109 protein-coding genes (2 of these 109 only partly in view) are annotated in these 115,343 nt (G+C 64.5%); 49 read left to right on the top strand and 60 right to left on the bottom strand.

The annotated features are described in order from the left end of the window. Positions 1–68 carry the 3' end of a M50 family metallopeptidase gene (locus CH305_RS06685; protein WP_032405193.1) on the top strand. Its footprint begins 637 nt before the window's first position, so only the last 68 of its 705 coding nucleotides appear in the window; its start codon lies beyond the left edge, outside the window; the stop codon is at positions 66–68. Between the two features lie 7 nt (positions 69–75). Here CH305_RS06685 and CH305_RS06680 read toward each other — a convergent pair whose 3' ends face one another. Continuing rightward, positions 76–558, bottom strand: a complete 483-nt coding sequence (locus CH305_RS06680; RefSeq protein WP_179278208.1) for a YdeI/OmpD-associated family protein — start codon at positions 556–558, stop codon at positions 76–78. Positions 559–688: 130 nt separating this feature from the next. Between CH305_RS06680 and CH305_RS06675 the strand changes: the two genes are divergently transcribed. After that, positions 689–1,651 (top strand): SMI1/KNR4 family protein, encoded by a 963-nt coding sequence (locus CH305_RS06675; protein WP_094703178.1) that lies wholly within the window; start codon positions 689–691, stop codon positions 1,649–1,651. Between the two features lie 8 nt (positions 1,652–1,659). On the opposite strand, the gene CH305_RS06670 is transcribed toward CH305_RS06675, so the two are convergent. Further along, positions 1,660–3,063, bottom strand: coding sequence for a GntP family permease (locus CH305_RS06670; protein ID WP_094703177.1), 1,404 nt, complete (start codon positions 3,061–3,063; stop codon positions 1,660–1,662). A 137-nt stretch (positions 3,064–3,200) separates the two neighbouring features. Between CH305_RS06670 and CH305_RS06665 the strand changes: the two genes are divergently transcribed. The 6 genes from CH305_RS06665 to CH305_RS06640 all read left to right on the top strand — a co-directional run bounded on the left by CH305_RS06665 (position 3,201) and on the right by CH305_RS06640 (position 8,208). Next, positions 3,201–4,157: a lysophospholipid acyltransferase family protein gene (locus CH305_RS06665; RefSeq protein ID WP_094703221.1), complete on the top strand. Its 957-nt coding sequence runs from the start codon at positions 3,201–3,203 to the stop codon at positions 4,155–4,157. Between the two features lie 96 nt (positions 4,158–4,253). Beyond that, entirely contained in the window at positions 4,254–5,249 is a 996-nt protein-coding gene (locus CH305_RS06660) for an ABC transporter ATP-binding protein (protein ID WP_094703176.1), read from the top strand. Continuing rightward, positions 5,246–6,001, top strand: coding sequence for an ABC transporter permease (locus tag CH305_RS06655; protein WP_094703175.1), 756 nt, complete (start codon positions 5,246–5,248; stop codon positions 5,999–6,001). Before CH305_RS06660 ends, CH305_RS06655 begins: the two co-directional genes overlap by 4 nt. Positions 6,002–6,103: 102 nt before the next feature. Then, positions 6,104–6,589: a hypothetical protein gene (locus CH305_RS06650; RefSeq protein ID WP_094703174.1), complete on the top strand. Its 486-nt coding sequence runs from the start codon at positions 6,104–6,106 to the stop codon at positions 6,587–6,589. A 57-nt stretch (positions 6,590–6,646) separates the two neighbouring features. After that, positions 6,647–7,381, top strand: coding sequence for a 1-acyl-sn-glycerol-3-phosphate acyltransferase (locus CH305_RS06645; RefSeq protein WP_032405199.1), 735 nt, complete (start codon positions 6,647–6,649; stop codon positions 7,379–7,381). Positions 7,382–7,449: 68 nt separating this feature from the next. Next, complete coding sequence (locus tag CH305_RS06640) at positions 7,450–8,208, top strand: SDR family oxidoreductase (RefSeq protein ID WP_032396725.1); 759 nt, start codon at positions 7,450–7,452, stop codon at positions 8,206–8,208. A gap of 77 nt (positions 8,209–8,285) precedes the next feature. Here the strand turns inward: CH305_RS06640 and CH305_RS06635 are convergent, their stop codons facing one another. The 5 genes from CH305_RS06635 to CH305_RS06615 form a co-directional block, all read right to left on the bottom strand. Continuing rightward, the gene (locus CH305_RS06635; protein ID WP_256983576.1) at positions 8,286–9,248 is read right to left on the bottom strand and encodes an SDR family oxidoreductase; all 963 of its coding nucleotides are present in this window, start codon (positions 9,246–9,248) and stop codon (positions 8,286–8,288) included. An 84-nt stretch (positions 9,249–9,332) separates the two neighbouring features. Beyond that, entirely contained in the window at positions 9,333–10,127 is a 795-nt protein-coding gene (locus CH305_RS06630; RefSeq protein ID WP_094703219.1) for an SDR family NAD(P)-dependent oxidoreductase, read from the bottom strand. A 115-nt stretch (positions 10,128–10,242) separates the two neighbouring features. After that, on the bottom strand, positions 10,243–11,091 hold the full coding sequence (locus CH305_RS06625; protein ID WP_278190041.1) for a 3-hydroxybutyryl-CoA dehydrogenase: 849 nt from the start codon (positions 11,089–11,091) through the stop codon (positions 10,243–10,245). A gap of 5 nt (positions 11,092–11,096) precedes the next feature. Continuing rightward, complete coding sequence (locus tag CH305_RS06620; RefSeq protein WP_032378347.1) at positions 11,097–12,254, bottom strand: acyl-CoA dehydrogenase; 1,158 nt, start codon at positions 12,252–12,254, stop codon at positions 11,097–11,099. A 148-nt stretch (positions 12,255–12,402) separates the two neighbouring features. Beyond that, positions 12,403–13,050, bottom strand: a complete 648-nt coding sequence (locus CH305_RS06615) for a TetR family transcriptional regulator (RefSeq protein WP_032377491.1) — start codon at positions 13,048–13,050, stop codon at positions 12,403–12,405. A gap of 115 nt (positions 13,051–13,165) precedes the next feature. Between CH305_RS06615 and CH305_RS06610 the strand changes: the two genes are divergently transcribed. The 3 genes from CH305_RS06610 to CH305_RS06600 all read left to right on the top strand — a co-directional run bounded on the left by CH305_RS06610 (position 13,166) and on the right by CH305_RS06600 (position 16,775). Beyond that, on the top strand, positions 13,166–13,510 hold the full coding sequence (locus CH305_RS06610; protein WP_032405201.1) for a helix-turn-helix transcriptional regulator: 345 nt from the start codon (positions 13,166–13,168) through the stop codon (positions 13,508–13,510). Positions 13,511–13,618: 108 nt separating this feature from the next. Continuing rightward, entirely contained in the window at positions 13,619–15,316 is a 1,698-nt protein-coding gene (locus tag CH305_RS06605) for a SulP family inorganic anion transporter (protein ID WP_094703173.1), read from the top strand. Between the two features lie 40 nt (positions 15,317–15,356). Further along, positions 15,357–16,775, top strand: a complete 1,419-nt coding sequence (locus CH305_RS06600; RefSeq protein WP_094703172.1) for a xylulokinase — start codon at positions 15,357–15,359, stop codon at positions 16,773–16,775. Between the two features lie 52 nt (positions 16,776–16,827). Here CH305_RS06600 and CH305_RS06595 read toward each other — a convergent pair whose 3' ends face one another. The 7 genes from CH305_RS06595 to CH305_RS06565 are packed head-to-tail and all read right to left on the bottom strand — an operon-like array spanning position 16,828 to position 24,192. Further along, positions 16,828–17,901, bottom strand: coding sequence for an SDR family oxidoreductase (locus CH305_RS06595; RefSeq protein WP_094703171.1), 1,074 nt, complete (start codon positions 17,899–17,901; stop codon positions 16,828–16,830). A gap of 46 nt (positions 17,902–17,947) precedes the next feature. After that, positions 17,948–18,685, bottom strand: coding sequence for a sulfite exporter TauE/SafE family protein (locus CH305_RS06590; protein ID WP_094703170.1), 738 nt, complete (start codon positions 18,683–18,685; stop codon positions 17,948–17,950). Then, complete coding sequence (locus tag CH305_RS06585; protein WP_094703169.1) at positions 18,685–19,680, bottom strand: ABC transporter ATP-binding protein; 996 nt, start codon at positions 19,678–19,680, stop codon at positions 18,685–18,687. The genes CH305_RS06590 and CH305_RS06585 overlap by 1 nt, the downstream gene beginning before the upstream one ends. Further along, positions 19,673–20,692: an ABC transporter ATP-binding protein gene (locus tag CH305_RS06580; RefSeq protein WP_094703168.1), complete on the bottom strand. Its 1,020-nt coding sequence runs from the start codon at positions 20,690–20,692 to the stop codon at positions 19,673–19,675. The genes CH305_RS06585 and CH305_RS06580 overlap by 8 nt, the downstream gene beginning before the upstream one ends. Then, complete coding sequence (locus CH305_RS06575; RefSeq protein ID WP_094703167.1) at positions 20,689–21,675, bottom strand: ABC transporter permease; 987 nt, start codon at positions 21,673–21,675, stop codon at positions 20,689–20,691. The genes CH305_RS06580 and CH305_RS06575 overlap by 4 nt, the downstream gene beginning before the upstream one ends. Before the next feature lie 8 nt (positions 21,676–21,683). Further along, positions 21,684–22,613: an ABC transporter permease gene (locus CH305_RS06570; protein WP_037196062.1), complete on the bottom strand. Its 930-nt coding sequence runs from the start codon at positions 22,611–22,613 to the stop codon at positions 21,684–21,686. A 1-nt stretch (position 22,614) separates the two neighbouring features. Continuing rightward, a complete protein-coding gene (locus CH305_RS06565) occupies positions 22,615–24,192 on the bottom strand; it encodes an ABC transporter substrate-binding protein (RefSeq protein WP_094703166.1) in 1,578 nt (525 codons plus the stop codon). Between the two features lie 338 nt (positions 24,193–24,530). Between CH305_RS06565 and CH305_RS06560 the strand changes: the two genes are divergently transcribed. Both CH305_RS06560 and CH305_RS06555 read left to right on the top strand, forming a co-directional pair. Next, positions 24,531–25,526 carry a 2-hydroxyacid dehydrogenase gene (locus CH305_RS06560; protein ID WP_179278207.1) on the top strand — a complete coding sequence of 332 codons (996 nt, stop codon included), beginning with the start codon at positions 24,531–24,533 and terminating at the stop codon, positions 25,524–25,526. Further along, positions 25,523–25,918: a universal stress protein gene (locus CH305_RS06555; protein ID WP_094703165.1), complete on the top strand. Its 396-nt coding sequence runs from the start codon at positions 25,523–25,525 to the stop codon at positions 25,916–25,918. The genes CH305_RS06560 and CH305_RS06555 overlap by 4 nt, the downstream gene beginning before the upstream one ends. A 3-nt stretch (positions 25,919–25,921) precedes the next feature. Here the strand turns inward: CH305_RS06555 and CH305_RS06550 are convergent, their stop codons facing one another. Beyond that, positions 25,922–26,815: a LysR substrate-binding domain-containing protein gene (locus tag CH305_RS06550; RefSeq protein ID WP_032405210.1), complete on the bottom strand. Its 894-nt coding sequence runs from the start codon at positions 26,813–26,815 to the stop codon at positions 25,922–25,924. Positions 26,816–26,985: 170 nt separating this feature from the next. Here CH305_RS06550 and CH305_RS06545 point away from each other — a divergent pair, with 170 nt between their 5' ends. After that, positions 26,986–28,494, top strand: a complete 1,509-nt coding sequence (locus CH305_RS06545; protein ID WP_094703164.1) for a SulP family inorganic anion transporter — start codon at positions 26,986–26,988, stop codon at positions 28,492–28,494. 34 nt (positions 28,495–28,528) lie between these two features. Next, positions 28,529–28,936: a MerR family transcriptional regulator gene (locus CH305_RS06540; RefSeq protein WP_094703163.1), complete on the top strand. Its 408-nt coding sequence runs from the start codon at positions 28,529–28,531 to the stop codon at positions 28,934–28,936. An 8-nt stretch (positions 28,937–28,944) separates the two neighbouring features. Here the strand turns inward: CH305_RS06540 and CH305_RS06535 are convergent, their stop codons facing one another. The 3 genes from CH305_RS06535 to CH305_RS06525 all read right to left on the bottom strand — a co-directional run bounded on the left by CH305_RS06535 (position 28,945) and on the right by CH305_RS06525 (position 32,559). Continuing rightward, complete coding sequence (locus tag CH305_RS06535; RefSeq protein WP_094703162.1) at positions 28,945–30,201, bottom strand: lipase family protein; 1,257 nt, start codon at positions 30,199–30,201, stop codon at positions 28,945–28,947. Between the two features lie 120 nt (positions 30,202–30,321). Beyond that, a complete protein-coding gene (locus CH305_RS06530) occupies positions 30,322–32,031 on the bottom strand; it encodes a ribonuclease J (RefSeq protein ID WP_256983574.1) in 1,710 nt (569 codons plus the stop codon). Positions 32,032–32,172: 141 nt separating this feature from the next. Continuing rightward, a complete protein-coding gene (locus CH305_RS06525) occupies positions 32,173–32,559 on the bottom strand; it encodes a cupin domain-containing protein (RefSeq protein ID WP_094703161.1) in 387 nt (128 codons plus the stop codon). Positions 32,560–32,682: 123 nt separating this feature from the next. Here CH305_RS06525 and CH305_RS06520 point away from each other — a divergent pair, with 123 nt between their 5' ends. From CH305_RS06520 to CH305_RS06510, 3 genes are read left to right on the top strand one after another with little or no spacing between them, the layout of a single operon-like run. Next, entirely contained in the window at positions 32,683–34,221 is a 1,539-nt protein-coding gene (locus CH305_RS06520; RefSeq protein ID WP_256983573.1) for an NAD(P)/FAD-dependent oxidoreductase, read from the top strand. Continuing rightward, positions 34,218–35,063, top strand: coding sequence for an SDR family NAD(P)-dependent oxidoreductase (locus tag CH305_RS06515; protein WP_094703160.1), 846 nt, complete (start codon positions 34,218–34,220; stop codon positions 35,061–35,063). Before CH305_RS06520 ends, CH305_RS06515 begins: the two co-directional genes overlap by 4 nt. Continuing rightward, entirely contained in the window at positions 35,060–35,725 is a 666-nt protein-coding gene (locus tag CH305_RS06510; protein ID WP_094703159.1) for a TetR/AcrR family transcriptional regulator, read from the top strand. Before CH305_RS06515 ends, CH305_RS06510 begins: the two co-directional genes overlap by 4 nt. Here the strand turns inward: CH305_RS06510 and CH305_RS06505 are convergent. The 5 genes from CH305_RS06505 to CH305_RS06485 are packed head-to-tail and all read right to left on the bottom strand — an operon-like array spanning position 35,718 to position 38,944. Continuing rightward, positions 35,718–35,942: a ferredoxin gene (locus tag CH305_RS06505; RefSeq protein ID WP_094703158.1), complete on the bottom strand. Its 225-nt coding sequence runs from the start codon at positions 35,940–35,942 to the stop codon at positions 35,718–35,720. The two genes, CH305_RS06510 and CH305_RS06505, sit on opposite strands and share 8 nt — an antisense overlap. Beyond that, positions 35,939–37,153 carry an NADH-ubiquinone oxidoreductase-F iron-sulfur binding region domain-containing protein gene (locus CH305_RS06500; protein WP_094703157.1) on the bottom strand — a complete coding sequence of 405 codons (1,215 nt, stop codon included), beginning with the start codon at positions 37,151–37,153 and terminating at the stop codon, positions 35,939–35,941. The genes CH305_RS06505 and CH305_RS06500 overlap by 4 nt, the downstream gene beginning before the upstream one ends. Beyond that, positions 37,150–37,707, bottom strand: a complete 558-nt coding sequence (locus CH305_RS06495) for a ferric reductase-like transmembrane domain-containing protein (RefSeq protein ID WP_094703156.1) — start codon at positions 37,705–37,707, stop codon at positions 37,150–37,152. The genes CH305_RS06500 and CH305_RS06495 overlap by 4 nt, the downstream gene beginning before the upstream one ends. Further along, positions 37,704–38,645: an FAD:protein FMN transferase gene (locus CH305_RS06490; RefSeq protein ID WP_094703155.1), complete on the bottom strand. Its 942-nt coding sequence runs from the start codon at positions 38,643–38,645 to the stop codon at positions 37,704–37,706. Before CH305_RS06490 ends, CH305_RS06495 begins: the two co-directional genes overlap by 4 nt. Beyond that, positions 38,642–38,944, bottom strand: a complete 303-nt coding sequence (locus CH305_RS06485; RefSeq protein ID WP_143545258.1) for a hypothetical protein — start codon at positions 38,942–38,944, stop codon at positions 38,642–38,644. The genes CH305_RS06490 and CH305_RS06485 overlap by 4 nt, the downstream gene beginning before the upstream one ends. 112 nt (positions 38,945–39,056) lie before the next feature. Here CH305_RS06485 and CH305_RS06480 point away from each other — a divergent pair, with 112 nt between their 5' ends. Together CH305_RS06480 and CH305_RS06475 are read left to right on the top strand one after the other, a co-directional pair. Continuing rightward, positions 39,057–39,731 (top strand): response regulator transcription factor, encoded by a 675-nt coding sequence (locus CH305_RS06480; RefSeq protein WP_094703153.1) that lies wholly within the window; start codon positions 39,057–39,059, stop codon positions 39,729–39,731. Position 39,732: 1 nt separating this feature from the next. Continuing rightward, positions 39,733–41,121, top strand: a complete 1,389-nt coding sequence (locus CH305_RS06475) for an ATP-binding protein (protein WP_094703215.1) — start codon at positions 39,733–39,735, stop codon at positions 41,119–41,121. A 9-nt stretch (positions 41,122–41,130) separates the two neighbouring features. Here the strand turns inward: CH305_RS06475 and CH305_RS06470 are convergent, their stop codons facing one another. Beyond that, the gene (locus CH305_RS06470) at positions 41,131–42,090 is read right to left on the bottom strand and encodes an alpha/beta hydrolase (protein WP_256983571.1); all 960 of its coding nucleotides are present in this window, start codon (positions 42,088–42,090) and stop codon (positions 41,131–41,133) included. A 48-nt stretch (positions 42,091–42,138) separates the two neighbouring features. On the opposite strand from CH305_RS06470, the gene CH305_RS06465 reads away from it, so the two are divergent. Further along, a complete protein-coding gene (locus tag CH305_RS06465) occupies positions 42,139–42,687 on the top strand; it encodes a TetR/AcrR family transcriptional regulator (RefSeq protein WP_094703152.1) in 549 nt (182 codons plus the stop codon). Between the two features lies 1 nt (position 42,688). On the opposite strand, the gene CH305_RS06460 is transcribed toward CH305_RS06465, so the two are convergent. The 4 genes from CH305_RS06460 to CH305_RS06445 are packed head-to-tail and all read right to left on the bottom strand — an operon-like array spanning position 42,689 to position 47,510. Then, complete coding sequence (locus tag CH305_RS06460; protein ID WP_052077899.1) at positions 42,689–43,636, bottom strand: GGDEF domain-containing protein; 948 nt, start codon at positions 43,634–43,636, stop codon at positions 42,689–42,691. 49 nt (positions 43,637–43,685) lie between these two features. Further along, positions 43,686–44,954, bottom strand: coding sequence for a glucarate dehydratase family protein (locus CH305_RS06455; protein ID WP_373454537.1), 1,269 nt, complete (start codon positions 44,952–44,954; stop codon positions 43,686–43,688). Beyond that, the gene (locus CH305_RS06450; protein ID WP_094703150.1) at positions 44,954–45,880 is read right to left on the bottom strand and encodes a 5-dehydro-4-deoxyglucarate dehydratase; all 927 of its coding nucleotides are present in this window, start codon (positions 45,878–45,880) and stop codon (positions 44,954–44,956) included. Before CH305_RS06450 ends, CH305_RS06455 begins: the two co-directional genes overlap by 1 nt. 31 nt (positions 45,881–45,911) lie before the next feature. After that, positions 45,912–47,510 carry an aldehyde dehydrogenase (NADP(+)) gene (locus tag CH305_RS06445; RefSeq protein ID WP_094703149.1) on the bottom strand — a complete coding sequence of 533 codons (1,599 nt, stop codon included), beginning with the start codon at positions 47,508–47,510 and terminating at the stop codon, positions 45,912–45,914. Between the two features lie 342 nt (positions 47,511–47,852). On the opposite strand from CH305_RS06445, the gene CH305_RS06440 reads away from it, so the two are divergent. The 4 genes from CH305_RS06440 to CH305_RS06425 all read left to right on the top strand — a co-directional run bounded on the left by CH305_RS06440 (position 47,853) and on the right by CH305_RS06425 (position 52,815). Then, a complete protein-coding gene (locus tag CH305_RS06440) occupies positions 47,853–49,196 on the top strand; it encodes an MFS transporter (RefSeq protein WP_032405227.1) in 1,344 nt (447 codons plus the stop codon). 32 nt (positions 49,197–49,228) lie between these two features. Continuing rightward, positions 49,229–50,575: an enolase C-terminal domain-like protein gene (locus tag CH305_RS06435; RefSeq protein WP_094703148.1), complete on the top strand. Its 1,347-nt coding sequence runs from the start codon at positions 49,229–49,231 to the stop codon at positions 50,573–50,575. A gap of 14 nt (positions 50,576–50,589) precedes the next feature. Next, a complete protein-coding gene (locus tag CH305_RS06430; protein ID WP_170944633.1) occupies positions 50,590–51,543 on the top strand; it encodes a 2-hydroxyacid dehydrogenase in 954 nt (317 codons plus the stop codon). Between the two features lie 72 nt (positions 51,544–51,615). Continuing rightward, positions 51,616–52,815 carry a mandelate racemase/muconate lactonizing enzyme family protein gene (locus CH305_RS06425; protein WP_094703146.1) on the top strand — a complete coding sequence of 400 codons (1,200 nt, stop codon included), beginning with the start codon at positions 51,616–51,618 and terminating at the stop codon, positions 52,813–52,815. 76 nt (positions 52,816–52,891) lie between these two features. On the opposite strand, the gene CH305_RS06420 is transcribed toward CH305_RS06425, so the two are convergent. From CH305_RS06420 to CH305_RS06395, 6 genes are all read right to left on the bottom strand, one after another. Next, positions 52,892–53,707, bottom strand: coding sequence for an IclR family transcriptional regulator (locus tag CH305_RS06420; protein WP_230592631.1), 816 nt, complete (start codon positions 53,705–53,707; stop codon positions 52,892–52,894). Positions 53,708–53,752: 45 nt separating this feature from the next. Further along, on the bottom strand, positions 53,753–54,913 hold the full coding sequence (locus tag CH305_RS06415; RefSeq protein ID WP_032405232.1) for an enolase C-terminal domain-like protein: 1,161 nt from the start codon (positions 54,911–54,913) through the stop codon (positions 53,753–53,755). A gap of 13 nt (positions 54,914–54,926) precedes the next feature. Continuing rightward, positions 54,927–56,249, bottom strand: a complete 1,323-nt coding sequence (locus CH305_RS06410) for a sugar ABC transporter substrate-binding protein (RefSeq protein ID WP_256983570.1) — start codon at positions 56,247–56,249, stop codon at positions 54,927–54,929. 26 nt (positions 56,250–56,275) lie between these two features. Further along, positions 56,276–57,157, bottom strand: a complete 882-nt coding sequence (locus CH305_RS06405) for a carbohydrate ABC transporter permease (RefSeq protein WP_032405233.1) — start codon at positions 57,155–57,157, stop codon at positions 56,276–56,278. A gap of 5 nt (positions 57,158–57,162) precedes the next feature. Beyond that, the gene (locus CH305_RS06400; protein ID WP_032377519.1) at positions 57,163–58,113 is read right to left on the bottom strand and encodes a carbohydrate ABC transporter permease; all 951 of its coding nucleotides are present in this window, start codon (positions 58,111–58,113) and stop codon (positions 57,163–57,165) included. Between the two features lie 185 nt (positions 58,114–58,298). Beyond that, positions 58,299–59,315: a dienelactone hydrolase family protein gene (locus CH305_RS06395; RefSeq protein ID WP_094703144.1), complete on the bottom strand. Its 1,017-nt coding sequence runs from the start codon at positions 59,313–59,315 to the stop codon at positions 58,299–58,301. Positions 59,316–59,368: 53 nt separating this feature from the next. On the opposite strand from CH305_RS06395, the gene CH305_RS06390 reads away from it, so the two are divergent. After that, the gene (locus CH305_RS06390) at positions 59,369–60,538 is read left to right on the top strand and encodes a hypothetical protein (RefSeq protein WP_256983569.1); all 1,170 of its coding nucleotides are present in this window, start codon (positions 59,369–59,371) and stop codon (positions 60,536–60,538) included. 83 nt (positions 60,539–60,621) lie between these two features. On the opposite strand, the gene CH305_RS06385 is transcribed toward CH305_RS06390, so the two are convergent. Further along, complete coding sequence (locus CH305_RS06385; RefSeq protein WP_032405236.1) at positions 60,622–61,446, bottom strand: NAD(P)-dependent oxidoreductase; 825 nt, start codon at positions 61,444–61,446, stop codon at positions 60,622–60,624. 148 nt (positions 61,447–61,594) lie between these two features. On the opposite strand from CH305_RS06385, the gene CH305_RS06380 reads away from it, so the two are divergent. The 3 genes from CH305_RS06380 (at position 61,595) to CH305_RS06365 (ending at position 64,931) form a co-directional block, all read left to right on the top strand. Then, a complete protein-coding gene (locus CH305_RS06380; protein WP_032378355.1) occupies positions 61,595–62,674 on the top strand; it encodes an ABC transporter ATP-binding protein in 1,080 nt (359 codons plus the stop codon). A 285-nt stretch (positions 62,675–62,959) separates the two neighbouring features. After that, positions 62,960–64,273 carry a TrkH family potassium uptake protein gene (locus tag CH305_RS06370; RefSeq protein WP_094703142.1) on the top strand — a complete coding sequence of 438 codons (1,314 nt, stop codon included), beginning with the start codon at positions 62,960–62,962 and terminating at the stop codon, positions 64,271–64,273. Next, entirely contained in the window at positions 64,266–64,931 is a 666-nt protein-coding gene (locus CH305_RS06365) for a TrkA family potassium uptake protein (RefSeq protein WP_032377524.1), read from the top strand. The genes CH305_RS06370 and CH305_RS06365 overlap by 8 nt, the downstream gene beginning before the upstream one ends. On the opposite strand, the gene CH305_RS06360 is transcribed toward CH305_RS06365, so the two are convergent. Together CH305_RS06360 and CH305_RS06355 are read right to left on the bottom strand one after the other, a co-directional pair. Then, entirely contained in the window at positions 64,915–66,390 is a 1,476-nt protein-coding gene (locus CH305_RS06360; protein ID WP_037147356.1) for a mannitol dehydrogenase family protein, read from the bottom strand. The genes CH305_RS06365 and CH305_RS06360 overlap by 17 nt on opposite strands. Further along, positions 66,387–67,412 carry an NAD(P)-dependent alcohol dehydrogenase gene (locus CH305_RS06355; RefSeq protein ID WP_094703213.1) on the bottom strand — a complete coding sequence of 342 codons (1,026 nt, stop codon included), beginning with the start codon at positions 67,410–67,412 and terminating at the stop codon, positions 66,387–66,389. The genes CH305_RS06360 and CH305_RS06355 overlap by 4 nt, the downstream gene beginning before the upstream one ends. 116 nt (positions 67,413–67,528) lie before the next feature. Between CH305_RS06355 and CH305_RS06350 the strand changes: the two genes are divergently transcribed. Genes CH305_RS06350 through CH305_RS06330 form a run of 5 tightly spaced genes read left to right on the top strand, consistent with a single transcriptional unit; the run spans position 67,529 to position 72,837 of the window. Continuing rightward, positions 67,529–68,554 (top strand): sugar-binding transcriptional regulator, encoded by a 1,026-nt coding sequence (locus CH305_RS06350; RefSeq protein WP_094703141.1) that lies wholly within the window; start codon positions 67,529–67,531, stop codon positions 68,552–68,554. Between the two features lie 14 nt (positions 68,555–68,568). Next, the gene (locus CH305_RS06345; RefSeq protein ID WP_094703140.1) at positions 68,569–69,903 is read left to right on the top strand and encodes a sugar ABC transporter substrate-binding protein; all 1,335 of its coding nucleotides are present in this window, start codon (positions 68,569–68,571) and stop codon (positions 69,901–69,903) included. Continuing rightward, a complete protein-coding gene (locus CH305_RS06340; protein WP_032405242.1) occupies positions 69,900–70,850 on the top strand; it encodes a carbohydrate ABC transporter permease in 951 nt (316 codons plus the stop codon). Before CH305_RS06345 ends, CH305_RS06340 begins: the two co-directional genes overlap by 4 nt. Then, on the top strand, positions 70,850–71,719 hold the full coding sequence (locus tag CH305_RS06335) for a carbohydrate ABC transporter permease (RefSeq protein ID WP_037171082.1): 870 nt from the start codon (positions 70,850–70,852) through the stop codon (positions 71,717–71,719). The genes CH305_RS06340 and CH305_RS06335 overlap by 1 nt, the downstream gene beginning before the upstream one ends. An 11-nt stretch (positions 71,720–71,730) precedes the next feature. Then, positions 71,731–72,837 carry an ABC transporter ATP-binding protein gene (locus CH305_RS06330; RefSeq protein WP_032374789.1) on the top strand — a complete coding sequence of 369 codons (1,107 nt, stop codon included), beginning with the start codon at positions 71,731–71,733 and terminating at the stop codon, positions 72,835–72,837. Here CH305_RS06330 and CH305_RS06325 read toward each other — a convergent pair. Next, positions 72,834–73,307, bottom strand: a complete 474-nt coding sequence (locus CH305_RS06325) for a DUF3995 domain-containing protein (RefSeq protein WP_218828574.1) — start codon at positions 73,305–73,307, stop codon at positions 72,834–72,836. The two genes, CH305_RS06330 and CH305_RS06325, sit on opposite strands and share 4 nt — an antisense overlap. Positions 73,308–73,411: 104 nt before the next feature. Between CH305_RS06325 and CH305_RS06320 the strand changes: the two genes are divergently transcribed. Beyond that, positions 73,412–75,100 (top strand): AMP-binding protein, encoded by a 1,689-nt coding sequence (locus CH305_RS06320; protein WP_094703211.1) that lies wholly within the window; start codon positions 73,412–73,414, stop codon positions 75,098–75,100. A 2-nt stretch (positions 75,101–75,102) separates the two neighbouring features. Here CH305_RS06320 and CH305_RS06315 read toward each other — a convergent pair whose 3' ends face one another. From CH305_RS06315 to CH305_RS06305, 3 genes are all read right to left on the bottom strand, one after another. Beyond that, positions 75,103–75,915: an alpha/beta fold hydrolase gene (locus tag CH305_RS06315; protein WP_373454536.1), complete on the bottom strand. Its 813-nt coding sequence runs from the start codon at positions 75,913–75,915 to the stop codon at positions 75,103–75,105. Positions 75,916–75,952: 37 nt separating this feature from the next. Beyond that, positions 75,953–77,554: an ABC-F family ATP-binding cassette domain-containing protein gene (locus tag CH305_RS06310; protein WP_094703138.1), complete on the bottom strand. Its 1,602-nt coding sequence runs from the start codon at positions 77,552–77,554 to the stop codon at positions 75,953–75,955. Between the two features lie 133 nt (positions 77,555–77,687). Further along, a complete protein-coding gene (locus tag CH305_RS06305; RefSeq protein ID WP_037147341.1) occupies positions 77,688–78,233 on the bottom strand; it encodes a hypothetical protein in 546 nt (181 codons plus the stop codon). Positions 78,234–78,322: 89 nt separating this feature from the next. On the opposite strand from CH305_RS06305, the gene CH305_RS06300 reads away from it, so the two are divergent. The 3 genes from CH305_RS06300 (at position 78,323) to CH305_RS06290 (ending at position 82,686) form a co-directional block, all read left to right on the top strand. Next, positions 78,323–80,152, top strand: coding sequence for a penicillin-binding transpeptidase domain-containing protein (locus CH305_RS06300; protein ID WP_094703137.1), 1,830 nt, complete (start codon positions 78,323–78,325; stop codon positions 80,150–80,152). A gap of 94 nt (positions 80,153–80,246) precedes the next feature. Further along, positions 80,247–81,908 carry an NTF2-like N-terminal transpeptidase domain-containing protein gene (locus tag CH305_RS06295; protein WP_179278211.1) on the top strand — a complete coding sequence of 554 codons (1,662 nt, stop codon included), beginning with the start codon at positions 80,247–80,249 and terminating at the stop codon, positions 81,906–81,908. 31 nt (positions 81,909–81,939) lie between these two features. Further along, positions 81,940–82,686 carry a sulfite exporter TauE/SafE family protein gene (locus CH305_RS06290; RefSeq protein WP_032405248.1) on the top strand — a complete coding sequence of 249 codons (747 nt, stop codon included), beginning with the start codon at positions 81,940–81,942 and terminating at the stop codon, positions 82,684–82,686. 26 nt (positions 82,687–82,712) lie between these two features. Here the strand turns inward: CH305_RS06290 and CH305_RS06285 are convergent, their stop codons facing one another. The 14 genes from CH305_RS06285 to CH305_RS06220 form a co-directional block, all read right to left on the bottom strand. Further along, the gene (locus tag CH305_RS06285; protein ID WP_032405249.1) at positions 82,713–83,399 is read right to left on the bottom strand and encodes a TetR/AcrR family transcriptional regulator; all 687 of its coding nucleotides are present in this window, start codon (positions 83,397–83,399) and stop codon (positions 82,713–82,715) included. Then, a complete protein-coding gene (locus CH305_RS06280) occupies positions 83,396–84,307 on the bottom strand; it encodes a fumarylacetoacetate hydrolase family protein (RefSeq protein WP_094608697.1) in 912 nt (303 codons plus the stop codon). Before CH305_RS06280 ends, CH305_RS06285 begins: the two co-directional genes overlap by 4 nt. Before the next feature lie 125 nt (positions 84,308–84,432). Further along, positions 84,433–85,749 (bottom strand): NAD(P)-binding domain-containing protein, encoded by a 1,317-nt coding sequence (locus CH305_RS06275; protein ID WP_094703136.1) that lies wholly within the window; start codon positions 85,747–85,749, stop codon positions 84,433–84,435. Then, complete coding sequence (locus CH305_RS06270; RefSeq protein WP_094703135.1) at positions 85,746–86,801, bottom strand: ArsO family NAD(P)H-dependent flavin-containing monooxygenase; 1,056 nt, start codon at positions 86,799–86,801, stop codon at positions 85,746–85,748. Before CH305_RS06270 ends, CH305_RS06275 begins: the two co-directional genes overlap by 4 nt. A gap of 5 nt (positions 86,802–86,806) precedes the next feature. After that, positions 86,807–87,226, bottom strand: coding sequence for a low molecular weight phosphatase family protein (locus CH305_RS06265; RefSeq protein ID WP_094703134.1), 420 nt, complete (start codon positions 87,224–87,226; stop codon positions 86,807–86,809). After that, entirely contained in the window at positions 87,226–88,314 is a 1,089-nt protein-coding gene (arsB, locus tag CH305_RS06260) for an ACR3 family arsenite efflux transporter (protein ID WP_094703133.1), read from the bottom strand. The genes CH305_RS06265 and arsB overlap by 1 nt, the downstream gene beginning before the upstream one ends. After that, on the bottom strand, positions 88,311–88,676 hold the full coding sequence (locus CH305_RS06255) for a helix-turn-helix transcriptional regulator (protein WP_094703132.1): 366 nt from the start codon (positions 88,674–88,676) through the stop codon (positions 88,311–88,313). The genes arsB and CH305_RS06255 overlap by 4 nt, the downstream gene beginning before the upstream one ends. A 31-nt stretch (positions 88,677–88,707) precedes the next feature. Beyond that, positions 88,708–89,949 carry an APC family permease gene (locus CH305_RS06250; protein ID WP_094703131.1) on the bottom strand — a complete coding sequence of 414 codons (1,242 nt, stop codon included), beginning with the start codon at positions 89,947–89,949 and terminating at the stop codon, positions 88,708–88,710. An 81-nt stretch (positions 89,950–90,030) separates the two neighbouring features. Beyond that, positions 90,031–91,128, bottom strand: coding sequence for a serine hydrolase (locus CH305_RS06245; RefSeq protein ID WP_218828573.1), 1,098 nt, complete (start codon positions 91,126–91,128; stop codon positions 90,031–90,033). A gap of 42 nt (positions 91,129–91,170) precedes the next feature. After that, positions 91,171–92,505, bottom strand: a complete 1,335-nt coding sequence (nhaA, locus tag CH305_RS06240; RefSeq protein ID WP_094703208.1) for a Na+/H+ antiporter NhaA — start codon at positions 92,503–92,505, stop codon at positions 91,171–91,173. A gap of 150 nt (positions 92,506–92,655) precedes the next feature. After that, complete coding sequence (locus CH305_RS06235) at positions 92,656–93,030, bottom strand: DUF3054 domain-containing protein (protein ID WP_094703130.1); 375 nt, start codon at positions 93,028–93,030, stop codon at positions 92,656–92,658. Positions 93,031–93,188: 158 nt separating this feature from the next. Next, a complete protein-coding gene (locus CH305_RS06230; protein WP_094703129.1) occupies positions 93,189–93,740 on the bottom strand; it encodes a YceI family protein in 552 nt (183 codons plus the stop codon). A 109-nt stretch (positions 93,741–93,849) separates the two neighbouring features. Further along, positions 93,850–94,980: a YbhN family protein gene (locus CH305_RS06225; RefSeq protein WP_094703128.1), complete on the bottom strand. Its 1,131-nt coding sequence runs from the start codon at positions 94,978–94,980 to the stop codon at positions 93,850–93,852. 9 nt (positions 94,981–94,989) lie between these two features. Further along, positions 94,990–96,465 carry an adenylate/guanylate cyclase domain-containing protein gene (locus tag CH305_RS06220; protein WP_032378364.1) on the bottom strand — a complete coding sequence of 492 codons (1,476 nt, stop codon included), beginning with the start codon at positions 96,463–96,465 and terminating at the stop codon, positions 94,990–94,992. A gap of 73 nt (positions 96,466–96,538) precedes the next feature. Between CH305_RS06220 and CH305_RS06215 the strand changes: the two genes are divergently transcribed. The 4 genes from CH305_RS06215 to CH305_RS06200 are packed head-to-tail and all read left to right on the top strand — an operon-like array spanning position 96,539 to position 99,854. Next, the gene (locus tag CH305_RS06215) at positions 96,539–97,786 is read left to right on the top strand and encodes an AI-2E family transporter (RefSeq protein ID WP_373454535.1); all 1,248 of its coding nucleotides are present in this window, start codon (positions 96,539–96,541) and stop codon (positions 97,784–97,786) included. After that, entirely contained in the window at positions 97,773–98,942 is a 1,170-nt protein-coding gene (gene macS, locus CH305_RS06210) for a MacS family sensor histidine kinase (RefSeq protein ID WP_032405261.1), read from the top strand. The genes CH305_RS06215 and macS overlap by 14 nt, the downstream gene beginning before the upstream one ends. A gap of 29 nt (positions 98,943–98,971) precedes the next feature. Beyond that, complete coding sequence (locus tag CH305_RS06205) at positions 98,972–99,598, top strand: response regulator transcription factor (protein WP_170944630.1); 627 nt, start codon at positions 98,972–98,974, stop codon at positions 99,596–99,598. Between the two features lie 37 nt (positions 99,599–99,635). Beyond that, on the top strand, positions 99,636–99,854 hold the full coding sequence (locus CH305_RS06200) for an autophagy-related protein 2 (RefSeq protein WP_094617196.1): 219 nt from the start codon (positions 99,636–99,638) through the stop codon (positions 99,852–99,854). A gap of 2 nt (positions 99,855–99,856) precedes the next feature. Here CH305_RS06200 and CH305_RS06195 read toward each other — a convergent pair whose 3' ends face one another. Continuing rightward, on the bottom strand, positions 99,857–100,246 hold the full coding sequence (locus tag CH305_RS06195) for a hypothetical protein (RefSeq protein ID WP_032405807.1): 390 nt from the start codon (positions 100,244–100,246) through the stop codon (positions 99,857–99,859). Between the two features lie 110 nt (positions 100,247–100,356). On the opposite strand from CH305_RS06195, the gene CH305_RS06190 reads away from it, so the two are divergent. From CH305_RS06190 to CH305_RS06180, 3 genes are all read left to right on the top strand, one after another. Then, positions 100,357–101,469, top strand: a complete 1,113-nt coding sequence (locus tag CH305_RS06190; protein ID WP_094703126.1) for a glycosyltransferase — start codon at positions 100,357–100,359, stop codon at positions 101,467–101,469. Positions 101,470–101,490: 21 nt separating this feature from the next. Continuing rightward, positions 101,491–102,141 carry a DUF1707 domain-containing protein gene (locus tag CH305_RS06185; protein ID WP_094703125.1) on the top strand — a complete coding sequence of 217 codons (651 nt, stop codon included), beginning with the start codon at positions 101,491–101,493 and terminating at the stop codon, positions 102,139–102,141. Between the two features lie 78 nt (positions 102,142–102,219). Beyond that, the gene (locus CH305_RS06180) at positions 102,220–104,154 is read left to right on the top strand and encodes a DUF2339 domain-containing protein (RefSeq protein WP_179278205.1); all 1,935 of its coding nucleotides are present in this window, start codon (positions 102,220–102,222) and stop codon (positions 104,152–104,154) included. 78 nt (positions 104,155–104,232) lie between these two features. Here CH305_RS06180 and CH305_RS06175 read toward each other — a convergent pair whose 3' ends face one another. From CH305_RS06175 to trmB, 4 genes are all read right to left on the bottom strand, one after another. Next, entirely contained in the window at positions 104,233–106,386 is a 2,154-nt protein-coding gene (locus CH305_RS06175; protein ID WP_037147310.1) for an MMPL family transporter, read from the bottom strand. Positions 106,387–106,520: 134 nt separating this feature from the next. Then, positions 106,521–109,787: an MMPL family transporter gene (locus tag CH305_RS06170; protein ID WP_094703124.1), complete on the bottom strand. Its 3,267-nt coding sequence runs from the start codon at positions 109,785–109,787 to the stop codon at positions 106,521–106,523. After that, positions 109,788–110,474 carry an NYN domain-containing protein gene (locus CH305_RS06165; RefSeq protein WP_230592732.1) on the bottom strand — a complete coding sequence of 229 codons (687 nt, stop codon included), beginning with the start codon at positions 110,472–110,474 and terminating at the stop codon, positions 109,788–109,790. 14 nt (positions 110,475–110,488) lie between these two features. Continuing rightward, complete coding sequence (trmB, locus tag CH305_RS06160; protein ID WP_032405268.1) at positions 110,489–111,247, bottom strand: tRNA (guanosine(46)-N7)-methyltransferase TrmB; 759 nt, start codon at positions 111,245–111,247, stop codon at positions 110,489–110,491. Between the two features lie 209 nt (positions 111,248–111,456). Between trmB and CH305_RS06155 the strand changes: the two genes are divergently transcribed. From CH305_RS06155 to CH305_RS06140, 4 genes are all read left to right on the top strand, one after another. Beyond that, the gene (locus CH305_RS06155) at positions 111,457–112,521 is read left to right on the top strand and encodes a hypothetical protein (RefSeq protein ID WP_094703123.1); all 1,065 of its coding nucleotides are present in this window, start codon (positions 111,457–111,459) and stop codon (positions 112,519–112,521) included. Beyond that, positions 112,518–113,996, top strand: a complete 1,479-nt coding sequence (locus tag CH305_RS06150; RefSeq protein ID WP_143545257.1) for a hypothetical protein — start codon at positions 112,518–112,520, stop codon at positions 113,994–113,996. Before CH305_RS06155 ends, CH305_RS06150 begins: the two co-directional genes overlap by 4 nt. A 34-nt stretch (positions 113,997–114,030) precedes the next feature. Continuing rightward, entirely contained in the window at positions 114,031–114,333 is a 303-nt protein-coding gene (locus tag CH305_RS06145; protein ID WP_052070345.1) for a DUF6802 family protein, read from the top strand. 309 nt (positions 114,334–114,642) lie between these two features. Beyond that, positions 114,643–115,343: the 5' portion of a phosphoenolpyruvate carboxykinase (GTP) gene (locus CH305_RS06140; RefSeq protein WP_032405271.1), read on the top strand. Its footprint extends 1,129 nt past the window's final position; 701 of the gene's 1,830 nt are visible here — the first part of the coding sequence; it begins with the start codon at positions 114,643–114,645; the stop codon falls past the right edge of the window.

Genomic DNA, 115,343 nt, shown 5'->3' with positions numbered 1-115,343 from the left:
TGTTCCTGCTCGTCACCGTCGGCTCATTGGCCCTGGGCGCGTGGCGAATTCTTGTTCCGGTGCAGTGACGGTAGGTCAGCTGTCGGTCTGCTGATTCGCCGTCAACGACCCCACCAGTCGCGCTATGCGCTTTGCGCGGGTCCGAGGTCTCGCAGCGTTGTCGATCGGCATCAACAACTGACGCCGTTCGCTCGCCCGCCTTCGTTCCCATGCGGCCGTGCAGTGTGCGTCTTCCATTGCTCGAGCCAGGTCCTCGGGGACCGGCACCAGATCGGGGTCGGCCGGCTCGAATTCGCACGACACCAGATCGCCGGCAGCGACGCCCAGTCGGCGTTGTAGCCCCGCCCCGACGTAGACGAAGGATCCGGGCATCACATCCGGATCCGCCTTGTTGATACCGAGATTGAGGCTGAGTCCGTCGATCGAACCGTCGATCCGGCGCGTCGGCCAACGCATCGCTGCCTCGACCAATCGAGTCGGAATACGGATGATCGTGTACGTGCTCTTCCCCCACGTCAACGGCTCGAGCACTCCGTCGAATCGAATGCGGTCACTCACGATTGCCTCACATCGTCGACACGCTATCGATGGGAATTCCGCCCACAATCGCAGCATAAACGAATGCTCTCGGCGGAATGGAGACTCGCATCGAACCCCCTCGCCGATCGAGACCCATTAGGTTCGAGTCGTGAACCTCACCGAGGTATGGACGGCATACATGGCGATTCTTCGTGAACGCGCTCCCGTCACTGCTGCGTCGATTCGACCGCCGCGAACCGCGGGCGAGCGAGAGTCCGCGGAAAGTGCGACAACGCCGTGGACGGAGGAATTGCGCGAGTTCTACGTGCTGCACGACGGTCAGCACGAAACCTACAGCGATGAGAATGGGCCGGTCGGATCCGTGCTGCCGGACTACACACTTTCCTCGCTCGACCAAGTTGTCGGTCGGCACAGGTTCAGCCTCGAAAACCTTCACCCGATCGATGATCTGGGTGCCGATTGGCCGGCTGTCGTCCGCGCCCAGGAGGCGGGCGAGACAGCGGAGATGTTTCTGCCCGCCTATGTCCCGTTTGCCGAGGATGGTGCCGGTGGAACAACCTACGTGGACACACGTGCAGGGACGCGCAGTGGCTGTGTCCGCAACTTCTCCTACGATTCCGCTGACCAGGGCGCACCGTGGTTCGACTCGTTGACCGACTACATCGCAGTGTTGCTCCGCAGCGTCGAGACCGGATCGGCCGTCTACGACAACGTTGCACCCTCGTTCGTCGACGGAGTGCTCGAATGGGGTGACCCCGCGTTCTCGGAGGGGTCGATGGCATATGCGGCGACCCTACCGATTGTCCGAATACCGTTCGCACTCATCGATTTTCGACCATCGCAGCTGTCGGACGACGACGACCTACTCGATCTCGACCACGTGCGCCGCACCGTTGTCGATACCGCTCGGAGGCTGCACCCCGGTGCTTTCGTCGGAGACGCCCGAGCGGTATATCGGCAGGTGCCGCGTGTTCGTGGAGCGAACATGAACTGGTGGGTGTCCGTGGATGGAGCGGAAACCGTCTTCACTGCAATCGTCACCGGCGAGGAACATGACGTCATCGTCCTTGAGCTTCCGTCAGGGGGATGCGTGCTCGAAGTCGACGACTGAGGTCCGTGCTAGAACACCACCCACAGCAGTGACGCGACGGCGAAGATCGCCAGTCCCAGTGTCGTTTCCATGACGGTCCAGGTCTTGAGGGTCGTTTTCTCGTCCATGCCGAAGAAGCGGCTGACGAGCCAGAAGCCGGAATCGTTGACGTGGGAGAGCACGGTGGCTCCGGCGGCCAGTGCGAACACCAGCAGCGCGATCTTGAAGTTGCTCAGATCCAGCTCGGCGACCTGCACCGAGATCAACCCAGCCGTGGTGGTGAGAGCGACTGTGGCCGAACCCTGCGCGACGCGTAGCGCGGTGGCGATCAGGAAGGCCTGCAGCAGAATCGGCAGCCCGATGTCGGACAACGAGGCCGTCAGGGATTGCCCGATGCCGCTGGCTCGCAGCACTCCACCGAACATTCCGCCTGCACCGGTGATCAGGATGATCGAACAGATCGGCCCGAGAGCCTGGTCCATGTACTTGGCACCCTCGGCCACCGGGAAGCGTCCGGGCGCGAGGATGAACAGCGCCAGCAGCAGGGTGATCAGCAGCGCGATGGGCGTCTGGCCGATGAGAGTCAGGGCAGCAGCCCAGGTTTCGTCTCCGGTCAGCACACCGGAGGTGGTCAGAGTGTTGGCGACGGTGTTGAGCGATATCAGCACCAGTGGTGTCAGCAGGATGAGAAGCACCGCACCGAACTTCGGGGCCGGGTCGCGGAGCGCGGCCATCTCTTTGTCGTGTTCCTCGGTGTTCTGCGATCCGTCCGCGAAGAGGTCTGCGGGCATGGTGACGAATCGTTTGCCGAGCTGGGTACCGACGAGGTACGAGCCGACGAACCAGGAGACGACGGCGACGGGAACGCCGATGAGCAGTACCGAACCGATGTCTCCGCCGAGCAGTTCGGTGGCAGCGACCGGGCCGGGGTGCGGCGGGACGATGGCGTGCATCGCCGCAAAGGCCCCCGCGGTGGGGAGGGCGTACAGCAGAACGGATCCGCCGAATCGTTTGGCGACGGTGAAGATGATCGGCAGGAAGACGACGAGACCGGCGTCGAAGAAGATGGGGAAGCCGAAGATGAGCGCGGCGACACCGAGTGCGAGTGGTGCCCGTTTGGCGCCGAACCGGTTGATCAGCGTGTCGGCCAATACTTGTGCGCCACCGGTGATTTCGAGCAGACGCCCGACCATCACACCCAGTGCCACCAGTAGCGCAACCGAACCGAGGGTGGAACTGAAACCGGAAAGCAACGCATCGGGGACGTCGGCAAGTGGGATTCCCGCGGCGACGGCGGTGACCGCGCTGACCAGGACCAGGGAGACGAAGGCGTGCAGTTTCACCTTCATGATGAGGAAGAGCAGGATTGCCACGGCTGCGGCGGCGATCAGCAGCAGCGCCGTCGTGCCGTAGGCCGGTTCGATCGGATCCATCGGTGTACCTCGTTCGTTCGGCTCGAATTTCGACCATAACGGACAGGTGGGACGTCGCGTGGGGTAACGAGCGCTGGTTGTCGGTCGGCGGTGGGCGGGTGGAGTACCGTGCGGGTATGAGTGATGGGGATCACGTAATGGGTGGGGACGGCACCGGAGCGTCGACGGAGGAGTCGACGAAGGAGCAGTTGCGCGAGCAGGCACAGCGTTACGCGGCGGCGGCCCGGCTGAAGATGAAGGAACGCCGCGAGAAGGCCTCCGGTGGTCTCGGAGGGGTGGTTGCCGAGCGCGCGGGCGGCTGGGACCTCGACGATCAGAACACCGTGGCGATGGACCGTCAGCAAAAGCTCTGGAACGGAGTGATGGACCGTTATTTCCGGATGGAGATCGACGGGTGGGAGACCATTCCCGAGTCGCCGGTTCTCGTCGTCGGGGTGCATTCGGGTGCGCCGTTCGTGTGGGATGCATGGACCGTCGGTGCCCAGTGGTGGCGACACTTCGGCGAGAAGCGAATTCTGCACGGCACCGCGCACGATGCTCTGATGGCGTTTCCGTTGATCGGCAAAGTCTTTCGATCCATGGGTGTGCTTCCTGCTGCGCCGGACTCGATGTCGACGGCATTGGCCGAGGGCCGGGACGTCATCGTGTGGCCGGGCGGTGAGGTCGATTCGCTGCGGCCCTGGAGCAAGCGAGACGAGGCGACGCTCGGTGGCCGAACCGGCTTCATCAAGCTCGCCATTCGGATGGGCGTACCCATCGTTCCTGTGGCAACAGTGGGCGGCGCCGACGCCATGCCGGTACTCATTCGCGGCGACAAGCTGTCGAAAGCGTTGAAGCTGGACAAGATTGCGCGGTTGAAAGTCTTTCCGATCGCGATCTCGCTTCCCTGGATCATTGCGCCCGCGGCGCTCCCGCAGATTCCGTTGCCCGCGAAGATCCGTACCCGTTTCATGCCGCCGATCGAACTCGACCACGATCCGGCACGGTGCGACGACGAGGCCTACGTCGACGCGAAGTACGAGGAGGTGCGCTCGAGCATCCAATCCGGGATGGATGCCCTGGCCCGCAAGCGAAAGTTCCCCGTCTTCGGTTGATGTCGGCTGTCCTGGCAACGCGGACCGAAGCTGACCGCGATCGTTCCTAACGTCTTTCTCGTACGGATTCACTCAGTGCGACGAGGGGCGTCACAGATGATCGAAACATCGGGACTGACCAAGACTTTTCGGCAGGGCAAGAAGACCGTGGAGGCGGTGCGTGGCATCGATCTGACGATCGGTGAGGAAGAGCTGGTGGCTCTTCTCGGCCCGAACGGGGCCGGCAAGTCGACCACTCTGCGCATGTTGACGACGTTGCTCGAACCGACGTCGGGCTCGGCGCGGATCGCCGGATTCGATGTGGCGAAGGATCGGGACCGTGTGCGACGCAGTCTCGGCTACGTCGGCCAGGGCAACGGTGCGGGGCACAATCAGCGCGTCCGAGACGAACTGGTGGTGCAGGGGTTGTGCTACGGCATGACGCGTCGACGATCAGGTAGTCGCGCAGACGAATTGATCGAGGCACTCGAACTCGGCGAGCTCGCGGGTCGCACTGTGTCCACGCTGTCCGGCGGGCAGCGGCGTCGACTCGACATCGCGTTGGGGTTGGTGCACCGGCCACCGTTGCTGTTTCTCGACGAACCGACCACCGGTATGGACCCGCAGAGCCGAGCGAATCTCTGGGATCACATTCTGCGGCTCAGGCGGGAGATGGGCACCACCATCGTGCTCACCACGCACTACCTCGACGAGGCCGATTCGATGGCCGAGCGGGTGATCGTCGTCGATCGCGGCACCGTCATCGCCGACGACACCGCCACGGCCCTCAAATCGGAACTGGCCGGGGATCTGATCGTCCTCACCGCGTCCGACGCGTCGGCGCTGGGTACGCTCCTGGGCGGTGTCGCCGGAGTCAGAGACGTGACGGTTGCGGGTTCGCGGTTGAACATTCGGGTCGAGCGAGCCGAGGTGGTTCTTCCGGATCTGCTGCGGCTCAGTGAGTCTCACGGGATCACGGTGCACACGGCGGACATGACGCGACCTACTCTCGACGATGTGTTCCTCGGCCTCACCGGGCGCAGCCTCCGGGAGAGCGCCGCAGCGGGCAGCTCTTCCCTCGAAACTGCAAGCGCGGCAGGAGAACTCCGATGAACGTACTCTCGGGAAGCGCCTTGGTGATGGGCCGCGAACTGCGGCCGATGGTCCGCGATCCGTTCACCGTCATCTTCAGTCTGGTGCAGCCACTGATTCTGCTGGCGCTGTTCGGCCCGCTTCTCACCGAGGTCCCAGGTCTCGGCAGCGGCAGTGTGTGGGACTGGTTCGTTCCAGGGGTGCTCGCAATGATCACCATCTTCGGGACGTCGATGACGGGCTCGAACCTGCTGGCCGAATTGCAGCAGGGTTCACACGAACGGATGTTGGTGACGCCGCTGCCGAGGTCGTCTCTGCTCGTCGGCCGCGCGTTCAAGGAAATGGTGCCGTTGGCCGCTCAGGCCTTGCTGATCGTTCTGGTGGCACTGCCGCTCGGGTTGTCGGTGAATCCCGTCGGCGCGGTCGTGGGAATCGTGCTGCTCGGTGTGTTCGGTGTCGGGCTCGGCGCGTTGTCCTACACGCTGGCTTTGGCTGTGCGCGGACAGGATTGGGTGTTCTGGTCCATCCAGCAGACATTGATGTTCCCCCTGCTCATCCTCTCGGGCACCATGCTTCCGCTGACCGCGGCCCCGGGATGGATGCAGTTCTTGGTGAACATCAACCCCCTCGGGTATCTGGTCGATGCCGAGCGTGCACTGTTCGCGGGCGAGTTCACCAATTCGACGGTGACGGCAGGTGTCGTTGCTGCCGCGGCCACTGCGGCGGTCGGACTTGCCGTCGGAATCCGGGCTATGGGTTCCTCGCGGGTGTGAAGCCGGCTCGAACCGTTCGCGCTGCTCACAGCGCTGCACAACTGCGCACTCGAGCGCAGACTGGCAGTCGTCCAGGCAGGGTTCACGAGGAGTGCAACGCCGATGAACAGTCGATCGACCATAGGATGCGCGGTAGTTGTCCTCGCTCTCGCGGGGTGTTCGTCCACAGAAGAGAACCCGTCCACCACGGCTGAGCAGCCGGCCGCAACATCGGTGGAATCCGTGCAGTCGGTGGAAGCGGATTCGGGTGAGTCGGACTTCTGCACGCTGTACGCCACCCAGGTGGCACAGGGTCTGGCCAACCTGCGGGAAGCAGAGGCGGGTGGTGTCGAGGTGGCCGAATCCATTGCCGCAGAACTCGCGACGAAGGCCCCGGTGACACAGTCGGAGCTGCAGGCCGTCGCTCCGCCGGAGCCGTTGGCGTGGCTACAGGCCATGGAGGAGGCCGACGCCAAGGGTGCGGCCGGCGACTTCAGCGCGATGGATGGTGTGTTCGAGAACCTCACCCTCCTCACCGATTGGTCGATCGCGAACTGCGGTCCCGAGTACGCGCCGATCTTCACCGAATACAAGGCGATCATCGGGTAGGCGATACGAAGGAGGCTTCGGCCCCGGCGGCACAGTTCGAACCACTAAGCTCGGTTCATGGATCGGCCAGCGGTAATTCTCGAGAACGATGTGACGGTGTACGACTTCTACCTGCGTCACCAGCAGAATCGTCAGGTCGCGAGGCTGGCGTACGCCACCTTGGCCAGGCGCTTCCGCCCGCGGGTGTCGTATCCCGACGGTGCCCGTGAGGAACTGCGTCGTCTGGTGTACGACAACACCCGTTTGCTCATCGCGGTCAATCATCTGACCGAGAACGATCCCTACACCCTCGCAGCGGCGGCCTGGGCGTCGCCGCTGCGTCCGGTGATCGGGCGCACGAGGGTATTGGCCAAGGACGAATTGTTCCAGGAACCCAAGCAGCGCAGGCGAATCGACATGATGGGCGGCATCCCCGTCTTCCGTGGCAAGAACCATGGAATGCGCGCCGTCAGCGCAGCAGGCAATCGCATGATGGATGTCAGTGCCGAGCGTATGAAGCGGGGCGACGACCTTGCAGTGTTCCCAGAGGGCACCTGCAACCTGGAGGATCCGACGACGGTGCAGCACGTCGGCAGCGGCATCGGCCACATCGCGCTGCGCGCACGCAAGCTCGGTGTCGAGCCGGTGCTGATCTGTATCGGGTTGAGCTACGGCCCTACGACGAAGGTCAAGCAGGCCAGCGTGTACATCGATACCCCCATCACCGAACTGCCCGAGAAGCCGATCGACATCACACGCGTGGTGGCTGAGGGAATGCAGAAGGCGCTCGACGGAGCGGTGGCTGCGTACTGACTGCGCCGCCGGGGTTGGTAGAAACAGATGACAGGTAATTCGATTCGGCGTGTTCCTAGGAGATATTCGTGAGCGATCAGATCAAGACGGCCATCGTCACCGGTAGTGCGCGTGGCATCGGCGCTGCGGTGGCGAAGCGGCTGGCCAAGGACGGTTTCGGAGTTGCCGTAGTGGACCTCGACGAGGCCGCGTGCAGCGACACCGTCGGCGCAATCCAAGCTGCTGGTGGGCAGGCAGTGGCCATCGGTGCCAACGTCGCCGACGAGGAATCGGTCCAGACTGCGGTCGATCGCATCGCGAGCGAGTTCGGTGCGCCGACCGTACTGATCAACAACGCCGGAATCACGCGCGACAACCTGCTGTTCAAGATGACGGTGCAGGACTGGGATTCCGTGCTCGGCGTACACCTGCGTGGATCGTTCCTGATGACCCGCGCGGTCCAGAAGCACATGATCGACGCCAAGTGGGGCCGCATCGTCAACCTGTCGAGCACGTCTGCCCTCGGCAACCGCGGCCAGGCCAACTACTCCGCTGCCAAGGCCGGCATGCAGGGATTCACCAAGACCCTGGCCATCGAACTCGGCAAGTTCGGCGTCACAGCCAACGCCATCGCCCCGGGATTCATCGAGACGGAGATGACGGCGGCGACTGCAGAGCGCGTCGGAATGCCGTTCGAGGACTTCAAAGCTGCTGCGGCGTCGCAGATTCCGGTCAATCGCGTCGGACACCCCGACGACATCGCGCACCTGGCCTCGTTCTTCGTCAGCGAGGGAGCGGGCTTCATCTCCGGCCAGGTCGTCTACGCAGCGGGTGGGCCGAAGGACTGACGTCTCCAGATGCGTGAATGGACCATTCACAAGCCCAGACGGGTGTGAATGGTCCATTCACGTAGAACGGATGTCGACTACGGCGTCGGCATGCCGCCATTGACGTTCAATGTCTCGCCGGAGACGTAACCCGATTCGGCCGACGACAGGTAGACGTAGGCACCGGCGATCTCGGCGGGTTGCCCCGCACGTCCGAGCGGTGTCTCTTTGCCGAACTCCGGCAGCGCCGAGGTCGGTTGCCCGCCGGCTGCCTGCAGCGGTGTCCAGAACGGTCCCGGCGCAACAACATTGACGCGAATTCCCTTGGGTGCCAACTGCTGCGCAAGCGCCTTGCTGATGGTGTTGATGGCCATCTTCGTGGTCGCGTAATCCACCAAACCGGGTGAGGGTGTGTACGCCTGGATCGAACTGGTGTTGACGATGGTGGAACCAGCAGCCATGTGCGGCACCGCTTCCTGGATGATCCAGAACAATGCGTAGACGTTGGTCTTGAACGTCTGATCGAACTGCTCGGACGACAGGTCGGCCAGATCTTCGACGAACTGCTGCTTACCGGCAACGTTGATCAGCAGGTCGAGGCCACCGAGTTCGTCGACGGCGGTACGCACGATCCCACGCGCGGCCTGCTCGTCGGTGATATCTGCCGGAGCCAAGACTGCGGTGCGTCCGGCGTCGCGTACCAGCCGAGCAACTTCCTGAGCGTCTTTTTCCTCTGACGGCAGGTAGTTGAGAACCACGTCGGCACCCTCGCGGGCGACGGCAATCGCTGCTGCACGGCCTATTCCGGAATCGGCACCGGTGACCAAGGCCTTACGGCCGGTCAGGCGGCCGGAACCGCGATAGCTGTCCTCACCGTGGTCGGCGAGGGGCTGAAGGTCTGCGGCCAGACCGGGCGGATCCTGATGCTGCTCAGGGAAGCCGTCCTGACGGTACTGCGTGACGGGGTTGGTGAAGGTGTACTGATCGCTCACTGTCGAATCGTCTCCGAATACGGTGAAATGCGTGAAGAACCTCTGCTCGATTCCGTGTACTTCACGCATGCCCCGAACCGGTCGGCCACAAACTGTGACCGACCGGACAAGCTGTGTGGTGCCGCAGGCAATGGCACGCGACGGGGCCGGAAGTCAGGGCAGAATCGAGTCGACGTAGCCGCCGTCGACTCGTAGTGCGCCCCCGGTGGTCGCGGACGCTTGCTCCGAACTCAGGTACACGATCATGTTGCCGATTTCTTTCGGCTCGATCAACCGTCCGATGAGCGATTGCGGACGATGTTCCTTCATGAATGTCGCCTGAGCCTCGTCCCACGGCAGATCGTCGCCGACGAGTTCTGCGACGAACTTCTCGACGCCCTCGGTGTGAGTGGGCCCGACGATCACGGAGTTGACCGTAACGCCAGTTCCTGCAGCAGCTTTCGCGAATCCGCGGGTCACCGCCAGCAGTGCGGTTTTCGTCATTCCGTAGTGGATCATTTCCTCGGGAATGACGACTGCAGAATCGCTGCAGATGTTCTGGATTCTGCCCCAGCCGGCTTCGGTCATCGCCGGCAAGTACGTTCTGATGAGTCTGATGGCCGAGAGCACGTTCACCTCGAAGTAGCGACGCCACTCGTCGTCGTCGATATCGAGGGCCGGCTTGGCTCCGAAGATTCCGAGGTTGTTCACCAGAATGTCGACCACAGGGACCGTGGCGAGCAGGGTCTCGACCCCTTCGGCCGTCGCGAGATCAGCTGCCACGACGATCACTCGTGCGCCGGGTACCTCGGTGAGCAGTTGTTCCTCGGCCGAATCGAGCGCGGATGCGCTGCGGCCGTTGAGCACGACGCGCGCACCGGCACGGGCCAATTCGTTGGCAATCGCCAGTCCGATTCCTTGACTGGAGCCGGAGATCAATGCGGTTCGGCCGTCGAGATCGATGTTCATGAAGCCTCCCAATGTTGTGGAACGGCTCCAGTGTGCGCCTTTCGAAGGCGTGAATGGTCCATTCACCGGCCCTGACGGGGGTGAATGGACCATTCACGCAGACTCCGGGGGACTGCTACGAGTACGTGTAGAAGCCCTTGCCGGTTTTGCGTCCCAGCATTCCCGCGTCCACCATGCGCTGCAGCAGCGGCGGCGGAGCGTAGTGCGGCTCACGGAACTCCGCGTAGAGCGACTCGGCCACCGCGAGGGTGACGTCGAGGCCGACGGTGTCGGTCAGACGCAGCGGACCCATGGGGTGAGCGCAGCCGTTCACCATGCCCTCGTCGATGTCCTCGGCACTGGCGAAGCCGGACTCGAGCATGCGGATGGCCGAGACCATGTACGGGATGAGCAACGCGTTGACGATGAATCCGGCGCGATCTCCGGCGCGAATCGTCTTCTTGCCCAACGTGTTGCCCGCGTAATCCGTCACCGCGGATACAGTCTCTTCGCTGGTGAGCAGGCTGACGACGATCTCGACCAACGGAAGCACCGGCACCGGGTTGAAGAAGTGCACCCCGACCACCTTGTCGGGACGCTTCGTCGCGTTGGCCATCTTGATGACCGGGATCGACGAGGTGTTCGTGGCCAGGATTCCCTCGGGTTTGACGATGGAATCGAGCTTGCCGAACAGATCGAGCTTGAGCGATTCGATCTCCGGTGCTGCCTCGACCACGAGGTCGCGGTCTGCGAAATCGTTGATGTCGAGCGTCAACGTGATTGCAGCACGGGCTTTCTCGGCCGCGTCGGCTTCGATGCGGCCGGACTTGACGGCGCGAGCGAAGGACTTGTCCAGGCGAGCTTCTGCGGCGTCGGCCGTCGCCTGGCTCGTCTCGAGGATCAGTACGGAACTGCCGGAGCGAGCACACATCTCGGCGATGCCTGCTCCCATGGTGCCGCCGCCGATGACGCCAACGAGGTTGATGTCGCTCATTTGAGCAGCGCCCGCGACATGACGACACGCTGAATCTGATTGGTGCCTTCGTAGATCTGGGTGATCTTGGCGTCGCGCATCATGCGCTCGACCGGGAAGTCGGTGGTGTACCCGGCGCCGCCGAAGAGCTGCACGGCGTCGGTGGTGACCTCCATGGCGACGTCCGAGGCGAAGCACTTCGCTGCTGCAGAGATGAAACCGAGGTTCTTCTCGCCGCGCTCGGCGCGGGCTGCGGAGCTGTAGACCATCAGGCGTGCGGCTTCGACCTTCATGGCCATGTCGGCGAGCATGAACTGCACGGCCTGGAAGCTAGAGATCGCGGTGCCGAACTGCTTGCGGTCCTTGGTGTACGCGATGGCAGCGTCGAGGGCGCCCTGTGCCAGGCCGACAGCCTGAGCGCCGATGGTGGGGCGGGTGTGATCGAGCGTTTCCAGGGCGGTCTTGAAGCCGGTGCCCGGTTCGCCGATGATGCGATCGCCGGGGACCTTGCAGTTCTCGAAGTACAGCTCGGCCGTCGGGGAGCCCTTGATGCCGAGCTTCTTCTCCTTGGGGCCGACGACGAATCCCTCGTCGTCCTTGTGCACGATGAACGCGGAGATGCCGTTGGCACCCTTGTCGGGGTCGGTCACGGCCATGACGGTGTACCAATCGGACTTGCCGCCGTTGGTGATCCAACACTTGGAGCCGTTGAGGATCCAGTCGTCACCGTCGGCCTTGGCGCGAGTACGCATTCCCGCTGCGTCGGAGCCCGCTTCCCGCTCGGACAGGGCGTACGACGCCATCGCGCCGCCTGCGAGTGACGGCAGGACCTGCTTCTTGAGTTCCTCGGAGCCCTTGAGGATCAGGCCCATCGTGCCGAGTTTGTTGACGGCGGGGATCAGCGAGGACGAGCCGCAGACGCGAGCGACCTCTTCGATGACGATGCAGGCTGCGACCGAGTCGGCACCCTGACCGTCGTATTCCTCGGGAACGTGGATGGCGTTGAAGCCGGAGGCGTTGAGGGCCTTCAATGCCTCTTCCGGGAAGCGTGAGTCCTCGTCCACCTCTTTGGCGTACGGAGCGATCTCCTTCTCCGACAGTGCCCGAATGGCCGCACGCAGTTCGTCGTGCTCCTCGGGCGATTGATACAGATCGAAGTCGGGATTTCCGGCCATATCGGCCACGCTCCTTGAATGTAGGGGGATCAGCACTGACCGATCAGGGCACTCAGTGCCAAGGATGCACCCATCGTACGTCTGCAGCTCGCTCGTTTCAAGGGTGGGTCCACGTTATGCGGCACTGAGTGCCACACCGTCGGGTGAGTCAGTCTGTTGTGTGATCGGCCAACGCGTCGACGACTTTCGCGACGGACATGCCCCGCGGGAACGACGCGACGACGATCTCGCCGAGGAATTGCGCGCGTACCTGCGCCAGCGCGGACCGCAGGTCGCTGACCGACGTGGGCAGGCCGTCGCGAATCATCCGTCGGAGGATGTAGTTGTGTGTTGCGGTCACCGAAGCCGAGAACTGCAGAATCTCCAGGTGCGAATGATCCGGCCGCACTCGCTGCAGATATTCGACGAACAGTCGGTCGTAGCGAAACACGGTGACGATCTCTCGATCGCGCAGCGCAGGGTTGCGGTGCACCACCTGATAGCGCAGGCGCGACATCTCCAGCCAGTCGGAGAATCGCTCGTACACCTGCTGCGCGGCGTCGCACACCGCCTGCCAGGGATCGCCTTCGTTCGAGTCGAGAAATGCGCCTGCCTGCTCGAGCAGTATTTCGTGATCGGCGAATACGACGTCTTCCTTGGCACGGAACTGACGAAAGAACGTCCGTCGCGAGATTCCGGCGGCTCCGGCTATGTCGTCCACCGTCGTCGACTCGTAGCCCTTGACCGAGAAGAGGTCGAGAGCCGCCGTGGCCACGGTCAGCCTGAAGTCGGTGGATTCGTCGGGTTCTCCGCGCATGTCAGTGAAGGTAGCGGAGTTTCGGTGAGGGCAGGGATAGCACTTGTCGCGTCGGCTGATTGCTAGTGTTCGCAAGTAGCCTGCCGCGCGGCGGTGGGTGGCACGGAGGGAAGTCATGGCCACGGATTCGAGTCGACCGCTGTACCGAATGAAGGCCGACTTCTTCAAGACGTTGGCGCATCCCGCACGCATTCGAGTGCTGGAGTTGTTGAGCGAACGCGAACACGCGGTGTCCGAGATGCTGCTCGAGGTGGGCATCGAACCGGCGAATCTGTCGCAGCAGTTGTCGATTCTGCGACGCGCGGGTCTCATCGAGGGAACTCGCGAGGGGCTGTCCGTGACGTACACGCTGACGTCGCCGAAAGTGGCAGACCTACTGGTGGTGGCTCGGGAGATCCTGTCCGGGGTGGTGGCCAACCAGGTCGAACAGCTGGACGGCGAGTCCGGATCGCGCACCTGACCCAGGGGTCCGAAACGGTGTCGAGCGTCTCCCTGTCGCGCTGATTCATTACTTGCTAAACTTAGCAATCAGCTAGATCAGGTTCGATGAGTTCTCAGAAAGCGTCGCATGTCCGAACCGACGAAACACACCCGCGCGAACGACGCCTTGACGGCCGTATCCGCGCTCCTGCCCCGGTGGAGCGAGTGGAAGCCCGCGTTCCGCGCACCCGGCGCGGATCTGTTGGCAGGCCTGATCGTGGCATTGGTCGCGTTGCCACTGGCCCTCGGATTCGGCGTCAGCACCGGGTTGGGTGCCGCAGCCGGCCTGACGACAGCGATCGTCGCCGGCGTCGTCGCCGCGGTATTCGGCGGCTCCCGCTTTCAGGTGTCGGGGCCTACCGGTGCCATGACGGTGGTACTCGTACCGATCGTCGCCGAGTACGGGCCAACCGGTGTGCTCGCCGTCGGGCTCATGGCCGGGGTCATTCTGCTGGCCCTCGCCGGTGCAGGCGTCGGCCGAGCCGTCCGATACATGCCCGCGCCCGTCATCGAAGGATTCACCGCAGGCATCGCCGTGGTCATTGCGCTGCAACAGGTTCCGGCTGCTCTGGGCATCACCGATGCCCACGGTGACAAGGTGTGGCAGTCGGCGTTCGACGCCGCCCGTCTGTTCGTCTCACACGCCAGTGTCCTGACCCCGGCCGTGGCGATCGCCGTGGCGATCGTCATGCTCGTCGGCGGCCGACTGGCACCGAAAATCCCGTTCTCCTTGGTCGCGGTCGCCGGAGCGACGGTGGCCACCCAGCTGTTCGACCTCGACATCGCCCGTATAGGCACCGTTCCGTCGTCGTTGTCCGCCCCGAGCCTGAGCTTCTTTGACCTCGGCGACGTCACGGCCTTGCTGGCTCCAGCGTGTGCCGTTGCCGCGCTGGCGGCCTTGGAATCGTTGCTCTCCGCCACCGCCGCGGACTCGATGGGCGTCGGCGCACGACACAACCCCGACCGGGAACTGTTCGGGCAGGGGCTCGCGAACATCGCCGCTCCTCTGTTCGGCGGGATTCCTGCCACGGGCGCCATCGCCCGGACTGCAGTCAACGTTCGATCCGGGGCCCGGACCAGGCTCGCCGCACTCACCCATGCGGTGATCCTTGCCGCGATCATGTACTCCGCCGCAGGGTTGGTGGCCGATATTCCACTCGCGGCCCTGGCGGGGGTGCTGCTGGCGACCACGGTGCGCATGGTCGAGACCGCATCCATCCGGGCGATCACCCGCGCAGGCCGCGGCGACACCGTGGTGATGTTGTCGACCTTCCTCGTCACGGTCGTCTTCGATCTGGTGACGGCAGTGGCTGTCGGGGTCGGGTTCGCTGCCGTCCTGGCCCTGCGTGCCGTCGCGCGATCCGCCACCGTGGAGCAGGTTCCCTTGGACGCACTCGACGCGGTCTCGGAGGAGGAAGGCGACCTGCTGCGCGAACACATCGTCGCGTATCGAATCGACGGCGCGTTGTTCTTCGGTGCCGCCCACAGCTTCCTGCTCGAACTTGCCGACGTCTCGGACGTGAAGGTGGTGATCCTGCGCATGTCGCGGGTGACCACAATCGATGCCACCGGGGCCATCGTCCTCAAGGACACCATCACCGAACTCGAACACCGCCACATCACAGTCCTGATCTCCGGAGCGAAGACCGAGCATCTGCGTCCTCTGACGGCGCTGGGCGTGTTCACCACCAAGGACGACGATGCTCGACGCGTCTTCGACACCACTCCGCAGGCCATCGCCTACGCGCGCACGCTGGTGACCGAGGCAACCACTCCTCGCGGGTAGGGTCGTAGATCACACTTGCGTAGGAAAGGACCAGCTCACCGTGGCTCTTGTTGCCGGAATCGACTCCTCCACCCAATCGTGCAAAGTTTTCGTTCGTGATGCCGAGTCGGGGGAGTTGGTCCGCCAGGGCCGAGCCGGTCATCCCGACGGCACCGAGATCGATCCGCAGCGGTGGAAAGATGCGCTGGACGAGGCGGTCGCCGATGCAGGCGGGCTCGACGACGTGGACGCGGTGTCGGTCGGTGCGCAGCAGCACGGCATGGTGTGCCTCGACGACGCGGGATCAGTGGTCCGTAAAGCGCTGTTGTGGAACGATACTCGGTCGGCGGAGGCCGCGACGGACTTGGTGTCGGAGTTGGGGAAAGAGACCGGCGTCGACGGCGGGCAGGCCTGGGCCGACGCCGTCGGAGTGGTTCCATTGGCCTCGATCACCGTCGCCAAGTTGCGATGGCTTGCCGACCACGAGCCGGAGAACGCCGATCGCACTGCGGCGGTGTGCCTTCCACACGATTGGCTGAGTTGGCAGCTCGGCGGGCCATCGGGGCTCGACGCCCTGGCCACCGACCGTGGCGACGCCAGCGGCACCGGCTACTTCTCGGCGGCGTCCGGCGAGTATCGAACAGATTTGCTGCAGTTGGGCTTTCGTGGTCGCAATCCATTGTTGCCCCGCGTGGCTGCGCCGAACGAGGCGATCGGCCGTACGTCGAGCGGTGCGCTGATCGGGCCGGGAACCGGAGACAATGCCGCGGCGGCGCTTGCCCTCGATGCGCAGCCCGGTGATGTGGTCGTATCGGTGGGCACCTCCGGCGTCGTATCGGCCGTGACCTCGGTTGCGGCAGCCGACGGTTCGGGTCTCGTCGCCGGATTCGCCGACGCCACCGGCCGCCAGCTGCCGTTGGTGTGCACCCTCAACGCTGCTCGCGTACTCGATGCGACGGCGCGTCTGCTGGGCGTCGATCACGACGAGTTGTCGCGGTTGGCGCTGTCGACGGAAAGTGAGGGCCTGGTGTTGGTGCCCTACCTCGAAGGTGAGCGCACCCCCAACCGTCCTGATGCGTCCGGTGCGATTCACGGACTGCGGCTTGGCAATTCGACGCCAGGCCATCTGGCGCGCGCGGCCGTCGAGGGGTTGCTGTGCGGTTTGGCCGACGGTATCGACCATCTGCGTGTCCAGGGAGTTGAGACGAAGCGGGTCCTACTGATCGGCGGCGGCGCGAAGTCTGCTGCGTTGCGCGAGCTTGCCCCGGCGATTCTCGGCGTTCCGGTGATCGTGCCCGAGCCGGGTGAATATGTCGCCGACGGAGCCGCGCGTCAGGCGGCGTGGACCCTGGCCGGGACCAGCGAGCCGCCGACCTGGGCGCAGGCAGCGTCGAAGACATACGAGGCAGACCCGACCCCGGCGGTGCGCGAACGCTACGCCGAGGTGCGGGATCTGACCGAGGGCACCACCGCCATGTGAGCGGAAACTCGTAGCCCACTACGAAGTTCCACTCACATGCGGCGCAGCCGCTCTAGGGAATCAGGCGCGCGTCTCGGTATCGCTGGATCACCGAGGCGATGGCATCGGGCGTGGATCGGAAGCCGAGGAAGCCGGCCTTCTTGGACTTGTTCATGTCCGTCAGGCACTCCATGTCGCGGCCGAGGTCGCCGTCGGTGTGCCACCACGACGCCAGACGGGAGACGTCGCTCTCCACCAGATCGTGCTTCTCCGCGATGCGCTTCCACGCAGCAGCCGCGTCGGACATGCGGGGTTCGAGGGGACGCGGTTCGGTGTCGAATCCCTCGGGCTCGACGCCGAAGTGCGCTGCGAACTGCGGCCACAGCCAGCGCCAGCGGAAGACGTCACCGTTGGCGATGTTGAACGCCTCGTTGTGCGCATTGTCATCGGTTGCGGCCCAGACCATCTGCTCGGCGAGCAGGTCGGCGTCGGTGAGGTCGGTGAGCCCGTTCCATTGGGTCTCGGAACCGGGGAAGACGAACTTCTCGTCGAGTTCCTTGCAGATCGATGCGTACACGGACAGCGTCAGCATCATGTTCATCGCGTTGCCGACCGCGAAGCCGGAGATGGTGTGGGCGCGGTGCACGCTCCAACCGAATCCGAACTTCTCGGCACCGGCGAACAGTTCGTCTTCCTGCGCGTAGTAGAAGTTCGGGGTGTCGAGGCGGTCCTCGGTCTCGTGGAACGGCGTCTCGGCCATCACTGCCTCACCGTAGGCATCGAACGGTCCGAGGTAGTGCTTGAGTCCGGTCATCAGCGCGACGTGCTTCACCGACTCGAGGGGCCCGAGAACATTCAGCACATTGCGTAGGGTCGCCGAGTTGACCTCGATGTTCTCCTGCTCGGAGTCCTTCTTCATCCATGCGGTGAAGAACACGACCTCGGGGCGAACGTCCTTCAGAGCCTTCTCGAGCGAGGCCGGATCGAGCAGGTCCGCGGCCACCGGCACGACGCCGTCGACGGGGGTACTTCCGCTGCGACTCAGTCCGTAGGTGGTCCAGCCTGCATCGAGTGCTGCGTGGCACAGGGCCTGCCCGGAAATACCGGTGGCACCGACGATCAGCGCGCGCGTGGTGTTCGTAGTCATCGTGAGCGGTTACCCATTGCGACCGATGCAACACGTGACACGGCCCTCACATCAGAGCGAGTACCTGCTGGGCGACGAGAACGAGTGCGCCGGCTGCGGAGACACCGATCGCGGTGATGCGCAGGCGTCGACGATCGAGAACGCGATTGACCACGCGAGAGAGCAGGAAGCCGAGAACTGTCGCCGGGGCCAGGAACACGAACAGCGTCGCGGTATGGGCGTCCACTGCACCGGCCACCGCCAGTACCGCCAGCGAGATGAGTGATCCGACGAGGAAGAAGCAGCTCATGGTGCTGCGCAGTTCGGCTCCGGTGTTGCGTTGCCACACCAGGGCCATCGGCGGTCCGCCGATGGAGGTGGCCGTTCCCAGAATTCCCGACGCGGCCCCGGCCACCACCAGGTTTCGTCTGTGCGGCAACGGGACCCAACCGAAGGACGTCAGTGCGACGCCGCTCAGCACTACCAGCGCGAGCAGGATGGCCAGGCCGCGCTCGGGCAACAGCACGAGCAGCACTGCGCCCACCGCCGATCCGGGTAGGCGACCGGCCAGCGCCCACCCCGCGCCCGACAGGTCGAGGGCAGTGCGATCACGGACCAGGACGAGCACACTGACGACCACGGCGAGCATGATCAGCGTCGCTGGGATGAGCCCGGGGTCGACGATGGCCACGATGGGCGCGGCGAGCATGCCCATGCCGAATCCGATGGACGCCTGCATCGCCGAAGCGAAGAAGATGGCCAGGGCGACGACGACAAATCCGGTGACGCTCAGGTGCGTCGCCATCACGTCCCGGCAGCGACGAGGCCGAGATTGCCTGCGACGAGCGGATAGTGGCATTCGGCGATGTGATCGGCCTCGTCGGCGTCGAGCGCCACCGGGGGTGCCTCACTGGCGCACAGGTCGGTTGCTTTCCAACAGCGCGTGCGGAACCGGCATCCCGACGGTGGATTCAGCGGTGACGGTACCTCGCCCTTCAACAGGATCTTCGTCCCACGGGTCGACGCGTCGAGGGTGGGTGCGGCCGACATCAACGCCGCTGTGTACGGGTGCGCGGGACGCTCGAATACTGCTTCGGTAGCGCCGGATTCGACGATACGGCCCAGGTACATCACGGCGACGCGGTCGGCGACGTGCCGAACGACCGACAGATCGTGCGAGATGAACACGTAGGAGATGCCGAGTTGCTTCTGTAGGTCGTTGAGCAGGTTGAGCACCTGCGCCTGGACCGAGAGATCGAGTGCCGATACCGGTTCGTCGCAGATGATCACATCGGGGTTCAATGCCAGGGCCCGAGCGATGCCGAGGCGTTGGCGTTGACCGCCGGAGAATTCCTGCGGGAATCGATTCTCGTCGCTCGGTCGAAGGCCCACCAGATGCAGCAGCTCACGCACTCGGGCGGAGCGGTCGCGGCGAGTCTTGTAGAGGCTCTTGTGGGTTCGCCACGGCTCGCCGATGATGTCCCCGGCCGTCATCCTCGAGTTCAACGAACCGTAGGGGTCCTGGAACACCATCTGTACTCGTCGACGCCACGCGAGGAGTTCCTTGCCGCGCAGAGCGAAGGGATCGATGCCGTCGAAGGCGACGGTGCCCGAGTCGGGTCGCTCGAGCATCATCAGGGTGCGCGCGAGAGTGGACTTGCCGCAGCCGGATTCGCCCACGAGTCCGAGGGTTTCACCGCGTCGCAGATCCAGGTCGATGGCGTCGAGGGCGCGGAGCTTGCCGCGGCCGACGTCGAAGGTCTTGTTCAGGCCGCGCACGGTCAGCAGTTGCTCAGACATGGCTGGTTACCTCGTTCGGGAAGTGGCAGGCCGACATCCGGCCGTTGCCGACGGATTCGAGCGGAGGGCGAGTGCTGATGCAGATCTCGCGGGCCAAGGGGCAGCGGGCCTGATAGACGCACCCGTCGGGGATGGAATGCAGATCCGGTGGGGTGCCGCCGATCGACTTCAGATCTTCACCGCGGACGGCGTGTACAGGCACCGAGTCCAGCAAGCCCTTGGTGTACGGGTGGCGCGGTTCACCGAACACTTCGGACACCGGTCCGGTTTCGACGACGTTGCCCGCGTACATGATCGCGACCCGGTCGGCCTCCTCGGCCACCAGGGCGAGGTCGTGGGTGATGAGCACGACGGCCATGTCGTGTTCGGTACGCAATTCCTTCAGCAGAGCCATGATCTGGGCCTGCACCGTGACGTCGAGCGCCGTGGTGGGTTCGTCGGCGAGCAGTACCGACGGGCTCAGTGCCACGGCCATTGCGATCAGCAGGCGTTGACGCATCCCGCCGGAGAACTGGTGCGGGTACGAGTCGGCGCGTGATTCCGGCTCGGGGATGCCCACGCGGGCCATGAGTGCAATAGCTTCCACCCGAGCCAGTTTCGCCGACATGCCGCGATGGATCCGAAACGGCTCGGCCAGTTGAGTTCCCACGGTGTAGACGGGATTGAGTGCGGTCAGTGCATCCTGGAATACGATAGCCAGTTCGGTGGCCGCGATGGTGCGTCGCACTTTGGTCTTGGCGGTCACCAGGTCCACCTCACCCATCTCGACCGAACCGCCCGTGATGTCGGCGATCGGCTCGAGCAACCCGACGATGGCCTGTGCCGTCATCGACTTGCCGCAGCCCGATTCACCGAGCAGAGCGAGGGTTTCACCGCGGCGGGCGCTGAAGGTGACGTTGTCGACGGCGCGAATGACACCGGACGGCGTCCGCAGATCGACGGTCAGTCCGCGTACGTCCAGGGCGACGCTGCCGGTGTCCGGTCGCTGTGGTGCAGTTGCCGGTGCGCTCATGAGACGACCTTTCGTACGGGGAGCAGGCGGGACCGCTTGGAGCGGGGGACATTGAGTCGCCAGCGCTGCGCCGGGTCGGTGGCGATGCGCGCCCAGGCGGCGAGCACGGTGGCCGAGACCGTCGTCAGCACGATGGCCAGGCCGGGGAAGAACGAGAGCCACCACGCGGTCTGCAGGTAGGTACGGCCCTGCGAGACCATCAGGCCCCACGAGACGTCGGGTGGCTGAATGCCGATGCCCAGAAAGCTCAATGACGATTCGGCGAGAATGACGAAGCAGAAGTCCAGGGTCGCGACGGTGAGCAGGGTCGGCAAAAGAATCGGGGCCACGTGTCGTCGGATCACCGATCCGCTCTTCGCGCCGAACGTACGGGCGGCATCCACGAACAACCGACTCTGCAGTTCCGCGGACTCGGCGCGGGCGGTACGCAGGTAGATCGGGATACGCGTGACCGTCAGGACCAGAACGATGTTCGCGGCACTGGGCGAGAAGACGTAGAGCACCACGACGGCCATCAGCAGCGACGGGAAGCTGAGGATCACGTCGGCGACGCGCATCGCCGCGGTCTCGCGCCAACCGCGATGGAAACCGGCCCACATACCGATGAACGAGCCGATGATGGCCGAGAGGATCACCGCCGGAATGGCCACCGAGAGTGTGGTTCTGCTGGCCACGATCAACCGGGCCAACATGCTGCGCCCCAGAGGATCGGTGCCGAGGATGTTCATCCAACCGGTGTCGAGGGTGAACGGCGGCAGGTTCGAGCGGTCAAGATCTTGATCGGTGGCGGCGTCACCGACCAGCATCGGGCCGAAGATCGCAGTGAGGAAGACCAGCACCAGGATCGCCGCGGCGACGGTGGCGACCCTGTCTCGCAGCAGCAGCTTCCACAGCGGAGCCGACGCCTTGCGGGATTCCACCGGAGCCGACGGTGGAACATCTTCGGGCTCGGATGTTTTGGGTGCTTCGAAGTCGAGTGACATGTTCTTACCTAGACCTTCACCTTGTCGCGGACCCGGGCGTCGAGCAGTGCATAGCAGGCATCGATGACGATGTTGAGCACGAAGATGCTCACCGCCGTCAACAGCACGGCCGCCTGCAGAACGGCGAAGTCGCGCTGCAGGATGGCGTCGATCATCAGTTTTCCGATGCCGGGCCAGCCGAAGATGGCCTCGACGACCACCGCGCCGTTGACGAGGCCGACCATCAGGTCGCCTGCGACGGTCAGGGCCGGTGCGGCAGCGTTACGCAGAGCGTGGTGGGTGACGACCCGAAGATCGCCTGCCCCTTTGCTTCTCGCGAGCCGAACATACGGTGCCGACAGTGCCGAGACCATCGCACCCCGCACCACCTGTGTCAGTACTCCGAGCGGTCGAATGAGCAGCGTGGCGATCGGCAACACCCACGAGAGCATTCCGCTGTCCACGCCCGAGGTGGGCAGCCAGCCGAACACGATGGCGAAGACGTAGACGCCCATGATCGCGAACCAGAAGTCGGGGATCGACGCGGCCGTCATCGACAGCAGGCTCGAGATGCGATCGGCCAACGAGTTCGGCCGGTACGCAGCCCAGCAGCCGATTATCACGGCACCGAGGATGGCGAGGAACATCGTCGCGAAGGCGAGCTGCAGCGTTGCGGGGAAGGCGCGCAATGCCATTGCCGACGCGTCCTCACCGGTGCGGAGTGACTGCCCGAAGTCGAGTTGGACGACGCCCTTGAAGTAGTCCATCAGCTGAGTCAGCACCGGCTGATCGAAGCCGTTGGTGGCGCGGAAGGCCTCGCGCTGCGCCTGGGTGGCCGACTCGGGCAGGTACAGGCTGGTGGGGTCGCCGGTGAGACGAGCGAGGAAGAACACGCCCAGCAGGACGACGAACAGTGGGATCAGGCTGGTGTAGATCCGTCGGCGCAGAAATCTGAACATGTCAGGGCCTCTCGGTATCGGCGCGCGTCATCGCGGCCAGGTGCATTTCGTCGACCGTGGCGGAGTCCGGCGTGTAGTCGACCGAGGCGGCCTTGGCGAGCACCCCGTTCATGTGCGCGATGTACGCCATCTGCATGATGTCCTTCGGTTCGTCCGCGAACACCTGGGCGTACGCGGCCTGCCTGTCTTCTCCGGTGAGGGCACCGGCAGCAGCGATCTCCTTGTCGAAGTCCGCTGTGCCGTAGGCACTCTGGAATCCGTCACTGGTGAAGTACTGGTCGACGGTGAAGGCCGAGTCGCCGGCCTGATTGCCGTGCTGAATCACCAGTAGATACGGCCCGACGTCCGGGAACGGGCGTTCCTGGTATTCGGCGGTACCTGCGGCGTCCATCATTTCGATCTTGACGTTCATGCCGATCTTGGACAGTGAGTTCTGGATGACCTCCACTGTCTCGTTGATCTTGGGGAACTGTCCGGTACGTCCGATCAGGCGGATCTCGGTGTCCACCGGTACCCCGTCTGCCCGTGCATCGTCGATCAGCGTCCGGGCCTGGTCCATGTCGTAGGGCCACGGCGTCAGGTCCTCGTTGAATCCCACGACACCCTCGGAGATGAGTTGCGCTGCAGGCGAGCCGAGTCCGCGGAAGAGTGCTTTGACGATGCCGTCGCGGTTGATCGCGTAGTTGATCGCCTGCCGCACCCGGATATCGTCGAGTGGCGGTTGAGCGGCCTGGATGCGCAGCGCCGTTGTTTCGTTGTTGGGGTAGGCCACGCCGAGGTCGCCCGCACCGTCCTCCGGTCCGACCGACGTGGCGATCTCGGCCTCGCCGTTGGTCACCATCGATGCGCGGACGCTGCCCTCGCTGCGCCACTGGTACTCGGCCCTGGCGTACTCGGGTTTCGGGCCCCAGTAGGTCTCGTTCCGTACCAGGGAGAGCTTCTGGCCGTAGTCCCAGCGCTCGATCGCGAACGGTCCCGTTCCGATGGGCTCTCGTACCCGCTCGGTGTAACTGGCTGTGCGCGGAACCATTTCCACGAACGAGAGGCGCAGCGGAAGGATGGGGTCGGGTTCCGGCGACTGCACGGTCAGCGTCATCGGGTCGATGGCCGTGACAACCAGGTTCGCGTCGCCGAACACGTACCCCTCGACGTTGCAGCCCAGTTCCGAATTGACCGTGCGGTCGATGGAGAACGCGGCGTCCTCGGCTTCGAAGGGGCTCCCGTCGCTGAACGTCACGCCGGGGTGGATGGCGAACGTCCACTCGGTATCGGAGGTTTGTTCCCAGGAGTCGGCGAGCTTGGGTTCGAGATCGCCGGTGCTGGGGTTGCGCTCCATGAGCGGCTCGGTGATGTTCGAGCGAGTGACGACTCCGACCGAGGTGAGCGAGACGTCGCAGGCTTCGAGGGTCGGAGGTTCCTGGGGCAGGACGATGCGCAGAGTATCTGCGCGGGCGGCTCCACCGTTGTTGGAATTGGCGACGGTGCAGCCGCTGGCGATCAGTGAAAGTGACAGTGCGCCAACAGCAATTGCGGCGACGCGGTGGGTCCGTCCCTGCTGCACGAAGAGTGCAGGGCTCATGGTGGCCTCCAGTGGGAAAAGGATCCGCGTCTGCGAGTTGCAGCCGAATCTGTGACGGTAGACACACGGTATGAGCGGGCTGTCTTCATCGTCAACCGGACGAAATGCCCTTTCCGGCCAGTTTTGTGGGTCACAAGGGCGGCTTTGATGAGGCCTGAATCACACCTGTAGTGAGCTGACCAGGCCGGATACGAGGAAGACTGGACAAGCGTGCATCGGCAATGCGTCGTTCATGCCGTTTGGGTATCGGTCCATGTTATTTCCGTGTTGGACAGGTATTCGAGGAGCGGCATACCGTACAGGAAACGCGCACGTTCCACCATCTCGCGAGGAGAACAATGGTCACCGTCAGCTCGCAGAGTTCCTCTGTGTCTCAACCGGATTCGCAACAGGGCGGTCGAGTGCTCCGAGTCGGACCGCTCAAGCCGTCGCTGATGGACACGTTGATCACCGAGTACGACGCGCTGGAACTGCCCGAAGGGGATGGTCGCGACGAATTCCTCGATGCGCACGGCGAATCGATCACCGCAGTGGTGACCTCCGGCCGCACCGGCGTCGATGCCGCGTTGATGGAGCGATTGCCGCAGCTCGGAGCCGTGGTGAACTTCGGCGTCGGATACGACACCACCGATGTCGACGCCGCAGCAGACCGCGGCATCGCCGTCAGCAACACCCCCGACGTCTTGACCGATTGTGTGGCGGACCTCGCGGTCGGTCTGGTGATCGACACCATGCGTGGGCTGTCCTCCGCCGAGAGGTTCGTGCGTGCCGGCCGATGGCCAGCCGAGGGCAACACGCCGCTGACGCGCCAGGTCACCGGCAAGCGCGTCGGAATCATTGGCCTCGGGCGCATCGGCTCGGCAATTGCCGATCGGCTCAACGGTTTTCGCTGCGAGATCTCGTACCACAATCGCAACGAGATCGACGGTTCGCCCTACGTCTACGCGGCCAGTCCGACAGCGCTCGCGGAGAACGTCGACGTACTGATCATCGCCGCGTCGGGCGGCTCGGGAACTGCGCATCTGGTCGACCGCGCCGTGCTCGAAGCGCTGGGACCGCAGGGCTATTTGATCAACGTGGCGCGCGGAAGCGTCGTCGACGAGGAGGCGTTGATCGAATTGCTTGCCGCCGGGCGATTGGCCGGTGCCGGCCTGGACGTGTTCGCCCACGAACCGAACGTGCCCGACGCCCTGCTGACGATGGACAACGTGGTGCTGTTGCCGCACGTGGGCAGCGGGACGGTGGAGACGCGGGCCGCGATGGAAGCCCTCACGCTCGAGAACCTCGATCGCTTCCTTGCCGACGGCACCCTCGTCACGCCGGTGACGAAGTGACCGTCGTCGTCGGCTATTCGCCGACCACCGAAGGAAAAGGCGCGCTGCCCTTCGCTTTTCGCGAGGCGCACATGCGTGGAACGGATCTGGTCATTGTCGCCGAGGACAACAGCGCAGCCGACGCCGAGTTCGGTGCCACCGTCGAATCGGCTCGCGAAGAGACCTCGGCGCTCGGTGTCACGACGAAAATCCACGACAACGAGGCCGGTCGCTCGCACGCCGACAATCTGATCGACCTGTCGTTCGACGAACAGACACAACTTGTCGTCATCGGTATCCGCCGCCGATCGCCCGTGGGAAAGTTGTTCATGGGCAGCATCTCTCAGCGCGTTCTCCTCGAGGCACACTGCCCGGTGACGGCCGTCAAGCCGCCGGTGGGGACGCCGCGGTAGCCGTCACGACCACTCCCGCGCCGGTAGCACATCGGTCATGAAGCGGTGCAGTGCCGGGTTGTCGTTGTCCACTCGCCAGGCCGCGTCGAGCTCGACGGGGCGTTCCTTGACAGTCCGAACCGGCCGGAACACAACACCTTCCGGCCGCATGGTCGACGCCGACTCCGGCACCAATGCCAATCCGATGCCGGAACGAACGAGTACCAGCATCGTGTGTACCTGGGTCACGTACTGCACGTAGCGCGGGGACACCCCGACGATGGTGAAGGTGCTGATCAGCAGTTCGTGGAAGTACCGCGCATCGACGGGTGAGTACATGATGATCGGCTGCTCGTCGAAGTCCTCCACCGACAGTTCGTCCTTCTCGGCCAGCGGATGATGCTCGGGCATCGCTGCGATCAACGACTCGTGCAGCACCGGCCGGGACGCGATGCCCGGTCGCTTGAGTGGTGGCCTGGCCAACCCGAGATCCAGATCGCCGACGGCCAACGATTCCATCTGTACCGCCGAGACCATCTCGCGCAGCACGAGTTTCACGTCCGGCAGCTTCTCGCGCGCGGCGTCGAGCAGCTGCGGGAGAACTGCATGCGCCGACGCGCCGGTGAATCCGACGACGACCGTCCCCAGGTCGCCGGTAGGGACCCGTCGCACAGTGAGCAGTGCGCCCTCGGCGAGGTCGAGGATGCGTCGGGCCTCGGGTAGGAAGGCCAACCCCGCGGCCGTCAGGGTCACCGACCGGCTCGTGCGGTCGATCAGCTGCACACCGACTTCGCTCTCGAGCTGTTGGATCTGCCTGCTCAGGGGCGGCTGCGTCATGTGCAGACGTTCGGCGGCACGGCCGAAGTGCAGTTCCTCGGCGACGGCGATGAAGCAGGACAGCCTGTTGAGCGAGAACATCGATTCATTCCTTGCATCGCACGGCGAGTTTCGTGGGCCCTTTACGTATAAATCTAGCGCACGAGCTTCAGCAAGACGATTGACAACCTTCTCTCCGGTAAGAGTAGAGTTGCCCGCGGAGTGGACGCCGTACCTGTCGCAGTCCCTCGCGCCCATCGAACGGAGTTGTCGTGTCTCGAGCTGCCCAGGTGCCTGTCACCGCCGTCGAAGACGTCTCGGTGCTGGGTGCGTTGCGCTCACCGAGGCGGCTCAAGACCGAGGTCCTGGCGGGCCTGGTGGTGGCTTTGGCGTTGATTCCGGAAGCCATTTCGTTCTCGATCATCGCCGGGGTCGACCCGCGCGTCGGGCTGTTCGCGTCGTTCACCATGGCCGTCACCATCTCCGTCGTCGGTGGACGACCGGCGATGATCTCCGCGGCCACCGGAGCGATTGCCCTGGTCGTCGCCCCGTTGGCGCGTGAGTACGGCCTCGACTACCTCATTGCGGCGGTGATCTTCGGCGGAATCCTGCAGGTCCTGCTCAGCGTCCTCGGCGTCGCCAAACTGATGCGGTTCATCCCACGCAGCGTCATGGTCGGGTTCGTCAACGCGTTGGCGATTCTGATCTTCTCCTCGCAGATCCCGTACCTGATCGGTGTGCCGTGGTTGGTCTACCCGATGGTCGCCGTGGGCTTGGCCATCATGTTCTTCCTACCCAAGCTCACCACCATCGTGCCGGCACCGCTGATCGCGATCGTGATACTGACCGGCGTCACACTCGTCTTCGCGCTGGCCGTGCCCGACGTCGGCGACGAAGGTGAACTGCCGTCCTCGCTGCCGTCGTTCCTGATCCCGGATGTGCCGTTCACCTTCGAAACGCTGAGCATCATCGCGCCGTTCGCGTTGGCCATCGCCCTCGTCGGTCTACTCGAATCACTGATGACGGCCAAGCTCGTCGACGACATCACCGATTCGCACTCCAACAAGACCCGCGAGGGTTGGGGCCAGGGTGTCGCCAATCTGGTCACCGGCTTCACCGGCGGCATGGGCGGCTGCGCGATGATCGGCCAGACCATGATCAACGTCAAGGTCTCCGGTGCCCGCACTCGAATCTCGACGTTCCTGGCCGGTGTTTTCCTGCTGATTCTGGTGGTCGGTCTCGGCGACATCGTCGCGCTCATTCCGATGGCCGCGCTCGTCGCGGTGATGATCATGGTCTCCGTCGGAACCTTCGACTGGCACAGCATCAACCCGAAGACGTTGCGGCGCATGCCCAAGAGCGAGACCCTCGTCATGGTGGCCACCGTCGCGGTCACCGTCGTCACCCACAACCTCGCGTACGGCGTGGTTGTCGGAGTGATCACTGCGATGGTGCTGTTCGCTCGCAGGGTCGCCCATCTGACCGAGGTGGTCGATGTGGCACATCCCGACGAGGACACCCGCGTCTACGCGGTGAAGGGCGAGTTGTTCTTCGCGTCGAGCAACGATCTGATCTATCAATTCGACTATGTCGGAGATCCGAAGAACATCGTCATCGACATGTCCGAGTCGCACATCTGGGACGCATCCACCGTGGCGACCCTCGATGCCATCACTACCAAGTACGCGGCCAAGGGAAAGACGGTGGAGATCGTCGGCTTGAACGCGCCGTCGACCGAGCGGCACGATCGTCTCAGTGGAAACCTGGGCGGCGAGCACTGACTAGGGTGGTTGGTCGGGCGAAGAGAGGCGGCACATGGCAGACGACGGCATACACATGCAGATCGGGCAGGTAGCTCAGAAAACCGAGCTGTCCATCCGCACCGTCCGTCACTACGACGATGTAGGCCTGGTCACGCCCTCTGCCCGCTCCGCAGGCGGATTTCGGTTGTACACCGAGACCGACGTCGAACGCCTGCTCGTCATTCGCCGGATGAAGCCCCTCGACTTCACGTTGGCCGAGATGAAGCAGCTACTCGAGTCACTCGACGTTTTGGGCGACGAGAACGCGGCCGACGACGCCAGGTCGTCGGCCGCGGCCTTCGTTCGTGAGTGTCATACCAAGGCCGAGGACAGCTGCCGCACGTTGCGGCGGCAGCTCGCCTACGCAGAAGAGCTCACCGAGGTGTTGTCGACTCGCGGAGCCGCAGCCCGGCGCGAGTAGGTTCGGCCCTAGCGGCCGAAGCTACTGCATCCGGGTCGAACCGGAATTCCCGCGAGGCGGTCGTCCAACCACGCGAACGCAGCGGGAGCTCCGCTGCCGGCAACGATGCTGTGCTCACCCAGGTATTCCTCGAGGCGGACGTCGGCTCCGCGTGAACACCACTTGTCGAACACGGCCTCGGGACCTTCTTTTGGAATCCAGAACTCCTGCTGTCCGTGATACAGGAAAACCGGTGCCGTCGGAGTTCCGCCGTCTCCCAATCGATTCTGATCAGCAACCGCGAGCGCCAGTGGCGAATTGAACGCATCGGGAGTGATGGACAGTGACTCGATGCGGATCGGAGCAACGATTCCGAGGGGTGCAATCCCGACGATGCACAGGTCCTTCGATGCCTGTGCAAGCCGCCACCCGGCGTCGTTGTAGAGCGACAGCATCTCCGGGTACTCGCGCGCCACGCCCATCGCTGCCGCGAGGAACACCGCCGACGCCAAGTTGCCGTTCATGGACTGACGTAGCAGCGCGAAGTCGGTGGGCGTTCCGCCGAACGCTGCGCCGACAATGTTCAGTTCGGGGGCGTAGGCCGGGGCCTCCTGCACGGCCCAGCCCGATGCGATCGCCCCACCCGAGTAGCCCGTAAGACCCAGGGGCGCAGTCGGATCGAGGCCGACAGCGGCGGTCGTGACCGCGCCGCGCAAACCGTCGAGTACGGCGTGCGCCGCCATCGGTCCGACGGCGTACGCATGGCGTGGCCCCTGATGGTCGGTGACGACGACGGCGTAGCCCCGCGCCAGAAGCAGCTGCACGGGTGCCAATTCCGGAGCGATGCCGCGTTGCATGGTCCACGATGGCTCACACGTGGCACCGAGCGAATCGATGGCCATGTTGTAGGCAACAACAGGGCGCGGACCCGGCGAGGTCCAGGGCGCAGTCGGGACGATGACGCTGGTGACGATGGCAGCGGGGCGGTCCTTCGCGTCGGTCGACGCGACCAGCAGTTGGGTGGTGGTGACCGGGGTGACCAGTGGTCCGACGGTGACGCTGCGGGTTCGCAGAACTGTTCCGGGAGCGGCCGTTTCGTATCCGGGCGGCGGAACGACCCACGGATCGTCGAGCGGTGTCGCGGCGATCGATTCGGCGGTGCGCGGCGGATTCTGTACATCGCCGAGTGGATCGGCCCCCGCCGACCATTGCCCGCCCGACACCACCAGTGAAACCGCAGCGACCACCGCCGCATACCGACAGCCGAACTTCGCGTACTTCCCCATCGAGACCCCCCGGTCGAAGTTCCGGATCGTTACCGGAGCTTTCCAAACGACTCTAGGGGCCGGAACCATCTACAGGGGCCGAACGCAAAATTTGCTCACCTCGCCACTGGCAATTCATGCTCAGCCGTCGACGACCACCGGGACGATGAGGGGCTGACGGCCCAGGGTCTGCTTGGCCCAGCGGGCCGATTCCTGCACGATGCGCTTCTCGATGTTCTCGCGAGAAGCAACCTTGACGTCGCTCTCGCGCGTGAGGGTCTTACCGATCGCCTTGGCCAACGAGTCGAAAGCGTTGGCCTCGTGGGCGAATCCGCGTCCGATGAAGTCGACGTCGTCGACCAGCAGGCCGGTATCTGGATCCACGATCGCGATGACGGTCAGCACACCCTCGTTCGCGAGCAAGCGACGCTCGGCCAGCGAATCCTCGGTAACCCCACCGACGGCACTGCCGTCTACGTAGATCAGTTCGATGGGGACAGAGCCGGTGATCTGCGCGACGCCGTCGAACAGGTCGATGACACTGCCGTTCTCGGCGATCAACACTCGATCGCGAGGAACGCCGGTCCTGATCGCGAGATCGGCGTTGGCGCGCAGATGCCGCGACTCGCCGTGTACGGGAAGCACATTGGCAGGTTCGAGGATGTTGTAGCAGTAGACCAACTCGCCTGCACTGGCGTGACCGGAGACGTGCACCTTCGCATTTCCCTTGTGCACCACGCGTGCACCCTTGTCGACGAGACCGTTGATGACGCGGTAGATCGCGTTCTCGTTTCCGGGAATGAGGCTGCTCGCCATCAGCACGGTGTCGCCGTCGCCCACCTTGATCTGATGCTCACCCGACGCCATCCGCGACAGCGCCGCGAGAGGCTCGCCCTGCGATCCGGTGCAGATCAGCGTGATCTTGTTCGCCGGAAGACGGTTGAGCTTCGGTAGATCGACGACGAGCCCGTCGGGCACATCGAGGTAATTCAGATCGGTCGCAATCTTCATGTTGCGCACCATCGATCGGCCCACGAACGCAACCTTGCGGCCCTGCGCATGCGCGGCGTCGAGTACCTGTTGAATGCGGTGCACGTGGCTGGCGAAGCTCGAGACGATCACGCGCCCCGTCGTTTCGCGGAACACCTTCTCGATGGCCGGGACCAGATCGCGTTCGGAGACCATGAACCCGGGAACTTCGGCGTTGGTGGAGTCCACGAGGAGCAGGTCGAGTCCCTCCTCGCCGAGGCGCGCGAAGCTACGGAGGTCGGTGATCCGACCGTCGAGCGGGAATTGGTCCATCTTGAAGTCGCCGGTGTGCAGCACCAGCCCGGCGTCGGTCCGAATGGCGATGGCCAGACCGTCGGGGATCGAGTGGTTGACGGCGATGAACTCGAGCTCGAACGGGCCTTCCTGACGCGTCTGCCCCGCTTCGACCTCGATCAACTTCGTCGAGACCTTGAACTCCTCGAACTTGGCGGCCAGGAAATGCAGTGTCAGTCGCGACGAGATGACGGGAATGTCGCCACGCTCGCGGAGCAGGTACGGGACGCCGCCGATGTGGTCCTCGTGCCCGTGTGTCAGAACGATGGCAACGACGTCGTCGAGACGATCGCGGATGCAGCTCCAGTCCGGCAGGATGACGTCGACGCCCGGCTGGTGCTCTTCGGGGAACAGCACGCCGCAGTCGACGATGAGCAATTTCCCGTCGAATTCGAAGACGGTCATGTTCCGGCCGATCTCGCCGAGACCGCCGGTTGCGATCACGCGAAGGTGCCCTGCCGACAGCGCTGAGGAGGATCGCTTTCGAGGTGCGGCGGGGGATCGGCGTTGGCGCGGTGATCTAGACATGGTGTCAACGCTACGGGGGGTTCCCGACCAGGCATCGACCCGGTAGGAAAGTCTGGACTTCGCGTGGATTTCTTACCGTCCGGACGAGAGGGAGAACGGTCCTCGCGTGCTCGAGTTCCAGGTACCCGGTGCGGCCTGTCCCTATCGATCGGAACTCGCGAGGTATTCGGTTGTCCAGGGACCGATCGCGGTTCCGATAATGACAGTGTCTTCGTCGGCTCCATCGAAATGAGCGGCACCTGCGGGTACCCAGAGAAACGAACCCTGCGGGAAGCGGCGGGTTGCGCTGACATCGAGGGTGAGGCCGTAACCCAATCGCAGTTCTCCGGCCGCAACTACCAAGTGCACGTCCGAACTGTGGAAATGAGCTCCGTCGAACATCCCGGCAGGGACGAAGAATGCGTAGCTGAACATGACTCCGGGCTCTCTGGTACCGACCAGAGTTGCCGACCGTGTGCCGTCGCCGTGAAAGGTGTCCCACGCAATGGCTGCCACGTCGAACGCAATCGGATCGCTCTGAGTCGTCATGGCGACAAAGCTAGACACAATCCTTGGGTGAAGCTGGCGGCTTTCGGACGGAACATGTTGATGCTGGAAGCGTGCGCTAATACCGAAGTCCATTGCGGAATCACGCGTCATCACTTTAAAGTGATGACACGCATCATCGGATTGCGTCTCGTGCGGGAGGGGTTCGTCAGCATGCATATTCACACCGTGGTGATCATCGGCAGTGGCTTCGGTGGCCAGTGCGCAGCGAAGGCATTGCTCGATCGAGGCATCGACGACCTCGTCATTCTGGAGAGGCGATCCTTCCTGGGTGGCACGTGGAAGCAGAATCGCTACCCGGGGGCGGCCGTCGACGTGCAGAGTCCGCTGTACTCGATCGCGTCCGAACCGTTCGAGTGGTCGCGCATGTTCGCCGAGCGTGAGGAGCTCGAACGGTACACCGACCACGTGCTCGAATCGAACGGTCTACCGGCGCGAACGCATGTCGACACCGACGTCCACAAGATCGAATGGGCCGGAGACCACTGGACCATCACCACCTCGCGGGGCGACTACGCGGCGAAGTTCGTCGTCAACGCGTCGGGACCACTCAGTACACCCGTCATACCGCCGTTCCCCGGCCGGGAGAAGTTCCAGGGCACCCAGTTCCACACCAACGACTGGCACACCGAGTACGACCACGCAGGCAAGCGAGTAGCCATCGTCGGCAGTGGTGCCAGTGCGGCGCAGGTGATTCCCGCGATCCAACCCGATGTGGCGCAGCTGCACGTCTTCCAGCGCACCCCGCACTGGGTGATGCCACGTCACGATCGCGAATTCACGCCGTTGCAGCGCAGGCTGCTGAAGCTGGAACCGATTCGCAGGCTGGTCCGCGCCGGGATCTACTGGAGTCTCGAAACTCGCATCCTCGGCTTCAAGTACTCACGGACGATGTTGAAGGCGGTGGCGCAGCGAACTGCGATGAAGCACATCGAGTCTCAGGTTCCGAATTCCGCGCTTCGGGCGAAGGTCACCCCGGACTACGTCATCGGGTGCAAGCGGGTTCTGCTGTCCAACACGCTCTATCCCGCGCTGGGGCAGGCGAACGTCACTCTGCACGACAAGAACGACGGCATCTCGGAGATCACCGAAACCGGAATCGTCACCACCACCGGCGAACACGTCGATGTCGATCTGCTGGTGTGGTCCACGGGATACGACGCCACCGACGGCGTCATCTCGTACCCGGTGATCGGACGGGACGGCCGGGCCCTGTCCGACGTCTGGGATCCGTACCCGCGCGCTTACCTCGGCACCACGATTCCTGGCTTCCCCAACCTGTTCGTCGTCACCGGACCGAACACCGGAATCGGACACACCTCCGCGATCTTCCTCATCGAGGCGCAGATGGAGTACATCGTGCGGGCCGTCGACGCCGTAGAGCAGGCGGGTGCAACGGCCATCGAGGTCACTGCCGCCGCCGAGCAGAAGTACACCGACACGATTCACCGCGAGATGGAAGGCACCGTCTGGAAGGACGGCGGCTGCCACAGCTGGTACCAGTCCAAATCCGGGCACGTGGTCGCCATGTTCCCGGGATTCAGCTTCACATTCCGCCGGTGGGCCAAGCGCTTCCGCCCGCAAGAGCACCACATTCACATGGCACCGACGGTGACCACCACACGGGACGAGGTTTCGGCATGAGCAAGCACACCGGCCAGGTAGCGTTGATCACCGGAGCGGCAGGCGGTATCGGTTCCGCCGTGGCGACCGCACTGCATCGACGCGGTGCCTCGATCGTCCTGGTCGACATGGCGTCGACCGACCTCGAGTCGGTGGCGGCGAAGCTGGGCAACCAACGCGTGGCAATCGCCTATGCCGATGTCACCGTGCGGGAGCAGCTCGACGCGGCCGTCGCCGTCGCGATCGACACGTTCGGCAAGCTCGATGTCGTGATGGCCAACGCCGGAATCTCCAGCGGTGCACAGGCATCGACCGTTCGATCGATCGAGGACGGCGTGTTCGAGCGGGTCATCGGCGTCAACCTGATCGGCGTGTGGAACACGGTGCGTGCCGCCCTTCCGCACATCGTCGAGTCCGGGGGCTACGTGCTGCTCACCTCCTCTACCTACGCGTACCTCAACGGCCTGGCGAATGCGCCCTATGCGGCGTCGAAGGCGGCGGTCGAACAGCTCGGCCGTGCTCTGCGTACGGAGCTGGCCGGCACGAAAGCGACGGCGGGAGTGCTGTATCCGGGATGGGTGGCCACTCCGATCGCCGAGGTCGCGTTCGGCGGCGACGACGTAGCGACGGACATGACCGCCCGCGCCTTCCCCACACCGCTGCTCCGCCCGATCACCCCCGACAAGCTCGCTCGCGTGGCTGTGCGAGGTATCGGACGGCGAGCTCCGCGGATCGCCGTGCCCGGTCGTTGGATTCCGATCTCGATATTGCGCGGCATCGTCAACCCGATCATGGACGCCACGATGGAGCGGGACGCCGAATTGATCCGGCTCACTGCCGAACTGGATGCCCGACGGTCATGAGCACAGTGTCCGAAGCAGCCGGCCGCGCCTACGGCGGTGAGAGCGCGGCCGACCGCGACGACCGCAGGCGGCGGCAGCTGCTGGATGCGGGACTGCGGGTGTTCGGCAGTATCGGGTATCGAGCCGCGACCGTGCGCGGACTGTGCCGCGAGGCCAAGATCGCCGATCGGCACTTCTACCAGTACTTCGACAAGACCGAGGATCTACTGCTCGCGGTGTACGCGGAATGTATTGCACAGCTGACCGACTCGGTGTCCGAGGCCATCGCGGAGGTGGATCCGGAGGGTGGGCTCAGTGCTGTCGCGCAGCAGTTGCTCGAACCGTTCTTTCGGGTGGTCGAGGACCCGCGCCTCGCCCGGGTGGTGTGGATGGAGGTGCTCGGGGTCAGCCCTCGTGTGGAGCAGACCTACCTGACGGTGATGCAGCAATTCGGGACGCTGCTGCTCGGTTACCTCCGCACGTTCGCGGGCGACGTACCGTCGGGCCCCGATATGGATGTCGACCTGCTCGCGACTGCCGCCATCGGCGGCATCAGCCACACCGCAATGACGTGGTACCAAAGCGGTTATGTCGCAGAGCGCCGCGTGGTCGTGGCCACCATCGCGACCATGCTCGCCAATATCGTTGCGCCGTTGACCGTGTCTGTTCCTCGGACTACGTGATGCGCAATGCCATTCGCGGACACAGTCGAACAGCGTCCTGCGCCCGCTGTGGGTCGCTGCCCTCCAGAACGACGGTGCTTCCGGCGCGCCGGGCGAGGGGATAACCCCACTCGTCTCGGGTGAGAGTCTCCGGAAGCAACTCGGTGCACACTCCTCGGCCGTCGCACCGAGTCCAATCGATGTGCAGCGCTGTGCTGCGTCGGTCTTCGATGGTCATCGCGTCCCTCCTCGGTGAATCTCGCACGAGCCCAACCGATGCAGATGCACGTCGTGGGCGAACACCGACATGGCCGATCGAATCAGGCGTGCCGTGCCGTCGGGATGATGGCACGCGCCGCGGCCGTCGACCAGCGCTGTGTAGCGCGCGATCTCGCCGATCGCGACATCCACGTCCTGGCCGATGGCCAATCGTGAAAAGGCGTCGGCCAATCGTGGCAGCCCGTTGAGGCAGGGGCCGCATTGCCCGGCACTCTCGTTCGCCAGATAGCGGACGAAGTCAGCGGTGGCCAGCAGACCGCACGAGCCCGTCCCCAGGACGTGGACGATGCCTGCACCCGGACGGGAACCGATGTGGACCAACGATTCCTGAGACAGGGTACGTCCGATCAGCGCGTCGCGGCCTGCCCACGTGCCGTGAAAGCCGCCGAGCAGCACTGCCCGAACCGAGGGTAGGTCGACGCCTGCACCGTGGGTGAGCATCTCCTCGATCGGGGTGCCGAGGGGTACTTCGGCAACGCCGGGCCGCCGAACGGAACCCGAGTAGGTGACGAGCATGGTGCCCGGCTCGGACGCCGTCCCCCGCGAACGGAACCACTGCGGTCCCCATCTCTCGATCAAGGCGATGTGCGCGAGGGTTTCGACGTTGAGCACAAGGGTGGGTCTTCCGCGGACCCCGGCCACCGCCGCGTGAGTCTTCTTGTCGCGCGGCAGAGCCGGACCTCCTTCTATCGCAGAGATGACCGCAGATTTCTCTCCGGAGACGAAACCGGGCGCGGACGCAATCACCTGGACGGCAGTTCGATCCCATCCGGTACGACGTCGCTCGTCGACGAGCCGTCGGATGGCGTCGACGTGGTCCGGGGGTGCATACAGGTAGCAGTCTCTGGATCGTACGGCCGAGGCCGTTGCAGCGATGCCGTCGAGAATCAGATGCGCAGACCGGTCGAGCAGAATGCAGTCTTTGCTGCTCAGCGGTTCTCCCTCTGCAGCATTCGCGATCAGGACCGGCTTGCGACCGGAGATCGACCGCATCTTCGCACCGGTGGGGAATGCCGCTCCGCCGTGCCCGAGAAGGCCCGAGCGGACGACGGACTCCACCAAGGATTCGTCGGTGAGTGGGCGTGCGCCGTAGAGCTCGGCGTGGCGGCTCAGATCGTTCGAGTGGTCCTGTGCGAGCAGTGAATCGGCGAGGTATGTCGGTGCGGTCATCGGCCAACCTTCACTCTGGTGTGCTGGTGTTCTTGGAAGTTGTAGCGCAGTCGCCATACAACTGCTGCGACGACGCTCGCCGTGCAGGCGAACGCCGTGGCCAAAAACCATCCACTGCCCGAGTCGGTTCCGTTGCCGAGGGCGTGGGACAGGGCGATCGGCCACAGTGCGTACGAGAGCCAATGCGCAGCACGGAAAGCGCGATATCCCTGCCGGTGGCGGAGCAGTCCGGTCAGGGTGATCGCGATCAGCAGATCGAACGCGAGGGTGCCCAGTCCGAGCCAGAACGGCTTGTAGGCGCCGGCGAAGGGAATCACGGCGTCGACCACAGCGAGTTGTGCGTACGGGTCGAAGAACAGCGACACGACGTGAATGCCCACGAACAGCGATCCGAGAAGCGCAGTGCTCCGGTGCAATTCGATGACGCCGAACCGTGGGATGGTCAACAGCGGCCGGCCGGACCGGGTGAGGATTCCCGACGCCACCGCGAGGGTCAGCAATACCAGGGCGGCGATGCCCGAGCCACGTCCCAGGGCCCACAGTGCTTCACTCATGATCGATCCTGTTCGTCCTCGGGCCAGTGGCCGGTGCGCACGACGGTGCCGTCGGCGGCGACCGACCGGGTGGGAAGTCCGATCTGCGCGAGCCAGGCCGTTGCGGCGGCTCCTCGGACGATGCAGGCAGTGCTGATCGTGTTGGCCGTGAGGCAACTCGAGGCGATCACTGTCACTGTGCGCCAGTGCGGTTCGGCCGGACGTGCCAATTGCGGAGCGAGTATGTGGTGCAGCACCTGTCCCTCGTGCATCCAGCGTCGTCGACGCGTGCTCGATGTTGCAACACCGGTGTCGGATCCGATCTCGACGATGGTGGAGGGCTCGGATTCTCCGTCGCACACTCGAATACGCCATCCCGTGTCGGGGTGAGGACCGCTGGTGGCGATGTCGCCGCCCAGGGACACCAGCACGCCGGTCCCGAGCTCGTCGTACACCGCGCGGGCACAGCGATCCGCCGCCAATGCCTTTGCTGTCGCGCCCAAGTCGAGAGTGAGTCCGGCGGGAATCGTGACGTGGTCGTCGGTGAGAGTGACCATCGTCCAGTGGGCCGCGGTGACGAAGGTTGCGGTGTGTTCCCCTGTCCCGGCTCGCTGGCTCAGTCGGTCGAAGTCTCGGTCGTACCCGAGATTCATCAGTGCCGACCCGACGGTGGGATCGACGTCTCCGTCGGTCAGTCGAGCAGCGGTGAGCGCGGCCTCGAGAAACGTGCGCAGAGTCGGGGTGATGGGCGTGGGTCGACCGCCCGCGTGCGCGAGCATCGACAGTTCCGAATCGGGCCTGAATCTGCTGCAGGCCGCATCTACCGCGGCGAGCTCCGCACGAACGATCTGTTCTGCGCGGGTGATGCTGCCGGGTTCGGTGACCGTCAGCTCGGCAGCGCAGCCCCACACCGACCAGCTCGACGTCGCAGTGGCCGTCCGTACCGCGACGCCGTTCATGATCCGTGAGTCTGGGCGTGAGTGGAACCGGAGCCCGATGTGCTGTTGGGTGCCGGAACGCTGGGCGCAGTGACGCTGGGTGCCGAACCGAAGGTCGGAGCGGTGGCCACTTCGTCGTCCACCGTCTCTGCCTCAGTGGCCGTGGAGTCGGGTTCGTGCGTGTCGAGGTAGGCGAGGGCCGCGGAGCCGCCGAAGACCGTGACGCCCAGTGCGGCTATCGCTGCGGTCGCGATGCGGGTGCGGCGGTATCCCTGCTCGGGTGTGTTCATCGCAGTTCCTCGGTGGAGCGGTGGAGTCATGAGGATCAGTGTGCGGAGGTGGAGCTGAAGGATCGCTGAAAGGTTCTGCGTACAGGGCTGCCGATCTGATGTACTCGTGTTTCTTGCCGCCCAAGTGAATCGAGAGGGCGTTGTGCGCGTACTACTGATCGAGGACGAGAAGCGACTGGCGGAGACCGTCCGCCGTGGTCTCGACGCCGAGGGCTTCGTCGTGGAAGTCGAACACAACGGCATCGATGGATTCCACAGCGCGCTGACCGGCGATTTCGACGCGATCGTGCTCGACATCATGTTGCCGGGCAAGCAGGGGTACGACGTCGTTCGAGACCTACGTAAGCAGGGGGTGTGGACGCCGATCTTGATGCTCTCGGCGAAGTACGGTGAGTACGACCTGGCCGATGCGTTCGATCTCGGTGCCGATGACTACCTGGTCAAGCCGTTCTCGTTCGTCGTCCTGATTGCTCGTTTGCGCGCTCTCGTTCGCCGGGGCGCACCGGCGCGTCCGGCTGTTCTCGTGGTGGGTGACCTCGAACTCGACCCATCCCGCCACCGCGTGACCCGTCAGGGCACGGAGTTGTCGCTGACTCCGCGTGAGTACAGCGTGCTCGAGTACCTGATGAGGCGAAACGGAGTGGTGACGAACAAATCCGAGATCGTGCGGGCCGTGTGGGACACCAACTACGACGGTGACGAGAACATCGTCGAGGTCTACATCGGCTATCTGCGTAAGAAGGTGGATCTCCCGTTCGAGGCCAAGCTGATCGAGACGGTGCGTGGGGCCGGATACCGCATTGCCGCGGGACGCTGACATGGTGCGTCTTCACCGAGATCTGCTTCGACCCCGATCGTGGACGGTCCGTGTGCGGTCGGCGGTGGCGTCGACGCTCGTCGTGGCCGTCTGTTTGATCGCGGCGGGTGGCGCGCTACTCGGAGTTCTCTACTCGTCGCTCGAAAGCTCGGCCCGTTCGGCGGCCACGGCCCGTGTCACGCTCATCGCCCAGCAGTGGGGATCGGGTGACCGAGACGACGACAGAAGGCCGCGTGTCGAGAACTCTCTGCTCGCCACCGACGGGCAGATAGGGATCGTGCAGGTCGTCGACGCGTCGGGGGCGGTGCTGGCCTCGTCACGAGGCGATTCGAGCGCATCGCTGACGACCCAGCAGGTTCCGTCGTCGGAAGTGCGAGATCTCGGACGAGTCGACGTCGCCGGGATCGGCGACTTCTGGGTGTCTGCGACCGGGGTGTCGTCGCAGCGCGGTCAGGCCACCGTTCTCGTCGGAGCCGACCGAGAGCCGGTCGAGAAGGTGGTGTCGACGGTTGCGCTCCTGCTTGCCGCTGTCGGTCCTTTTGTCGTCGCCCTGGTGGCTTTTGCCACCTACCGGTTGGTGGGAGCGGCGCTGAGTCCTGTCGAGAACATCCGGTCCAGGGTCGCGTCGATCTCGGCCGCTCGATTGACCGAACGCGTTCCGGTTCCCGACACTCGTGACGAGATCGCCCGCCTCGCATCGACGATGAACCACATGCTCGAGCGCCTCGAGGACGGCCAACGTGCCCAGCAACGTTTCGTCAGCGATGCCTCCCACGAACTGCGGAGCCCGCTGGCGACGATCACTGCGGCATTGGAACTGGCCGAGGCGCGACCGGAACTGCGCGATGCGGCGCTGTTGAACGACTCGTTGCTTCCCGAAGCCCGACGGATGCGGCAGCTCATCGAGGACCTGTTGGTGCTGGCACGGTCGGACGAGACCGAAACGGCTGCCGTCTCGGGCGATGTGGACCTGGAGGATCTGTTGTACGAGGAGGCGAAACGTGTGCAGGCTACATCCGATGTCCGGACGGAATTGTCCATCGTTCCCGTCCGGGTCAGCGGAGACCCGTACGCGTTGGCCCGGATGGTGCGCAATGTAATCGACAATGCGGTCCGTCATGCCGACTCTCGAATAGTGTTGTCCTGCTCGATGTCCGACGACACCGCCGTCATCGCGATCGACGACGACGGTCCAGGTGTACCGGCGTCGGAACGAACGCGGGTGTTCGATCGCTTCGTTCGGCTCGACTCGTCGAGAACTCGGGACGAGGGAGGTGCCGGTCTCGGCCTTGCGATCGTCGCCGATACCGTTGCCGCGCACGGCGGAAGCGTGCACGTGACCGATTCCCCCACCGGGGGAGCTCGATTCGAGATTCGGCTTCCCCGATGACGGGTATCGCTAGCTCACCGGCACAGTCTTCTTCAGGAACTCGAGTTGCTCCTCGATGATGACCGGGAACAACGGCTGCACGTACGGGTCGAAGTGACCACCCTTGTGGATGTGCACGGTCACGTCGGAGATCGTGCGCGCGACTTTCTCTGCCACCGCCGCCGGAGTGACGGCGTCCTCGGACATGATCTGCATCAGAACCGGGCATGCGATGGCCGACGCAGTCTTGCCCGGCGAGTACAGCCCGATACGCAGAAGGACCCGTGCGGCAACGGTTTCCGGGTAGTCGCCGGCCTTCAGTCCGGACTCGGCGAGGAGCAGGTCGCGACCGGGCGCGGCGTCGGGGGTGGACATGACTGCGACATCCCCCGGCAAACCCACTGATTCGACGTAGCGAGGGGAGCGTCCGAGCAGTGCGCGAACCTGGTCGACCACGGCAGACGGAGCAACTCGAACGGTGCGCCGAAGTCCGGTCGCGCGCACGGCTGCGAATCCGTCGACGTGCGGAACCTGTGCGATCACGGCGGCGAAATTCTCACCCGCACCTGCCCTGGTGAGCACGTGCCCGCCGGCGAAGGAGGTACCCCAACCGACGATGCGGGTGGAGTCGATGCCGTCCAGGGTCCGGGCGTACGCGACGGCGTTGGTCCAATCGACGAGCTGTTTACCGATGTCGAGGAGCTGACGCGGCTGTCCGTCACTGTCGCCGAAATGTCGGTAGTCGAAGACGAGAACCGCGTAGCCGGCACGGGCGAACACCTCGGCGTAGGCATACAGGCGTACTGCGCGCGGGGTGCCGAATCCGTGGGCCATGACCACGGCCGGAGCGTCGACCGACGTGCCCGCCGGTCGATACACCGCGACGGCGCAACGGACTCCCTCCGAATCGAACCATTCGTCGCTACGGCGGTATTCGGGTTGCTGCTCGGCGCTCATGCGGTCGTCCTCTTCCGGGTCCTTGATCGGCATTCAAGAAGCTAGCACTGTCTTGATTGCCGATCAAGATACGATGGGTCGATGCCGCGTAACCGTCGACCGGTCGATCGCGCCGAGAAGCGCTCCGAGATCGTGAACGCTGCTCGGACGCTGTTCGTGAACGACGGCTACGAGCACACCCCGATGGGGCGGATCGCCGCCGCTGCCGGAGTGACGACGAATACGATCTACTGGTATTTCGGCGACAAGGACGAGCTGCTCGTCGGGGTGCTCAACGACATTCACAACGAGGCCCTCGGCCGATTCGGTGCTCTCGCGGCGCAATCGGTGAACGAGCAGGTCCTCTGGGTGGTCGACGAGCTGGAGAAGTATCATCGATTGGTCGATACGGTGCACTCGCGAACGTCGGTAGCTGCCTGTATCGACAAGTGGCACAACGATTTTCATGCGTTGTGGGAACAGTGGATCGCCGTCGAGCTACGCAACGCCGGCGTAGATGACGCCGAGATCGAACCGACGACACGAATGATCGTCTTCGTCATCGAGGCCATGCTGACGCACCCGCAGGACGAGGCGTCGAAACGGGCAATCGTCGACCTGCTGTTTCGCAAGGTCGGCGTCTCGCGTTGACCTACTCGTGGACGGTGGTTCGGTTGCGGCCCAGATTCTTGGACTCGTACAGCGCTCTGTCGGCGCGCGCGAGGGTGGCGCGGGCGGCTTCGCCGTCCTGCCGGCTCGCGACACCCACCGAAATCGTCACGTCCCTCGGTAGCTCCGTCCGAACGCGATCGACGGCGTCGCGTAGTTCGGCGGCTGTGCCCGTGATGCACAGCACCGTGAATTCATCGCCGCCCGAGCGGCTCAGTAGATACTGCGGGGGCAGGCAGTTGCGTAGCGCGGACGACACGATCTCGAGTGCGCGATCACCTGCTGCATGACCGTGGTCGTCGTTGATCACCTTGAAGCGATCGATGTCCACCACCGCGATGGCGTCGATCTTTCCGCTCGCCACCGTTCCCGGCCGAGCGTCCAACTCGCGGGTGAGGCGCCGTCGATTCGCGAGCTGGGTGAGATGGTCGATCTCGGAGGTCGAGGCCACGCTCTGGACCCATGCCGCCGAGATCGCGATGGCGACGAGCACGAGTTGGGCGTTGATCACCAGGACGGGATGGATACCGCCGACGACGGCACCCAAGTACGCGACGTACACGGCATTGAGAACCGTCGTCCGCCAGGCGATGCGGTTGGGCAGCACGATGAACGCCGGCGTCACCAGAAGCAACTGGAGGAAGACGCCGGACATGGCCGCGATCTCCCCGCCCGCCGCGGTGCAGAACAGGGCGATGCTCGTCAGACCGGACAGGTGCATCGCCAGGTAGAGGCGTCGAGACAGCACCGGTGCCGCCGCGATCATGTAGATACCCAGTGCGCACCATGCCACCGCCAGGACGAGCAACACAGTCGCCGCCCGAGGCGAAGCGCCGACGACGGTGACGACACCGACCAGCCCGCTGACGAGACAGTTGACCCCGGACGTCCGCGCGACCGGCGCAGGGGAATACTGCCAACCGCTGTTCACAGGACAAACCTCTCGCACGGATCCCCACGACCCGCAGCGAGCTTAGCCCCTACCAGCGCGGGGAGGTGTTCTCGAAGCTCGAATCGATGCTCTGCATGTATCCGGTGTCGTCGCGGTCGCGAATGCCGCAGTCGAGGTACTGCTGATGCAGCGCCGCGAGCGCGTCCTCGTCGATCTCGACGCCGAGGCCGGGCCCGGTGGGAACTGCCACCGCGCCGTCGACGAAGTTCAACACTCCTGGAACGACGACGTCCTCGTGCTTCCACGGCCAGTGCGTATCGCAGGCGTAGGTCAGGTTCGGTGTTGCGGCGGCGAGGTGAACCATTGCGGCCAGGCTGATGCCGAGGTGGCTGTTCGAGTGCATCGACAGTCCCAGCTCGAACGTCTCACAGATTCCTGCGAGCAACCTCGAGCGCTGCAGGCCACCCCAGTAGTGGTGATCCGACAACACCACCTGCACCGAGTCCTTAACCACGGCAGGCTTCAGATGATCGAACGCGACGACGCACATGTTGGTCGCCAGAGGCATCTTCGCCTCGCGCGCGACCTCGGCCATCCCGTCGAGTCCGGGTGTCGGGTCTTCGAGGTATTGCACGATGCCGTCGAGCTCGGCGGCGACTCGGATGGACGTGTCGACAGTCCACGCGGCGTTGGGGTCGAGTCGCAACGGCAGGTCCGGGAACGCCTCACGGAGCGCCTTGATTCCGGCGATCTCCTCATCGGGCGGAAAGACACCGCCCTTGACCTTGATGGCCTCGAAGCCGTACTCGTCGATCATCTTTCGGGCCTGTCGTACCAGACCGGCCGGGTCGATTGCCTCGCCCCACTCGTCCGGCTGTGCGCCGGGATGCGCTGCCCACTTGTAGAACAGGTACGCACTGAAAGGAACCGAGTCCCGCACTTTGCCGCCGAGGAGATCGGACACCGGCCGACCGAGCACCTTGCCCTGCACGTCCAGGCAGGCGATCTCGAACGGCGAGAACACGCGGTCGGTGGTACTGGCCGTGGTGATCATTCCGGCGACACCGTCGCCGCCGGTGATCGACAGCGTTCCGAGCACGGAGTCGATGGCATCTCGAATCTCGTTGAGTGCGAACACGTCCAAGCCGGTGATGGCCTGAGCTGCCGCATCGAGTCGGGCGAGATGAGCGGTGTCGGCGTAGGTCTCACCGAGGCCGACGATGCCGGCCTCGGTGTCCAGCTGAATGATCGCGCGCAGTGCGTAGGGCTGATGCACGCCGACGGTGTTGAGCAAAGGAGGGTCGACAAAGGCGATCGGAGTGATTCGAGCGCCGGTGATCAGGACCGGATCCTGCATCAGTGCACCGCGAGCTCGTCTGCCAGCACGGCCCGGCCGGCGGCAACGATTGCGGTGAGTTCCTCGAGATGCGGTGCGCTGATGTCCACCAGAGGCGGGCGAACGGGCCCTGCCTCGATGCCCTCCATCGTCACGCCGGCCTTGATGAGGGAGACGGCGTAACCGGGCACCTTGTCGCGCAAGCGCACCAACGGGTGGAAGAACTCGCGAAGCAGTGCGGCAGTGAGCTTCTCGTTACCACTGTCGAGTGACCGGTAGAACGCCAGCGCCAGTTCGGGTGCGAAGGCGAATGTCGCAGAGGAGTACAGCGTGACACCGATCGCTCGGTACGCCTGCTGGGAGACCTCGGCGGTGGGCAGGCCGTTGAAGAACTGGAAGGGCTTGCCCGACGGCTCGAGTGCATCCAGCACCGCGCGGACGATGCGGCCGACCTGATCGAGATCGCCTGTGCCGTCCTTGAATCCGACGACGGTGGGCAGCTGTGCAACCTCGACGGCCGAGTCCTCGGTGAAGCGGGCATTGCCGCGGTTGTAGACGATCAACGGCAGATCCGACGCGGCGGCAACGGCCCTGGTGTAGTTGACGAGACCGGCCTGCGGCATCGTCACCAGGTACGGCGGCAACAGCAGGATGCCATCGGCTCCGTTGCTCTTCGCGCTCGCCGCGAACGCCTTTGCCTGGGCGACGGATCCGCCTGCGCCGGCGTACACCGGCACACGGCCTGCGACGACGTCGACTGCCGTGCGCACGATCTTGCCGAACTCCTCGCCTTCGAGGGCATGGAATTCACCGGTGCCGCAGGCGATGAATACTCCACCGGGTCCGGCGTCGACACCCTTCGCGATGTGAGCAGCCAGCAGGTCGTAATCGACCTCACCGGAGGCGGTGAACGGGGTGACGGGGAAGAACAGGACTCCGTCGAGCATGGTGGTCTCCTCGAGAACTAGGTGGGGTGAGTCAGTCTTGGGTGAGCTGGCCGTCGATGCGGCGGAAGATGCCGTCCGGGTTGCCATCGGCAATTGCAGTGGGCAGCAGTGATGTCGGAACGTCCTGGTAAGAAACGGGACGTAGGAAGCGCTCGATGGCGAGAGATCCGACCGAGGTGGTGCGGGAGTTGGAGGTGGCGGGGAAAGGGCCGCCGTGGACCATTGCGTGGCCCACCTCGACGCCCGTCGGCCATCCGTCGAACAGAATGCGGCCGGCCTTGAGCTCGAGAACCGAGAGGAGCTTGCCTGCCTCGGTGTGATCGGACTCGTCGGCGTGAATCGTGGCGGTGAGCTGACCCTCGAGCAGCGCGGCGACGTCGCGAACCTGCTGCGCATCGGTGCATCGAACGATGAGACTCGATGCGCCGAACACCTCGGCCTGTGCTGCCTCGGACGTGAGGAACGTATCGGCATCGGTCTCGAACAATGCTGCGCGGCAGGTGTTCGGGGCCTGGGTGTCGGTACCGCGGGCAAGTTCGGTCACGACGCCACTCAGTGCGTCGACGCCCTCGCCGTAGCTCGCGGCGATGTTCGGGGTGAGCATCGTGGTGGGGGCGGATTCCGATACCGCTGTCGTCGCTGCCTCGGTGAAGGACTGCAGTCCGGGCCCGTCCACGGCGATGACGAGACCGGGGTTGGTGCAGAACTGGCCCGAGCCCATCGTCAGCGATGCGACGAAGGCGCGGCCGAGTTCGGTGCCACGGGCGGCGAGTGCGCCGTCCATGACGAACACCGGGTTGATGGAACTCATCTCGGCGTACACCGGGATCGGCTCACGCCGACCGGCTGCGGCGGCGACGAGAGCAGTTCCACCCGAACGTGATCCGGTGAAGCCGACGGCCTTGATGCGAGGGTCGGTCACCAGAGCGGTGCCGAGTCCACGGCCGGAGCCGAAGAGCAGAGAGAATGTGCCCGAGGGCATTCCGGTGGAAGCGACGGCGTCGGCGATCGCGCGACCGACCAGTTCGGACGTTCCCGGATGAGCATCGTGGGCCTTGACCACAACGGGGCATCCGGCCGCGAGAGCGGAAGCGGTGTCGCCGCCTGCGACGGAAAAAGCGAGTGGGAAGTTGCTGGCCCCGAACACTGCAACCGGGCCCAGCGGAATCTGCCGCTGGCGGATGTCGGCGCGGGGGAGTGGCGTGCGATCGGGCTGGGACGGATCGATGCGGGCACCGTTCCAACTACCCTCGCGCAGAACCGAAGCGAACAAGCGGAGCTGCCCGGTGGTGCGACCGACCTCGCCGGTGATGCGGGCCAACGGAAGTCCGGACTCGGCGACGGTGCGCTCGATCAGCGTGTCGCCGAGAGCTGCGATGTTGTCGGCGATGGTTTCGAGAAACTGTGCACGGGTCTCCGAGGAGGTGGCACGGTAATCGGCGAATGCTTCGGCCGCTGCGGCACAAGCCTTCTCGACGTCGGTATTGTCGCCGTGACCATAGGCGGGTTCGAGGTTCGCGCCGGTGCTGGGGTCGATTCCGTGAATCTGCGTGCCGCCACCGAAGACCGGGACGCCGGCGATGATCATCCGGCCGGTGAGGTGGGTGGACTGTGTCGTCGACGCTGTCATGGGGTGACTCCTAGGGCTGTGTTGCGGTGCGTGCGCTGACGCCAGGGCGTGACCTGGCTCATAGGTCACCACGCTAGAAGGCTGATCGATACATGTCCAAGTCTAAAAAAGTCGTATTTGATTCAGTCTCGGTATCGATCTTGCTGCCAGGCGCGATGAGCACCGACTGCAGTTGCCGATACCTCTACTGCATCGGTCGATGCGTAGATGGTCTTGGACATGCATCGATCCGGAGTCCTACTGTTTCATGTGAGCCCAATCACTGGGTCGATCCATGCCTGTGCCGGTCACACTCGCGCATCGGTAGCGGGAAACCGCTCGAGCCACAGAACGGAGCGATCGATGTCGATCACTCTCCCGCCGACGCCGGCAGTCGATTCTGCCGTCGCGAAGATATTCCGGCGAGTCGTGCCCTTGTTCATCATCATGCTGATCTGCAATCAGCTGAACCGATCGAACATCGGCTACGCCCGCGAATACCTCGAAGCCGACGTCGGTATCGGAGCTGCGGCATACGGATTCGGTGCCGGCGTGTTCTTCATCGCGTACGCGCTCTTCGAGCTTCCGAGCAACGTGATGATGGAGAAGTTCGGTGCCAAGATCTGGCTGACCCGCATCATGGTCAGTTGGGGCACCATCTCGTTCGCCATGGCCTTCGTCAACGGTCCCGAGATGTTCTACATCCTGCGGTTCCTGCTCGGAGCGGCCGAGGCCGGATTCTTCCCGGCCATCATCTTCTACTTCGCCAAGTGGTTGCCCAACAGCCACCGCGGCCGTGCCACCGCGTTGTTCGTCGCAGGGTCGTCGGTGGCCGCGGCGATCTCCGGCCCACTGTCGGGTCCGCTGCTTTCTCTCGACGGACTCTTCGGGGCCCGAGGCTGGCAGTACCTGTTCGGCATCGAGGGCCTGCTGTCCGTTGTCGTCGGCATCATCGCCTACTTCCTCATCGACTCGCACGTCAAGGATGCGAAGTGGCTGACCGACGAGGAGAAGCACGATCTGAACGCTGCTATTGCCGTCGAGGAAGCAGAGAAGGCACGTACCTCCGGCATGGGCGACGGCAGGTCGCGCTGGAAGATGTTGCTCGATCCCAAGCTGCTGCTGTTCATCTGGATCTACTTCGCAATCCAGCTCTCGATCTACGCCAACACATTCTGGCTCCCGTCCATCGTCCGACGGATCGACGGAACCAACGACATCACCGTCGGCTTGCTCTCGTCGCTGCCATGGATCTGCGCCGTGTTCGCCATGTACTACATGTCCAAGATCGGCGACCGCACCGGAAACCGTCGACCACTGTTGATCATCGCTCTGCTCACCGCTGCAGTCGGCACACTGTTGGCCGCCGTCGCGACGCCGTGGATCGCGCTGATCTTCCTGTGCATCGCTGCCATGGGATTCAAGAGCGCGAGCCCGCTGTTCTGGTCCTTCCCGCAGTCCACTCTGCATCCGATGGTGCTTGCCGCCGCCATCGCCGTCATCAACTCGGTGGGCAACCTCGGCGGCTTCGTCGCACCGTTCGGATTCGGATTGATCCAGGAGGCCACCGGTTCGGTGACCTGGGGACTGTATGCGCTGGCCGGTGCATCCGCACTGGCTGCGCTGTCGGTCCTACTGATCAAGAAGCCGCGCGGAGTGGTGGCCGATACCGAGGGCAGCGTCGAACCCGTCACCCTGACCAAATAGCATCCGATACCACCGGCCGAGAGGGTCCGATCATGAACTCCCAGAACAGCACCCCCGTCGTCACCGAGATGCGCGTGATTCCGATTGCGGGCCACGACGACATGCTGCTCAACCTCAGCGGAGCCCACGCCCCGTACTTCACCCGCAATCTGGTGGTGCTCACCGACTCGGACGGGCGCACCGGCGTCGGCGAAGTGCCGGGCGGAGAGGCGATTCGGCAGACTCTCGAGGACGCTCGTTCGCTCGTCGAGGGTAAGGGTATCGGCCGCTACAACGCTGTGCTGGCCGAGATGCGTCGCGCGTTCGCCGATCGTGATGCCGGGGGACGCGGAGCGCAGACCTTCGATCTGCGGGTCGCGATCCATGCGGTGACCGCGGTGGAATCGGCGTTGCTCGATCTGTTGGGTCAACACCTCGGGGTCAGCGTCGCAGCGCTGTTGGGAGAAGGTCAGCAGCGTGACAAGGTCCAAGCTCTGGGCTATCTGTTCTTCGTGGCCGATCGGAACAAGACCGATCTCGCGTACCGCAGCGCAGCCGACGAGGCCGCCGGAGCCGACGACTGGATGCGCATCAGGCACGAGGAAGCGATGGATCCCGAGTCGATCGTGCGCCTCGCCGAGGCAGCCCAGGCGCGGTACGGGTTCCAGGACTTCAAGCTCAAAGGTGGTGCGCTGCCCGCGGCCGAGGAGGCTGCTGCGGTGCGCGCGCTGGCCGAGCGATTCCCCGAGGCTCGAATCACGTTGGATCCCAACGGTGGCTGGCTTCTGAAGGACGCGATCGACACCTGCCGTGGCCTGCGTGACGTGCTGGCCTATGCCGAGGACCCCGTCGGACCGGAGGGTGGATTCTCGGGCCGCGAAGTGATGACCGAATTCAAGCGCGCCACCGGATTGCAGACCGCCACGAACATGATCGCCACCGACTGGCGCGAGATGGGCCACACCATCCGATCCGGTGCGGTGGACATCCCACTCGCCGACCCGCACTTCTGGACGATGGCTGGTTCTGTCCGCGTCGCGCAGCTGTGCGATGCGTGGGGTCTGACGTGGGGCTCGCACTCCAACAACCACTTCGACGTTTCACTGGCCATGTTCACCCACGTCGCCGCGGCCGCTCCAGGGACGATCACTGCCATCGATACGCACTGGATCTGGCAGGACGGACAGCGAGTGACCAAGGAGCCGTTCACGATCGAGGATGGCTACCTCACCGTGCCCGACAAGCCAGGCCTGGGTGTCGAACTCGACTTCGAGCAGATCGATGCGGCGCACGAGTTGTACCAGAAGGAAGGTCTCGGTTCGCGCGACGACGCCATCGGCATGCAGTATCTCATCGAGGGTTGGACGTTCGACAGCAAGCGGCCGGCCCTGGTTCGATGAGTTCTGGTCCGCTGGTGAAGATCGTCGTCGGCGACCGAAACGTGCTGCCCCATCGGGAGCAGTTCGAGGCGGGCCTGCCCGCCGACGTCGAGGTGATCTGGTGCGTGCCGTTCGACGAGACTCGGGTCATCGCCGAACTCGCCGACGCAGACGTCTACGTCGGTGGCAAGTTCAGTGCGGCCATGGGTGCCGCAGCGCCGAAATTGCGTATGGTCCACGTCGCGGGTGCCGGAACGGACAACGTCGATCGCTCCGGACTGGGCCCCGATGTGCAGGTGTGCAACACCTTTCATCACGAGCAGTCGATCGCGGAATACGTCGTGGCTGCGACCGTGATGCTGCGCCGCAAGTTTCTGGAGCAGGACCGCGCACTCCGCTCCGGAGTGTTCGCCACCGCCGTCTACGACCCGACCATCGCGCAACCGTTGTCGCTGAGTGGTGCCCGCATCGGATTCGTCGGCTTCGGGCACATCGGCAGGCGAACGTGGCAGCTGTTCCGGGCATACGGCGCAGTGGGCGCTGCGGTCACCGGAAGCGGGCGGGCTCCGGATGAGGGGCTCGAATGGGTCTCGGGGACAGATGATCTGGGATCACTGGTCGATTTCGCCGACGTCCTGGTGGTTTCCGCACCCCTGAACGAGCGAACGCGCGGCATGATCGGTGCCGAGGAACTGAGCAGGCTCGGTAGCGACGGGGTACTCGTCAACGTCGGTCGTGGGCCATTGGTACAGGAGCAGCCACTGTTCGACGCGTTGTCGCGCAACGAGATTGCCGCGGCCGCGATCGACGTCTGGTACCGCTACCCCGGGCCGGACGGCGTGGGAGAGCCGAGTGTGTTGCCGTTTCGCGATCTCGACAACGTGCTGATGACCCCACACTCGTCCGGCGTCACGCATCACACGTTCGTGGGCAGGGTTGCCGATATTGCATCCAACATCGATGCACTGGCGGCATCGATCGGCCGATAAATGGTGTTGGACGTGCATTGTTCGTCGAAATAGGCTGTTAAGCAACATAATCGACGATTTGAGGAGTCACAGATGACCATCGGCACTGACACACCGACCAGCGGACTCTCTGCCCCGGATGCTGCGATCACGGCGCTTGCTCCCGGTGCGGCGACCATCGACCGCATCGTCGAGGTGACACTGTCCTCGATCGTGTTGCCGCTGAAGAATCCGATCAGCGATGCCAAGGTGCTCACCGGTCGGCAGAAGGCGATGACCGAGGTGGTGTTCCTGTTCGCCGAACTTCGCACCGAACAGGGCCATGAGGGAATCGGATTCGGGTACTCCAAGCGTGCGGGCGGGCCGGCCCAATTTGCGCATGCCCAGGAAATAGCTCCGGTACTCATCGGCGAGGACCCGAACGACATCGGCAAGATCTGGACCAAGCTGGTGTGGGCCGGAGCCTCGGTGGGCCGCAGTGGTGTTGCGACGCAGGCGATTGCGGCGATCGACATCGCGCTGTGGGATCTCAAGTCCAAGCGTGCCGGGTTGCCACTGGCCAAGCTGATCGGCTCGGCGCGTGACTCGGTGCAGACGTACAACACCTCCGGCGGATTTCTGCACACTCCGATCGAAGAGGTCATGGAGAATGCCGCCATCTCCCTCGCAAACGGAATCGGTGGCATCAAACTGAAGGTGGGTCAGCCGGATTGGCGCACCGACATCGCCCGCGTCACCGCGGTGCGCGAGTTTCTCGGCGACGACGTTCCGCTGATGGTCGACGCCAATCAGCAATGGGATCGGCCCACGGCGCAGCGTATGGGCCGCATTCTCGAACAGTTCGATCTCGTGTGGATCGAGGAGCCCCTCGACGCCTATGACGCAGAGGGTCATGCGCAGCTCGCTCGCAGCCTCGACACCTCCATCGCGACGGGCGAGATGTTGGCCAGCGTCGGCGAGCACGTCCGCCTCATCGAGGCCGGTTCGGTGGACATCCTGCAGCCCGACGCTCCCCGCATCGGCGGAATCACGCAGTTCCTGAAATTGGCGACGTTGGCCGAGCACCACAATCTGCAGCTCGCCCCGCATTTCGCCATGGAGATCCACCTGCACCTCGCGGCGGCGTATCCCCTGCAGACGTGGGTGGAGCACTTCGACTGGCTGGACCCGCTGTTCGACGAGCACCTCGAGACCCGAGACGGACGCATGCATCTGTCCGCTCGCCCGGGATTGGGCTTCACGTTGAGCGAGCAGGGACGTGTCTGGACCGTCGCGAAGGCTGTGGTGCGCTGACCTGGAGCGCTGACGCGCAGGTGAGCGGAAACTCGACCCCTGCTACGAAGTTTCGCTCACATGCCGCGAAGCGGCTCTACCGCACTCCCTCGGCCCGAAGCTCTCGGGCCCAGGCGGCGGCGTGGTCGGTGAGCACCCCGGCGATTCGTTCGAGTTCGCCCGGGTACGAGGCGACTTCCGCGGGCATCGAGACGCTGAGCGCATCGGTGGCCGGGATCCGATAGGGCACGACGGTCGCTATGCAGACCACGCCGGCGGTGCCCTGCTCCTGTTCCAACGACCAACCGCGACGGCGAACCTGGCCGAGTTCGGCGATGAGGGCATCACGATCGACGATGGTGTTCTCGGTGTACCGCTCGAGTTTCTTCGGCAGCAGCTGTGTCACCTCGTCGGTCGTGAGTTCGGCGAGCAATGCCTGGCCGAGGGCGGTGACGTGGCACGGCAACTTACGTCCGACGCGGTGCATCCGCCGCACCTCGAGCTTGGAACCGCGGCTGGCGAGATAGATGACGCAGTCCTCGTCGCGTCGGGCGAAGTGGACGGTGTGCCGGACGTCCGAGCGCAGCGTTTCCAGTACTGCCGCCGCTCGACCGACGACGGAATCCTTGTCGAGGTAGGACGTGCCGGTGAGCAAGGCATGGGTGCCGATGCCGTACCGCGAGCCGGACTCGTCGGCCTCGATCCAGCGCAGGTCCTTGAGCGTCCTCAGCAAGGCGTGCAGACTCGATCGGGGATACCCGCATGCCTCCTGCAGTTCGCCGAGGCTCATGCGCGTGGGGGATGCGGCCAGCGTCTCGAGGATGTGGATCGTGCGTTCCGCGGATTTCACCGGCTGGCTCTCGGACACTGCAGCAGCCGCGACATCGTTCACCATGGAGACAGTGTCCCTCATGATGAACGATGCTTCATACGCGGACACGGATGTCGTCGACGGACACTAGTACTCGGCGATCAGATTGTTCGAGATGTACTCCAGGTCGATGTCCTCACCCAGGCCTGGTCGCAATGGCATCTGCACCATCCCGTTCGCGTCTATCGGATCGACGATGGACTTCAGATGCGGCGGCACCCAGTCGTAGTCGACCAGTGGATGCAGCAGGCCACGTTCGTACCACTGGATGTTCGGAGCGCCGCCTACCAGTGCGAGATTGGGGGCACCGTTGCCGTGGATCTCGCACTCGAGCCCGAAGCCGTCGGCCATGTGCACGGTCTTCAGTGCCGGGGTGATGCCGCCGCCGTTCATCGCACCGACGCGCAGGATGTCGCAGGCATCGTCGGCAATCCAGTCCGCTCGCGAACGATGCCGACCGGGAGTGGTCTCGGGGCCGATGACGGGAGTATCGATCTGATCCGCCAACCACTTGTACGAGCGCATCGAGAATTCGTCCATGGGCTCCTCGAACCAGTCGAACTTCAGTGCGTCGAGTTCCCGGCCGAGCTTGAGGGCGTCGGTACGTGAGTACCAGTGATAGCCGTCGAGCATCAACGAGAACCCTGGTCCGACGGCATCTCTCACCGCCGCGCAGGCCTCGATGTCCCGCGTGAGGCTCGGTGCCCCTTCGAGCGGCGGCATCCAGGTGTGCAGTTTGATTCCCTGGTAGCCCTGATTCTTCAGCGCCACTGCGAAATTCGCATACTCCTGTGGACTGGACAGGCCACCCTCGATGGTATCGCCGCACATGGTGCTCGCGTAGGCCTTGACCTCGCTGCGCGCTCCGCCCAGCAGCTTCCACACGGGGGTATCGAATCGGTTGCCCGCCAGGTCCCACAGTGCCTGATCGAGGTAGCTGCAGGTGTGTTCGGGAAGTTCGACGGCTCGCGTCCGTTGCCGAATTGCGAATTTGCGGTCCATTTCCTCGCGGTGCAGCGGATCGGTGCCGATGAGGACCGGTCGAAAGTGTTGCTCCACTTGATCTTCACGCAGATAGTTGGTCTTGCCCAGGACGTAACCGCTGACGCCGTCGGAATCTGTGATGCGCAGCAGTGCCTGAGTGGTGGGTATCGACGGACCGGGGTGTCGATGCCCGTAGGAATCGACGGCGGTGCGAGCCTCGGTCTTGAAGACCTGGACGGCAACCTCGGTGATGACGCTGGACATGGTGATGAGTCCCCTATTTACCCTGTCGGGCATCGTATTTGGCCTTGGAGCGGTTGAGCTTCTCGGCGAAGTCGTCGGCGAAATCCTGTGCGCTGAGCTGCCCGATGAGGACCTTCTGCCACTGACCCAGCATCTGGACCTGCACGATCTTGCCGAAATCGGGCAGATAGTCCGGCGGGGTGACCAACACGGTCTCCGGATCGTCGAGGGCGGCCTGGGCGGCTTGCACGGACGGCATCGCCTCGAAGGCGGGCGCGGAGCGGGCATCGGCGTTGACCGGGATCTGCCCCACGTTCTCGTTCCAGTAGGCCTGCGACTCCGGCGAGGTCATGAACTCGAGGAACTTCCAGGCCGCTGCCTGGTGCTGGCTGCTCTTGAACACCGTGTACGACGGGAACGGGTCGGTCATCACGGTGCGGACGCCGTTGTCCGCGAGAGGCAAGGCAACGGCCCCGACTTTGTCGCCGAGCGCCTTACGGTGATTGCTCAGTGATCCGAGGTTGTGCTGCATCATCGCCACCGAACCACCACCGAAGCTGGCGACCATCTGTGGAAAACCGTTGTTGACATCGGCGGTAGGTGTGTCGACGTCGTAGAGCGCCGCGAAACGTTCGATGGCTCGAACCATCTCGGGCCGGTTGACGGTGGATTCGCTGCCGTCGAAGAAGTTGTCGATGCCGGTGACGGCGAACATGTGTTGCAGCAGTGGATAGATCGAGCCGGCACCGCCTCGGATGGTGAACCCGTATCTTCCGGCGGACTTGTCGGTCAGTTCGTCTGCCGCGTCGTAGAACTCGTCCCAGGTATCGGGTGGCTCGATACCGGCCTCGTCGAACCAGTCCGCTCGATACCACAGGGTGGCGTTGTTACTGGTGAACGGCAGACCGTACAGGTTCTCGCCGCCGCCGGACTCCATTGCCGATTCGATGATCTTGGGATCGTATTGGTCCTTCTGAGGAGAGGATGCCATGAAGTCGTCGAGCGGGATCACGGCGTTCTGCGCGACGAGGGGCGCGAGATATGCGGTGGAGACGATGCCCAGGTCGGGTGCGGACCCACCCGCGAGAGCCGTCTGATATTTCTGCTGCGCACTGTCGGATGGTAGACCGACGTACTGAATGTCGATGCCGGGATTGATCTCCTCGAAACGTCGAATCAGCTCCTCGTACAACGGGGTTCGATCCGGCCCGGCATTGTTGTCCCAGAAGGTGAGGGTGCCGCTGTTCGGATCTCCGAGGGCACCGTCGGGCAGGGAGGTTTCGGAACTGCAGGATGCCAGCACGAGCGTGGCTACCGCACCGACGAGGGTGGTGCGCAGCAGGGTGCGTCGATTCATGTCGATTCTCTTTCCGTACGTCATGATCAGCCCTTGACCGCGCCGGCGCTGAGGCCCTGGACGAGATACTTCTGGATGACGGCGAATACGGCGACCACCGGCACGGCGGCGATCAGGCCGCCCGCCGCGAGCACGCCGAAGTCGACGTTGTACGAGCCGATCGTGTAGCTCAATCCGACTGGGAGGGTGAACTTGTCCTGGCTACTGATGAACATCAGGCCGAACAGGAAGTTGTTCCAGCTGCCGATGAACGCGAAGGAGCCGACGGCGATCAGGCCGGGCCGCAGCAGCGGCAACATGATGATGCGGAAGGCCTTCAGGCGTGAGCAGCCGTCGACCATGGCTGCCTCCTCCAGTTCCACCGGGATCTGAGAGATGAACCCTGCCATCAGCATTGCCGCCAACGGTAGTTGGAAGACGGTATCGGCGACGATGAGTCCGAAGAGGTTGTTCACCAGTCCCATCTCGCGGAACACCTGGAACAGTGGGATGAGCAGCATCGCACCGGGGACGAACTGGCTGCACAGCAGGGCCATCACCAGGGGGATCTTGGCGCGGAACTTGAAGCGTGCCAACGCATAGCCGGTCGCCAGTGCGACGAAGGTGGTGAGTACCAGCGACAGACCGGCGACGATGAGGCTGTTCTTGAAGAAGAAGCTGAAGCCGAGGGTGTTCCAGACGGTATCGAAATGGTCGAGCGTGATGGGCCAGGGGAGCATCGAATTGGACCCGGCAGGCCGGAACGCGAAGACGATCATCCAGTAGAACGGGACGAGCGTGAACAGGAGGTAGACGGCGAGCGGGAGGCCCACGCTGAACACGCGGGGCTTGGTGCGGTGCACGCGCACCTTCTCGGAATGGTCCGCCGGCGGACTGGTCACGACGGGACGGTCTGCAGTAGTGGTCATGTGCGTCAGGCCTTATCGCTGTTGAATTTGCTGAGGCGCAAGTAGAGGATCGAGCAGAAGAGCAGGATGACGAACGCGACGGTGGTCAGAGCCGAGCCGTATCCGAAGTCCTGCGCGGTGGTTGCGAGCTGAGAGACGTAGAGCGGCAAGGTGGTCGTGACGTCGGCCGGTCCGCCTGCGGTGAGGGTGTAGAGGAGATCGACGTTGTTGAACTCCCAGACCCCGCGCAGCAGGGTGGACAGAATGATCACGGCTTTGAGGTGTGGCAGCGTCACGAACCGGAAGCGTTGCCAGCGGTTCGCGCCGTCGACGTTCGCAGCCTCGTACAGATCCTTGGGCGCACTCTGCAGTTCGGCGAGAATGAGAATGGCGAAGAACGGAACCCCGCGCCAGAGCTCGGCAACGCTGGTGGCCCAGAACGCGGTGTCCGGATCGGCGATCGGCGCGGCGGTACCGTCGCCGATGCCCATGTTGCCCAGCAGTTTGAACAATCCGGTCGACGGGTTGTAGATGAGCAGCCAGATGCCGGTGGTGAGCACGCCGGAGACGGCCCAGGGAGAGAACACCAGGGCACGGGCCAGGCCGCGTCCGCGGAATACCTCGTTGACCAGCAGGGCCAGTCCGAGGCCGAGGATCAGCTGGAACACGACCTGCACGCCCACCCACTTGGCGGTGACGACGAGGCTGTTCCAGAACAGGTCGTCGGCGAACATCAGCTTGAAGTTCTCCAGGCCCGCAAAGCCGTTGTCCCACGGCGTCGTCGGGTTGTAGAACTGCAGGCTGTAGTAGAAGACGCTGCCGACCGGGTAGAAGATGAACACTGCCAGCAGGATGACGACGGGCGCGATCAGGATGTACGGGGCCGAGATGCGGCGCTTGCGTTTCGGTCGAACGGGAGGGACGGCAGCGCTGGGCGCGCGGGTACCTCCCGACCGGGGTGGTGTGGTGGTGACCATGGGGACGCTCCGAAGCGTTCGGGGCCGGATGGAAAGCCGGCGAGCGGATCTGGCGGGATGTCTTCCGACCCTGAGCGAGCCGGGCCGTGCAAGTCTTGGCTGTTCACATATCTGAACGGATGTCTTCTATGTGAATTTCTGGACCAACTATGACGGCAGTCACAAGCGCTGTCAAGCATTCCCGGTCACACGTGCAGGCTCAACCAGCCGGCCGTCGCGTCCTGCATGGTCGTCGTGAATCGATGCGGTTCCGAAAACCATTGTGTGAACAGTGTTTCCGATTCTCTGTAGTCGCGGCGGAGCGCCGCCTCGGCGTCGCGCATGCCGGGGAGGCCGAAATGGGAATCCAGCTCAGCGAATTGGACCAACAATGGGGTCGGGGCTGCTGCCCCGGCGATCTCCGGCCAGTCGCACACCGTAGGCAGGCCCGGGGTGATCATCAACCAGGTGGTGTCGTCCGCGTGACCGTTCGCGATATCGGCGAACGTGCTCATCGATGCCGTGATCACCCCTGCCCGTAGGCGATCGCTGCACGCCAGTAGATGTGCGACGCGCACTCCGCCACCGGAGAAGCCGGCAGTGGCGATGCGGTGTGCGTCCACCTCGGGGCACTCCGCCAGTGCCTGCAGCGCGATCAGGTCCTCGCTCAGCACCTTCCCGGCCAATGAACTGCCCTGCAGCGCTGCCACTTTTGCGAGTCCGTGCTCGTGCTCGCGGGCGGCCGCCTCGTATCTCGGCAGCCCTTCCAGTTGGGCGCCTGCACGTCGAGCCCGCTCGGGGAGGTCCTCCCACGGCACCCGGCGACTGCCCCACGGGAACACGTCGTGGACCAGGACAGCGAAACCCGCTGCAACCAGACGGGCGGCGGGCGCGCTGCCGCCGTATCCGCGCCTGCGCAACTCCTCGAGGTCGGGTGCCATGCCGTCGGGGCCGTCGGCCACCTTCTCCTTGCCGTAGAACTTCATCCCGTCGTGACCGTGCATGAGCAGGATCGCGGGCAGTGGAGTCTCTGCGTCCGGGGGCGTCAGCAGCCATGCGGACGTGTTGTCCCAGTTCAGCTCCACGCCGGAGATGCCATCGCGTGTCCAGGTCCGACCACGGGTCACGTGCGGACGCCGAGGATCGTCGAATGCCCCCAGGGCTCGCCGGATCTCTGCTCGTCGCGTGAATCGTGGACAGTTGGGCTCGAATTGTGTTCCCATGTGTGAACTCAGTTCTCTCTATAGAACAAATCAGCCATCGAAGGATGATCTTCATGACCGTCGACCGCATCGTCGCGCACGCCTACCCTTGGGACGTCCTGGGCGACCCGCATTTCGTCGAACGCGCCAACAGACTCGGGGTGCGTGAGATCTCGCTCGCCGCGACATACCACTCCACCAGGGCGGCAACCCCGCTGCATCCGCAGCACAAAGTGGTCGACGCCCACCACGCAGCGCTGTATCGACCGGTTCGTCCCGACGCTTGGGCCGGGCGCACGATCACTGCGCGGACGGCCGCCTGGGGCGGTGCCGAGGACGCGTTCGGCGAGGCAGCGAGTGTGCTGCGGGAGGCCGGATTCCTGGTGAACGCGTGGATCGTGCTGACGCACAGCACAATTCTCGGCCACGCCCATCCCGACGCGACCGTCGTCAACTGTTTCGGAGATGCCTATCGGTATGCCCTCGCACCAGGGCATCCCGATATCGTGCGGTACAGCGCCACGCTCGCGGCCGAAGCGATCCGCGGCGTCGAGGTACACGGGGTGTCCGTCGAGGCCTGTGGACAGCTGGGTTTCGCGCATGTCGGACCACACGAGAAGACGGACGGCGCGTTTCCGGGCATCGGCGACACGCTGATGTCGATCAGTTGCACGCAGCGCGAGCTCGACGCGTGGGCCTCGCGAGGCGTCGAATCGGCCAAGGTGACGCAGAAGCTGCGCGACGGCATCGATGCCCTGTCGGCCGGAACTTTGCCTACGGATGCTGCGATCACGGACGTGTTGGACGCCGACGAGATCGACGCGGTGGTGGCGGTCCGACACGCCGACGCCGATCACCTTCGTGCGGAAGTGCTTGCCGCAGTGCGTGAACAGGCTCCGTCGGCACGCGTGACGCTGCACGGTCACCCGGATCCGTGGAAGACCGGACCCTCGCCTGCGTTGACCGCCTCCGCGCCAGCCGATGTCGATGCGGTGCTCGTGTCGGCCTGGCCGGGAACGGCCGAGACGGTGTCGGTGGTGAAGGCAACCCGCGCGGCCGTCGGCGACGGGGTGGATGTGGGTGCGTATGTTTCGGTACTGCCGCCGAAGAAGCTCGACGAGGTGGCCGCGCATGTGGCCGCGACCGTCGACGCCGGGGCGAACGAGCTGCACCTCTACCACCTCGGTCTCGTCAACCGCCTCCAGCTCGATGCGCTGGGGTCGATCGTCACAACGTATTCGTAAGGCGGACTGCAACAGGCGCTCCACTCGTCCGTCCGCGGCGCGGAATCCCCCGCCCGAGGACGTCGAGTGGAGCAGGGGGTGCGTCAGCGCATCCGCTGGCCGAGCGGGTGATCGCAGAATGCGCCGCCGACTCGTTGCAGGATCGGATCGCTGAACGTCCACTCGTGTTCGGCCAGGAACTGCTCGGCGAACTGTTCCGCGTCGTCGCGAGGTAGGTACCCGATCTCCGCGCCCTCGTTGCCGGACCACCACGCGCGCGAGTTCTTCGAGATGCCCCACACGGTGTGAAAACCTTTGGCGCTGTCCGACAGTGACGCCTCGATCAGTCGCGCAGTGTCGGCGGGCGACATCCAGGTGGCCAGGCCTCGGTAGTTGGGCGGCGCGGCGAAGCTCGAACCGATACGCAGGTTGATGACGTCGATGCCGAAGCGGTCGTGGTACATCCTGCCCAGGGCTTCGACCGCGGCCTTGCTCCACCCGTAGAAGCCGTCGGGTCGCGGAGCGGCGTCGCCCGGAAGTGGCGAGTCGCCTGCCTCGTCGTGCGTCCAGAATCCGACTGCGTGATTGCTCGACGCCACCACTATCCGAGAAACCCCCTGCGCCACTGCGGCTTCGAAGACTGCCTGGGTGCCGTCGACGTTCACCGACAGAATGTTGGCCCACGAGTCCTCGGTGCTCAACCCCCCGAGGTGCAGGATTGCATCGACACCGTCCACCGCGGCGGCCACGGCAGCGCGATCGGTGACCGAACCCTGTACGAATTCCTCGGTGGCCGAATCGATGTCGGTGATCTCGGCGATATCGAACAGGCGCAGCGTGCGGCCGGGTGCCGCCAGCAGAGGCCTGAGCATCGCACCCATGTTGCCTGCGGCCCCGGTGATGAGCACTCGTGAAACGGTGTCGGTCATTCTTCTCGAACTCCTTCGATGGAAACCTTGTAATGGGCATCACAGTAATACATACTTCTAAACGAAGTCAGCATTCTGGCATCCATTCACATATATGAACATCACTCGGATCGTCCGGCACGTTCCTGCCGGTGAAGGGACCACCATCATGGCCACCGTTGCATTTCAGGGCGTCACCAAACTTTTTCCCGGCGGCGACAAGGCCGCCGTCGACCAGCTCGATCTCGACATCCAGGACGGTGAATTCCTCGTCCTCGTCGGCCCGTCCGGCTGCGGAAAATCGACGTCGCTGCGCATGCTCGCCGGTCTCGAAGAAGTCGACAGGGGAGCCATTACCATCGGCGGCAAGGACGTCACCGACCATCAGCCCAAGGATCGCGACATCGCGATGGTCTTCCAGAACTACGCCCTGTACCCACACATGACGGTCGGCGAGAACATGGGATTCGGACTTCGCATCGCCGGCGAGGACAAGGCCGAGATCAAGCGCCGCGTCGAGGACGCTGCCAAGATCCTCGACCTCACCAAGTTTCTCGACCGCAAACCCAAAGCGCTCTCCGGCGGCCAGCGTCAGCGAGTGGCCATGGGCCGCGCCATCGTTCGCAAGCCACAGGTGTTCCTCATGGACGAGCCGCTGTCCAATCTCGACGCCAAGCTTCGAGTACAGACCCGCGCGCAGATCTCTGCACTGCAACGCAGGCTCGCCACGACAACCGTCTACGTCACTCACGATCAGGTCGAGGCCATGACGATGGGTGATCGCGTGGCCGTCCTCAAAGACGGTGTGCTGCAGCAGTGCGACTCCCCGAGGCGCATGTACGAACACCCGAACAACGTGTTCGTCGCCGGCTTCATCGGATCGCCTGCAATGAATCTGCTCGAGCTTCCCCTCGTCGACGGCGGCGTCCGCTTCGGCGGCGAAGTGGTTCCGGTTCCCCGCTCCGCCATCGCCGGAATCGGGGAGAGTTCCGTGACACTCGGCGTGCGGCCCGAGGACCTGCAGATCACCACCGGGGCAGGCCTCGAAGTGACCATCGACGTCGTCGAAGAACTCGGAGCCGACGCCTACGTCTACGGCCAGGCCGATATCAACGGCACGCGTCAGCCCATCGTCGTTCGCGCCGACGGCCGCATCCCACCGGAACGCGGATCGAAGATCACGCTCTCCTACGCCGCCGAGCGCACCCACCTGTTCTCCACGGTGACCGGGGAGCGCTTGGTCGACTGATGCCCTGGGCGGTTGAGCGCTGACGTGGAGCGCTGACGCGCAGGTGCGCGGGAGTGGAGCCTGCGGAATGACCCAGGTGAGCGGGAGTGGAGCCTGCGGAATGACCCAGGTGAGCGGGAGTGGAGCCTGCGGAATGACCCAGGTGAGCGGAAACTCGACCCCTGCTACGAAGTTTCGTGCACGTGCCGCGAAGCGGCTCGTCCCACCGGTACTGTCTGCCGAGTGACAGACGCTCGCCCGGCATCGCGATGGTCCACGGTCTTCCGGCTCACGCCGGTCCGGCTCATGGCGTCGGGATTCGCACTGGCCATCCTGGTCGGTGCGGCAGTGCTGATGCTTCCGATGGCCACCCGGTCCGGGATCGCGTCCGGGTTTCTGCAGGCGTTGTTCACATCGACGTCGGCGGTCAGTTTGACCGGCCTGATCGTGGTGGACACGCCGGTGTACTGGTCGGGTTTCGGGCAGGGCGTGATCCTCGGCCTGATCCAGATCGGCGGATTCGGGATCATGACGATCGCGTCGTTGGTCGGATTGGTGCTGGCCGATCGAATCGGGTTGCGAAGCAGGCTCAACGCGGCCGCCGAGGTACGCACATCCGGGCTGGGCGACGTCAGGAGTGTCGTCGTCGGTGTGTTCCGCACGAGCCTGATCATCGAGAGTGTCGTCGCGATCGTCCTGGCGGCGCGCTTCGTCATCGGCTACGACGAGCCACCGGGTCGCGCACTGTGGCTGGGGATCTTCCATGCTGTCTCGGCGTTCAACAACGCTGGATTCGCGCTCTTCAGCGACAACATGATCGGGTTCGCCACCGACCCGTGGATCTGTGTGCCGCTGTTGATCGCGGTCGTGTTGGGAGGCATCGGATTTCCGGTTCTCTTCGAGATCGCCCGTCACCTCCGCGCACGTGCCGGCGGTGTTCGGGCACGCAAGCGATGGTCACTGCACACTCGAATGACGCTGTCGGTCACCGGTGTTCTGTTGATTCTCGGACCCACGGTGGTGTTGCTCTTCGAGTGGTCGAGGACCTTGGATGGATTCGACTTCTGGGACAAGATGCTCGTCGCGACGTTCCAGGGCGTCATGCCTCGCACCGCAGGATTCAACAGCGTCGACTATGCGGATGTGGACAACGCGACCCTGCTCGTCACCGACGTCCTGATGTTCATCGGTGGTGGCAGCGGCGGCACGGCGGGTGGCATCAAGGTCACCACGTTCGCCCTACTGCTGTTCGTCATTCTGGCCGAGATCCGCGGTGACCGTGAGGTGTCGGTGTTCGGTCGTCGAATCGACGCGCGCGTGCAACGTCAGGCGCTGACCGTCGCATTGATCGGGGTCGCGTTGGTCATGCTGCCGGTCGTGGCGCTGTTGGCCGGCACGAATTTCGATCTCGACGTGCTTCTCTTCGAGGTCGTCTCGGCGTTCGCGACGGTAGGCCTGTCCACCGGAATCACCGCACAACTACCCGGCTGGGGTCAGGTGGTCCTGATAATCCTGATGTATCTGGGCCGCATCGGTTCCATCACTCTGGTCAGTGCCCTCGCCGCCCGCGACCGCGGACGGCGCTACACGCTTCCCACGGAAAGGCCGTTCATTGGCTAGGAAACCATCCTCCGACGTCGTCGTCGTTCTCGGTCTCGGCCGCTTCGGTAAGTCTCTCGCACTGGAACTGATGGACCAGGGGGTCGAGGTGCTCGGCGTCGACAGCGACGAGGCCGTAGTGCAACGCGTGGCAGACCGTTTGACGCATGCTGTGGTGGCCGATACCACCGACGAGGAGTCTCTTCGGCAATTGTCGGTGCACGAGTACGACCGTGCCGTCGTGGGTATCGGTTCCAATCTCGAAGCGAGCCTGCTCACCGCATCGGCTCTGGTGAATCTGTCGATGTCGACCATCTGGGCCAAGGCTCTGAGCAACGCGCACGCCAAGATTCTCAGCCAGATCGGCGTCCACCACGTCGTCAGGCCCGAGCACGACATGGGTAAGCGAGTAGCTCACCTGGTACGTGGTCGGATGATGGACTACATCGAGTTCGACGACGGTTACGCCATGGCGAAGACCTCACCGCCGGCCTCACTGATAGGAAAGACTCTGGGCGAGAGCGGAATCCGTACCAAGCACGGAGTAACCGTCGTCGCAGTCAAGCGTCTGGGTGAAGGGTTCACCTACGCAACAGCGGACACGGTGATCGGTGCGGGCGATACCGTCATCGTCTCCGGTCAGGTCCGAGACACCGAGAAATTCAGTGAGTCGACATGAGCGCCTCCAGGGTTGCGCGCGCACCGTTCTCCTGCAGTGATGTCAGCTGTTTCGTGTATTCGGCGACAAAGCGTTCGTTGTCGATCAGATCGCCGAACACTGCGCGGTTCGCGATGAACGCCGTGGGGTTCTCACGCTGGCTTTGCGCGATCGGAACGAGTGAGTCCTTCAGCTGGTCGACGATCTCGATCGGCTCGCCGGACTCGTCGACGGCCTCGGCGTAGCGAGCCCAACTCGCCACGACGGCGGTGGACAGGACGATCTCACCGCCGGTCTCGAGGTTCTTGCGGATGACGGGCAACAGCCACTTGGGAATTCGATCCGAGGACTCGGCGCACAGTCGCGCTACGGTGTCGCGTATCTCCGGGTTGGAGAACCGCTCGATGAGCGTGTGCTTGTACTCGGTCAGATCGATACCGGGCACGGGCTGCAGTGTGGGCGTTGCCTCCTCGTCCATGTAGGCGAGCAAGAACGCAGCGAACTGCGGATCTTGACAGACCTCGTGCACCAGGCGGTAGCCACTGAGATAGCCGAAATATGCGAGGGCCTGATGGCTGGCATTGAGCAGCCTCAGCTTCATCAGCTCGTAGGGAGTGACGTCCTCGACAACCTGCACGCCCACATCCTCCAGGGGTGGACGGCCGAGGGTGAAGTTGTCTTCGAGCACCCACTGCGTGAACGGCTCACCGGCGACGGGCCACTGGTCCTCGATGGCGTATCGCGACGAAAGTTGTTCGATCACTTCCGGTGTCGTCACCGGCGTGATGCGATCCACCATCGAATTGGGGAATGCGCCCTCCGCCGCGATCCATTCGGCCAACGTCGGGTCCTTCAGGCGCGCGAACGTCGTGAACGTCGATTGCGCCATGTGGCCGTTGCCTTCGATGTTGTCGCAGGACATGATCGTGAACGGCTTCATGCCACGATCCTTCCGACGAGCCAAAGCTTCGACGACGAGTCCGAAAGTTGTTGCCGGCACGGCACCGTCGGCGAGATCCGCGACGATCGCCGGATTCTTCTCGTCGAACTCCCCGGTGGTGGCGGAGAAGTTGTAGCCGCCTTCGGTGATGGTGAGCGAGACGATCTTCACCGCCTCGGATGCCATCTTCTCGATGACGGCCTCGGGATCCTCGGGGGCGAACAGATACTCGACGATCGACCCGATGACGCGAGTTTCCCAGGTGCCGTCGGAGTGCTTGAGGGCGAGGGTGTAGAGGCAGTCCTGCTGATCCATAACCTCTTTCATCTTCTTGTCGTGCGGCAGTACACCCACACCGCAGATCCCCCAATCCGACGCCTCGCCGCGCTCGAGCAAGCGGTCGACATACATCGCCTGGTGGGCGCGGTGAAAGCCGCCGACGCCGAAGTGCACGATCCCCGTGGTGACTGCGGCTCGGTCGTAGGTCGGTACCTCGACGTCGGTGTGGATTTCTGCCAGAGTGCTCGCCCGAAGCTTCATGCGTTCTTTCCTTCTCCTCGAAAACCAGGTATCACAATAGCTTTGATGCTTCCGGCCAGCTTGTCCGCGTTCAATGCATCTTCGACGCCGTCGAGTCCGAACCGCGCCGTCACCATCGCGTCGAGATCCACCATGCCCGACGCCACCAGGTCGCGTGCGATGGGCCACGTGTTGGCGTATCTGAAGACTCCGGTGAGCACCAACTCTCGGTTCTGAATGACCGAGATCGGTAGGGGGTAGTCGGATCCGCCCATGCCGACGAGGACGACGGTGCCGGCCGGCCGCACCGCATGAATGCCGTCGAACACCGCCCGCGCCGCACCGGACGCGTCGATGAAGGCATCGACCGACAACGCACGCACGTCCTCGGTGGTGGGGTCGAGGACTCGTGTTGCGCCGAAAGTTGCGGCGTTGGCGCGGCGGGAGGCGTCGAGGTCGGTAACGATCACCTCGGTGGCTCCGAAGGCCCGGGCCACCTGTGCGGTGACGATCCCGACGGGGCCTGCGCCGGCGATGAGCACGCTCGAACCGGCCGAGATTTTCGCCTTCTGTACCGATGCGATGCCGACCGACAGCGGCTCGAAGAGAGCTGCGGCCTCGTCGGAGATGGTGTCCGGAACGGCGTGCGCGAACGTCGATTGGATCAGCACGTATTCCGCCAGTGCACCGTCGATGGGCGGGGTCGCGAAGAATTCCATGGCCGGGCACAGGTTGTATCGGCCGGCGCGGGATTGGGCGCTGGTGGGATCCGGTCGTTGCGGCTCGATGGACACGCGCTGCCCGACGCGGGTGTCGGGGACGTCGGAGCCCACGGCCACGATCACGCCCGCAGCCTCGTGTCCGAGCACGAGGGGGCCGTCGACCACGTAGTCGCCGATGCGTCCCTCCCGGTAGTAGTGCGCATCGGATCCACACACCCCCACGGCCGTGACCTGCACGAGAACCTCATCGGGTGCGGGTGTGGGGACGGGCCGTTCTTCGAGTCGGATCTCGTGCACGCCGGTGAGAACGCTGGCCTGCATGGACTGTGGCACGGAACGCTGGTCGCGAGGGGGTGTTGTGTAGATCACACCTTAATGTTAGCTTAATGAGCAGATGAACACGAGCTGAGCATCTGCTCACAAACCGGGGAGGCGTCATGGACGGATCGGAGCTTAGTGGGGCAAAGTCCACGCGGTCCGGAGAGGATCTCCGTCTGGCTCTGCGCGCCGCCACCATGTACCACCTCGAAGGTGCGACGCAGGCCGAGATCGCCGTGAAGCTGGGTGTCTCGCGCCCGACCGCAGGACGGTTGGTCGCGCGGGCCCGTTCCCAAGGGCTCGTGACGATCGAGATCAACGTCCCCGACGAGTTGCAGGGCACCGTGCACGCGGACGTCGAGCGTGAGCTCGAGGCGCAGTACGGACTCACCGAGGTACTGGTCGTCTCGGACGTCATCGACGGAACGGACGCCGGCTACGGGTCTCTGGGCCGCGCGGCAGCGACGTTGCTCTCCCGTCGACTCAAGGATCAGGACGTTCTCGGTTTCACCTGGGGACCCGAAACGGTGGCCGTCGCGAGTTCGCTCAAGACCAGGGCCACCAAATGTGCTGCGGTGGTGCAACTCGACGGTTCCATCACCTCGGCCGACTATCAGACCGGTGTCGAGTACACACTCGGGCGGTGCGCTGCCTATCTACAGGCGACGCCCATCCGGCTCAATGCTCCGTTGTACGCCGACCAGGCGACAGTGATTGCGCTGGAGCAGGATTCCGTGATCTCTCGCGCCCTCAAAGCCGGGGCCGATGCCGATGTGATGATGTACGGCATCGGTCCCGTTTCCACCTCCACCACGTTGTTCGAGGGCAGCTTCATCGACCTCGAGGTTCTCGGCGAACTGCGCCGCCTCGGCGCGGTGGGCGAGATCGGCGGGCGGTTCTACGACGCCGACGGACAGGACACCGGAGGATCGCTCCCCGGCCGAACCGTGTCGGTGGGGCTCGACGCCATCAGGGCGTGTGATCGGGCTGTGCTCGTCACCGGTGGACAACGTAAACACGAGGCGCTGCTCGGTGCTCTGCGCGGCGGACTGGCCTCGATCCTGGTGACCGACATCGAAAGTGCACGTTGGCTCGTTGCGCAAGCTCCTGCAACGGCAACCTCCAATGGAAGGGTATTTCAGTGAGGGTTTTACCGAAAGTGGCTGTCGCGGCCTCGCTCGCGACAACCTTGGTGCTGTCCGGATGTGCCGGAGCCGGCTCGTTCGGTGGTGACGGTGATGGCAAGACGATCACCGTTGCGATCGTCTCGAATTCGCAGATGTCCGATGCCATTTCCCTTGCTCCGGAGTTCGAGGCGGAGAACCCGGGCATCAATCTGAAGTTCGTGTCGCTGTCCGAGAACGAGGCGCGTGCCAAGATCACGGCGTCGGTGGCCACCGGCGGTGGTGAGTTCGATGTGGTGATGATCAGCAACTTCGAGACCCCGCAGTGGGCGCAGAACGGGTGGCTGACCAATCTGTCCGAGTATGCCGACGCCACAGCGGGTTACGACGAGGACGACTTCATTCCCACACTGAAGGAATCACTGTCCTACGAGGGCAGCATGTACTCGGTGCCGTTCTACGGTGAGTCGTCGTTCCTGATGTATCGCAAGGACCTGATGGAGGCCGCCGGCATCACGATGCCCGAGGAGCCCACCTGGCAGGAAGTCGCCGATGCTGCAGCGAAGCTCGACAGCCCCGATGTCTCGGGCATCTGCCTGCGCGGAAAGCCCGGTTGGGGTGAGGTTCTGGCACCACTCGACACCGTCATCAACGCCTTCGGTGGACGGTGGTTCGACGAGAACTGGAACGCCCAGCTCAACAGCCCAGAGGTGGAACAGGCCGTTCAGTTCTACGTCGACCTGGTCCGTGAGCACGGTCAAGCCGGTGCAGCGACAAGTGGTTTCAGCGAGTGCGGAACGCAGCTCTCGCAGGGAAACACCGCGATGTGGTACGACGCAACGTCCGCAGTGTCGGTGTTGGAGGATCCCACCTCGAGCAACGTCGTCGGCAAGATCGGCTATGCCAAGGCGCCGTCGGCAGCCAAGGGCGACAACGGGTGGCTGTACTCGTGGGCACTCGGTATCCCGAAGACATCCGAGAATCCGGACGACGCCTGGAAGTTCGTCTCGTGGATGACCAGCAAGGAGTACCTGAACAAGGTGGGCAACGAGTTGGGTTGGGAACGGGTACCACCCGGTAGCCGCCTGTCCACCTACGAGATCCCCGAGTACGAGGAAGCATCCGCGGCTTACGGCCAGGTCACCCTGGATTCGATCAACGGTGCCGACCCGAACAACCCCACGGTGGATCCGGTGCCGTACACCGGTGTGCAGTTCCTGACCATCCCCGAGTTCCAGGACCTGGGAACCCGTGTCAGCCAACAGATCAGCGCCGCAGTGGCAGGACGAATCAGCGTCCACGACGCGCTCGAACAAGCGCAGCAGTACGCCGAAGTGGTCGGCAAGACGTACCAGGAGGGCCAGGGATGACCACCACCGAAACACGTTCGGCGCAAGCCGATTCCGAGGAATTCGTACCGAGACCCAGGACGATCTCGAAGGCGGAAGGGTGGCGTCGCCGCGGCCCGCTGCTGCCGGCCATGGTGTTCGCCATTCTGGTCACCCAGGTTCCGTTCCTGTTCACGCTGTACTACTCGACGCAGTCGTGGAACCTCGTTCGACCGGGTTCGCAGAAGTTCAACTGGCTCAACAACTATGTTGCGGTCTTCCAGGACAGCCAGTTCCGTGAGGTCGCCCTCAACACGGTGATCATGATCGTCGGAACCGTCATCATCTCGGTGGTTCTCGGGTTGTTCCTGGCTCTGCTGCTGGACCGGAAGTTCATCGGCCGCAGTCTGATCCGCACGCTGCTGATCACTCCGTTCCTGATCACCCCGGTGGCCGGCGCGTTGATCTGGAAGACCACGATGTTCGATCCGGTCTTCGGCCTGATCAACTTCGTCCTGAGCCCGTTCGGAGTGGACCAGATCGACTGGGTCTCGCGTTACCCATTGCCCGCCGTCATGGCGAACCTGATCTGGCAGTGGACCCCGTTCATGATGTTGCTCATCCTCGCCGGCCTGCAGTCGATGCCCAAGGACATCGCCGAGGCGGCACGGGTCGACGGTGCGGGCCCGGTCAAGCTCTTTCGTGAGCTCACCCTCCCGCATCTGCGCCGATTCATCGAGCTCGGTGCTGTTCTCGGAGCCATCTATCTCGTCAACACCTTCGACGCCGTCTACATGATGACCTCGGGCGGACCGGGTGTGGCCAGCGCGAACCTGCCGTTCTACATCTATCAGCGTGCGTTCCTCGGCTTCGACATCGGGCAGGCCGCCGCCATGGGTGTCGTCACCGTCGTGGCCACCATCATCGTCAGCACCCTGGCGCTGAGACTGATCTTCAAGAGCTTCAGCGGAACCGAGGAGGCTGCGTGATGAGCACCGCAACTGTAGACAAGAAGTCGACCGACGCCGCGCCGATCAAGCGCAAAAGCAAGTGGGGTCCGGGTTCGATCTGGTCCTTCGTGGCCTGGGTCGCGGGTATCGCGTTCTTCTTCCCGGTGCTGTGGATGGTCCTCACCGGCTTCAAGCAGGAGGCCGACGCCTACTCCGATCCGCCCAAGCTGTTCTTCACGCCGACCCTGGATCAGTACCGCGGCGTGCTCGAGAGCGGCATCGGCACCACGTTGCTGAACTCGGCGTTCGCGACGGTCGTCTCGACGATCTTCGTTCTGCTGCTGGGTGTTCCGGCTGCCTTCGCACTGTCACTGCGACCGGTCAAGAAGACGAAGGACGTGCTGTTCTTCTTCATCTCCACCAAGATGCTCCCGGTAGTCGCTGCGATCGTCCCGCTGTACGTCATCGTCGGCGACATCGGAATGTTGGACAACATCTGGACCTTGGTCGTGCTGTACACCGCGATGAATCTTCCCATCGCCGTGTGGATGATGCGCTCGTTCTTTCTCGAGGTGCCGAGCGAACTGCTCGAGGCCGCGAGTATGGACGGGGCATCGCTGTGGACCTCGGTGCGCGAGGTGATCCTTCCGCTCGTCTCGCCCGGTATCGCGGCGACGTCGCTCATCTGCGTCATCTTCTCGTGGAACGAGTTCTTCTTCGCGGTCAACCTCACTGCCGTTCAGGCCCAGACGATTCCGGTGTACCTCGTCGGATTCATCACCGGCCAGGGCCTGTACTGGGCCCAGCTTTCCGCTGCTGCGACGTTCGCAGCACTTCCCGTCGTCCTTGCCGGATGGTTCGCGCAGAACAAGCTCGTGCGCGGTCTGTCCTTCGGCGCAATCAAGTAGGAGAAAGTCTCATGGCTGCAATCACGTACAAGAAGGCATCCTGCGTCTACGAAGGTGCCGACAAGCTCGCCGTCGATTCACTCGACCTCGACATCCAGGACGGCGAATTCGTCGTTCTGGTCGGGCCTTCCGGATCCGGCAAGTCCACTGCGCTGCGCATGCTCGCCGGCCTCGAGGAGATCGACGGTGGTGCCATCGAGATCGGTGGCAAGAACATGGTGGGTGTGCCGTCGAAGGACCGCGACATCGCGATGGTGTTCCAGAACTACGCCCTGTACCCCAACAAGACCGTCGGGGAGAACATGGGCTTCGCCCTCAAGATGCGCGGTGTCTCTCTCGAGGAGCGCACGAAGAAGGTGGCCGAGGCCGCGAAGATCCTCGACCTCACCGAGTACCTGGACCGTAAGCCCGGCAAGCTCTCGGGTGGTCAGCGTCAGCGAGTTGCCATGGGGCGCGCCATCGTTCGTGAGCCGCAGGTGTTCTGCATGGACGAGCCGCTGTCCAATCTCGACGCGAAACTGCGAGTCCAGACGCGTACGCAGATCGCGGCGTTGCAGCGCCGGCTCGGCACCACGACCGTCTACGTCACCCACGACCAGGTCGAGGCCATGACGATGGGTGATCGTGTTGCCGTGTTGCGCGGCGGCAAACTGCAGCAGTTCGCCTCTCCCACAGACTTGTACGACAACCCCGTCAACGCATTCGTTGCCGGCTTCATCGGTTCGCCGGCGATGAATCTGATGACGGTGCCCATCGGCTCGGGTGGCGTGCAGATCGGTAGCTTCCTGCTGCCCCTCGAACGCGACGAGCTCACCAAGCTCGCGAGCCTGGGTCTCGACAACGTCACCGTCGGGCTACGCCCGGAGCAGCTCGGCATCGTGCACGGCGGCGGTGAAGGCTTCGAGGGCAAGGTGGATCTGATCGAGGAACTCGGCAGCGAGTCCTACCTCTACGCGCACCTGGACGACCCGAAGGTCAAGGGTCTCGACGGGGGACCCGTGTCGTTGGTCGCGCGTTCGGCAGTGCGTGCCCCGGCCAAGATCGGCGAGAGCATCGGACTGACGCGACTCGACGGTGCGATCCACCTCTTCCACCCGGAGACGGGGGAGCGGATCTAGCGCGGTTGGTACGCGGCTTTTCTGGACAGGATCAGTGCCGTCAGAAGCGCGGCACCCCAGAGCAGGAAGATGCCGTCGAAGAACAGGTGACCGTATTTGACGCCTCGGTTCTCGTCCGAGACGACCAACCCGATCACCGCGCCGACGAACGATGCTCCGCCCCAGAGAATCAGCAGTACAGAGCCGGGCCAGGATATGCCGAGGATCGATGACGGCACCCAGGTCCGGTTCTGTGCGGCCAGGCGGGGCCGGTTCATGTACGCGAGGGCCGGAAGAATTGCCGCTGCGAGTTTGACGAGTGCAAGCACCAGCAGTGCCGTTCGTGCCGTTGCCGGTTCGGAGTCGACCCACTCCGTCGCGAAGGCTCCGACGGTGTCGAGCATCCATCGGCCACCTGCAGCCCAATAGGCGGAAAACGCGGCGTGGACTATCCCCAGTGCACATGCGATAGCGAAGTATCTGATGGTCACGGTGATCGAGGCTAGCCGAGTTGTCACCCCCGTTCGGGGGTAGCGAGGGATTGTTCATCTCCCTTAGCGTGGCGGTGATGGGCATCACAGGCGCAGGAGGAAACATGGCCGAATCGGCGTACACGGCATTCAGGAACGCTCGCGATCTGCTGCTCGACGCATACGGCGAGTACGACCGAGCCGTCGAAACTTTCGAGTGGCCGACGTTCGGCGAGACGTTCAACTGGGCGATCGACTGGTTCGACGCGATTGCCCGCGGCAACGACGGCACCGCGCTGTGGATCGTCGAGGAGGACGGCAGCGAGGCCAAGTACAGCTTCGACGATATCGCGCGTCGCTCCGATCAAGTGGCTCGGTGGCTCGAGCAGCAGGGGATCGGTCGCGGCGATTCGGTGATCCTGATGCTGGGCAACCAGGTCGAACTCTGGGAGTCGATGCTCGCGGTGATGAAGCTGGGTGCGGTGCTGATGCCGACCACCACGGCCATCGGCTCCAGCGATCTGACCGATCGGGTGGTGCGCGGCAATGCCCGCGCCGTGATCGTGAACCCCTCGGACACCGGCAAATTCGACGACGTTCCCGGTGACTACCTGCGCATCGCGACCTCCGCACACGAAGGCTGGCTCGATTACGCCGATGCTCGATCCGCGGAGGCGCGGCCGTTCGAGTCCGTCACTGCACCCGACGACCGCCTGTTGATGTACTTCACCTCCGGAACCACCAGCAAGCCCAAGCTCGTCGAGCACACTCAGATCTCCTATCCCGTAGGACATCTGAGCACCATGTACTTCCTCGGGCTTCGTCCGGGCGATGTGCACCTGAACATCAGCTCGCCCGGTTGGGCCAAACATGCGTGGAGTTGCTTCTTCGCGCCGTGGATCGCCGAGGCGACCATCTTCATCTACAACTACGGCAAGTTCGACGCGTCGGCTCTGCTCGAGCAGATCCGACGCGTCGAAGTGACGACCTTCTGTGCGCCACCGACAGTGTGGCGCATGCTCATTCAAGCTGACCTCACCGGCGGTGGGGGTTCGCTCCGTGAGGCAATCGGTGCCGGTGAGCCACTCAATCCCGAGGTGATCTCCACGGTGCAGCGGGAGTGGGGCCTGAACATTCGCGACGGATTCGGGCAGACGGAAACCACTGCCCTGGTGGCCAATACACCCGGCGCGGTGCTCAAGTCCGGTTCCATGGGCCGGCCACTGCCCGGAGTGCCGGTGGTGATCGTCGACCCCACCACCGGTGAACTCGCCGACGAGGGTGAGATCTGCCTCGACCTGGCGCAGAATCCGTTCAACCTGATGACCGGCTACCTCGGTGACCCCGAACGCAACGCCGCTGTCATGGCCGACGGTTACTACCACACCGGTGACGTCGCATCGCGGGACTCGGAGGGGTACATCACCTACGTCGGCCGCACCGATGACGTCTTCAAGGCCTCCGATTACAAGATCTCCCCGTTCGAGCTCGAAAGTGTTCTCATCGAACACCCCGCAGTGGCCGAGGCTGCAGTGGTGCCCGCTCCCGACGAGACGCGATTGGCCGTCCCCAAGGCGTATGTGGCATTGGCGTCGGGCTGGGAACCCAACGAGGACACGGCATTCGAGATCTTGAAGTATGCCCGGGAGCACCTGGCCCCGTTCCTGCGTGTCCGTCGTATCGAGTTCTTCGAGCTGCCGAAAACCATCTCGGGCAAGATCCGCCGAGTGGAATTGCGCGCCCGCGAGGACGCTGCCGTCGGGCCACTGGAGACCGAGTGGCGTGACGACCAGTTCCCCGCGCTGAAGGCCTGAGGTCAGTTGCTCCAGAACCGTTCGAGGACTCCGAGCACCTCTGCGGACGCGGCCATCGTCGTCGCGTGGTCGAATCCGCGGATGATGTGCAATTCGGAGTCCGGAACCAGCGCGGCGGCTGCCCGTGTGTCGTCGAGTCTCGTACCGTCCTGGCTGCCGACGTAGAACAGCGACGGCTGGCTGAACTGCTGCAACACGCCGTCCGGTAGGCCGGGATCGGCGTCATTGGCTCGGATGTACGCGGCCAAGGCCTGAGCATCGTTGGCGGAGAACACCGCTCGCGTACCGGGATCGATCGGGAACATGCGGTGGCTGTTCCACGCCTCGAGGAACCCGTCCATGCCGCGCTGCTCCAACACATCAGCGCACCCAGGGAAGAAGAGGCGGTCGAACGCGCCTGCCTGAGCGCCGTGACTACCGCCGCCGACGGCCAGTGATCGCACTCGCTCGGGCTTCGCGGCCGTCAACGCCAAGCCGGCTCGGGCCCCGAACGAATAGCCGAGGTAGTCGACTGTCGGCGCGCCTACCGCATCGAGTACCGCAGTCAGATCGCCGACGATGTTGCCCATCGCATAGGCGTCGGGAGTGTGCGGCTTCTCGCTGCGCCCATGCCCGCGACTGTCGATCAGAATCAATTGCCGACTCCCGCGCAGCGCCTTCACGTAGCCGAACGTCCGCCAAATCGTGTGCGTCAGAAAACTGCCGTGCACCATCAACAACGGCGGCCCAGACCCCACCACCGTGTATGCGATCCGTGTCCCATCGTCTGCATTCGAGGCGTACTCCACCCCGCGATTGTCTTCCTTCGAGTCCACTCGACGTGACATTGACCCCCCAAAAGGCCACCAAATGTCACATTGAGTCCCCAAGGGTGGGCGCTTCTTCGGCGGATTCGGCTGTGGGGGTGAGGTCGACGGTGCGGGTCGGGGCGATGGCGTCGAGGAACGGTCGATCGTGGCTCGCGACGATCAGTGCACCCTCGAATGTCTCCAAGGCTTCGATGAGGTGTTGTCGGCTGGCGATGTCGAGGTTGTTGGTGGGCTCGTCGAGCATCAATAGTTTCGGAGCAGGCTCTGCCAGCAGAATTCGCGCCAGTGCGGCCCGCAGTCGTTCTCCGCCGGAGAGGGTGGCGACTACGGCGTCGGCGTCGGATCCGCGGAACAGGAAGCGGGCGAGTTGTCCCCGGATCTTCTCGGCCGTGGCGTGTGGTGCCACGTCGGCTACATTTTCGGCGACGGTGCGAGCTTCGTCGAAGACGTCGAGTCGCTGGGGCAGATACTTCCACGGCACTTCAGCCCCGGTGGCGTCCAGAGCCCGCAGCAGAGTGGTCTTGCCGCTGCCGTTGGGCCCGATCAAGGCGATGCGCTCGGGACCCACGACAGTCACCTCGTTGTGGGTCAGAACCACCTGTCCAGGATGGACTTTCGTAGCCGGGAGGTCGACGCGTATCTCACGGTCGTCGCGTAGGAGATCCTCGGCGGCCGACAGCGATGATCGGGCGTCGTCGACACGATCGGTGTGGGTGCCGCGTAGCTTTCCGGCCGATTCCTGTGCGGCCCGCTTGCGACGTCCGGCAAGGATCGAAGGCACGCGCTTCTGCTCTTCCATCTTCTGGCCGTAGCGCAGGCGTCGATCGAGTTTGATTCGGGTGTCGATCAATTCGCGTTCCTGCTTGCGAACGTCGTTCTTGGCATCGCGGACCGTCGCCCGTGCCGCATCCTGCTCGGCGTCGATCACTGCTCGATAGTGCCGATAGTTGCCGCCGAACATGCGCAGCCGCGAGACTCCGCTGCGCTCGGCCCGCACCTCTGCGACGGAGTCGACCCGCTCGAGCAGTTCCAGGTCGTGGGTGCAGACGATCAGCACACCCGAGTAGCCGTCGACAGCTGTGTACAAGCGTTCTCGCGCAACCAGATCGAGGTTGTTGGTCGGCTCGTCCAACAGTAGGACATCGGGTTCGATCAACAACTGCGCGGTGAGAGCCAACAACATGGCTTCGCCGCCCGACAGGGTGCCGACTCGTCGATCGAGGTCATCGATCGAGCCGACGATATTGCCGAGTCCGAGCTTGTCCAGCAACGCCAGTGCGCGCTCCTCGATATCCCACGCAGATCCGACGACGGTGAAGTCGTCCTCGGTCGATGTGCCGGATTCGATGCGGTGCAATGCTTCTCGGATATGGTCGATGGCCAGCACCGAGTCCACTGGGAGATCGGGATCGAGTGCGACATCCGGGCGCAGATAGCCGAGTACGCCGGGAATCGAGATCGAACCGTGTTGCGGCGTCAAATCTCCGGCGAGCAACTTCAGCAGTGTCGACTTACCGGCACCATTGGAGCCGATGAGACCTGTTGTGCCGCTGGGAAAGATGGCCGACAAGGCGTCGAACACGGGGTCGCCGTCGGGCCAGGAGAACGTCAGATTCGAGACAGAAAGGGAGGATGAATGAGGCATGGGCGCTCCAAAGGTGTGCATGCGGACGATCTGCAGGCGTCTAGAACCTTTGGAAGAGCAATGGCCTCTCCGAATCTGTGGACGACAAGGCAAGGATCACGGTAACCCCGAGCCTGACGTCCGCGCAATCGAATTAGACCGACGGCCCCTTCTTGCGTAGCTCGTCGACCGTCTCCATGGCCCCGCGTAGCTCGTCCAGCCATTCCTGCGTGTGTTCGCCGACCAGCTTCACGGCCCAGGCCAAGGCGTCCGCGCGGGAGCGAGCGACCCCGGCATCGACGAGGGTATCGAGGACGCGACGCTCGGGCTGACGCAGGCGCGTCATGACCGGAACGGCGAGATGGGTGAACAGGACGACCTCGGATTCGGTCCGAACTCCCCACGCGACCTTGCGGCCGTATCGCTTCTCGGCCTCGGCTGCGATCTGGATGCGGTCACCACGGGTGGTTTCCCGAAAGCGAGCGATGCGGCCCTCGACGGCGGCGGGTGAACTGTCCTGTTCGGCGGGCAGAGTGCCGACGACGAGGATCTCCTCGCGATCGACCTCGATCGAGGCGTCCCCGTCGAACCAGCTTTCAGGGAGTCTGCCGCCGAACCACTCGGCTGCATCGGTGGCATTCGGGATGTCTGCGTGCTGCCAGCCGCCGGGGCGTCCGAACGAGCGTCCGTTGGGTTTCATGAGGTCTCCTCTGTGTGAAGTAATACTGATTACATGATTACTCCGATTTTCGGAATCGCGCCACCATCGGTTGGTCGGTGGCCTGGGGCATGATCGACGTCGTGCGCACATCGAGAAAATCGACGACGTCGGCAGCCATCCTGACCGTTCTGGCATTGGTGCTCGCCGCCTGCGGTCAGAGTGGTCCCGATCAGCCGCAGACGGTCGCCGAGCAGTTCGCGGCCGCGGTGAACAGCTCCAACATCGAGCAGGCGGCCGCGCTGACCACCGATCCGGCCGGAGCGACGGCAGCGCTCACCGCGTTGTACGACGGGCTCTCGGGCGGCGGAACAGTGACGGCCACTCCCGATTTCGAGGCTGTCGACGCCAACGAGGATGCCGGCACGTTCACGTTGAACGCCGGCTGGCGTTTCTCGACGACCAGCGACGGCACCGCCGAACCGGACGGTGAACCGAAGGAGTGGAACTACACCACGTCGGCCACTGCAGCCGAGACCCAGCAGGGGTGGAAGATCACCTGGGATCCGGCGATGTTGGTTCCGGGCCTGACGGCCGACTCGTCGGTGCGATTCACTCCGACTGATGCTCTGGTGGCACCTCGTATCTTCGACGGCAACGGCGTCGAGCTGATGTCGCAGCAGGTGGTCACCCTCGTCAACGTCGATGCGACGGCCGATCCCGTAGCTGTCGCGAACCTCGTCGGATCCGTCGTTCCGGGTATCACGGCCGAGTCCGTCGCTGCGACTGTTGCTGCTGCACAGGGTAATTCAGCCACGATCGTATCCCTCCGTCAGTCGGATATCGACCCCATCGGTGCCCAGCTCGCCACCATCCCCGGAGTCACGCTCGCGCCGCAGACGCGACTGTTGGCCACCGATCGCAACCTCGTCTCGCCGGTGCTCAGTGATCTGACGACGCTGTGGGAGCAGGAGCAGGCCGCCAATCGTGGCTGGGCGATCCAAGCGGTCGCAGCCGATGGCACCGTCACCCAGCTCGCCGGACGCGATGCAAGCACCGGCGAGGACATCGCGACCACGGTCGACTCGGCGCTGCAACTCAAAGCCGAGAACGCCCTGGCGTCGTTGCCACAGCAGGCTGCGATCGTCGCGCTTCGGCCGTCGACGGGAAATGTTCTGGCTGTTGCCCAGAACGCCGCCGCGGACTCCGAGGGCCCGATCGCCTTGACCGGCCTGTACCCGCCGGGGTCGACGTTCAAGACGGTCACCACCTCGGCTGCCCTGCAGTCCGGTGCGGTCACCCCCGATACCGTGCTGCCGTGCCCGGCGACCGAGAACATCGAAGGCAGGCAGATCCCGAACGACGACAACTTCGAACTCGGTGACGTGCCGCTGCACACCGCCTTCGCAAAATCGTGCAATACGACGATGGGCCGGCTCGGCGTCGCACTGCCGCCGAACGGTCTGACCGACGCGGCGGCGCAGTACGGCCTCGGCGTCGACTACGTCACCCCGGGCCTGACGACCGTCACCGGCTCGGTGCCGTCGGCCGACACCCCGGCGCAGCGCGTCGAATGCGCCATCGGCCAGGGGCAGGTGACCGCGTCACCGTTCGGGATGGCGCTGGTCGCGTCCTCGATCGCCAACAACGCCTTGCTCCCACCGACGGTTGTCGCAGGTAAGCCCGGCGTGGGCAACATGCAGCCGGTAGCAGTGAACCCGCAGGTCACCGAGCAGATCAAGACCATGATGCGCGAGACCATCACCGGCGGAACGGCCACGGCGTTGAATGACATCCCCGGATTGCTCGGTAAGACCGGCACCGCCGAGTTCGGTGCCAACAACGAAGGCGCTCACGGTTGGTTCGTCGGAATTTCCGGCGATCTTGCGTTCGCGGTCTTCGTGAACAACGCGGGCAGCTCGACGCCGGCCATCGAAGCTGCGGGTCGCTTTCTGAGGTAGACCGGCCAGGACGTATCTCAATCGTGACCGGCTCGTATGAATACCGTGCTTGTTACTCGTGTGACTACAGTGAATATTGTGACTCATGAGTTCTATGAGTCGTGTCCGTCGTGGCCCGCGCAAGGTTCGCGGTCGCTACCTCGTCGCTGTGGCAGCTTCGGCGACATTGACGGTCTCGGCCGCGTTCTGGATGGTCGATCGGCCACCGAGCGAAGCCGAAGTGTTGGTCTCGAAGTTCGTCGATGCGCTGGACAACCGCGATGTCGCGGCCGCCGCCGCGCTCACGACCTACCCGAACGCCGCGACAGCAGCTCTCAACCAGATGTTCGACGGCTTGTCGGCCGACGGCACGTCCACCGGCGATTTCGACCTGACCCAGTACATGGACCTCTCCGACGAGAGCGGCTTCTTCACTCTGGCGTCGGCGTGGAACTTCGGCGAGGGTAAGGATTGGAAGTACAGCGCGCAAGGCTCGACCAAGAAACTCAGCGTTGGCTGGCGCATCGCGTGGGATCCGGCCACCCTCGTACCCGACCTCACCTCCGGTGGCTCGGTCCGCTACACCCGCACCGACGCCGCGCCGCCGCTGATCTTCGACGCCGCGAACAACGTGCTGATGAGTGAGCGGACCATCAACGCCATCTCCCTCGACCCGGCGCAGACGAGTGATCCGGTTGCGTCCACGACGCAACTCGCCGACATCATCGATGTCGTCGCACCGCTCATCACCTCCGAATCGATGCTGGCAGAGCTGAATTCGGCCGGCGGTGCGCCGATCACCGCGGTGACTCTGCGCGACGACGACTTCGCCGTTCTCGAGGACGATCTGCGCGCAGTGCCGGGTGTGGTGGTCTCCCCGAAACCGAAGCTCATCGTCGACGACCGGCGCATCACCTCACCGGTGCTCGATTCTCTGCGCACCGCATGGCAAGCCGGGCGCGACGCCACCGCGGGCTGGGCCGTCGACACCTACACCGTCGACGGAAGCGGCGAGCGACGCGTCGGATTCCAGGGTCCGGGTGGGCCGGATCTGCACTCGACGCTCGATCCGCGCGTGCAACTCGCGGCCGAGAACGCTGTGGTGATGGCGGGGACGTCCGCGTCGATCGTGGCACTGTCCACCTCGACCGGCGCGATCATCGGTGCGGCACAGAACAGTTACGCCAACGAGCAAGGAGACGTGGCCTTCGGTGGTTCCTACCCGGCCGGCACCGCGTCGGACCTGGTCAAGGCCGTGCAGTCCGATCGTGGTGACGACAGTGGCGAGGATGCAGCCGCGCGGCTCGGCCTGGGAATTCACTACTCCATGCCCGGGCTCGACGCCTACACCGGAACTCCCGCCGGAAGTCGTAGTGCAATCGACGGCATCCGCACCGTGTCCACGGCCTCCGGGGACGAGGCGACCGTGACGCCGTTCGGACTCGCGCAGATGGCAGCCGCGATCTCCCGGGGCAGCGCACCGACCCCGATGATCGTCGCCGGACAGACTGCCGTCGCCGATCGCGAAGCCGAGCCCATCGGAACGGACGCGACAAACCGGTTGCGCGGCATACTCGCCGACTCGTCGAGCAGCAGTGGCCTCGATACGTTCGATGGTGTCCAGGGCTTCGCCGGGGACAGCGGCGACGATCGCTTCGTACTCGCCACCAGTGGTGACGTCGCTTTCGCGGTGTACATCGAGGACGCAGACGGTGGGGATCAGGCAGTGCGGATGACGAGTCGGTTGCTGCAGGAGATGGCGAACCCCGTCGAGTAGTCGGGATCGTTAGTCACGGTAGTTTTATTCGGTGACGGTGCTCGATTTCGGACTACTGGTGGTGGCCGGGTTCTTCGCCGGCCTCATCGGGTTCGTCACCGGGCTCGCCTCGCTCGTCTCGTATCCGGCGCTGCTGGCGGTGGGCTTGCCCGCGGTGTCGGCCAACGTGACGAACACGGTGGCTCTGGTCGCTGCCGGCGTCGGCGCGACGGCGAGTTCGTCGGCCGAGCTGGCCAAGGACGGCAAGCAGCTTGTTCGCTACGCGATCTACTCCGCGCTCGGCGGCACCACCGGCGCGATCCTGTTGCTCAACACGCCTGACGGTTCGTTCGAGGTAGTGGTGCCGTTCCTGGTGGCGATGGCCGCCATTGCACTGCTGCTGCAACCGAGCATCCGAAAGTTGTCCGGAGGCAAACAGTTTCCGACGCTCTACCCCTTGGCACTGTTCGCTGTCGCGATCTATGGTGGCTACTTCGGTGCCGGAGCCGGTGTCATCTTTCTCGCGCTGGCGCTGATCTGCACGTCGGATACCTTCTGGCGCGCAAGCGTTCTGAAGAGCTTCTTTCTCGGCATCGCCAATCTCATTGCCGCGATCATCTTTTCGTTCTCCGGCCAGGTGCATTGGCTGGCTGCACTCGCTCTGGCGATCGGCTGCTTCGTCGGCGGAGCCTGCGGGCCACCGACGGTCAAGGTGATCTCGCCGATCGTCCTGCGTATCGGTGTCGGGATTCTGGGCCTCGGACTCGCCGGCTGGCTGGGGTACCAGGCCTTCGGCTGAGTGACTCCTTCGCCGCGGTACGACGATCAGCCGGACGCAGAACGGGTGACCGTCGCGGTGATGCCCCCCTGGGCGAAGCGCAGCAACGCCCGGTGCCGTTCGTCCATGTCACGCGCATGCATCCGGCCCTCGGTGAGACTGTCGAGCCGGAGATTGTTGGAGTAGGTGTGCATCGCGGCGGCGACCAGATGCAGGTACGCGTCGTGAATTTCCGCCTCGTTCGCGTGTGGGAACAGTGCGTGCATCCGGGTCATGAAATCGATGGCGATGGCGTTGAAGTCGTCGACGATCAGACGACCGATCGGGTTGCCGGAGTTGGAGAGTTGAGCAATGAGCCGAAAGTAGTTGTCCCATCCGGGAGCACCGGCACGGCGACGCATCGGTTCGGTGAACGCCTCGATCAGTGCGCGTAGACGTTCGGGCTGGGTTCCACGCGTCGGTAGCGCCGACAGGTGGGCGCGCCGATCGTCGTTGAGAGGGCGGATGCGCCGCGCCAGCACGGCCTGAAAGAGTGCTTCTTTACCGCCGAATTGCTCACTGACCGAGGCCAATCGGGTGTGTGCGCGGTCGGTGATATCGCGGACACCGACACCGAAGTAGCCGCGGTCGGCGAAGAGTTCCTCGGCTGAGTCGAGCAACCGGGTCCGCAGCTCGGCGCGATTGGCGTCCCGTTTCGAGCGAGCAGGCGATTCTTCGGAGTCGGGGAACGTCACGAATCGAGTATGACGTGGCTGATACTGCCGATCCCGTCGATGCTGAGTTCGACGGTGGACCCGGGTGTGAGCCAGTGCCCGGTTTCCATCCCGCTGCCGCCGGGCAGGGTGCCGGTGGCGAACAATTCACCGGGCCGAAGTATCTCGCTGCGGGAGGCATGCGCCAGGACTTCCCCGATAGTGTGCTGCATCCCGGCGCTCGAGACGGTGGACACGGTGGTGCCGTCGATGGTGACCGTTCCCCGCAGGGAATCGATCGTGGGCAGGATCTCATCGGCGGTGACGGCTACCTCCGAGAGCGAGGTCGCGAAGTGTTTGGACTTCTGTGGCCCGAATCCGCTGTCCATCTCGGAGCGCTGGACATCGCGAGCGCTGAAATCGTTGAGGACGACGAACGCTCCGATGGCGTCGAGAGCCTCGTCCGCGGTGGCGTCGAACAAACTCCGAGCGAGGACGAAGCCGATCTCGAGTTCGTAGTCCAGCGCTTTCGCATAGGACGGGGCGGCGAGCGCCGTCCCCGAGGGGACGAAAGTGAGCGCATTGGACATGTAGTAGATGGGTTGGGTGTAGAACAGCGGCTTGGGGCGCAGCAGCGGAAAGGGGCGTCGGGTGAGCGCTTCCACGGCAGCCACTGCCCGGCTCTGCTTCCGATGGAAACGCCGGAGCAAGCCCCGACTTGCGTCGAGAACATGCTGCTCGTAGAGCATGAAGTCCCGGAACGAGGCCGGCTGGAACGGCAGCACCAGCGCACTGTGCTCGAGGTGTTCATCGGCGCGGGCCAGTTCCCACTCGGAATCGAAAACGCTCCCGCCCAGAGCCGACCGGTCGAGTGTCGGCTGCCAGGACTCACCTGTGGTCGAAGTCTGCAACTGCAATCCGTCCGCGGTCCGTATCCGTCGCAGTTTCACCGCACTATTCCTTTCGATAACGGAACGAGTGTTCCAAGTAGTAGGGTTCGATGTTAGCCGCGGAACGATCGTTCCGAAAGGGCGCGGCGGTCCGCATCTTGTTCACCTCCCGGGTCGGCTGACGGTCAGATCAGTTGCGCCTCAGTCTCGCGGGGGACACTGCAGCAACCGCCGGTCGACGGCGCGTCGGGTTCGTCGAACAGGCCCGCGCCGCCGCAGACTCCGGTGTCGGGCAACGTCAGCTCCACCTTCCGTGCGCCCTCGTGGTCGCCGGCGAGTTCGGCTGCGATGCTGCGAACCTGCTCGTAGCCGGTCATCGCGAGAAACGTCGGAGCGCGGCCGTAGCTCTTCATGCCGACCAGGTAGAAACCGGGCTCGGGTTGAGTGAGTTCTTCGACGCCGTGTGGGGACACCGATCCACACGAATGCATGTTGGGGTCCACCAATTCCGCGACGAACTTCGGTGCCTGCAGGGTGGGATCGAGATCGAGGCGCACCTCGGACAGCCACGACAGATTCGGTCGGAACCCGGTGAGTGCGACGATGCGATCCACGTTCTCGATGCGAGCGCAGGTGACACCGATCAGAGTGAGCCGATCCCACTCCACCGCAACGGTTTCGGTGCGGAAGCCGGCGACGACGGTGAGGAATCCGTCGTCGACCGCCTTCCTGGCGCGTTGACCGAGAGCGCCGCGAGCAGCCAGTTCGTCCGCGTCCCCGCCGCCGAACACATCGGCGGTGACGCCTCGGCGGACGGCCCAGGTGAGTGTCGTTCCTGGTTCCTCGGCGGCGAGTTCGGCGAAGGTGATGATGGCGGTCAGGGCGGAGTGGCCGCTGCCAGCGATGACTGTGTGCTTGCCCGCGAACTGGGAGCGAATCGCCGGATCGGTGAGATCGGGAACTCGGTAGTCGATCCGATCTGCGGCGGCCTTCTCTCCGACGGCCGGGAGTCCCTCGCTGCCCAGTGGATTCGGTGATCCCCAGGTGCCCGACGCGTCGACGACCGCGCGGGCGAGGATGCGTTCATCGCTGCCGTCCGAATGCCGGATGTGGACGGACAGCGGCTCCGTGTCGCGGCCGGCGTCGACCACGCGGTCGCGTCCGCGGCGGGCGACACCGACTACCTCGGAGTCCACGCGAACGGCGTCACCGAGTACGGCGGCGAGTGGCGCGAGGTACTGCTCCACCCATTCGCGTCCGGTGGCGTAGGTCTCGCCGTCCGGCTCGGTCCAACCGGTGGGCTCGAGCAACCGCGCGGCCGCGGGGTCCACGACCTCGGACCACGGAGAGAACAACCGAACGTGGTTCCATCCGGACACTGCTGCTCCTGCGGACGGACCACATTCGAGAACGACTACGGCAGAGCCGGTTTCGGTCAGATGCGCCGCGGCGGCGAGACCGATGGGCCCTGCGCCGATCACCACTACGGGGTATTCGTTCATGACTGATCTACCTTTCTTCCTCGAATGACGGTGTCCACGGCTGCCCGAGCGGTCCGGCCGACACCGATGAGCGTTGCCGACGCGGGGCCGGTCCAGTCGCCGTAGCCGAGAAAAATCAGGGTCGGCTCGTCTCGAACATGGTTGCCGTCCAGCACAATTCCCGAACCATCGGCGTGCAAGTGCAATGCTCGCAGGTGGCGAAGTGCCGGACGAAAACCGGTGCACCACACGATCGCGTCCAGAGTCTCGGTTGTGTGCCCGTCGGTGACGCCGTCTGAGGTCAAGGCGGTGAACATCGGCCGAGCATGCAGAACTCCACGATCGCGTGCGTCTCGCACCGGCGGCACCATCACGATGTCTCCCAGGCCGGTGACCCCGCCGGAGTCCGCGTCGCCCGCGGCAAGGGCGCGAGCCCGATCGCTGGCGACATCGAACAGCACCCGGCCGTCGACGTCGTCGGGCAGAAACCGAGGTTCACGGTTGGTGAACCACAGGGTCTCGGCGACGGTGGAGATCTCGGCGAGGATCTGCGCCGCCGAATTGCCTCCCCCGATGATGCCGACTCGCTTGCCCGCGAACGGATCGGGCACCCGGTAGTCGGCGGCATGCAGCTGGGTCCCGCCGAACCCGCGCATTCCGGGGTAGCTCGGCCAGAAGGGTCGAGACCACGTTCCCGTTGCATTGATGACGGCCGCGGCACCGTACGACTCGCCATCGGTGTCGATTCGATAGCTGCCCTCGACTCGATGCACGGACTTCACCTCGACGGGCCGGTGAACCGGCAGTTCGTACTTCTTCTCGTATGCCCGAAGGTAGTCCACCACATGTGATGCCGGTGGAAAGCCGTTGTGCCACGGCGGCATCGGCCAGCCGGGTAGGCGTGAGTACTCGGCGGGGGAGAACAGATGCAGCGATGGCCAGTAGTCCTGCCAGGACCCGCCGGCATGTGTCTGATTGTCGAGGATGACGAAGTCCAGACCGGCCCGTCGCAGGTAGTAGCCGGCGGACAGTCCCGCCTGACCGCCGCCGATCACCACTACCTCCGGAGTCATTCGAGTCAACCGTTGGTGCGGCGCAATCGGGACGCGAGCTCCTCGACCCGAGCGGCAATGTCGTCGCGCACCAGGCGCATTCGTTCGATACCGTCGATACCGCGTTCGGACGGTTCGTCGGTGTTCCAGTTCTCGAATGTCGGACCGTCGATGGGATCGACCTTCGCTTCGCTCCCGAGGGTGACCACGTAGTCCATGCGAGACAACAGGTTTGGATCGATCGGCTTGGGCTGCTCGTCGGAGAGGTCGACGCCGACCTCGAGGAGGGCGTCGGCCGAGAGTGCGTTGACGGATCCGCTGGGCTTGGTCCCTGCCGAGTGCACCTCCACCGAATCGCCGACCGCCTTGCGCATGAGACCGGCCGCCATCTGCGATTTGCCGCCGTTCTTGACGCAGACGAACAGCACGCTTGGGGTGTCGGACATCAGGACTCCTTGGTCACGGTGGTCGCGGATGGATTGGGGGAGAATCGTTTACGCAGGGCGAGTGAGACGTAGACCAGGCCCACCAGTACCGGCACCTCGATGAGCGGTCCGACGACTCCGGCGAGCGCTTGCCCGGATGTCGCGCCGTAGGTCGCGATGGCGACAGCGATCGCCAACTCGAAGTTGTTGCCTGCAGCGGTGAACGCGAGGGTGGTGGTGCGCTCGTACCCCAGACCCATCGCGGCACCGAGGGCGTAGCCGCCGCCCCACATCACCGCGAAGTACACCAGCAGTGGCAGCGCGATGCGCACTACGTCGAGCGGCTGCGATGTGATCCGATCACCCTGCAGCGCAAAGAGAATGACAATGGTGAACAGCAGACCGTACAGCGCCCACGGGGCGATCCTGGGGATGAACTTCTCCTCGTACCAGTCGCGGCCCTTGGCGCGTTCACCGAAGAAGCGCGACGCGAATCCCGCTATCAGCGGGATCCCGAGGAAGATGAGTACCGATTTCGCGATCTGCCAGGGCGACGCCTCGATGGTGGTTTGCTCGAGTCCGAGCCAACCGGGAAGTACCGAGAGGTAGAACCACCCGAGAACGGCGAACATGAAGACCTGGAACACCGAGTTGATCGCCACCAGAACCGCGGCGGCTTCCCGGTCTCCGCAGGCGAGGTCGTTCCAGATGATGACCATCGCGATGCAGCGTGCGAGCCCGACGATGATCAGCCCGGTCCGGTACTCGGGCAGATCGGGGAGGAAAAGCCATGCGAGAGCGAACATCAGAGCCGGACCGAGGATCCAGTTGAGGACCAGCGATCCGAGCAGCAGGCGTTTGTCGCCGGTGACGGTGTCGAGACGGTCGTAGCGCACCTTTGCCAGCACCGGGTACATCATGATCAGCAGGCCGATGGCGATGGGGAGCGAGACGCCGTCGATCGAGATGGACGACAAGGCGTCGTTCAGCCCGGGGATCATGCGTCCCAGGAGCAGCCCCACGACCATGGCCACGCCGATCCATACGGGCAGGAACCGGTCGAGGGTGGAGAGCTTGCCGACTACGGCAGTTTCGGTCGATGTGCTCATGCCATCACCGCCGTCGGGTCGGCCGAACTGAGAACCGACGACAGTTGTTGCAGCGCAGTAGGAACCACCCAGTAGTAGACCCAGGTGCCGCGGCGCTCGCAATCGAGCAGCCCGGCCTCGCGTAAGACCTTGAGGTGGTGGGAGATGGTGGGTTGGGAGAGGTCGAATGCGGGGGAGATGTCGCAGACACACGCTTCGCCGCCGGCGTGGCTGGCGACGAGGCTGAGTAGGCGAAGCCGCACGGGATCGCCCAGTGCTTTGAACATGTGGGCGAGGTCTCCGGCCCAATCCGCGTTCAGGGGTTCGCGGATCAGCGGCGAGCAGCAGTCACCATCGAGGGACGACCGTTCTTGATTCGACATTCGTCTATATTGACGTTTGTCGAATCAGCCGTCAAGTGAACAGTCGTCGGCCTGTTCGGTAGAGGACACCGAGCACGACCACGATGGTTCCGACGACGATGGACGACACCGGCAACGTTGCGATCAGTACCACGCACCCGATGCTGCCGATCACCGGTAAGGCCCGCGGGTAGCGGCGATTCTCGGCATCCTGGGTGTACGCGCTGAGATTGGCCACCAGGTAGTAGAGCAAGACTCCGAACGACGAGAAGCCGATGGCGTCACGCAGATCGACCACCAGGACCAGCACGACGACGATCACGGCGAGGGTGATCTCGGCCCGGTGCGGAACCGAATAGCGCGGCTGGACCGCGGTCAGATACGACGGCAGATCGTCGTGGCGGGCCATTGCCAGCGACGTGCGTCCGATGCCGGCGATCAGCGCCAGCAACGCTCCCAGTGCGGCGAGGCCGGCGCCGATCCGCATCAGCGGCGACGCCCACGACTGTCCCGACGCCCCCACGAGATCGACCAATGGGGCAGACGACGAGGCCAGGAGATCGGGGCCGAGAACCGACAGCAGTGTCAACGCAACCACCGCGTAGACCACCAGCGCGATACCGAGGGCGGACACGATGGCACGCGGAATGGTGCGCTCGGGTCGGACGACCTCCTCGCCGAGGGTGGCGATACGCGCGTACCCCGCAAAGGCGAAGAACAGCAGCCCCGCCGACTGCAGAATTCCGTACCACCCGTTCTCGGTGAACGAGCCCAGTCCGCCGACGGCGGGGCCGGACGAGCCTGTGAGGCCGAGGACCACTGCGATGACGAGGACGGTGAGCACGGCAGCGACGAGGATCTTCGTCAGCATGGCCGTGCGGGTGATGCCGAAGTAGTTCACCGCTGTCAATGCGATAATGGCAAGCACCGCAACGAGTTCTGTGTAACCGGCAGGTGCGACATACGCCGCGAACACCAGTGCCATGGCCGCCGAACTCGAGGTCTTGCCGATGACGAAGCTCCAGCCGGCCACGAATCCGGGCCACTCGCCGAGTCGTTCACGACCGTAGATGTACGTGCCACCCGAGGTCGGGTACTGGGCGGCCAGCTGCGCGGACGAGGTGGCGTTGCAGAACGCCACGACCGCGGCAATGGCAAGACCGATGAGCAGGCCCGCATCTGCAACGGCCGCAGCGGGGGCGAACGACGCGAACACTCCGGCCCCGACCATCGAACCGACACCGATGACGATGGCGTCGAAGAGCCCGAGTCGACGGGCCAGTGGCTGCGTCACGCTCGAAACCGGTTCTCGATCACGGCGGTAACTGTAGGTGCTGCAATCGACCCAGCGTAGGTCGTGTCAGCACAGGTCTTGTCAGCGCAGTTCCTGGAACTCCGACAGGAGCGCGAAGGTGGCCTCGCACAATTCGGTCTGCGTCAGCAGGATGCCGATGGCCCCGTCCGGGTCGACGAAGAAGTCGGTGCCCTGCCCGCCGGACCAGCCGTACCGACCGAGGTGATTTCCTTCGGTGACGACCGAGACGCCGAATCCCCACCCCGTACCCGGCCAGAAGCCCGGGTAGAAACTCTCGTCGGTCTTGATCGACGCAGGCACCTGGTCGTGTGTCATCAGCTCCAGGTGCTCGGTCGACACCGACGTCGCGATCGCGCGAAGGAAGCGGTGAAAATCGGTCACCGTGGACACCAACTCGCCGTGACTCACGTCGACAGGGGGCGGTCCCGCATAGGGCCCGCCTGCGGCGGGTTCGGTTTCGAACAACGACCCGTCCTCGAACCGGTAGGCCGCCGTCAGGCGATGGCACCGGTCGGTCGGCACCCACAGTCCGGTGTCGGGCATGTCGAGTGGAGTGAACAGGTCGTCGCGGAGGTGATCCTGCAGAGACCGGCCGACGATGCGGGAGACGAGGATGCCGAGGATCGCGAAGCCGTGGTGGTAGCGCCACCCAGCGCCGGGCTGAAAAGCCAGCGGAAGATCCGCCATGCGTGCCAACCACTCGTCCGCGCCGAGCGGAGACGGCGCGGATCCGGCTTCCGTGTCGTTGTCCCTCATCGCCCGGGCCAGCGGGGTGTCTCCCATCTGAATTCCGTACCCACTGGTGTTGGTGAGCAAGTGCCGCAACGTGATCGGTCGGCCCTGAGGAACGGTGTCGTCGAGTGCAGCGTCGGGGCGGGCGAGCACGGGGCGGCCCGCGAGTTCGGGAAGCCAGGGCACGACGTCGTCGTCCAGCGTCAGTCGGCCCGCCTCCACGAGCCGCAGGGCGGCCACGCTGGTGACGATCTTGGTCATCGACTGAATCCGGACGATGGCGTCGATTGCCATCGGTGGACCGCCGACCGCCGATGATCCGACCGCGATCGGTTCCGCATCAGGGCCGCCCAGGAGTGCTACCGCCCCCGGCATCAGTCCGGCGTCGACGTGCCGGGTCAACAGTTCGCGCACGGTTCCGCTCACGGACTCATCGTGTCACCGGAGCCATCCGGATGCCAACGATCGCTACTTCTTGTTCTGATACACGTCCGGGATGCCGTCGTGGTCGTCGTCGCGGGTCTCTTCGATGTAGAAGTCCCGGTACGCCTTGTTGCGGGTTCGCAGAATGATCGAGGCGATGGTGGCCGCAATGATCGAACCGGTCAGCACACCGACCTTGACGTGATCGTCGCGCTGAGTTCCTTCGCCGAAAGCGAGGTCGCCGATCAGCAGCGACACGGTGAAGCCGATACCCGCGAGCATCGCGACACCGAAGACGTCGAGCCATTTCAGTCCGGCATCCAGTGTCGCCCTGGTGAAACGGGATACGAGATACGTAGTGCCGAAGATGCCGATGGCCTTGCCGATGACGAGGCCGGCGATGATGCCGATGGCGATCGGATCGGTCAGTGCACTGCGAAGACCTGAGAATCCACCGACGGTCACGCCGGCAGCGCAGAAGGCGAAGAGCGGCACCGCGATTCCCGCGGAGATGGGCCGAATCTTGTGCTCGAAGTGTTCGGCGAGACCGGGGCCCGCTTCGGGGCCGCCGTTGGCCTTGCTCCGGATCACCGGAACGGCGAAGCCGAGCAGAACGCCCGCGACGGTGGCGTGGACGCCGGACTCGTGCATGAGTACCCACGTCACCACGGCCAACGGAATGAGAACCCACCACGAGCGGACGCGCATCTGCACGGCAACGGCGAACAGGGCAAGCGGAATCAGCGTCAGTCCGAGCGCGACGAAGTTGATGTCGTCGGTGTAGAAGATGGCGATGACGCTGACAGCCAGGAGGTCGTCGACCACGGCCAGGGTCAGCAGGAAGGTTCGCAACGCGGTCGGAAGATGCGTGCTGATCACCGCGAGAACGGCGACGGCGAACGCGATGTCGGTTGCGGTGGGAATGGCCCAGCCGAGGAGAGCGCCGTCCCCGGTGCCTAGGTTGAACAGCACGAAAATGACTGCGGGAACGATCATTCCACCCACGGCCGCGGCCACCGGCAACGCGGCGCGTGCCGGATCGCGCAGATCACCGGCAACGAATTCGCGTTTGAGCTCGAGTCCGACGACGAAGAAGAAGATGGCCAGCAACCCGTCGGCGGCCCACGTCGAGAGCGTCAGATCGAGATGCAGTGCCGAGGGCCCGACGCGGGTGCTCATCAGCGAGTCGTATGCCGCGGACCAGGGTGAGTTGGCCCAGATCAACGCGACAAGAGTGGCGACGAGGAGCAATGCGCCACCGACGGTTTCCTTGCGGAGAATCTGCGCGACCCGGTCGGCCTCGGACCAGGAGCCGCGAGAGAACAGCGGCAATCGTGCTTTCGGTGTGGTTGAACCAGTCGGACTCGGTGAATCAGACACAGTGACAAAGCCTTTCGGTAGCAACGTCGTGCCGTGCGAACCCGTCGAATCGAAGGGCATGTGCGCAGCACAGAACAGTTGCCGACCAGACTTCCCGGCGCACCGTGGATGATCCTATCGCGCCGAGGCCGATCTCGACGAACTCTTCAGTCAGCGGACGCTGGGTACGAACTTCGCCAGCGCGCGCCAACCGAGCAGCAGAACCGCGGTGGACAGGGTTGCCACGACGATGAACGCCCCAGCTGTTCCTTGCCCGGTCACCGCACGCAGGACCATGCCGAGAGCGACCGTCATCACCCACACGACGATGCCCGTCGGGACGATGAGGAACGCGTCGAACTTGTTGCGGTACAGCGCGAATGTGACGATCCAGCCGATGGCCGCACCGACGACGAACGGCCAGGCGGTGTGGAACAGGCCGGACAGCGCGGTGGCCTCGGCATGGCTGCGACGGCCGATCGCGGCGAAGAGCAAGACCATCAGCAGGTCGAGGACGGCAGCAACTACGGGGGATCGAAACTTCACGCGCCCCACTGTAGACACCGATAGCGAACGGCCCGTACCGCGAATGCGATACGGGCCGTTCGGTGGGCCTCCCGGCGTGGATCAATGTGGGTTTCAGTCGCTTGGACTGCAACAAAGCCGCATTGATCCGGAAGGGGGAGGGGTGAAGCGGGGCTGAATTACGCCTGCAGTCCGGCTTCGATTTCCAGGTTCAGCGTGATCTTGTCGCCGACGACTGCGCCGCCGCCTTCGAGGGGCATGTCGATGCTGATGCCGAAGTCCTTGCGGTTGATGACGGTGCTGGCCTCGAAGCCGGCGACCGGTCCGTTGCCCATGCCGGCGTTGACGCCGTTGAACTCGAGCTTGAGATCGATGGAGTTGGTGACGCCGTGGAGGGTGAAGTCACCGGTGACGATGAAGTCTCCGCCGTCGGCCTTGACCGAGGTGGACTTGAACGTTGCGGTGGGGAACTTCTCGACCTCGAAGAAGTCGGCGGTCTTGAGGTGGCCGTCGCGCTGGGGGTTGTCGGTCGTGATCGAGGTGACGTCGATCTCGGCGTCGACAGAGGGGGTGCCGTCGGCAGCGACGGTGATGGTGCCGGTGAAGGCCTGGAAACGGCCGCGGACCTTGCTGACCACCAGGTGGCGGACCGTGAATCCGACGGTGGAGTGGGCTGCGTCGATGGCCCAGGTGCCTGCGGTGAGCTCGGGAAGTGCAATGGCGGTGGTCATGGTGACTCCTAGTGGGTTGAAGTTTCAATGCTCATAGTACACAAGCGGACCAGGGTCCGTATATATTCCAGGTGAACGGAAAGTGACGAACGCCACTGACCGTCTGCGTTTATGCCGGCTCCGGATCGCCCTTCGCGTCCCGGCTGTTCTCGGTGCGTCGCAGCTCGGCGGTCTCCTGCTGTTCGAGCGCAATATCGAACTCGAGATCGGCGTGCTGGTGCTTGCGGAAGAGCACCAGAAACACGATCCACCCGACGATGGCGACAAGGATGAAACTGACCCCACGATAGACCAGCGCCGACGCGACCGCCTGCGACGCGGTGATCGATGCGGCGCTGGTCAAGAACGCGATGAGGGTGGCGTCGACGACAACCAGGCCGCCCGGCGCGAGTGGAACGGATCCGACGGCTTTGCCCGCCGCGAAGGCGATGAGCAAACCGGACAGTCGTGGATCCGCGCCGACGGCGAAGCACGCGAACGCCAGGCAGGCCACGTCGCCGAGTCGATGTACCGCCGACCACGACAGCGTGAGCGCCCCGTCGCGTTTGCCGAGCTGGACGGACTGAATCTGACCGATGATCTTGTCGATGCCCTCGGCCCCGGCATCGAGCTCGTGGTTTCGGAACGCGTTGTAGCGACGCAGTCCCCAGCGCGCGACGGTCTTGATCGACTGGGGGTGATTCGAGATGTAGCGGACGGCGACGACGATCGCGATGACTCCGGCGATCGGCAGCACCACGGTGAACGTGTTGAACGAACTGCCGACGACCAATCCTCCGGCCACCCCGAGGACGGCCAGTCCCGCTGCGGCGATGACGCCGGAGATGGCCAACTGCCACGACGCCACCACCGGGCTCGCGCCCCAGCGACGGGTCTCGCGATAGGTGAACGCCGTCGAGAAGACCTGCCCGGCGGGGAGGGTGAGCGCCATCGCGGTACTGCCGTAGATGACCGCCACGGACTTTCGCTGACGTACTTTCACGCCGCCTGCGTCGAGTAGTTGTTTCTGTACTCGGCCGAATGCGCTCAGCGACACTGCCTGCGCGACGATGCAGGCCGCCAGCCAACCCCAGTGGATTTCACGAACGGCGGTCCAGGATTCGTGCAGCCGCGGCCACAGGTAGATCGCCTCGCCCACCAGCAGCGCAACCAGGGCGATTCCAGCGATCCATTTGAGCCACCGGAGCCGATTTCGCGGACGCCGCACTGCGGGTCCGCGGGTGGAGCTGGGGTCGGGCACCTTGTCAGACTAACCGTCGCCGGGTGTGGCGTCGGGATACTCGACCGGCCAGGCCAGGTGGGTGGCCCGTCGTCGACCACGCAGTTGAACCTGGTCTCCCAACTCCCACTGTTCCTGTTCCTCGTCGTCGGCGAAGTACAGGGCCGAGGTCGACGCCAGGACGCGTCCAGGGCGCAGTTTCGCCAGCTCGGTGAGTCGCGATGCCTCGTTGACCGGGTCTCCGATGACGGTGTACTCGAAGCGTTCCGAGGCTCCGATGTTGCCGGCGACGGCAAGACCCGCCGAGACGCCGATGCCGATGTCGAGGCCGGTGATCTCGTTCAGTGCGAATCGCAGTTCACGGGCGGCGGCGAGCGCGGCGGTAGGGGCGTCCGGACGATCGAGTGGGGCTCCGAATATCGCGAGGGCCGCGTCGCCCATGAATTTGTTGACGAAGCCGTGATGACGTCCGACGACATCGACGACGACGCGGAAGAACTCGTTGAGCAACACCACGACCTCGCTCGGTGGGCGCTCGGATGCGGTGGCAGTGGAGCCGACCATGTCCACGAACAGCACCGCGACGAATCGTGTCTCGCCGCCGAGTTCGGTTCCGAACTGCAATGCGCGACGCGCCACGTCCTCGCCGACGTGCTGGCCGAACAGCTCCCGCAGGACGCGTCGTTCGGCGGATTCCTCCATCATGCGGTTGAAGCCGACCTGCAGGCGCCCGATCTCGCTGCCGTCGAACACGTCGACCTCGACGTCGGTCTCGCCGCGCTGAACGCGTTCGATGGCGCTGTGCAGCTGGCTGATGGGGTCCGAGATCTGGCTCGCGGTGAGCATCGACAGTACGAACGCCTGCACGATGGCGAGAACACTGAGCAGGATGATGGCGACGGCGAGGGCGTTGGGGGAGAACACCAGATCGGTGGTCAGCTGGGTGGCGCACAGCAGGATGATGCCGATGACGGGCATCAACGTTCCCAGTCCCCACGTCATGGCCATGCGGGTACCGACGCCGGGCGTCATCGTGCGATCGAAGCGGCCCTCGCTCAGAGCCATCGCCGCGACCGGCCGCAGGATGCGCTCGCCGAGCATGTAGGTGAATCCGAAGGTGACCGTCGCGGCCATTCCGACGGTGACGATGACCGCGATCGACAGCGACGGCATCTCTGCGATGGTCAGCAACACGAAGATGATGCCGCCGATGATCCACAGAATCAGGTGCACGATCGCCTGACGCAACGGCGCGTGCAGCGTCGTCATCTGTTCCTTGCGGGTGGGCGGACCACCGCGGAGCTGCCACCTGATGACCGAGCGCAGCAGTGTGTACGCGTAGATCAGGCTGACCACCAGGGCGACACCCAGATAGGCACCGAAGATGTACACGTTGCGGACACGATCGGCGACGATCGATTGCGATTCGGGGATGGGCAGGCCGTAGCGCACGAACGCGAACACGAGCACGGCCCCGAAGACATTGGCGATGAGCATCGAGAACATATAGAGCGGCCAGCGACTCTTCAGAGTGAGCGAGACCGCTCGGAAAGATGCCAGCACAGGTTAAATTTAGCGGGTGAGCACCGACGAGTTGCGGGCGCAAGGTACGGGGGCGTCCCCGGGCCCCGCTTCGGCGGCAGATTCGGTGCACCCGCTGGTGCGGGTCGGGGCGGAATGGACGTGGCGAATACTTGTCCTGTTCGCCGGATTCATCACTTTCGCGTACGTGGTGGCGAAGCTGAGCACCGTCGTCATTCCGTTGGGTCTTGCACTGTTGGCGTCGGCGATGCTCGTGCCGGTCGTCGACTGGATGCATCGACGCGGAGTGCCGCGAGCCGTCGCGGTGATCATCGTGATCATTGCCAGCATCGGCGTCGTCGCCGGGATCATGACCTTCATCGTCGAGCAGTTCATCGAAGGTCTGCCGCAGGTGGGCGATCAGTTCACCCAATCGATCAACGGCGTCGAGGAATGGCTCAGCAGCGGACCGCTGCACATCAGCGAGGACCAGATTCGGCAGGCCACCGACAACCTGGTCAAGGTCATTCAGGACAACCAGGAAGCCGTCACCAGCGGAGCCCTGACGACCGCCGCGGTGATCGGTGAGATTCTCACCGGCGCACTGTTGACACTGTTCACGCTCATCTTCTTCCTGTACGGCGGCGATCAGATCTGGCGGTTCGTCACCCGGCTCGCGCCGACCGGAGCCCGCAGGAAGATCCGTACCGCGGGCATCCAAGGTTTCGGGTCTCTGGTGGGATACGTCCGCGCGACGGTTGCCGTGGCGGCCGCGGATGCCATCGGCATCGGTGCCGGTCTCGCCATTCTCGGTGTGCCGCTGGCTCTCCCGCTGGCCTCGTTGGTGTTCATCGGCGCGTTCATCCCGATCATCGGTGCCGTGTTGACCGGATTCGTGGCCGTGTTCATCGCCCTGGTGACGAAAGGCCTGATCACCGCAGTGATCACCCTCGGCATCGTGGTCGCCGTCATGCAGCTCGAAGGGCATGTGCTGCAACCACTTCTGCTCGGACGCGCGGTACGGCTGCATCCACTGGCGGTGGTGCTGTCCATCACCGTCGGAATTCTGCTCGCCGGCATCGTCGGTGGCCTGCTCGCAGTGCCGATCGTCGCAGTGCTCAACACCGCCGTGCGGTCGCTGCTCGCCGACGATCCGGAGGAGGTCTACGAGGAACTCGAACCGACCGACCCGCTGTACGCGGCCGAAGCGAGTGATCCGCACACACCTCCCGGTGCCGACGAGCCCGATCGACTTGCCAAGGGAGAACTGAAGATTCCGGGCCAGAACACCGATGCGGACGGCTGATCGGGTGCGGACCACGCTCACCTCGTCCGATCCCGACACCCCGCTGTGGCGGGCCTCGCAGGCCTTTCGCCTGATCACCCTCGTCTACGCCGTCAGCTACCAGGTCGCCACCGTCGACAACTACACCAATCCCCGCTTGAGCTGGGTGTTCGTTTCCCTGATGGCCGTGTGGTCCGGGGCATCGGCGTTGATGCTGGCGCGCGCATCGCTGCCACGGTGGCAGGTGGTGCTCGCCGATCAGGTGATCGTCATCGCCCTGATGGCCTCGACGCGGCTGGTGGCCGATTACGACTGGTACAGCACCCGCCAAACCCTGCCCACCACGCTGTGGGCCACCAATGCCGTCATCTCCGCGGCAATCCTGTTGGGCCCCAAGGGAGGGATTGCATCCGGTGTCGTGATGTCGGTGGTCAGCGCGCTCGTTCGCGATCGCTTCGACTCCGACCTCTGGTCCGACGCCACCGCTCCGGTATTGCTCTCGGCCGGGCTGGCGCTGGGAATGGCGTCGAACACTGCCCGGCGCGCTCACGAAGAGCTGCGTCGCGCAGCTCGATCGGCCGCGATCACCGAGGAACGTGAACGACTCGCCCGGCAGGTGCACGACGGGGTACTGCAGGTACTGGCCCTCGTGCGCCGGCGAGGGCTCGAAATAGGCGGGCCTGCTGCAGAACTCGCGAATCTTGCCGGTGAGCAGGAAGTCGCGCTGCGCGTGTTGATCTCGGAACAGGCCGCTCCGCGCGATGATCACACCGGCTCGATCGTGGACGTGCGCGCGTTGCTGCGCACGCAGGCCGGTACTGCAGTCTCCGTCTCCACTCCGGCCGACCCGGTGCTCGTCGAATCCGAAGTGGCCGAGGAACTCGCCGCAGTGGTGGCAACTGCACTGTCCAACGTCGAACTCCATGCAGGGTCCGCGGCCAAGGCGTACGTGTTGCTCGAGGACGTCGACGGAGAGCTGATCGTCAGTATTCGCGACGACGGCCACGGCATTCCCGCCGGACGGCTCGCCGCCGCCGAAGCCGAGGGTCGGATGGGCGTCTCGAAATCGATACTCGGCCGCGTCGAATCCCTGGGTGGCACAGCACTGCTCGATACCGCAGACGGCGAGGGGACCGAATGGGAGATTCGTCTTCCGAGAACGAAGGGACTTCGATGACAGAGGAGACGAATTCCGAGATCGCGGTGATGGTCGTCGACGATCACCCGATGTGGCGTGACGGCGTCGCCCGAGATCTCGAGGCCGCCGGATTCAGGGTCGTCGCCACCGCGGACGGCGTCGCCGCTGCCGGACGCCGCGCCCGAGCCACCACTCCCGACGTCGTGCTGATGGACATGCACCTGCCCGACGGCAACGGGGCCGACGCCACCGTGGCCGTCCTGGAGGCGTCGCCCGAGACCAAGATCCTGGTGCTCTCGGCCTCTGCCGAACGCAGCGACGTGCTCGACGCGATCAAGGCGGGCGCGACGGGTTACCTGGTCAAGAGTGCATCGGCGGAGGAGCTGTTCGACGCCGTCCGCGCCACCGCAGCCGGGCAAGCCGTGTTCACTCCCGGTCTCGCGGGCCTGGTCCTCGGGGAGTTCCGGCGGATGTCGTCGTCGCCCGAACCGGAATCCGATACGCGCCCCACGCTGACCGACCGGGAAACCGAGGTATTGCGACTGGTGGCAAAGGGTCTGAGCGCCAAGCAGATTGCGACGCGATTGACGCTCAGTCACCGCACCGTCGAGAACCATGTGCAGGCGACGTTGCGGAAATTGCAGCTGGCCAACCGTGTCGAACTGACTCGCTACGCCATCGAGAAGGGGCTGTAGGGGTTTGCGTCTCGGGCCGACGGGCACTCTTGACCCCATGACCGACAACAAAGCAGTGGACACCACCGTCGACCCGGCGAAGCACTCGAAGGGCGTCGACGCCGATCTCGATCAGACCGGTGCCGAACGCGACGAGGCGATCGACGAGTTCGACGGCCATCTGGACGGATCGGGTGACGAGCCTTCGCTACCGACCCCCGAGCCGACCCACGTGGCCGACAAATCCGACGAGAAGACCGTCACCCGCTCCGAGTAGTACTACTGCGCACACAGTTTGCCGAGCGCGAACTTGGCGACCGGTACGTACGGCAGGACCAGGGGCATCGGTCCGTCGATCGTCAGCCAGGCCCTGGTCCCGTTGGGTCGTGAGACGACGCCGTGCGTCAGGTCGACTCCGATGGCTTGATTCTGGAACCACGCCGACCATGCCCAGGTCCACGACCGCTCGTCGACCGAATGCACCCGAAAGTCGATCGGCAGTCCCAGCGGCCCCAGCACTCGGCCGGTGCTGTCCGCGGTGAGTCGCTCGCCACGATATTCGACGCCGATGATCTGGGGAGCCCAGGTTTTCCATGCCGTCGGCTCCATGTAGCGCTCCCAGACTTCGGGCGCTGCGGCGTTTCCGGTGGATTGCAGTGTCACTCGCATCTGTTCCACCTACCCGCTGGTAGCGATCCCCACACAGAAATTTCGCGAGGGTTCGGCCACTGTCCATCGCTGCGGTGCCCGGTGGACGTCCGGGTGGGAAGACTGGTCGGGTGCGCATCGTGCAGGTGGCCAACTTCTACGGACCTCGGTCCGGCGGTTTGCGGACGGCCGTCGACGAGCTGGGATCGGGCTACGTCGCAGGCGGCCACGAGGTGACGCTGATCGTGCCGGGAGCGCAGTGGAGCGAGGAACTGCTGCCCTCGGGGGTGGTGCGCATCGAGGTGCCCGCCCCGCAGATCCCGTGCACCGGCGGCTACCGGGTTGCCGACCCACGCCGAGTGTCGGCGGTGGCGTCCGGGCTGCGGCCGGACGTGATCGAGGTATCGGACCGGCTGACGCTGCGCGGCATGGGTAGCTGGGCCGCGCGGCGGGATGTGCGCAGCGTGATGATCTCGCACGAACGCCTCGACCGTCTGCTGGCACAGACGATGCCGATGCGCTGCGCGCGTCCCATTGCCGATCTGGCCAACCGCCGCACCGCCGAGCAGTACGACGCCGTTGTGTGTACCACCGAGTTCGCGCAACAGGAGTTCGAGCGCATCGGGGTTCAGAACGTGCATCGGGTGCCACTCGGAGTGGATCTCGACCTGTTTCATCCGCGGCGTCGGCACGTGGGTGATCGGTCTGCATGGTTGGCCAACGCGGATCGTCTGCTGGTGCACTGCGGCCGCTTGTCGGTGGAGAAGCACGTCGAGCGAAGTATCGATTCGCTTGCTGCACTCAACGATTCGGGTATACGCGCTCGATTGGTCATTGCCGGCGACGGTCCCCGCCGGGCCGGCCTCGAACGACGCGCCCGAGGCCTCCCGGTGGACTTCCTGGGCTTCGTCACCGGCCGGTCGACCGTCGCCGCGCTGTTGGCCTCGGCCGATATCGCCCTTGCCCCCGGCCCACACGAGACGTTCGGACTCGCCGCGCTGGAATCACTGGCAGCAGGTACACCCGTCGTCGTCTCCGAGACCTCGGCGCTGGCGCAGATCGTCACCCCGCACTGCGGAGGATCCTCGAAGAACACTGCCGACGGGTTCGCTGCGGAGATCGAGCGAGTACTCGAACTGCCGGTGGACGGCCGTCGTATCGCCGCCAGGTTGCGTGCCGAGGAGTTCGGCTGGCCCGCATCGGTGTCCGGAATGCTGTCGGTTCTCGGCGGTCGCGCAGCCTGAGATCTTCGCTACCCTGAGTGCATGGAGGCAAGGGATCTGCGAGTGTCCGATGCCGAACGTGAACACGTCGGGCAATTGCTGCAACGCGCCGTGGGGCAGGGCATGCTCTCGCTCGGTGAGTTCACCGAGCGAATGGACACCGCCCTGGCGTCGAAGACGCGCGGTGAGCTGAACTCGGTTCTCGTCGACCTGCCCGGGATGCACCTGGTCGAGGAGCATGGCCCGGCACCGAAACCCTTCGCCGCGCCGACCCCGCAACAGCCTCCACGCCGTGTTGTTCAGGAGCATTGGGGGCACGGCGGCGGCGCGTCGGACACACTGCGCGGCACCATGTCCACCATCACCCGCAAGGGACCGTGGAACGTGCCGCCGAGCCTGCGTGTCTCCACCCGCATGTCCACGGTGACGCTCGACTTCACCCAGGCAGTCATGTCGACGCAGGTGGTCGAGATACACGTCGACGACTACTGCAGCACCGTGACACTGATCGTGCCCACCGAAGCGACCGTCGACCTCAACGGTGTCGACACGGTGGCGGGCAGCGCCACCAACAAGGTCCGTACCGGACCGCCCTACGGTCCGCTGCATCTTGTGGTGTCGGGCAAGGTTCGGTTGGGCTCGGTGACCGCAAAACATCCCTTCGGCAGCTCGATCCGCAGGATGTTCGGCTAGAGATTCGGCTGTTCTACTCGAGAGAACCGAGTAGCACTACTCACGCTTTTCGGCGGCAATGCTCGCAGTATCTAACCCATGACTTCTTCCCAGAACTCCGGGTTGGATCCGCAACTCGTCGCGCGACTGTCCAGTCGCTTCGATTCCCTGGGCGACCACATGCGTCAGGTGGCCGTCGATCTGCAGACCTTGCAGTCGCAACTCGGTGCCGCTCCCCAGGCTCCTGCTCGTGCTCCTCAGGCCCCTGCCCCGGTGCCGCCTGCTCCCGTTGCGCTGTCCTATGCGCCGCCTTTCGTGCCGCAGCAGCTCCCACCGCAGAACTACGGTCAGCCGATGTATCGGACCATGGGGCAACCCGCGGGTCAGCCGGTGGGCCAGCCGGTGGGTCGCACTCAGCCGGCCGCCCCTGGTCCGGTTGCAGCGCCACGTGGGCCTGTGGTCGCGCCGCGTCCGTCCGCTCCGCCGAGGGAGCCCTGGTGGCAGCGCGACGGGGTCATCAGTCGTCTGCTGGCCGTCGCCGGGGCCGGCGTCACCCTCGTCGGTGTCGTGATGCTGTTGGTGCTCGCGGCGCAGGCCGGGTGGTTCGGCCCACCGCTGCGGGTCGCGGCCGGAGCCGTCTTCTCCCTCGCGCTGATCGGTGCGGGCGTTCGGGTGTTCGGGCGCTCCGGTGGACGGGTCGGCGGAATTGCTCTCGCTGCCACCGGCATCGCGGGCCTGTACCTCGACGTGCTTGCGACGTCCGTTCTGTACGGCTGGCTCGATCCCGTGATCGGGCTGATCGTCGCATTCGGAATTGCAGCTGCCGGAACAGCTCTGGCGGTGCAGTGGAAGTCGCAGCCGATGGCAGTGTTGATTCTGGTCGGCGTCGCGGTGTGCGGCCCGGTACTGACCGAGGGCCTCACCCTGGCGTTGATCGCATTCTTCATCGCCACGTATGTCGCCGGCTTCCCCGCCCAGATCGGTCGGAATTGGCAGATCCTGCAGGTTGTTCGGACCGTTCCCCTCGTCGGCACGGTGTTGACTGCGGTCGCCACTGCCGACATGAACGGCTCGACCGATAACTACTGGCTGCTCCTGGCAATCGTGCTCACGGCTGTACTCGGTATCGGAATGTCGCTGGAGCTGTTGCGCCGCAACGTCTCCGATGTGGTTGCGACCGTGATGATCGCCCTGCCGGCGCTGCCGGTCCTGCTCTCCGTCGACATCTTCGACCGCGGTGTTACCGTCACCCTTCAACTGGTTCTCGCTGCTGCCGCAGTGGCGATCGTGGCTGTGGTGAGCTGGTTGCCGGGACATGCTCGCATCACGGTCGCGGTGATCGGTGCCCTGGCCACGTTGCAGGCTGCAGTCGAGTCGACAACCCTCGAAATCCGTCCGGTCGTGCTGTTCGCTGTCGCCCTCGCTCTGCTCGCCGTGGCGCACAGCACTCGCTCGACACTTGCGTACCTGATCGGCAGCGGATTCGGCGTGATCGGTGCACTGATGTTCGTCTCGGTCTGCCCGCCCCGGGCGCTGTTGGACTCCGATTTCGCCGTCGGCAGTGCCGGCATCGTGATCGGTGGAATCCTGCTGGCAGCAACGGCCTTCGCCTTCGCCTATGTACTGGCCGAGTTGAACCTGGTCGACGACGGAATGCAGACCCTCGCCATCGTCTCCGGCGTACTCGCGCTCTACGGACTGACGGCGTCGACGGTCATGCTCGGCATCGGAGTCGGCGGCGAATCAACAGGATTCACGGCAGGTCACACTGCCGCGACCATCGAGTGGATGATCGCAGCCTTCGCGCTCCTGGCCTTCGGGCTGCGTAGCGTCACGCATGCCCATGCGGCACTCGTGGCCGGACTGGCCCTGACGGCGGCGGCCATCGCGAAACTGTTCCTCTTCGACCTCGTCGCGCTGGACGGACTGTTCCGAGTCATCGCTTTCATCGCAGTGGGTCTGCTGCTGCTGATCGCGGGCACCCGATACGCCAAGGTGTTCGCCGATCGCGAGAGTGCGGCAGTTTCTTCCTGATCCCCTGCTGCGTCGATGGACCATTGCACACGTCTCGGCGGTGCAATGGTCCATTCACGCGTTGCGGGGACAGGCGCGTCAGTCGTCTTTCGGGACGGTCTCGCCGAGTCCGAGCTTGCGCTGCATTCGTTTCATTCCGGCCGGTGCCCACCAGCTGGCGTCGCCGAGCAGTTTCATCGTCGCGGGCACCAGGAACATGCGGATGACGGTCGCGTCGATGATCAGAGCGGCGATCATGCCGTACGCGATGTACTTCATCATCACCAGATCGGAGAACGCGAATGCCCCCGTGACGACGATGAGGATCAAGGCCGCGGCGGTGATGATGCGACCGGTGTGAGAGGAGCCGATATGGATGGCTTCGCTTGTACTGGAGCCCTTTTCGCGAGCCTCGACCATCCGGGACAGGAGGAATACCTCGTAGTCGGTGGAGAGTCCGAAGACGATTGCCGCGATCAGCAACAGAATCATCGCCATGATCGGTCCGGGGGTGAAATTCATCCAACCGGCACCGTGGCCGTCGATGAAGATCCACGTCAGAATTCCCATCGTGGAACCGAGCCCGAGCGTCGTCATCAGTACCGCCTTGATGGGCAACACCAGCGATCCGAACGTCAGGAACATCAGTACCGTGACGACGATGACGACCAGTGCCGCCATCAGGGGTAGGCGATCGACCATCGCATCGATCGAATCCCGTTCGATCGCAGGCGTTCCCGTCACCTGCATCGTCGTGCCGTCCGGAGTGTCGATGCTGCGGAGGAATTCGATGGCGGGCGCGCTGTCGTTCCGATCGATCAACCCGGCCTTGAAGACGATGATGCCGTCCTTGCTGGCACCGACCGGGGTGAATTGCTCGATCAGGCCGGGTGCGTTGTTCGCCTGGGTGGTGATGGCTGCGAGTGTGGAACCCTGCGCGTTCTGGATGACCAGTTTGATGGGCTCGGTGCGTTGGCCGGGGAACAACTCGTCGAACTGTTCCTGCGCCACTCGCGTCGGATTGTCCGGTGGCAGATACGTTTCGTTGATTCCGCCGAACGCGAGATTGCCGATGGGCAACGTCAGGGCCAGCAGTCCGAGAACGATGGTGACGACCACTTTGATGGGATTGCGCATGACCCAGTGCGTGAGCTTGCCCCACCTGCCGTTCTCGATCTCTTCCGAGGACTTCGTCTTGCGCATGAACGCGAGGCCGAGCGCATCGACGCGTGGGCCGAGAATCGACAGAATGGCGGGCAGGATGGTGATCGCGTTCAGGGCCGCGAGAGCAACCGTCGCAATCGAACCCAGGGCGACCGATCGCAGAAACCCGTGCGGAAACAGCAACAGGCCACCGAGGCACGCGACGATGATCGTCGCCGAGAACGCCACCGTGCGACCGGCGGTCATGACTGTTCGACGGACCGCATCGGGCGTCGATCTGCCGTCTCCCAGCTCCTCGCGGAAACGGGAGACGATGAACAGGCCGTAGTCGATGGCCAAGCCGAGCCCCACCAGCGACACCACCGGTGCGACGAAGGTGTTGACCTCGGTGACGTGGGTGAACAGCTTCACGATGCCGTTGGCCCCGATGACCGTCAGCGCGCCGACGATGAGGGGAAGCGCGGCAGCAACAACGCCGCCGAAGACGAAGAACAGCAGCACCGCGACGGCGGGGATGGCGAGGACCTCCATGCGATGGATGTCGTCGGTCATCGTCGACTGCAGAGAGGCCGCCACCGCCTGCTGTCCGGCGACCTGCACATCGACACCGTCGATGTAGAAGGCGTTCTGCACGGCCTCGAAGTTCTCGGTCAGTTCGGTGTCGTTGCTTCCGACGATCGCGATGCTGGCGATGGCATGCTGCTTGTCGGCGGTGCCGAGCGCCGCGAGCACCGGTGCTTCCGCAGTTCTGAAATAGCTGCCGTTGATCTTCGCGATGCGGTCCGGGTGGTCGGCGACCAGCGAATCGAGATTCTGGATGATCGCGGCATCGAACGACGGATCATCGATGTTCGAGCCCTCGGGAGCTGTGTAGAGCACGATGACATCGCCCTCGGTGTCACGCCCGAACGTCTCGTCCGCAAGATTGCTGGCCGCGGCCGACTGCGACGTCGGATCGTCGAATCCGCTCTGGCTCAGGTGGTCCGGTAGATCCCAGCCGTACGCCGCCAAGATCGCCAGCCCGGCCACCATCACCCCGAGAACGCTGTACCGAAGGCGGTGGACGAAGTTTCCCCATCGAACGAACACGTGTGTGTCACTCCCCCTCGGTGCACGCGGCGTCACCGCCTCGTGAATGAAACTTCGACCCCACTACGAGGCAGGAGTGTAGCCTGCGCAACGACCTATGCAGGTGAGCCGCTCACCTGCGCGGCAGCGCTCCATCAGCGTGAACGGTTGCGTTCCCTCGCAAGCAATTCGCTGACACTGAGTACCTGCCCGTTCTCCCCGCCGCGATGACGGCCACTGTCGCCACCCTCGGTTGCCGGTGCCGCACGACGGCCCGACGGCCTGTCCGACTCGGATCCGTTGGTGCCGTTGCGCTCGGACCCGGTGCGTTCGGACCCTGTGCGTTCGGACCCGTTGCGCTCGGACCCGTTGCGCTCGGACCCACGGTGTTCGGATCCATTGCTGCCGTTGTGCTCGGTGTCGTTGCCGGCGCGATGCTCGGTGCCATTGCTGCCATTGCTGGCGTTGTGGCCGGATCCGTTGCTGCTGTTGCCGTTTCGATTCGAGCTGCTTCCGGCTGACCCGTTCGGTGCAGAGCCGTTGTCAGCAGAGCCGTTTCGAGCAGAGCCGTTCTCGCCGTGACCGTTCCGATCGGATCCGTTGACGGTCGCGTTCGGCCGACTCGGCGGCGACGCACTGGGTGCGCGCAGATCGGCGAGCCAACTCTCGATGGACCGTGAGTCCGGTTCCTCGGCTCGAGGTGCCCGAGCAGGGCGGGGTCGGCTGGGCGGTGCGACCGGCGGACGCGGTGTGCTCGGTGCGCGCGGCGGCTCGACCGACGGAGAATCCGCAACCGGATCGACCGAGGGCGCAGGTCGAACTACCTCTGCGGCCTGGGTCGGTTCCGGCTCGACGGCCGGACGTGGCCCTGCAGTGGGACGTTGCCCTGCAGTGGGACGTTGCCCTGCAGTAGGACGTTGCCCTGCAGTAGGACGTGGCCCTGCGTTCGGATGCGGCTCCACGGTCGGACGTGGACGTGGTGGTGTCGGCTGATTCGGGGCAGAGCGCGGAGCTTGCTGCGCAGGGGGAGCCGCCGGAGTTTCGCGGGTCGGCTCGGGTGGTGTTGCCGGCCGTCCCGTCACACTGCGCCGTGACTCTTCTTTCGCGGCGTGGGTCGCCCGGATGGGGCCCGAACCATGGGGCGCGACAACAGGAATGGGCTCGGTGAGCGGTTCGCTGCGGCGCGGTGCCGGACGCAGCGGCGGTGCGACCGTGGTGGACGGTGCACCCCCGGCGAGGGCGAGCTCTGGCACATCGGCGATGGGGAGGAGCTCGTCCTCGAGGATGGTCTCGCCGAGTCCGAGCTTGCGCTGAATTCGCTTCATCCACTGCGGAGCCCACCAGCAATCGTCGCCGAGCAGTTTCATCGTGGCGGGCACGAGGAACATGCGGATGAGGGTGGCGTCGATGATGAGTGCGGCGATCATGCCGTACGCGATGTACTTCATCATCACCAGATCGGAGAACGCGAACGCTCCGGTCACGACGATGAGGATCAGGGCCGCGGCGGTGATGATGCGACCGGTGTGCGAGGTTCCGATTCGGATGGCTTCGCTTGTGCTGGCACCCTTTTCGCGAGCCTCCACCATGCGCGAGAGTAGGAACACCTCGTAGTCGGTGGACAAGCCGAACACAATCGAGATGATCAGCACCAACACCGGAGCCATGATCGGACCAGGGGTGAAATTCATCAGCCCCGCGCCGTTTCCGTCGATGAATATCCACGTCAGAATGCCCATGGTGGCACCGAGACCGAGGACGGTCATGAGCACCGCCTTGATCGGCAACACCAACGATCCGAACGTCAGGAACATCAGCAGCGTCACGATGAACACCACGAGCACGGCCATCAGCGGCAATTTGTCGATGAGTGCGCTGATCGAGTCCTGCTCGATGGCAGGAGTGCCGCCGACGAGAACCGACGCTCCGTCCGGCACGTCGATACTGCGGAGGAAGTCGATGGCGGGTTTGGAATCGTTGCGATCGACCAGACCGGCCTTGAAGACGATGATGCCGTCCTTGCTGGCACCCACAGGGGAGAACTGTTCGACCAACCCGGGAGCGTTGTTCGCCTGGTTGGTGATCGCGGCTAGGTTGGCGCCCTGCGCATTGCTGATCACCAGTTTGATCGGCTCGGTGCGCTGACCGGGGAAGAGCGTGTCGAACTCGCCCTGCGCTTCGCGGGTGACGTTGTCGGGAGGCAGGTAGGTCTCGTTGATGCCGCCGAATTTGATGTTGCCGACGGGCAGCGTCAGCAGCACCAGACCGAGCACGATGGGCACGGTGACCTTGACGGGGTTGCGCATCACCCAGCGGGTGAGGCGGCCCCACATGCCGTTCTCGATTTCCTCGCTCGACTTGGTCTTGCGCATGAACTTCAGACCGAGCGCGTCCACGCGTGGGCCGAGGATCGCGAGCATGGCGGGCAGGATCGTGATGGCCGTCAGTGCCGCGAGCGCGACGGTGGCGATGGAGCCGTAGGCCACCGACTTCAGGAAGCCCTGCGGGAACAGCAGCAGTCCACCGAGGGACGCGACGATCATCGTCGCCGAGAACACCACGGTGCGACCGGCCGTCATGACGGTCCGGCGCACGGCCTGTGGCGTCGTGTAGCCGTCGCCGAGTTCTTCTCGGAATCTCGACACGATGAACAGTCCGTAGTCGATGGCCAGGCCGAGGCCGACCAGTGAGACCACGGGCGCAACGAACGAGTTCACTTCGGTGAAGTTGGTGAACACCTTCACGATGCCGTTGGCTCCGACGACGGTCAGGCCACCGATGATCAGCGGAAGCGCGGCTGCGACCACGCCACCGAAGATGAAGAACAGCAGCACCGCGACGGCCGGGATCGCCAGTAGCTCCATGCGGTGGATGTCGCCGGCCATGGTCGACTGCAGTGCGCCCGCCACGGCTTGCAGTCCGGTCACCTGGACGTCGACGCCGTCGATGTAGAAGACGTCCTTGACGGCTTGGAAGTTGTTGGTCAGCTCGGTGTCGTTGGCACCGGCGATGGCAACGCTGGCAATGGCGTGTTGCTTGTCGGTGGTGCCGAGCGCGGCGAGGTTCGGAGCAGTCGCCGTCCGGAAGTAACTGCCGTTGACCTTCTCGATCTGGTCGGGGTGGTCGGCGGCGAGAGAGTCGAGATTGGCGACGATCTTGGACTGGAAATCCGGGTCGTCGATAGTCGATCCCGCAGGGGCCGTGTAGAGCACGATGACGTCACCCTGCTTGTCGCGACCGAACGTGGTGTCCGCCAGACGGGCAGCCTGGGCCGATTCCGAGGTCGGATCGTCCCAACCGCTCTGACTGAGATGGCTGTTGAGATCGAGACCGTAGGCTGCGAAGCCCAACAGCCCGGCCACCATGACACCGATAACGGTGTACCGCAGCCGGTAGACGACGTCTCCCCATCTGGCGAACACTTAAGAAACTCCTTGGCGCCCGACGAGCAGGGCGGACAGCGGTCGGAAGGGCTGCAGCCACGCGCCCTCGTCGGGGAGGGAGTCGAGACTCACCCGTGGCAGTGGCTCACGGAAGACGCCAGGAATGTCCTCGAGATCGAGAAATTCCAGGATGTCCGACGTGACAGCCCAGCTTGCGTGCTCCCGGAAACCCAGTACCTGGACCGGCACTCCGGTTGCTGCGATGGCCTCCAGCGGGCCCTTGAACGCTTGACCGTCGGCGGACGCGACCATGACCCCGGCGAGGCCGCCGTCACGGTTGCGGAAATCGATGTGGTCGAGCATGTCGGCGTCGACATCGCTGTCTTCGTCGACCTTGGGCTTGGCGAACACCGCGAAGCCCACGTTACGCAATGCTTCGACCCAGGGTCGGACGACATCGGCGCTACCGGGAGCGATATTGGTGAACACCGTCGCCTCGGGTTCGAGCGTCGCGGTGCCCGAGGTGGAGAGTTCGGCGGTGCGGCTGAGCAGCCAACGGCCCAGTGCATCGAACCGTGGGCGGTAGGCGGCGGTGGGTCTGCCACCCAGAATTGCACCCAGTCCCATGTCCAGGTTGGGGGCGTCCCAGACCAGCAGGACGCGCTTGCTGTGGCGCGATTCACCGATCGCGCCGAGTTCGGAGGGGTCGATCACGGTGTCGGGCATGTCCGTACTGACGCTCATGCTGTCTTCTTTCCCCAGATCAATTCCGTCACCGAGCTGCCGACCAGCTGTGCCTTGCCCTCGAACTTGGTCACCGGCCGCTCGTGCGTCATGGGCGATTCCCAATCGAGAACGGTCAAACCGGGTTCGGCGTTCCCGGCCTCGGCAATCCACTCAGCGTATTCGGCATGATCGGTGGCCACGTGCAGAACGCCGCCCGGCTTCAGTCGATCCGCGATCATCGCGAAGGTCGGCCCCTGCAGCAGGCGACGCTTGTGGTGGCGAACCTTGGGCCAGGGATCGGGAAAGAAGACCCGGACTCCGGTCAACGACTCCGACGACAACATGTTCTCGAGCACGTCCATGGCGTCACCGCGAAGCAGCCGGATGTTCTCGATGCCTTCTCGTTCGATCTGCTGCAGCGTCTGCGCCAGGCCGGGACGGTAGACCTCGACGGCCATGAGGTTGACGTGCGGCTCGGCCGAGGCCATCGCCGTAGTGGCCGTGCCGGTACCCGACCCGATCTCGAGAATCGCCGGTCCGCTGCGGCCGAACCAGGCGTCGATGTCGATCTGCTCGTCGGCGACATCTCGGCCGATACGCGGCCACAGGCTGTCCCAGGTGGTCTGTTGAGCCTCGGTCAGCGCTCCACGCCGAGAGCGGAAGCTCGTCACTCGTGGGTACAGCCGTGAGCCCCGTTCGTGGGTGCGCGCTGCGTTCTCCTCGGTGTCGACAGAGGTGTCCTGAGACTCGTTCACGGCTCCATTGTCGCGCATCGACGGGGCGTGTGACACGTGGGTCTCGAGTTGAAGTTGAGACTTGGCGTCCTGCCGCTGATCAGGGGCAGGAAGTCCGCGACTAATTACAACGGTGCAATTCTTCGGGGCGGGTCGTGCAGCTCACCGATGTGCCAGAATCGGTGCCGCAGCAGGGGGCTGTGCGCCGCGTCCGGGGGCAGACGGCGGTCGTTCTGGGGGGATCGAATATGAGCGTGGCGGGTTTCGGACGACTGCGAGACCGCACCGCCGTGAGCTCGATCGGGGTGACTGCCGACGACGGTGCTCGGGAGGCCGTCGACACCGCGCTGCAGGATCGACTGCGGCCGCTGATCGTGCGGGTGACGGGTCGAACCGGAGTGGGTAAATCCGCGATCCTCGCGATCCTCGAGTCGGTGCGCCTCGACGCGGACGGCCTCGATGTGCGGGTGCGCGAAGACAGCGTCACCGACAACACGGACTTCGACGTTCTCGTCTACGTCATCGCAGGCGCGGTGTCACCGGTCGACACTGCGTTCCTGAGTTCGCCTCCCGGCGGCGCGCAGGACGGGACCGTCGTTGTGCTCACCAAGGCGGACACCCTCGACGATCCAACGGCGGCGGCTGCGGCGGCCTCCCACCAGCTCGCGCGGACGGTGCTGCCGGTGATGGGTGCGACCGCAGCGGGACTGGGCGGCACGGGACTGCGCGGCATGGGTCGGTCCGGGGTTTCGCTCGTCATGGCCGACGTTCGCGCCGTCGCTGCGAGCGAGGTGGGCCCAGCAGACCTGTTGACCGTGGAGCGCTTCCTCGCCGCCGATATCACCGTCTCGACGCGTCGCCGAGAGGCACTGATCGAGTGCATCGAACTGCGCGGCGTCGCCCTGCTGATCGACGTGCTGCGGCAGAGAACCGCTGTGTCCGACGGTGATGCGCTGCGTGAGCTGGCCGATGCCACCGGTGTCGACGCGGTGCTGGCCGCGGTGTCGACGGCGGTGTCGGTAGCCGCAGCGAGGCGCGACGCACACCTGCACCGGAGCCTGCAGCAGATCGGCGCTCGGCATCGACAGCTGCGCGGTGCCGTCGAGTCGTACCTGGCCTCGGACGAGGCCGTGGCAGCGGAAATGCGCTGCGCTGCTCTGCATTTGGGCTTGCCGATCGAGACCGGTTCCGAGCAGGTCGTGGTGGAGCAGGCAGCGCTGTGGAAACAGCGCGCGGCCGCGGCCGGGGACTCGGGAGTGCGTCGGTCGGCACTCGCGTTGTGTCGGGGCTACGTGCGGATGCTGCGGCGATGACGCCGTTGTCGGAGGACATGAAAAGCGTTCTTCGGCGCTGGAACTCGGATGCACTCGATCGGATCGCCCGGGCGCGGGAGAGCCGACCCGCCGGGGTGCACCTGACCGGCACGGCCGGATCGGGGAAGTCGGAGCTGCGCCGCGAGCTGTCCCGGCTCGGTGGCGTCGAATTCTCGGATTCGGTAGCCGACGCAGCCGTCGTGCTGATCGTCGTCGACGCGTCGGCTCCGGTCGATCGTGTCGAGATCGAGCGATGGCGAGGGGCACTCGAATCCACGCCGGTCGTGTTCGTGGTGAACAAGATCGACGTGCACAGGCACTGGCGTGAGGTGGTGATCGCCGACGGTGACCTGGTGGCCGAGTGTGTTCCGCGAGCGGTGGAGTGCACGTTCCACCCGGTCTCGGTCCGGTTGGCACGGGTGGGGAGGGACAGTGGCGACGCAGCAGTGTGCGTCGAATCCGGCCTCGGGGCTGTGACGGACCGGCTCGGTGTGCTGCTGCTGGACGCCACAGCTCTCGGAGCGCAGCGCAAATACGCTGCGGCGGTGCATGACTGCGCCGCCGGAGCCAAAGCGTCGATCGTAGCGAGAGCTCGCGCAGTGACCGGGGGTAGCGACTCCGTTCCACTTCGCGCGCGACGAGCCGCACTCGTCGGCGAACGAGAGAGCCTCGGTGGTGATCGACGTGCGCTGTTGCACAATCGGATTCAGCGGCTTCGGGTGGAGTCGCTCCATGCCGCCGCCGAGGATCTTCGCGAACTGGGCGTCGAGGTGAGGGGATCGATCGACGGGGCACGGCGGGCCGAGCTGAAGCACTTGCCCGCGCATGTCGCCGAGTCGGCGCGAGGTGCGCAGAGGCGAGCCGACGCTGCGCTCACCGCGGGACTGCGAGCGGTGGAGTCCGATCTGGGGCTCGGCCAGACGGTGGCCCAGGCGAGCGCGGAGGACGCGTCGCTCGACATCGGGGCACCGTCCCGGCGTCGCGGTATCGAGGACGCCATCATGATCGTGGTCGGGGCGTCGGCGGGAGTCGGCCTCGGACGCCTGATCGTCTCTCCGATGGCACTGGTGCAGGCGTGGGCGGTGGCCAACACCGTGATCACCCTCGTTCTCGGCGGGGCGCTCGCGTGGTGGTTGACGCGGTCGCGGGCGTTGGTGTCGGATCGGTCGCACATGCGGAGCTGGACGCAGGAATGTCTGGCCCGAGTGAAGTCCGCGGTGGAGCAGCGGCTGCTCTCGCGCATCCTCGAAGCCGAGTCCGCTCTCGCGGCCGCCCTCGCGGTGGCGGACCGGGAGGCCGCGGCCCGCATCGACGTCGCGCTTGCCGAGGTGGATGCCGAATTACGCGCGCTTGCCGACCACCGATCGGCGTTGCTGTCGGCGTGCGATCGGGATCTCTCTGCACTCGAACGGGGGCTGGAGCGATTCCGCGGCCCGGTGGAACCGTTCGATCTGTCCGTGCGTCGGAGTCAGTAGGTGCAGTGTCGGTCGAACTGGATGAGGGGCGTCGATGATCGCGGTGGATGGCTTCGCAGCGGAAGGTTTTCCCACGGATGACGTGGCGCAACACGAGTTCGACGCGGGTGCGCCCGTCGTCTCGGCCGACCTTCTCGATCTCGACGGCGACGGTCACTACGAGACCACCGTGCGGCACACCGATGCCGGGATCACGGTGGCGACCGACGTCGACGGTGATGGTGTGACAGACAAGTTCACCGCCTTCGGACGTGACGGCCAATACCGAAGCTGGGAGATTTTTCGCGAGGCGAACGGTATTGGCAGGGGTGAAATGTCCGAATCGGGCGAGCTGTAACGCCACGGCATGGACAGCGTATCGCCCCTGGTCGAAGCCTTCTTGCGCGGATCTTTCCCAATCTGAATCGGTCTTGTGACCAATCGGACAACACCCTGTTTCTGGATTCACGTCGCTCGGCGTTAACCTGATGAACAGGACATCCGGCGCTCGGTCCTCGGCTTGCCGTACCCAGTAACATGGTGTACTGCAGCTCGAACGGCCGAGCAGCGCCCCGCCGAGAGGGGAAAACCGAGATCTACTCGTGCGTGCTTGCCCACAGCGATCGTGCGAATTCTTCCCGGTTCCGGCTAACCCCAGGAGAGTTAGATGACCTCAGCGACCATTCCCGGTTTGAGCGGCACCGACAGCGTGCCGACTCGACACAAAGAACTGCTTGCCTGGGTTGCTCAGGTAGCCGAACTGACCGAACCGGACTCCGTGGTGTTCGCTGACGGATCCGACGCCGAGTGGGAGCGCCTGACCGACAAGCTGGTCGAGGCAGGCACCTTCACTCGTCTCAACGACGAGAAGAAGCCCAACTCGTTCCTCGGCAACTCCGATCCGTCGGACGTCGCCCGTGTCGAATCGCGCACGTACATCTGTTCCAAGGAAGAGATCGACGCCGGTCCCACCAACAACTGGATGGACCCGTCCGAGATGCGGACGCTGATGACCGATCTCTACCGCGGCTGCATGCGCGGACGCACCATGTACGTCGTTCCGTTCTGCATGGGCCCGCTCGACGCCGCCGATCCGAAGCTGGGCGTCGAGCTCACCGATTCCGAATACGTCGTCATCTCCATGCGCGTGATGACCCGCATGGGCCAGGCTGCGTTGGACAAGATCGGCGAGGACGGGTTCTACGTCAAGGCGCTGCACTCGCTCGGCGCACCGCTCGCGGAGGGCCAGGCCGACGTGCCGTGGCCGTGCAACGACACCAAATACATCACGCACTTCCCCGAGGATCGCGAGATCTGGAGCTACGGATCCGGTTACGGCGGCAACGCTCTGCTGGGCAAGAAGTGCTA

It is taken from the genome of Rhodococcus sp. 15-649-2-2 (assembly GCF_002258645.1).
Classification (GTDB): Bacteria; Actinomycetota; Actinomycetes; order Mycobacteriales; family Mycobacteriaceae; genus Rhodococcoides.
This window is presented reverse-complemented; position numbering and strand designations above follow the sequence as displayed.

Bases quoted from the DNA above. Each gene is read 5' to 3' on its own strand.
- CH305_RS06670 (WP_094703177.1), bottom strand. From the start codon at position 3,063: ATGGATCCGATCGAACCGGCCTACGGCACGACGGCGCTGCTGCTGATC.
- CH305_RS06665 (WP_094703221.1), top strand. From the start codon at position 3,201: ATGGGTGGGGACGGCACCGGAGCGTCGACGGAGGAGTCGACGAAGGAG.
- CH305_RS06660 (WP_094703176.1), top strand. From the start codon at position 4,254: ATGATCGAAACATCGGGACTGACCAAGACTTTTCGGCAGGGCAAGAAG.
- CH305_RS06655 (WP_094703175.1), top strand. From the start codon at position 5,246: ATGAACGTACTCTCGGGAAGCGCCTTGGTGATGGGCCGCGAACTGCGG.
- CH305_RS06650 (WP_094703174.1), top strand. From the start codon at position 6,104: ATGAACAGTCGATCGACCATAGGATGCGCGGTAGTTGTCCTCGCTCTC.
- CH305_RS06645 (WP_032405199.1), top strand. From the start codon at position 6,647: ATGGATCGGCCAGCGGTAATTCTCGAGAACGATGTGACGGTGTACGAC.
- CH305_RS06635 (WP_256983576.1), bottom strand. From the start codon at position 9,248: ATGCGTGAAGTACACGGAATCGAGCAGAGGTTCTTCACGCATTTCACC.
- CH305_RS06630 (WP_094703219.1), bottom strand. From the start codon at position 10,127: ATGAACATCGATCTCGACGGCCGAACCGCATTGATCTCCGGCTCCAGT.
- CH305_RS06620 (WP_032378347.1), bottom strand. From the start codon at position 12,254: ATGGCCGGAAATCCCGACTTCGATCTGTATCAATCGCCCGAGGAGCAC.
- CH305_RS06615 (WP_032377491.1), bottom strand. From the start codon at position 13,050: ATGCGCGGAGAACCCGACGAATCCACCGACTTCAGGCTGACCGTGGCC.
- CH305_RS06610 (WP_032405201.1), top strand. From the start codon at position 13,166: ATGGCCACGGATTCGAGTCGACCGCTGTACCGAATGAAGGCCGACTTC.
- CH305_RS06605 (WP_094703173.1), top strand. From the start codon at position 13,619: ATGTCCGAACCGACGAAACACACCCGCGCGAACGACGCCTTGACGGCC.
- CH305_RS06595 (WP_094703171.1), bottom strand. From the start codon at position 17,901: ATGACTACGAACACCACGCGCGCGCTGATCGTCGGTGCCACCGGTATT.
- CH305_RS06590 (WP_094703170.1), bottom strand. From the start codon at position 18,685: ATGGCGACGCACCTGAGCGTCACCGGATTTGTCGTCGTCGCCCTGGCC.
- CH305_RS06585 (WP_094703169.1), bottom strand. From the start codon at position 19,680: ATGTCTGAGCAACTGCTGACCGTGCGCGGCCTGAACAAGACCTTCGAC.
- CH305_RS06580 (WP_094703168.1), bottom strand. From the start codon at position 20,692: ATGAGCGCACCGGCAACTGCACCACAGCGACCGGACACCGGCAGCGTC.
- CH305_RS06575 (WP_094703167.1), bottom strand. From the start codon at position 21,675: ATGTCACTCGACTTCGAAGCACCCAAAACATCCGAGCCCGAAGATGTT.
- CH305_RS06570 (WP_037196062.1), bottom strand. From the start codon at position 22,613: ATGTTCAGATTTCTGCGCCGACGGATCTACACCAGCCTGATCCCACTG.
- CH305_RS06565 (WP_094703166.1), bottom strand. From the start codon at position 24,192: ATGAGCCCTGCACTCTTCGTGCAGCAGGGACGGACCCACCGCGTCGCC.
- CH305_RS06560 (WP_179278207.1), top strand. From the start codon at position 24,531: ATGGTCACCGTCAGCTCGCAGAGTTCCTCTGTGTCTCAACCGGATTCG.
- CH305_RS06550 (WP_032405210.1), bottom strand. From the start codon at position 26,815: ATGTTCTCGCTCAACAGGCTGTCCTGCTTCATCGCCGTCGCCGAGGAA.
- CH305_RS06540 (WP_094703163.1), top strand. From the start codon at position 28,529: ATGGCAGACGACGGCATACACATGCAGATCGGGCAGGTAGCTCAGAAA.
- CH305_RS06535 (WP_094703162.1), bottom strand. From the start codon at position 30,201: ATGGGGAAGTACGCGAAGTTCGGCTGTCGGTATGCGGCGGTGGTCGCT.
- CH305_RS06530 (WP_256983574.1), bottom strand. From the start codon at position 32,031: ATGTCTAGATCACCGCGCCAACGCCGATCCCCCGCCGCACCTCGAAAG.
- CH305_RS06525 (WP_094703161.1), bottom strand. From the start codon at position 32,559: ATGACGACTCAGAGCGATCCGATTGCGTTCGACGTGGCAGCCATTGCG.
- CH305_RS06520 (WP_256983573.1), top strand. From the start codon at position 32,683: ATGACACGCATCATCGGATTGCGTCTCGTGCGGGAGGGGTTCGTCAGC.
- CH305_RS06515 (WP_094703160.1), top strand. From the start codon at position 34,218: ATGAGCAAGCACACCGGCCAGGTAGCGTTGATCACCGGAGCGGCAGGC.
- CH305_RS06510 (WP_094703159.1), top strand. From the start codon at position 35,060: ATGAGCACAGTGTCCGAAGCAGCCGGCCGCGCCTACGGCGGTGAGAGC.
- CH305_RS06505 (WP_094703158.1), bottom strand. From the start codon at position 35,942: ATGACCATCGAAGACCGACGCAGCACAGCGCTGCACATCGATTGGACT.
- CH305_RS06500 (WP_094703157.1), bottom strand. From the start codon at position 37,153: ATGACCGCACCGACATACCTCGCCGATTCACTGCTCGCACAGGACCAC.
- CH305_RS06495 (WP_094703156.1), bottom strand. From the start codon at position 37,707: ATGAGTGAAGCACTGTGGGCCCTGGGACGTGGCTCGGGCATCGCCGCC.
- CH305_RS06490 (WP_094703155.1), bottom strand. From the start codon at position 38,645: ATGAACGGCGTCGCGGTACGGACGGCCACTGCGACGTCGAGCTGGTCG.
- CH305_RS06485 (WP_143545258.1), bottom strand. From the start codon at position 38,944: ATGACTCCACCGCTCCACCGAGGAACTGCGATGAACACACCCGAGCAG.
- CH305_RS06475 (WP_094703215.1), top strand. From the start codon at position 39,733: ATGGTGCGTCTTCACCGAGATCTGCTTCGACCCCGATCGTGGACGGTC.
- CH305_RS06470 (WP_256983571.1), bottom strand. From the start codon at position 42,090: ATGCCGATCAAGGACCCGGAAGAGGACGACCGCATGAGCGCCGAGCAG.
- CH305_RS06465 (WP_094703152.1), top strand. From the start codon at position 42,139: ATGCCGCGTAACCGTCGACCGGTCGATCGCGCCGAGAAGCGCTCCGAG.
- CH305_RS06455 (WP_373454537.1), bottom strand. From the start codon at position 44,954: ATGCAGGATCCGGTCCTGATCACCGGCGCTCGAATCACTCCGATCGCC.
- CH305_RS06450 (WP_094703150.1), bottom strand. From the start codon at position 45,880: ATGCTCGACGGAGTCCTGTTCTTCCCCGTCACCCCGTTCACCGCCTCC.
- CH305_RS06445 (WP_094703149.1), bottom strand. From the start codon at position 47,510: ATGACAGCGTCGACGACACAGTCCACCCACCTCACCGGCCGGATGATC.
- CH305_RS06440 (WP_032405227.1), top strand. From the start codon at position 47,853: ATGTCGATCACTCTCCCGCCGACGCCGGCAGTCGATTCTGCCGTCGCG.
- CH305_RS06435 (WP_094703148.1), top strand. From the start codon at position 49,229: ATGAACTCCCAGAACAGCACCCCCGTCGTCACCGAGATGCGCGTGATT.
- CH305_RS06425 (WP_094703146.1), top strand. From the start codon at position 51,616: ATGACCATCGGCACTGACACACCGACCAGCGGACTCTCTGCCCCGGAT.
- CH305_RS06420 (WP_230592631.1), bottom strand. From the start codon at position 53,707: ATGAGGGACACTGTCTCCATGGTGAACGATGTCGCGGCTGCTGCAGTG.
- CH305_RS06415 (WP_032405232.1), bottom strand. From the start codon at position 54,913: ATGTCCAGCGTCATCACCGAGGTTGCCGTCCAGGTCTTCAAGACCGAG.
- CH305_RS06410 (WP_256983570.1), bottom strand. From the start codon at position 56,249: ATGAATCGACGCACCCTGCTGCGCACCACCCTCGTCGGTGCGGTAGCC.
- CH305_RS06405 (WP_032405233.1), bottom strand. From the start codon at position 57,157: ATGACCACTACTGCAGACCGTCCCGTCGTGACCAGTCCGCCGGCGGAC.
- CH305_RS06400 (WP_032377519.1), bottom strand. From the start codon at position 58,113: ATGGTCACCACCACACCACCCCGGTCGGGAGGTACCCGCGCGCCCAGC.
- CH305_RS06395 (WP_094703144.1), bottom strand. From the start codon at position 59,315: ATGGGAACACAATTCGAGCCCAACTGTCCACGATTCACGCGACGAGCA.
- CH305_RS06390 (WP_256983569.1), top strand. From the start codon at position 59,369: ATGACCGTCGACCGCATCGTCGCGCACGCCTACCCTTGGGACGTCCTG.
- CH305_RS06385 (WP_032405236.1), bottom strand. From the start codon at position 61,446: ATGACCGACACCGTTTCACGAGTGCTCATCACCGGGGCCGCAGGCAAC.
- CH305_RS06380 (WP_032378355.1), top strand. From the start codon at position 61,595: ATGGCCACCGTTGCATTTCAGGGCGTCACCAAACTTTTTCCCGGCGGC.
- CH305_RS06370 (WP_094703142.1), top strand. From the start codon at position 62,960: ATGGCGTCGGGATTCGCACTGGCCATCCTGGTCGGTGCGGCAGTGCTG.
- CH305_RS06360 (WP_037147356.1), bottom strand. From the start codon at position 66,390: ATGAAGCTTCGGGCGAGCACTCTGGCAGAAATCCACACCGACGTCGAG.
- CH305_RS06355 (WP_094703213.1), bottom strand. From the start codon at position 67,412: ATGCAGGCCAGCGTTCTCACCGGCGTGCACGAGATCCGACTCGAAGAA.
- CH305_RS06350 (WP_094703141.1), top strand. From the start codon at position 67,529: ATGGACGGATCGGAGCTTAGTGGGGCAAAGTCCACGCGGTCCGGAGAG.
- CH305_RS06340 (WP_032405242.1), top strand. From the start codon at position 69,900: ATGACCACCACCGAAACACGTTCGGCGCAAGCCGATTCCGAGGAATTC.
- CH305_RS06335 (WP_037171082.1), top strand. From the start codon at position 70,850: ATGAGCACCGCAACTGTAGACAAGAAGTCGACCGACGCCGCGCCGATC.
- CH305_RS06330 (WP_032374789.1), top strand. From the start codon at position 71,731: ATGGCTGCAATCACGTACAAGAAGGCATCCTGCGTCTACGAAGGTGCC.
- CH305_RS06320 (WP_094703211.1), top strand. From the start codon at position 73,412: ATGGCCGAATCGGCGTACACGGCATTCAGGAACGCTCGCGATCTGCTG.
- CH305_RS06310 (WP_094703138.1), bottom strand. From the start codon at position 77,554: ATGCCTCATTCATCCTCCCTTTCTGTCTCGAATCTGACGTTCTCCTGG.
- CH305_RS06305 (WP_037147341.1), bottom strand. From the start codon at position 78,233: ATGAAACCCAACGGACGCTCGTTCGGACGCCCCGGCGGCTGGCAGCAC.
- CH305_RS06300 (WP_094703137.1), top strand. From the start codon at position 78,323: ATGATCGACGTCGTGCGCACATCGAGAAAATCGACGACGTCGGCAGCC.
- CH305_RS06295 (WP_179278211.1), top strand. From the start codon at position 80,247: ATGAGTCGTGTCCGTCGTGGCCCGCGCAAGGTTCGCGGTCGCTACCTC.
- CH305_RS06275 (WP_094703136.1), bottom strand. From the start codon at position 85,749: ATGAACGAATACCCCGTAGTGGTGATCGGCGCAGGGCCCATCGGTCTC.
- CH305_RS06270 (WP_094703135.1), bottom strand. From the start codon at position 86,801: ATGACTCCGGAGGTAGTGGTGATCGGCGGCGGTCAGGCGGGACTGTCC.
- CH305_RS06265 (WP_094703134.1), bottom strand. From the start codon at position 87,226: ATGTCCGACACCCCAAGCGTGCTGTTCGTCTGCGTCAAGAACGGCGGC.
- arsB (WP_094703133.1), bottom strand. From the start codon at position 88,314: ATGAGCACATCGACCGAAACTGCCGTAGTCGGCAAGCTCTCCACCCTC.
- CH305_RS06255 (WP_094703132.1), bottom strand. From the start codon at position 88,676: ATGTCGAATCAAGAACGGTCGTCCCTCGATGGTGACTGCTGCTCGCCG.
- CH305_RS06230 (WP_094703129.1), bottom strand. From the start codon at position 93,740: ATGACCACCGCCATTGCACTTCCCGAGCTCACCGCAGGCACCTGGGCC.
- CH305_RS06220 (WP_032378364.1), bottom strand. From the start codon at position 96,465: ATGTTCTCGATGCTCATCGCCAATGTCTTCGGGGCCGTGCTCGTGTTC.
- macS (WP_032405261.1), top strand. From the start codon at position 97,773: ATGCGGACGGCTGATCGGGTGCGGACCACGCTCACCTCGTCCGATCCC.
- CH305_RS06205 (WP_170944630.1), top strand. From the start codon at position 98,972: ATGGTCGTCGACGATCACCCGATGTGGCGTGACGGCGTCGCCCGAGAT.
- CH305_RS06200 (WP_094617196.1), top strand. From the start codon at position 99,636: ATGACCGACAACAAAGCAGTGGACACCACCGTCGACCCGGCGAAGCAC.
- CH305_RS06195 (WP_032405807.1), bottom strand. From the start codon at position 100,246: ATGCGAGTGACACTGCAATCCACCGGAAACGCCGCAGCGCCCGAAGTC.
- CH305_RS06185 (WP_094703125.1), top strand. From the start codon at position 101,491: ATGGAGGCAAGGGATCTGCGAGTGTCCGATGCCGAACGTGAACACGTC.
- CH305_RS06180 (WP_179278205.1), top strand. From the start codon at position 102,220: ATGACTTCTTCCCAGAACTCCGGGTTGGATCCGCAACTCGTCGCGCGA.
- CH305_RS06165 (WP_230592732.1), bottom strand. From the start codon at position 110,474: ATGCCCGACACCGTGATCGACCCCTCCGAACTCGGCGCGATCGGTGAA.
- trmB (WP_032405268.1), bottom strand. From the start codon at position 111,247: ATGCGCGACAATGGAGCCGTGAACGAGTCTCAGGACACCTCTGTCGAC.
- CH305_RS06155 (WP_094703123.1), top strand. From the start codon at position 111,457: ATGAGCGTGGCGGGTTTCGGACGACTGCGAGACCGCACCGCCGTGAGC.
- CH305_RS06150 (WP_143545257.1), top strand. From the start codon at position 112,518: ATGACGCCGTTGTCGGAGGACATGAAAAGCGTTCTTCGGCGCTGGAAC.
- CH305_RS06145 (WP_052070345.1), top strand. From the start codon at position 114,031: ATGATCGCGGTGGATGGCTTCGCAGCGGAAGGTTTTCCCACGGATGAC.